We start from the raw sequence: 113,580 nt of genomic DNA on the forward strand, positions 1-113,580 counted from the left end.
GCCTCCCGCGCCGACACGGCGGTCGCGATCCTGGCCGCCGAGCGGATGGACGCCCACACGGCGGCCCTGGATCCCCGCGAACTCGCGTCCCACTGAGCCCTTCGGCTTCCCTGCCCCTTCGGGGGATCTTTGAGCCCCGAGCCCCCATGGGCCCCGGCTCCCCTGTGCGGCCCCGGTCCGCGCGCACCCGCAGCGACGCGCGGACCGGGCGCCACTAACCCCTTCGTGAGGGCGATCAGGTACCCCGCCACAGTTCGCCACGCCTGTTGCACACGAACCCGTGCCACCTCGACCGCGGAGATCGCCGAGGCGGCATTCGCCGTGGACTCAAGGAGCGAGGCCCGGCAATCACCCCCACGAGAGGCGGCGGGGCACATTCCGGGAGGTCTCCGCGTGGCGGGCGGCGCAGCGGGCCCGCACTGCGGGAGGGAGGCCGGGGCCCAGCACGCGGCGGTCACCGACCCTTAGGCGCGCCTCAGCGCGGGCAACAGGCGGAGCGCGTTGTCGCGGTTGATGCCGCGTCGCTGGCGGTCGGTGAACACGGGGTCGGTCTCGATGGCCGGCACCGTGAAGTCGGTGATGATGTCTGCGGAGGCGGCCGGCCAGTCGGTGCCGAAGAGGATCCGGTCGGCGCCGGCGGTGGCCACCAGAGTGCCCGAGGGAGCCGACGGGCCCGCCGTGTCGTAGTAGAAGCGGTGGAGGTAGTCCCGTACACGCGCGGCATCGAGGGGTGGGGTGCAGAAGCCGCCGAAGGCCTCCATGCGGGTGGCGATCTGAGGGAGGAATCCTCCGGCGTGCGGCAGGATGACCGACAGGTGCGGGTAGCGGTCGAGTGTCCTGGTGCGGATCAGGTTCACAGCAGCGCGCGTGGTGTCCAGCAGGAAATCGCACATGAAGTTCGGAATTCCGGGGACGGTGGGCACGCCGGGTGTTCCGCCCGGGAGGTCGAGCGGATGCGTGAAGAGGACCGCGGCGCGCTCGTCGAGTTCGGCGAGGAGGCGGTCGTACGAGGGATCACCGAGGTAGACACCGTTGTAGTTGGCTTTCACGCTGGCTCCGACGGCACCGAGCTCGTCGAAGGCGCGGCGGAGAGCCCACGTGGTCACTTCGGGATGGTCCAGGACAGCAGGAGCGAGGACGGCGAAACGGCCCGGGTGCAGGGACACCAGGTCGGCCATCGCCTCGAAGACGACGGTGAGACCTTCCCTGGCCTGCGCCGCGGTGCGGTACCGGTCCTGCATGGTCGGGTTGAGGACCGCGGTCGCGATTCCGGCTTGGTCCATCAGCGCCAGGGTGGAGTCCAGATCCCAACGCGCCCACCACAGCAGCTCCTGCCGCTGCACCAGGCCCTCACGCTCCGCCCAGTCAACCCATGCCGGAGCGGTGAAATGGTGGTGGACGTCGATCCTTGCCCGGTCGGCGCCATCGCCGCTCCTCGAGCCTCGCGGCACCGCTTCCCCCCTGGCCAGAGAGCTGGACTCGCCGGTGGCGGCGACGGTGGTCGCCAACGCCCCGCCGGCGATGAGCAGACCGCGCCGGCTCATGGCCCGGGTCGATTCGGACATCCGCGTTCCCCATCTGTGGCGCCATCGGTTTGCCGCACCACGATGGCCCGTCGGCGGGCCCACGATCACCACGGCGTGCCCTGTTCGAGGTCGGTTCCCTCGGACGGCCGCGGTCCAGCCCACCGGCTGAGCTCGCTGAGGTGGCTCGGGCCTTAGAAGCCGCCCTCGACGAGTCGGCACCGAAGCCGAGTCGGGGCGCGGGCTGGCGTTGCTGGACGCACTGGCCGTGCGGTGGGGTGTGGAGCAGGAGGCCGGTCGTAAGACCGTGTGGTGCGCGCTGGACACCGAAACCGGCACGGACACCGGCACCGGCACCGGCACCGGCACCGGCACCCCGAAAACGCCCGAGCGCTCCGGTCGACGTGGGACGTCGGCCGGAGCGCTCGGTCAGTCATCGGCACGTTCGTGAGCCCGCGGGGCGGGCCGTGCCGAAGCGGGCGGGAGGGGGCCTGCCGCCGCGGTTCCCGTCGGGGCGGACGGAGAGCGGCGACGGACCCGGAACCCCGCACGCCGTTGTGCGGGCCCCGCCGGTCTGTCCCGCGGCCGGCCGTGACGATGTTGCTGGTCAGGGCACTGTCGGTTCCGGCCGGCCGCGGAGTTCGGGGTGGGGATCAGCCCAGGCGCTCCACCAGCGCGCGGTACTGGTCCCACAGCTCCTTCGGCGTGTGGTCGCCGAAGGTGTTGAGGTGCTCGGGGACCAGGGCGGCCTCCTCGCGCCAGACCTCCTTGTCGACCGTGAGCAGGAACTCCAGGTCGGACTCGGCCAGCTCCAGGCCGTTGGTGTCCAGGGCCTCCTTGGTCGGCAGGATGCCGATCGGCGTCTCGACGCCCTCGGCCGTGCCGTCCAGGCGCTCCACGATCCACTTCAGGACGCGGCTGTTCTCACCGAAGCCGGGCCAGACGAACTTGCCCTCGTCGTCCTTGCGGAACCAGTTGACGTAGTAGATCTTCGGCAGCTTGGACTGGTCCTTGTCCTTGGCCACGTCGACCCAGTGGGCCATGTAGTCGCCCATGTTGTAGCCGCAGAACGGCAGCATCGCGAACGGGTCGCGGCGCAGCTCGCCGACCTTGCCCTCGGCGGCGGCGGTCTTCTCGGAGGCCACGTTGGCGCCGAGGAAGACGCCGTGGTTCCAGTCGAAGGACTCCGTCACCAGCGGTACGGCGGTGGCGCGGCGGCCGCCGAAGAGGATCGCCGAGATCGGCACGCCCTTGGGGTCCTCCCACTCGGGCGCGATGATCGGGCACTGCGAGGCCGGGACGGTGAAGCGGGCGTTGGGGTGGGCGGCCGGAACGCCGGACTCCGGCGTCCAGTCGTTGCCCTTCCAGTCGGTGAGGTGGGCCGGAGTCTCCTCCGTCATGCCCTCCCACCAGATGTCGTTGTCGTCGGTGAGGGCGACGTTGGTGAAGACGGAGTTGCCCCAGAGCGTCTTCATCGCGTTGGCATTGGTGTGCTCGCCGGTGCCGGGCGCGACGCCGAAGAAACCGGCCTCGGGGTTGATGGCGTAGAGGCGGCCGTCCTCGCCGAAGCGCATCCAGGCGATGTCGTCGCCGATGGTCTCGACCGTCCAGCCGGGGATGGTCGGCTCCAGCATGGCGAGGTTGGTCTTGCCGCAGGCGCTCGGGAAGGCCGCGGCGACGTACTTGGCCTCGCCGCGCGGCGGGGTCAGCTTCAGCACGAGCATGTGCTCGGCGAGCCAGCCCTCGTCACGCGCCATGACGGAGGCGATGCGCAGGGCGTAGCACTTCTTGCCGAGCAGGGCGTTGCCGCCGTAGCCGGAGCCGTAGGACCAGATCTCCCGGTCCTCGGGGAAGTGCGAGATGTACTTGGTCTGGTTGCAGGGCCAGGGGACGTCCGCCTGGCCGGGCTCCAGCGGGGCGCCGAGGGTGTGGACGGCCTTGACGAAGAAGCCGTCGGAGCCGAGCTCGTCCAGGACGGCCTGGCCCATACGGGTCATGGTGCGCATGGAGACGGCGACGTACGCCGAGTCGGTGATCTCCACGCCGAGTGCGGACAGCGGCGAGCCGAGCGGGCCCATGCAGAAGGGCACGACGTACATGGTCCGGCCGCGCATGGAGCCGCGGAAGAGACCGCCCTGACCGCCGGAGCCCTGGAAGATCTCCCGCATCTCGGCGGGGGCCTTCCAGTGGTTGGTCGGGCCGGCGTCCGCCTCCTTCTCGGAGCAGATGAAGGTCCGGTCCTCGACGCGCGCTACGTCGGTGGGGTCGGAGGCGGCGTAGTAGGAGTGGGGGCGCTTGATCGGGTCGAGTTTGCGGAAGGTGCCCTTCTCGACGAGCTCCTCGCACAGCCGCTCGTACTCGGCCTCGGATCCGTCACACCAGACCACGTTGTCCGGCTGCGTCAGCTCGGCGATCTCGTTGACCCACGAGATCAGCCCCTGATGGGTGGTGGGGACGGTGGGAGCCGCGATGTCGCGCGCCACGATTGCTCCTAAATGAGGGATTTTTTGTGATGTGGAGGCCCCGTGGGGGCTGCGACCCGGATGCTTCAGGGTTGAACTTGGCGCTCATCCGGTGCCGACCGCACTCATTTGATCATCCGACGTGCGCGCCCATCTGTCCAGAGGAGCGCACAGGTGAGCAACGTGAGGCTCGCCACGGTTTCCCGCGCCGCTTTACGTGCACGTTGCGTTCACCAGACGGTTCGTTTGCGTAACCACCGCCAGGTCACGGTGAGAGGATGGCCACTCTTCGCCTTGCAATCAGTGGCTCTGATACGTGACTTACGGCGCCGTAGCTACCATTCGCCCATGACTGCGTTCGTCCCCGACGCGCCCACGGACTCGGCGGCCGACGGCCACGGTCCGAAGGCGCTCTCCCTGCCGCACCCGGTGAAGCCGAAGCTGCGCGGGTGGCTGCATCTCGGCATGTTCCCGGCCGTTCTGATCGCGGGCCTCGTGCTCACGGCCCTGGCCGACTCCTCCAGAGGGCGCATCGCCTGCGGCATCTACGTGCTCACGGCGTGCCTGCTGTTCGGCGTGAGCGCGCTGTACCACCGGGGCAACTGGAGCCCGCGCATGGACGGCGTCCTGCGCCGGCTGGACCACGCCAACATCTTCCTGATCATCGCGGGCACCTACACGCCGCTGACCATGCTGCTGCTGCCGGGCGCCAAGGGTCAGTGGCTGCTGTGGGGCATCTGGGCCGCCGCCGCGGCCGGCATCCTCTTCCGCGTCTTCTGGGTCGGCGCCCCGCGCTGGCTCTACACGCCCTGCTACATCGCGATGGGCTGGGCGGCCGTCTTCTACCTGCCGGACTTCATGCGGACCGGCGGCATAGCCGTCCTGGTCCTGGTCATCGTCGGCGGCCTGCTCTACAGCGCGGGCGGCGTGGTCTACGGGATCAAGCGGCCCAACCCGTCACCGCGCTGGTTCGGCTTCCACGAGGTGTTCCACTCGTTCACCCTGGCGGCCTTCATCACGCACTACGTGGGGATCTCGCTGGTGGCCTACCAGCACGGATAGCGCCCTCCCACCCCTTCGGGCCACGGCTTTCGGCCGTGGCCTTCCGCATGCCCGGATCACTGGGATGGCCGACCATGGGAAATCCTGAGGCCGGCGCGTTGCGCCATGGCATCCTGACCGGGTGAACGGTCCCGAGATCGACGTCGAGTTCGCCCCCGAACTGCACGTGTTCGTGCCCCGGGCCCGGCAGTCGGGCAGCGTGCGGGCCACCACGGACGGCGTTTCCAGCCTCGGCCATGTCGTCGAGTCGCTGGGCGTACCGCTGACCGAGGTCGGCGTGCTGCTCGTGGACGGCCGCGAGGTGCCCTTCGCACACGTCCCCACGGCCGGCGAGTCGGTGACGGTGCGGGCCGTCGCCCGCCCCCAGCAGGTGCCGGGCGCTCCCCTGCGATTCCTCCTCGACGTGCACCTGGGCACGCTGGCCCGCCGGCTGCGCCTGCTCGGTGTGGACACGGCCTACGAGTCGACCGACATCGGTGACCCGGCCCTCGCGGCGCGTTCGGCGGCCGAGCGACGGGTGATGCTGAGCCGCGACCGGGGGCTGCTGCGGCGGCGCGAGCTGTGGGCCGGGGCGTTCGTGTACAGCACGCGGCCCGAGGAGCAGCTGCGTGACGTGCTGGAACGGTTCCGGCCCGAACTGCTGCCGTGGACGCGGTGCACGGCCTGCAACGGGATGCTGCGCACGGCGAGCAAGGACGAGGTCGCCGATCAGCTGAAGCACGGTACGCATGCGACGTACGACGTGTTCGCGCGGTGCGGTGCATGTGGGCGGGCCTACTGGAAGGGCGCACACCACGAGCAGTTGGAGGCCATCGTGGAGCAGGCGCTCGCGCTCCGCGCGGAGCGCCGTTGACTCTTCAGCGCCGCGGGGAACCGCGGGACCGGCGTGGCTGGTCGCGCAGTTCCCCGCGCCCCTGAGGGCGCGCCCCTCGATGGCGCTCTCAACGCCTGGTCACGTCCCCCTTGCCGCAGGCGACTCCGTCCCTGTTCCGGTCCAGGCCCAGGGGGTCGTCCTTGCCGTTGATCTTCAGGCGGCCGTAGTCGTTGGCCTTGAGCCACTCGCAGCGTGCCGCCGTCGTCTTCTTCACCTCCGCCGGGAAGTCCGTCGGCACGCAGACGTTGATCGAGCCGTAGTGGCGGTCGCAGCCGGAGATCGTCGGGCTGACCTTCTGCGACGTCCGCTTCTTGCCGGGCTTGACCACTTTGCCCGTGGGCTCGTCCGCGAAGTCGTGGACGTGGGCCGAGGCGTCCGTCGCCTTGAGTGCCTGCGGGCCCTGAAGGTGCACCCACTTCGCCACCGAGGGCACGCCGTTCGCGTCGACCGCGAAGAGCATGTACCAGCCGGGCGGGGCCAGGTTGGGGTTGCTCGTGACGTTCAGGTCGACGTTGTTGCCGTCGACCGACAGCGGCAGGTCCACGAACCGCTGGTTCGGGTCCGAGGAGTGCGTGACGGCGGCCGGGCGGATCAGCTCGGCCTTGGCGATGGGCCGGTCGACGGTGATCCGCTGGGTGTCGCCGTAGTTCCACTCGGTGTCGATGACCGAGGTGATCTGCGGGCGGGGCCCCTTGAAGAGGTAGGGCGGGCTGTAGACCGACACGTCGTGGTTCCATGTGCCGTTGCCCGGGTTGTCGCCGGTCGTCATCACCCGGCCGTCCGGGAGCAGGAACGCCGAGGAGTGGTAGCCGCGTGCCTCGGGGTCGACGGCGACCGGGTCGAAGGTCTCCGACGCGGGGTCGAAGATCGACGTCTCGTACACCGGGTTGGCGCGGTTGTGCAGGGCGCCGCCCGTCTCCAGCACCTTGCCGTCGGGCAGCAGCACCGCGGAGACGTACATCTTGCCCTGGTTCCCGGTCTGCGGGACCGGGCCGTTGCCGTGGTCGACGGTGCCCTGCGGGATCGGCGGACCGGCGACGTAGGCGGGGTTGGGCTGCTTGAGGTCGATGATGTCGGTCAGGCGGTTGGCGTCCGGGTTGGAGTCGATGTTGCCGCCGCCGAGGGTGAGGACCTTCTGGTCCTGCGCCGGGGGCAGCAGCACGCTCGCCGACTGGTCGCGCTCGTCCTTGTTCCGCAGGCCCGGCACCTGGGTGGTGGTGTTGGCGCCGTAGTCGTAGATCGCCGATCCCGTGCCCGGGATGTTGTTGCCGAAGACGTGGCTGCCCGAGTAGAAGAGGCGGCCGTCCTGCATGAGGATCATCGACGGGTACAGGCCCCAGTAGGACCAGGTCTGGTTGACCTTCCACAGCGGCTGCCACCGCTGCTCGGCCTCGGAGAACAGCTCGGCGGTGACCGAGCCGGTGGAGTCCTCGCGCAGCCCGCCGAAGGAGATGACGTCACCGTTGCCGAGGATCGTCGCCGACGGGTACCAGTGGCCGTCGTTCATGTCGTTGGTCTTGGTGTACGTCTCGGTCTTCGGGTCGAAGACGTACGAGTCCTTGAAGCCCTCGTAGCCGTGCCCGCCCGGCACCGGGTACGCCTTGTTGCCGCTCATCACCAGCACGCGCCCGTCCTGGAGCTGCACATGGCCGGCGCAGAACATGTCCTTCGGCGTGGGGATGACCTTGTAGGTGCCGTTCTGCGGGTCGTACACCGCCGAGGTGAAGGTGCCCGCCTCGAACATCGACTCGTCGTTGCCGGAGCCCGCGATCAGCAGCACCTTGCCGTTGTTCAGGACGACCGAGTGCATGGAGCGGACGGGGTTCTGCGTGGGCAGCACGTCCCACTTGCCGTTGGCGCACTGCTCGGCGGTGCCGGTGCACGCGGGCGGCAGGACCGGGTCGGGCACCTGGTCCATGGTGTAGTCGTCGGTGGTGGCGGAGCCGGTGCCGTAGACGGAGACGCCCCAGGTGATGCGGTCGGTGCCGGCCGGGACCTCGGGGGTGCGGACGGTGGCCTCGGTCCAGGTCCCGGCCAGGTCCAGCGTCTTGAGGTCGGTCCAGTACTGCCAGCCGGCCGTCGTGTCGTGCCGGAACAGGGTGATCGCCGCGTCCGGGGTCGTCGTCTTGTACCAGAGGCCGAGGTCGTACTGCTTGCCCGGCGTCACCACCGGCGCGCACGCGGCGGACTCGGTGATCAGCGCCTTGCGGTCGCCGTCGACCCGGCGGGTCAGCTCGACCTTCATGGCCTTGGAGCCGGTGTGGGCGTCGGACGTGGTGGTGAAGGTGAAGTCGTTGTCGCCCCAGCCGGACCTCTCCCAGCAGTAGGGCATGCCGTCGGTGCCGGCGGTCTCGAAGCCGGGGTTCTTGATGAGGTTGGCGGCGGAGGCGGGCTGGGGTGTGGACAGGAGCAGGCCCGAGGTGAGGCCCGCGACGGACAGGAGTGCGGTCGTTCTGCGACGAAGGTTCACGTGGTTCTCCTCGCGGTGCGGCTCCCGCGCGCGGGCTTCCCACGGCCCCGGCGCGGCAGGTAGACCAGCGCTTCGGTCCCGGCGAAGCGCAGCACGAACGTCGTCACCAGCGCGAGCGCGGTGGCCGACAGCACGCCCAGGTCGAGCTGGTGCACGAACAGGGCGATCAGCGGGATGCGCAGCACGAGGTCGGCGTTGGCGAGCAGCGCGAACCGACCGGCCCGGTCCCACCAGCGGCGGTGCCGGCGCCGCTCGCGGAACAGCAGGTGCTCGATGAGCAGGAAGTTCCAGGCGACGCCGAGCTGGTTGGCGAGGATCTCCGCCGGTACGTAGTGCATGCCGAGCGCGTTCAGCGCCCACAAGCCGACCAGGTTCGGCAGGAAGCCCGTCAGCCCGATCAGGCCGAACCCGACCATGCGGGCGACCGGGGATGCGGTGCGCAGCCCGGCCAGGTGGCGCAGGAAGCGGAAGCCCTCCTGCGCGGTCGACTTGGACTCCCCGGCGAACCGATCCTGGAAGACGAAGGGCACCTCGGTGACCGTGCGCGGGCGGCTGCGGACGGCGAGTTCGAGGAGGATCTTGTAGCCGAGCGGCTGGAGGACCTCGGCGGTGACCGCGCTGCGGCGGATCGCGAAGAAGCCGCTCATCGGGTCGCTGATGCCGTGCAGCCGGCGCGGGAACAGCGCCTTGGTCAGCCAGGTCGCCCCGCGCGAGACGAACACGCGGTAGCTGCCCGCGAGTCCGGCCCGGCTGCCTCCCTTGATGTAACGGGAGGCCACGACGAGCCCGGCGTTCGCCCGCTCGCCGGTGGCGACCAGGTCGGGCACGAGGGACGGCGGGTGCTGGCAGTCGCCGTCCATGACGACGATCCAGTCCGAGCCGGCCGCCTTCAGGCCCTCGACGACGGCGCCGCCGAGTCCGCCCACCGGCTCCTCGCGGTGCAGCACGGTGACGGGGAAGGGGCAGTCCTGCGCCGCCTTCTCGATGACCTCGGGCGTGTCGTCGGTGGAGTCGTCCACGAAGACGACCTCGCAGGGCAGCCGGGCCGGGACGGCCTCGGTGATCTGGCGCAGCAACTGCCGTACGTTCGCCGACTCGTTGAACGTCGGTACGACGATGGTGACGGCGCCCGGCTCGGGGACCTCGGTGGTCTCGGTCTCGACGATCTCACCGGGGACGGTGTACTCCTGGCTCATCGCGCGCCTCCGGCGGACGTCTGGATCTGGCGGATCTCGATGCGGTCCTCGCCGGTGCCGAAGGTGGCGACCGGGTCGGAGTGCTCCATGGCGGCCTTGACGTTGGGCAGGTCGGCCGCGTCGCGTCGTACGGTCGGCGAGGCGACGACGTAGTCGAGGTCCTTCCAGCCGCGCGGCATCGTCTTCGTCACCGCCGGGTCCAGGTCGGCCTTGTAGAACCAGATGACGCCGAGGCCGGGCCGGTAGCCGTGGTGCACGAGGTCCAGCCAGAGTGCGTCGTCGACCAGCACCCGGGTGCGCTCGGGTTCCTCGACCTCCGTGGCCAGCCACGTGGAGGCGGCCTGGTAGGGGGCGTTGGCGTCGGTGGTGACGGCCGTGCGGGCGCCGTCGTACCAGTGGGGGACGACGTAGGCGCCGGCGGCGAGCGCGAGGACACCGGCGAGTGCGTACCGGCCCGCGCTGACGTACCGTTTCTCCGCCTCGGAGCGCCAGCGGCTCAGCACGGCGTGGGCGACCGACGCGGTGCCTCCGGCGAGGACCAGCGCGAGGAACGGCAGCGCCTGGATGACGTACATCGCGGGCAGGTAGCCGTTGGGGCGCAGGGCCAGCGCGGCGAAGATCGCGACCGCCAGGGCGGGTCCGGCCAGGGCGCGGGCGGTGACCGACCAGCGCCACGTGAGGAGCAGCAGCAGGGCGCCCGCGAGGCCGCCGAGGGGCAGGATCCGGTCGTAGTACAGCCACGACTGGAGCACGCCCCAGGAGCCGGAGCCCTGGTCGAGAATGAAGCCCGAACCGGGCCTGGTCATCTGGTACTTGACGCCGTCCCAGAGGGACACGTGCCCGGCGCCCGGCATCAGCTCGCCCTTGAGCAGGGCGAACAGCGGATACGAGAAGCCGATCAGGGCGCAGGCCGTGACGGCTCCGGTGAGGGCGAACTTGCGGGTGTCCCGGTGGCTGTGACGCCACATGGTGAGGAACAGGGCGGGCAGGACGACGAGCATCGTCTCCTTGGTGAGCACGGCCGTGGCGGCCGCGATGCCCGCGCCGAAGTGGTGCCAGAGGTGACGGCTCGGGGAGGCGGCCAGGGTGAAGGCCAGCAGCGTCCACATCACCGCGAGGTTGTCGAGGAAGATCTCCCGCTGGAGCACGATCGACAGCGGCGAGAGCCCGAAGAACACCATGCCGAGCGCGGCCGCCCAGCGGGGCAGGGCGAGGCGCCGGCCCAGCACGTAGACCAGCACCGCGCTGATGCCGCTGATCACCAGCATCGCGGCGCGCATGGTGCCCACCGTCATCGACTCGGGGCTGATCAGCGCGGGAATCCAGGTCAGCAGCGCGATCTGGATCCAGCCGAGCGGCGGATGGTCGTACCAGTAGGTGTAGTGAGCGAGTCCGTCGCCCTGCTGCACCGACCAGGCCTGGGCGAGATAGGTGCCCTCGTCGTCGCTGAGGGCCGGGTAGTCGGCGATGTTCCAGCCCTGCACGACGAGGATCGCCACGAGGAGGACGCCGCACAGGATCAGGTCGGGCCGCGAGGAGCGCAGCCGGCGCGGCGGCTCCACGCGGCGGTGCGTACCGGTTCGGGGCGCGGGCCGGCGCTGCGCGGGGACCGTCGCAGTGGCCGCCGCGGGAAGGGTGGAGGTCACGCGGGAACGTCCTCTCGGGTCGCGTCCTGCCGGGCCACGGTGCTCTCGCCGAGGTGCGCGCCGACGTGCGTCGTCAACTCCCAGTCGTTGCGGCCGCGTTGCTCCCGCCACACGGCCCGCAGGGCCGCACCGGCGAGCAGGACCTGGTAGAAGGGGCCGCCCAGGATCAGCTTCAGATAGTGCGCGAAGCGGACGCGCAGCCCGTACTGCCTGCCGAAGTCGTGCAGTCCGACGATTTCGAAGACGAAGGTGACCAGGGCGGTGACGGCCGGCAGGAAGGTGATGAAGGCGATGCCGACGGGCACGTCCAGGAAGAGGGCGATCGCCACGTTGAGCGGGATGATCAGGCCGGTGAAGGCCTGCATGAACGGGGTCATCAGGGTGTAACGGGCGAGCAGCCGCTGCCCGAGGGTGGGCAGTTGCCTCCAGTCCTTCTTCCGGTACACCTGCAGGAAGCCCTGGTTCCAGCGGGTGCGCTGCTTCAGCAGGGACATCAGCGAGCCCGGGGTCTCCTCCCGGGTCACCATGTCGGAGTCGTAGGCGACGACGACCTTCTTGCCGACGCTGGACAGGCGCACGCCCAGGTCGCAGTCCTCGGCGAGGCAGTTCGGATCCCAGCCGCCGGCTTCCCTCAGGACGTCCGTGCGGACGAAGACGGTGTTTCCGCCAAGCGGAATGAAACCTTTCTGCGCATGCAGATGGAGCCGCGAGCGGAACCAGAAGAAGTACTCCAGGCAGTTGCGCAGGCTGTACCAGCTGGAGTGGAAGTTGATCAGCTGCACCCCACCCTGCACGACGTCCGCGCCGGTGGTGAGGAAGGCGTGGTCGACGTGGGCGAGGAGCTCGGGGTGGACCTGGTCCTCCGCGTCGAAGACCCCGACGACGTCGCCGCGGCAGTGCGGCAGCGCCGTGTTCATGGCCTTCGGCTTGTTCTTCTTCTCGTGCGTGTCGACGACGACCCGGACCCGTCGGTCACGCGCGGCGGCCGTCTCGGCCACCGCGGTGGTCTCCGGGTCGTCGTGCCCGACGATCACGATGATCTCGAAGTCGGTGTGGCTCGACTCCAGCAGCCGCTGGATCGTGTGGTCCAGCACCGCCTGTTCGTGCCGGGCGGGCAGCAGCAGCGAGAAGGAGACGTGCTCGTCCCCGTCCGGACTGCTGAACCGGGTGGAGGCGAGCACTTCCGGCGTACGCCAGGCGTGCATCTGCCACCACAGGGTGAACGCCGCCATCCAGAACAGGGCAAGCGAAACGGCAGCGATGAAGACAGACGTCAGCAAACAGATCCCCCCAGATCCCAGAACCCCCGGTCGCGACGGCGGGCCGATACGGCCTCGTCCGCCACGTCACTGTGCAGACATTAGGGGGGAACTGTGAAGCCCGGGGGCTGTTCAGATAAAGACCATGTTTCCGTTCATACGTGACTTCAGCCACTCAAGACCGTACGCAGCCGGTCAGGCTCCGTCGTCGGCGCGTCACACGTGAAGTTACGGCAGACGTACGCGGACGGTTCACCGCCGACCAGCGGACGGTCCGCGAGCAGGGGAAACTCCTCGCTCCCCGCAACACCCACCGCGACCACCGCACCGGGCGCGGTGCCCAGAAGTGCCGTCCGGTGCAGGGCCCTCGTGCCCTCGTCGTCCAGGGCCGGACCCACGATCGCGACCTCGCGCGGACCGTCCAGCACGGCCTCCGCCGCGGCCAGCCCCCAGCCGATGAACCGGGGCACCCGCGGTCCCAGCGCCTTCACCACACCCAACGCCCTTTCGGCGCCGGTCCGGTGAGGCTCGGACCCGGTGTGCGCGGCGTAACCCAGCAGGGCGTTCGCCGCCGCGGTCCAGCCGGACGGGGCCGCGTTGTCGGTCGGGTCCTGCGGGCGGCGGATCAGCCGCTCGGCGTCGGCCGCGGTGTCGTACAGCGCACCCGACTCGGGGTCGGTGAACCGGACCAGGACGTGATCGAGGAGGAACCCGGCGAACTCCAGCCAGACGCCCTCCCCGGTGACGGACGCGAGCGCGAGGAAACCCTCCGCCACGTCCGCGTAGTCCTCCAGCACACCGGCGTTGGCACCGGCGTGACCGTCCTTGCTGGTGCGGGTGAGCCGGGCCTGCTCGTCCAGGTGCAGCCGCACGAGGAGGTCGGCCGCGGCGACGGCGGCCTCGACCAGGTCCGGCCGGTCGAAGTAGGCGCCGGTCTCGGCGAGCGCGGCGATCGCCAGGCCGTTCCAGGCGGCGACCACCTTGTCGTCCCGGCCGGGCGCGGGCCGCCGCGACCTCGCCGCGAGCAGCCGCTCCCTGAGGGAGGCGACCTTCTCCGCGTCTACGAGACCGTCCCGCACGGGCAGTTGGAGGACGGACGCGCCCTCCTCGAAAGTCCCCTCCTCGGTCACCCCGAAGTGCCGCACCGCCAGCTCGGCGTCCGCCTCACCGAGCACCTCCCGCAACTGCTCCGGCGTCCACACGTAGTACGCGCCCTCGACGTGCCGGCCCGTCCCGTCGTCGCTGTCGGCATCCAGCGCGGAGGCGAACCCGCCCTCGGCCGTGCGCAGTTCACGCACCATGAAGTCGGCCGTCTCCAGGGCGACGCGCCGCGCGAGCTCCGAACCGGTGGAGCGCCACAGATGGGCGTACACCCGGCACAGCAGGGCGTTGTCGTACAGCATCTTCTCGAAGTGCGGCACGACCCAGTCGCGGTCGACCGAGTAGCGGGCGAAGCCGCCCCCGAGCTGGTCGTAGATCCCGCCCCGGGCCATGCGCTCGCACGTGTCCTGCGCCATCTGCAGAGCACCCTCGGCGCCCGTCCGCGCATGGTGCCTCAGCAGGAACTCCAGCACCATGGACGGCGGGAACTTCGGCGCCCCGCCGAAACCGCCGCGCTGCGGGTCGTACTCCCGGGTGAGCCCGAGCAGCGCCTGCGCGAGCTCCTCCTCGCCCGGGGTCCGCGCGTCGCCGTAGGAGATCTCCCGCCCGGCCAGATCCCGGACGATCTTCGTGGCGACCTCGGTCACCTCGTCCCGCCGCTCGTCCCACGCCTGGTGCACGCCCTGGAGCACCTGCCGGAAGGAGGGCATGCCCTGGCGGGGAGCGGGCGGGAAGTACGTACCGAAGTAGAACGGCTCGCCGTCCGGGGTGAGGAAGACGGTCATGGGCCAGCCACCCTGCCCGGTCGCCGCCTGCACGGCCTCCATGTAGACGGCGTCGACGTCGGGGCGCTCTTCGCGGTCGACCTTGACGCTCACGTAGTGCGCGTTGAGGTACTCGGCGGTCTGCTGGTCCTCGAAGGACTCGTGCGCCATGACATGGCACCAGTGACAGCTGCTGTATCCGACGCTGAGCAGCACGGGCACGTTCCGCTTCCGGGCCTCTTCGAAAGCCTCTTCCGACCAGGGCCACCAGTCGACGGGGTTGTCGGCGTGCTGGAGCAGGTACGGGGACGTTTCATGAGCCAGTCGGTTCGGCATGCTTCCATCCTGCCTCACACCGGCCACCCGGCCACGGAACGCGGCCCCCTCGCGCGCAGGCCGCTCGTAGGCCACCGGACCGCAACCGTTGATCGTCGCCCCCTCGCGCTCGCGCCTCCCACCAAGGACACTCGTAGGCACAGGAATTGCCGCCGGAGGGGGACGTGACATGCGGGACGCTCATCGGGCGGAGGCCGAGCGGCTGCTGGGGCGGGCCGTGGAGGAGGAGGTGCGGCGCTCGGGCGGCCGCACCGACGGGAAGGTGCTGCTCGCACGGGCGCGCGGGGCGCTCGACGTGATGGCGCGGAGCGCGTCCGAGGAGTACGAGGCCTACACGCGCGCCCTGGACGAGGCGGCGGCCGGTCAGCTGACCTTCGGGCAGCGCTACGCCCGGGACGGCGCCGGGACGCCGCTGCTGGTGGCGGGGGTCGCGGCCCTCACGGCCGTCGTCGCGGACATGGCGCTGGGGACGGGGGCCGGGACCGCTCTCGGGGCGGGTGTGACGGTGGGGGTCGTGGGGGCCGCGGCGACCGTTGTGAAGGTCGTCGGGTCGCATCTGCCGGCCGCGAGCCGGCGCGCCGGGGCCGTGAGCCAGCCGGGCGGGCCCGAACAGTTGCGGCTGCAGTGGCTGACGGCCCTGGAGGTGCGGGGCATCCGGCCGTTCCTGGACCAGCAGCGGGTGCTCGCGGCCTCGACCGGACCGAAGAAGACGGGCGGCCCACGGCTGCGGGGCGCGGACAAGAGCGCGGCGGCGCGCGGGCGCAACGTGCTGGAGCAGTCCTTCGGGCAGCTCCCGCAACCGGCGGAGCCGTTCGCGGGGCGTCGGCAGGAGCTGGCGCAGATCCGGCAGTGGGTGCAGGCGGCCCGCGCGAGCACCGAGACGCAGCCGACCGTGGTGGTGCTGCACGGCGCGCCCGGCAGCGGCCGTACGACACTCGCGGTGCACGCCGCGCACGATCTGAAGGACTACTTCCGCGGTGCCTGCGTCGTCGATCTGCGGGCCGAGGGGCCGGCCGGGGCCCCGCTGTCCACCCGTGACGCCCTGCTGCACCTGCTGAACCGGCTCGGCGCGCCCCGTGAGCAGCTGTTGTTCCGGGAGCGTTCCTCACCGGACCAGCAGGTCAAGCGGCTGAGCGAGCTGTACCACCAGCATCTGACGGGCCTGCCGGTCACCGTCGTCCTCGACGACGCCTCGGACGCGGAGCAGATCCGCGCCCTGGTTCCGGAGCGGTCCGACAGCCTGGTGCTGGTGACCGCGCGGAGCCCGCTGGAACTGGAGGGCCTGCCCGCCCGGGTGCACCGGCTGGCGGTGGAGCCGCTGGACGCCGCCGGCGCGGAGGAACTGCTGGGCGCGGCGGCTCAGGACCGTTCCGGGCCGTACGACGCGGAGGCGGCGGAGCGGGTCCGGGAGCTGTGCGGCGGGCTGCCGCTCGCGCTGCGCATCGCGGGCTCGGGTCTCGGCCCGCGTTCCCCTCGGGCGCTGGCGACGGACCTCGACGCCTACGGACCGGTCGAGCCGGTCGAACGCGCCCTGTGGCTGCGTTACACGGACCAGCCGGAGACCGTACGGCGGCTGCTGCGCCGGCTGGCTCTGGCCGGGCGGGCCTCACTGGGTGCGGCGGCGGCCGCCGCGCTGCTGGCCACGGACGAGGCGGAGGCCAAGCGGCATCTGCAGGTGCTGACCCGGGCCGGTCTGATCGACCACGTCCGGGGCGACCGCTACCGGCTGCACGACCTGGTCCGTTCCTTCGCCCAGGCCCGTCTCCTCGACGAGGAGGAGCCGGCCGAGCGCACGGCGGCGCAGGAGCGGCTGATCGTGAACTACGCCGAGCTGGCCGACTCGGTGCTGCGGATGGTCGACGGCAACATGTCGACCCGCACCAACCGCTTCAGCCCGTACGGCTTCACGTCCCTGGACGAGGCGCTGCGCTGGCTGGACGACGAGTCGAGTTTCATCACCGCGGCGCTGCGGCACGCCGAGGGCGTGGACCAGGCGGCGGTGCTGAACCTGCTGGGCGCGCTGTGCGACTACTGCCTGCTGCGGGGCGACCTGTACCGGCTGGGTGAGATCAGTGAGCTGGCGCAGGCGGTGGACGAGGGTCTGCTGGTCCGCTCGGTGCAGTGGCGCACGGGTATCGCGGCGCGGCAGCTGGGCGAGCTGGACAAGGCCCGCACCACCCTCGCGTCGGTCGTGGACCTCTACCGGGAGGCCCACCACGACGCCGGTGCGGCCCGTGCGCTGTGCTCCCTCGGTATCACCCTGCACCACCAGGGCAATCTGACGGAGGCGTCGGAGAAGCTCCGCGAGGCCCTGGCGCTGCAGGCCTCGCCCGAGCTTGCGACGGACCGGGCCTGGACGATGCACGCCCTGGCGGCCGTCGAGCGGGACCGTGCCCGGGTGGGAGAGGCCCTGGAGCTGCTGACCGAGTCCCTGGTGCTGCACCGGGCGGGCGAGTCCGTGCACGGCCAGGCGTGGGCGCACTTCCAGCTCGGTCAGCTGGGGCTGCGCATGGGCGACGTCCCGCGGGCCGAGGCCGAGCTGCGGGCGGCCCTGGAGCTGTACGGGCGCACCCGTGACGCCCGCGGCGAGGCCTGGGCGCTGACCCAGCTGGCCCGGGCGCTGCTGGTGGCGGGGGACGCGTCCCCGGCGGTGGAGGAACTGCGCGGGGCGGCGGCCCGCCACCGCGACAACGAGGACGCGCGCGGCGAGGCCTGGACGCTGTACTACCTGGGCCAGGCCCTGGAGGAGACGGGCGACCTCGACCAGGCGGTCCGCGAGCTGGAGCGGGCCCGCACGATGTTCTCCCGCATGCGGGACGTCTACGGGCTGGCCTGCGCACGCCACCACTCGGCCCGCGTCACCCGGGACCAGCGGGCCGCCCAGACGGGCTCCCTGCGCAACTCGGGCTTCGCCCGCCAGCTGCTCGTCGACGCCCGTGCCGACTTCCAGCGCATCGGCGTCGCCCACGGAGAGGCCTGGACGTGCCTGGAGCTGGTGGTCGTGGACGCGGGCAACGCCCGCACCCAGCAGGCGCTGGCCCTGTGCGACGAGGCGGTGGAGCTCTTCGCGTCCTACGGCGACCGCCGGGGCGAGGACTGGGCCCGCTTCCTGCGCTGCACGCTCCTGCCCTACGCGGCCCCGGGCGGCACGGAGGTGGGTACGGCGGTGGCGCAGGAGGAACTGGCGCAGCTGTCCCGTACGACCCACGGCCTGCGTGACGGCAAGCTGGACGACTACGTCGACGCGTACGCGCTGCTGCTGGAGCGGGGCGTCACCCTGGAGGCGGGCTGGCAGGCCTGGCGCCTGGGCATGGTGCCGAACCGGCATGCGCGGGAGGTGATGGGGGTGGCGGTGGATCCGAAGGCGTAGGCCCCATGGCCCCGAGGGGCTGCCCGCCGGCGGCGGTACTCGCCGGCCACCGACGGGTGGCGTCCCCGGGTGGGGGCGTCAGCCCTGCTTCTTGCCGCCCTGACCGGAAGGCTCCGCTGGTGCGGCTTCCCCGTCCGCCCGGGGCGGCTCCGCCGCCGACTGCTCGGCCTCGGGGTCCGGGACCTGGGTGAAGTCGACCCGGTTCATGTGCCGGCTCATGGACTTCATCAGGGCCCACACCGCCAGGGCCATCGCCGCGAAGACGATGAAACCGAGGACGCCGGGGGTGACCTTGTCCTCGTCGACCTCCTTGGCGAAGGAGACGAGGTGTGTCATTGCCAGGCTTGCGCTTGCGCTCATGTCAGGCATTGTCGCGGATGCCCGCAAAGAGGTCGTCCTCGGGGAGGGAGGTATCGACGAGGGCCTTCGCCAGCTCGTACTCCTCCGTCGGCCAGACCTCCTGCTGGATCTCCATGGGCACCTTGAACCAGCCGCCGTCCGGGTCGATCTGTGTGGCGTGGGCGATCAGCGCCTTGTCGCGGATCTCGAAGAACTCGCCGCACGGGATGTGCGTGGTGAGGGTGCGCTGCTTCATGCCGAACTCTTCCCAGCGCTTGAGCCAGTCCCCGTAGGGGGACTCCAGGCCGCGGTCGAGCATCGCCCGGTGCAGGGCCTCGGTGCGCGGGCGGTTGAAGCCCTGGTTGTAGTAGAGCTTCTGCGGCTGGTAGGCGGGGCCGTACTCGGCCTCCGGGTACTTCTCGGTGTCCGCGGCCGACTCGAACGCCACCATGGAGATCTTGTGGGTCATGATGTGGTCGGGGTGCGGGTAGCCGCCGTTCTCGTCGTAGGTGGTGATCACCTGCGGCCGGAAGGCGCGGATCTTGCGCACCAGCTCGCCGGCCGCGTGGTCCACGTCCTCCAGGGCGAAGCAGCCCTCCGGCAGCGGTGGCAGCGGGTCGCCCTCGGGCAGGCCGGAGTCGACGAAGCCGAGCCACTCCTGCTTGACGCCCAGGATCTCCCGGGCCTCGTCCATCTCCTTCTTGCGCACCTCGTGGATGTGCTCCTCGATGTACGCGTCGCCCTGGAGCTTCGGATTGAGGATGGAGCCGCGTTCCCCGCCCGTGCAGGTCACGACCAGCACGTCCACCCCCTCGGACACGTACTTCGCCATGGTCGCGGCGCCCTTGCTCGACTCGTCGTCGGGGTGGGCGTGAACGGCCATCAGTCGCAACTGGTCAGTCAAGACTCAATCCTCAGTAAGTCGGCGCCCGGTGTGCGTCGGCGCAATCAGCGGCTTCTATAGTGACCGAATCGGGGGGCGAATAATTCCGGGGCCCGGCCCTGGAGCCCCTTCCGGGACCTCGGTCCCGGCCCTGCCTGGAGGACGATCATGAGTTCGGCGAGCACGCGACTGCCCGAGGGCCGTTACGGCCGTTCCTCGGACGAGCGCGCCGACCGCACGCTCAAGGTCGTGGGTGCCGTCCTCGCGGTGGCACTGATGGGGCTCGTCGGCTGGTTCGGCTACCACTACGTCGTCAAGAACGAGATCAGCGCCGAGGTGATCAGCTTCGAGCCGGGCAAGAGGTCCGTGCAGGTGCATCTGGAGGTCCGCAAGGACGCCGGCACGGACGGCTACTGCACCGTGCGCTCGCAGGCCGAGAACGGCGCCGAGGTGGGCCGGGCGGACTTCCGCTTCGACGGGGACGGGACCCGCATCGACAAGGTCGTCACGCTCCGTACGACCTCCCCGGGGACGACGGCCGAGCTGCTGGGCTGCCACGCCGGCTGACGACCGCTCGGCATCACCTGGAATGCGGAGAGCCTGACCTGCATTGACGTGATTCTGGTCGCTTATGTCCTCCCCCTAGGGCCCCTGAATTGTTAGGCTCGTGGTTTCGCCCTTCCGTGAAGGAACATTCTTCTGGGTAGGGCGATGCTTTGTATTCCCAGTACCTACGAGGAGCACCTGTGACCCAGACCAGCGAGAACGTCACCTGGCTGACCCAGGAGGCGTACAACAAGCTCAAGGCTGAGCTTGAGCACCTTACTGGTCCCGCGCGGGCGGAGATCTCCGCGAAGATCGCCGCGGCGCGCGAAGAGGGCGACCTGCGTGAGAACGGCGGGTACCACGCGGCCAAGGAGGAGCAGGGCAAGCAGGAGCTCCGTGTGCGCCAGCTCACCCAGCTCCTCGAGAACGCCAAGGTCGGCGAAGCGCCCGCGGCGGACGGTGCGGTGGCGCCCGGCATGGTCGTCACGATCGCCTTCGACGGTGACGAGGACGACACGCTGACGTTCCTGCTCGCGTCCCGCGAGTACGCGAGCTCCGACATCGAGACCTACTCGCCGCAGTCCCCGCTGGGCAGCGGTGTGATCGGCCACAAGGTCGGTGAGGACGCGGAGTACGAGCTGCCGAACGGCAAGAAGGCCCTGGTGAAGATCCTCAAGGCCGAGCCGTACGAGGGCTGACCGGCCACCCGATCCCTGACCTGCCCCCGGCACCGCTGCGGCGCCGGGGGCATCGTCATGCCGTCGCCGAGCGGTACTTGCGCACCGCCAGGGTCCGGAAGACCACCAGGATCAGGATCGAGTAGATCAGCGAGGCCCACACGGGGTGCTGCATGGGCCAGGCGTCCGACGGGGACTGTCCCGGGTTGGCGAACAGCACGCGGCAGGCCTGGACCGTGGCGCTGAAGGGGTTCCACTCCGCGACGTGGCGCAGCCACGGGGTCATATGGCTGGTGTCCACGAAGGCGTTGGAGATGAACGTGACGGGGAAGAGCCAGATGAGGCCGCTGGACGTGGCCGCCTCGGGGGTCTTCACCGACATGCCGATCAGGGCGCCGATCCAGGTGAACGCGTAGCCGAGCAGGAGCAGCAGACCGAAGGCCGCGAGGACCTTGGCGGCGTTGGTACTGCCGTCCGACCCGACGCGCCAGCCGACCAGCAGGGCGACGACGGCGAGGACGACCAGGGTGAGGGCGGTCTGCACGGAGTCGGCGAGGGTGCGGCCGGTGAGGACCGCGCCGCGTGCCATGGGCAGGGAGCGGAAGCGGTCGATGAGTCCTTTGTGCATGTCGTCGGCGATGCCGGCGCCGGAGCTGGCGGTGGCGAAGGTGACGGTCTGCGCGAAGATGCCCGCCATCAGGAAGTTCTTGTAGTCGGCGGCGCTGGTGCTGTTGCCGATCTGCATGGAGCCGCCGAAGACGTAGGTGAACAGCACCACGAACATGATCGGCTGGATCAGCCCGTAGATGATCATCTCGGGAATCCGTGACATGCGAATCAAGTTCCGCTTGGCGACGACCATCGAGTCCCGGATCGACCGGCTGACCGGGTTCGCGGCCGGTGCGACCCGCACGGTGTCGGTGACGGCGCTCACTGGGCGGCCTCCTTGTCGTTCTCCTGGTCCTTGGCCTCGGCCACGTGCCCGGTGAGGGACAGGAAGACGTCGTCCAGGGTCGGCCTGCGCAGGCCGATGTCGTCGATCTCGATGCCGCGCGTGTCCAGTTCGCGGATGACCTCGGCGAGGAGCTTGGCGCCGCCGGTCACGGGGGCGGTGAGCTTGCGCATGTGGTCCTCGACGGTGGTCTCGCCCTTGCCGAAGCCCGCGAGGACCTCCGCGGCGGCCTGGATGTGCTCGCGCTGGTGCACCACGACCTCGACGCGCTCGCCGCCGGTGCGGGCCTTGAGCTGGTCGGAGGTGCCCTTGGCGATGACCTTGCCGTGGTCGACCACCGCGATGTCGTGGGCCAGGTGGTCGGCCTCCTCCAGGTACTGGGTGGTGAGCAGCAGGGTGGTGCCGCCGGAGACCAGCCGCTTGATGACCTCCCACAGCTGCTGACGGTTGCGGGGGTCGAGGCCGGTGGTCGGCTCGTCCATGAACATCACGGGCGGCGAGACGACCAGGGCCGCCGCGAGGTCGAGGCGGCGGCGCATGCCTCCGGAGTAGGTCTTGGTGGGGCGGTCGGCGGCTTCGATGAGGTGGAACTGCTCGAGCAGTTCGGCCGCGCGCTTCTTCGCGGCCTTGGCCCGCATCTGGTAGAGCTGCCCGACCATCTGGAGGTTCTCCCGGCCGGTGAGGTATTCGTCGACGGCCGCGAACTGGCCGGACAGGCCGATGGAGCGGCGGACCGCGTCGGGCTGTTTCAGCACGTCGATGCCCGCGACGACCGCCCGCCCGCTGTCGGGCCGCAGCAGGGTGGTCAGGCAGCGGACGGTGGTGGTCTTGCCCGCGCCGTTCGGCCCGAGCAGGCCGAGGACGGTGCCTTCGGGCACGTCGAGGTCGACGCCGTCCAAGGCCTTTACATCACCGAAGGTCTTGACCAGACCTTCGGCGTAGATGGCGCCTGGCATATGAGTCTCCACGTCTTCGGGGATGACTGGACAGGTGTCCGGTAACGCTTCTCACCGACACACCATAACGCGATGTATCGCGTCTCACAACGAGTTTTTCCGCGTAGCTCTCCGTGTTACGAAGGGATCTTGAGCGGACCGCGGGGCGGGCTCCCGACCGGGCCGGGTGCCCGCTCAGCCGATGACCGTGTAGCCCGCCTCGCGCAGCGCCTGGCCCACCTCGGCGCAGTGCGCCGGGCCCTTCGTCTCCAGGTGCAGCTCGACCTCCGCCTCCGTGAGCCCGAGCCGCGGGTCGGTCCGTACATGGCTCACATCAAGGACGTTAGCGTCGACCACTGACAACACGCCCAGAAGGGTGGCGAGGGCGCCGGGCCGGTCCGTCAGTCGTAGCCGGACCGCCAGGTAGCGACCCTGCGCGGCCATGCCGTGCCGCAGCACCCGCTCCATCAGCACCGGATCGACGTTGCCGCCGGACAGCACCGCGACGACCGGGCCCTCGAAGGCGCCGGGGTCGCTCAGCAGCGCCGCGACCGGGCTCGCCCCGGCCGGCTCCACGACCAGCTTGGCCCGCTCCAGGCACAGCAGCAGCGCGGCGGACAGCTCGTCCTCGGTGACCGTGCGCACCTCGTCGATAAGCTCGCCGACGATCCTGAACGGCACGTCGCCCGGCCGCCCGACCTTGATGCCGTCGGCCATCGTCGCCGGATTCTCCACCGACACCGGCCGGCCCGCGGCCAGCGAGGGCGGATAGGCCGCCGCGCCCGCCGCCTGCACGCCCACGACCCGCACCTCCGGGCGCAGCGCCTTGACCGCCACCGCGATCCCGGCGGCCAGCCCGCCCCCGCCGATGCCGACGAGGACCGTGCGCGCCTCGGGGCACTGCTCCATGATCTCCAGGCCGACCGTGCCCTGGCCCGCGATGATGTCGGGGTGGTCGAAGGGGTGGATGAACACCGCGCCCGTCTCGGCCGCGTACTCCTGCGCGGCGGCCAGCGTCTCGTCGACCACCTGGCCGTGCAGCCGCACCTCCGCGCCGTAGTCCCGGGTGGCGCTCACCTTGGGCAGCGGGGCGCCCTTCGGCATGAACACCGTGGAGCGCACGCCCAGGAGGGAGGACGCGAGGGCGACGCCCTGCGCGTGGTTGCCGGCGCTCGCGGCGACGACACCGGCGGCACGCTCCTCCGGAAGCAGACCGGCGATCCGCACGTACGCGCCGCGCAGCTTGAACGAGCCCGTCCGCTGGAGGTTCTCGCACTTGAGGTGCACCGGCGCGCCGACCGTCTGGGACAGGTGCCTGCTGCCCTCCATCGCGGTCACCCGCGCCACGCCCGACAGCATCTTCTGCGCGCCGCGCACGTCGTCGAGGGTGACGGGCCGAAAGGAGTCAGCCGTGCTGTAGCTCATGACTCCAGCATCGCAGTTCACAGGCGGGAACGACCGTTGTGACCAACCTCCGAGACCCGCTTTGCGCAGCGCCGGTACGGCCTGCCCTCCGGCCGCGTACCCTGTCCCCCAATCTGCCAGCCCTCCACGAAGTGAGCCCCCGGCCATGCCCACAACACCTGAAATGTCGATGGACATGACGACCGTCGGTGACACCGGTCTTCTCGACACGCTGCAGCACGAGGTGGCGCTGTTCGCCCGCCGTGCCGAACAGACCCGGCTCGGCGGGGTCGGGCAGGTGCGCAACTCCATGGACCGTGCCGCGTATCTGCTGCTCAACCGCCTCGACAAGGAAGGTCCGATGGGCGTCAAGGCGCTCGCCGCGAGCATGGGGATCGACTCGTCGACGGTCACCCGGCAGGTGGCTCCGCTCGTCGACACCGGTCTGGTGAAGCGCACCTCGCATCCCGAGGACGGGCGCGCGGTCGTGCTGCAGCTGTCCCCGCGCGGGCAGGCCCGGCTGGAGGAAGTGCGTTCCTCCCGACGGCAGTTGATGGCCGAGCTGACGCACGACTGGGAGCCCGACGAGCGCGAGGCGTTCTGCGGTCTCCTCACGCGTTTCAACACCGCGCTGTCCTCCCGGATGGCGGCGCAGGGGGTGCCGGGGCCGGAGGCGCAGCCGGAGTCCTGACCGCCGTACCGCGCCGCATGCGGTGCCACGGTCCGGGCTCCAGGCGTGCGTGGCACCGTCCGAGCCGTGCGCGGCTCTTGACCTCCGGGCCGTCCCTGGCCTGATATGAGACCGGGCCCCCGTCGCGCGCGGCCGGGGTCCGCATCCTCGGGGTGGCCGTAGGGCGGGAGGTGCGGTGCTGGAGAGGCATGCGTCCCGGGCGGCCCGTCGCGCCCGGGAGTTCGAGGCGTTCGTCGCGGGCGCGGCCGGGCGGCTGCTGCACGCCGCCACGCTGCTCACCGGCGAGTCCCCCGACGACAACCCCCGCGCGCGGCGCCTGCTGACACTGTCCCTGGCGCACACGTACGCGGGCTGGGACCGGCTGCACGGCGAGGATCCGTACGACCGCACCCGCCGGCAGCTCGCGACCCGTTTCGCGCGCGGCGCCTGGCACCGGCACGGGGCGCTCGGACGCGCCCGGCCGCACCCCGCGAACCCTCTGGCGCCGCTCACCCCGCAGGAACGGCTGATTCTGGTGCTCCGGCTCCACGAGGGTGTCGCCGAGGAGCAGACGGCCGCCCTGCTCGGTCTGTCCCCGGAACGCGTGCGGGCGATCTGTCACCGGGCGACCTCGGCCCTGCTGCACCGTTCGCGGGGCGCGGCCCCGGCGGTGACGGCCACGAAGGCGACGCGGTGAGCGCGGCCGGCCGGAGGGCGGCATGAGCGGGAACGACCGCGAGGCGGCCGTACGCAGGCTCCTGGAGCGGCCGGCGCGGCCGCTGCCGCCCGAGATCCACGCGGAGGCGGTGCGCCGCGGTGGCCGCATGCTGCGGCGCAGGGCGCTCGCCCGCCGTCTGATGTGGCTGCTGCTGTGCGCGGCGGCCGTGGCGTTCACGGTGTGGGCGCTGACGGCGCGCCCCTGGGTGGAGCCGCCGTCCGACACGACTCCACCCCTCACCGGCTGGTGACCCCGCCAGGGGCCGTACCCCTCTAGCCGAGCGCCTGCTGAAGGTCCTCCACCAGGTCCTCGGCGTTCTCGATGCCGACGGACAGCCGCACCAGGTCGGCGGGGACCTCCAGGGCCGATCCGGCCACGGAGGCGTGCGTCATGCGGCCGGGGTGCTCGATCAGCGACTCGACGCCGCCCAGGGACTCGCCCAGCGTGAAGATCTTGGCGCGGTTGCAGACCTCGACGGCCGCCTCCTCGCCGCCCTCGACGCGGAAGGAGACCATGCCGCCGAAGGACTTCATCTGCTTGGCGGCCACCTCGTGACCGGGGTGCTCCGGCAGGCCCGGGTACAGCACGCTCGTCACGCGCGGGTGACGGGTGAGCATGTCGGCGACCTTGACCGCGTTCTCGCTGTGCCGGTCCATGCGCACGGAGAGGGTCTTGGTGCCGCGCAGCACCAGCCAGGAGTCGAAGGGCCCGGCGACCGCGCCCATCGCGTTCTGGTGGAAGGCCAGTTCCTCGCCCAGCGCCGTGTCACCGGTGATCAGGGCGCCGCCGACGACGTCGGAGTGACCGCCCATGTACTTGGTCAGCGAGTGCACGACGACGTCCGCGCCCAGCGACAGCGGCTGCTGGAGGTAGGGCGTGGCGAAGGTGTTGTCGACGACGAGGCGGGCCCCGGCGTCCCGGGCGACCTGCGCCACGGCGGCGATGTCGGTGATGCCGAGCAGCGGGTTGGAGGGCGTCTCCACCCAGACGACCTTGGTCTTCGGGGTGACGGCGGCCCGGACGGCCGCCGGGTCGCTGGTGTCGGCGACCGACCACTCGACACCCCAGCGGGCGACGACCTTGGCGAACAGGCGGAACGTGCCGCCGTAGGCGTCGTTGGGGATGACCACGTGGTCGCCGGGGGCGAGCAGCGTGCGCAGCAGGCAGTCCTCGGCCGCCAGCCCGGACGCGAACGCGAGCCCGCGGCGGCCGCCCTCCAGGGCGGCGAGGTTCTCCTCCAGCGCGGTCCTGGTGGGATTGGCGCTGCGGCTGTACTCGTAGCCGCCGCGCAGCCCGCCGACGCCGTCCTGCTTGTAGGTCGAGACCTGGTAGATCGGCGGGACGACCGCGCCCGTCAGGGGGTCGGCGGTGTTGCCCGCGTGGATCGCGAGCGTCTCGAAGTGCTGACTGATGTGCCTGTCGCTCATGGGCACCGAGGGTAGTGCGCCGGAGCGCCGTGTGCCGGGGGACGGAACCGAGCGGGGGTTTTCCACAGGTTCGGGGAGCAGGTTGGCCAATTGTCGGCGCGGTCTGGTTCGCTTGACGCATGGAGATTCTCTGGGTCCTGATCGCGCTGGTCATGCTGGGCTTCGTGCTGCTCCCCTTCCTGCGGCGCAAGCGCGGTGGTGCGACAGGGCTGGTCTCGCCCGACCACCCGGACGCGGCGGACCCGGCGAACTACGGCTTCGTCCGGGAGGAGGAGCTCGACATCCGCATGCCGGGCCCCGACCAGGACCTGCTGGACGTCCTGGACGTGGTGCAGCGCACGCAGGACCACCGCGCCGCGCAGCAGCTCCTGGCGGGCACGGAGACGGAGGGCGAGCGGCGCTGGCAGCGTGTGCAGGCCTTCGCGGGCGCGGCCTCGCTGGAGCTCGCGCGGCGGCCCGGCGGGGTGAGCGAGGCGCCGGGCGGGCAGTGGCTGCGGGTGTGGCGGGCCGAGGCGCCCAAGGACGCGGGCGGTGCGGCGGTGCACGCCGAGTTCCTGGTGCAGCAGGCGTGGCGGACGGCGACGCCGGGGACGGACGAGTTCCGGATCATCATGGAGGAGGCCAGGACGGCGTGCGGTGAGGCGGCACTGCTCGCCCCCGGGGACCCGATCCCGTACATCGTCGAGCTGTCGGTGGCGCGCGGCCTCGGTTACTCCCAGAAGGACTTCGAGCAGATCTGGCTGAAGATCCTTGACCGCGCTCCGGCCCACATGGGGGCGCACCTGGCGGCGCTGCACTACTGGTGCGAGAAGTGGCACGGCTCGCGCGGGGAGGCGTACGCGTTCGCCGAGGCCGCGGCGGCCCGGGCGCCCCGGGGTTCCCTCCTGGCGGCGATGCCGCTGTTCGCGGTGTTCGAGCACCTCCCCGAGGTGACCCTCGTCGCGAGCTTCTGGCAGAGCGAGGTCGTCACGAAGGCGGTCCACGGCGCGCTGCACGCGGTGCACTCGGCCCGTCCCGACGACCCGATGCTGGCCCATGTCCGGCACATGCTGGTGTTCTTCCTGGTCCGCGGTGAGCGCTGGGCGGAGGCCATGAACCAGCTGGTGCACATCGACGGCCACGTGGGCGCCCTGCCCTGGACGCTGTCCGCCGACCCGGCGGCGGAGTTCGCGGTGTACCGGGCTTTGGCGGTGGCGGGCTACGAGGCGAACGGCGGCAGCCCGGCGAGCCTGCCGCACTGAATCCCGCCCGGGCCGCCGTGCCGGGCCCGGGACCTGCCGGAATTCCGGGCGCCGGCGCCACGTTGACGAGGGCGTCGCCCCGATTGGAGACCGCATGTTCCCGCACAGCCGTACGCCTCAGCTGCCGGCCGCCGATCAGGCGCTGCCCGGGCGCCCGGAGCCGGCGTTCACGGTCCCCGACCGCCACGCCGTCCTCGGCAACCCGCTGCTCGGCCCGTACCCCGAGGGCCTGGAGACCGCCGACTTCGGCCTGGGCTGCTTCTGGGGCGCCGAGCGCACGTTCTGGCAGCTCCCGGCCGGTGTGTGGACGACTCTCGTCGGCTACCAGGGCGGCCACACCGAGAACCCCACGTACGAGGAGGTCTGCTCGGGCCTGACCGGCCACACCGAGGTCGTACGGGTGGTCTTCGACCCGGAGCAGATCTCGTACGAGCGTCTCCTGAAGACGTTCTGGGAGTCGCACGACCCGACGCAGGGCTTCCGGCAGGGCAACGACGTGGGCACGCAGTACCGCTCGGCCGTCTACACCCACACCCCCGCCCAGGAGGCCGGCGCCAAGGCGTCCCGTGAGGCGTACCAGAAGGTCCTGACGTCCTCCGGCTACGGCACCGTCACCACGGAGATCGTCACGACTGAGGGCCGCCCCTTCTATCCGGCGGAGGGCTACCACCAGCAGTACCTGGACAAGAACCCCGCGGGCTACTGCGGCATCGGCGGCACTGGGGTGTCCTGCCCGACAGGTGTTGCCAAGGCCGACGGCTGATTCGAAGTGAGCGACAACGAGAAGATCACACGACTGTTCGCGGCTCTCGGCGCTGACGATCCGCAAGGCTGGGCTGAGTCAGAGGTCGCGGAGAACCTTCCTCAGCTGGCTCGGTACCGGTTCCTGCGAGCACTGTCGCAAGACATCGAGGCGTGGGACACGGCTTCGGTCAGCGCCCTCCGCGACGGCAGTGACGCCGAGGGGTCGACCGGGTCGGATCCCACGATGGATCTCGGGCGCCTTGCTCGCCACGTTGCCCGTGAGATGGCCTTCTGCGTCTTGCGCCGACTGGCGGACCCGGACAGCGACGGCCTCTCCGCCGGCATACGACAGCAGATGCCCGGATGGGTTCTCACGGAGACGACACCCGCGGGAGAGCCGACGCACCGCTCACTGGACTGTCTGCACGAGGACCTCGACACCGTGGTCGGCTCATCGCCCGGCACGCAGCCGAGCAGGACGGTCGCGGCAGGCTGGATCTGGTCGAGCAATCTCCGCCCATTCTGCGAGTACCTCGCGGCGGAAGTGGAATACGACTTCGACGACAGCGACTGGTTGGCCGTCGACACGGCACTGCCCGAGACCGACGACGACCAGCCCCGCTCGGCCTGGTACACCTACCCCCTCGTCGGGCGCGACCGCGTCGATCTCCACATCGCCCGATCCGTGGACGGCGACGAGGTGTCCGTGAGTGTCGAGGGGACCGTGGACAGCCGTGTCCGAAGCCGTGTTGAACTGCTCTTCGACATCATGGCGCGCTACGCGCTCGCACCGGAATGAACCCCCGGGCCGGGCTGCCGGCGAACTGCAGGCGGATGGTTGCTCAGTCCCACCAGAAGAACCAGGTTCGCGTCGGGACCTGCACAGCGACCTCGGGCAACCCTCCAATGACCTGGTCCAGGTCAGGGCAGTAGGCGTAGTGCTCGATCGCGACCCGTGCTGCCTCCGATGGGGCCGCCGGAGGGTGCTCCACCGACAGCATCACCTCGTGGGTGTCGAGGTAGCAGATCTCCGCACCGTACCGGTCGTGCCACGCCCGCAGTACGCTCGCGTGGTCCCAGTAGGACAGTCCTTCCCCGCCGGGGAACGGCGTGTGGTTCGGCGTGAACGGTGCGTCCAGGAGTTCCGGGAGACCGGAGGGATCCTCGGTGGAGACAAGGCAGATCCACTCGGGGGGCTCTGCGAAGAAGGTGGCGAGCAGGGACTGCGCGGACCTGGGGGCCCGCGCCCCGGCCGCCGGAGTGGAATCCGCGAGTCGCCGGGCCAGGTCCTCGAAGTCGCGTGCGGGGGTCGGGTGTGCCTCGGGCCCTCTGAACCACTGCGCTTCCGTGAGAAGGTCGTTCGCTTGCAGCTCCATCAGCCTCTCGACGATCGGCTGTCGGCCCTCGTCGGCGCGGCTGTCGCCGGCTGCGCCCGCCCATTCCCACCGGCTCGGTGAGGTGTGAGAGACGAAGGGCCACAACCCGGTGGATCCGTATCGCTCACGTGCGCGTCTCCACACGTCGAGACACGCCCCTGGCTCGCACCGGAAACCGAAAAGGACTCCCCCTCCCGGGATGCGAGCCGTTCGCACCTGCTCCGCAGGCACACCCAGCTCGGCAGCGAGCCTGTCCATGGGGTCGCCCCGCATCGCTCTTCCCTTTCACTCGTGTCCCTGGTGCTGAACTGCGGGCAGGGCCCATGGTGATTCTCTCGACAAGACCCCCCACGCGGGCACAGATCGAAGCGGCCCTGCGCATTCTCAGCATGGACACCGTGCGCTGACGGTCCGTTCCCGGGGTACCGGGCTGCTGCGGGCGCCCGGTCAGCCCGTAGGGTGCCTGCGTGACTGCGCCCTTGAGTTCCGACAGGTCCCGTGCCGCACTGCGGACATCCGCGCGGGTTTCCGCCGAGTTGCTGCTGGTGCTCGCCATGTCCGCCGTGGCGTTGTGGCTGCTGGGCCGGATGTGGTCCGTGGTGTGGCCGCTGGTGGTCGGGCTGCTGCTGACCACGCTGACCTGGCCCGCGGCCCGGCTGCTGCGTCGCCGGGGGTGGCCGCCCGCGCTGGCGGCGTCGGTCGTGACCGTGCTGTTCCTGCTGGTCGCCGTCGGTGTGGTGGCGCTGATCGCCGTACCGGTGGCCTCCCAGTCCGGGGAGCTGACCGACGGTGTCGTGGAGGGGATCCAGCGGCTTCGCGAGTGGGCCGCCGGGCCGCCGTTGAACATCGGGGACGCGCAGATCAACCAGGCCTTCGACAGCGCGGTCTCCCGCGCCCAGGAGGGCGTCGGCAGCATGGTGGGCGCCGTCGTCACCGGGGTGAGCACCGTGGTGAACGGCGTCGTCACCGCCGTCCTCGCGCTCTTCCTGATGTTCTTCTTCCTGAAGGACGGCCCGCGGTTCCTGCCGTGGCTCTCCCGTCAGCTGCCCGGCCGCTTCGCCACCGACGTGCCGACCGTGTGCGCGCGCAGCTGGGACACCCTGGGCGCCTTCGTACGGTCCCAGGCGGCCGTCGGCCTGCTCGACGCCGTCCTGATCGGGCTCGGCCTGTGGATCCTGGGTGTGCCGCTGGTGCTTCCGCTGGCGGTGCTGACGTTCGTCTCGGCGTTCGTGCCGATCATCGGCGCCCTGTTCGCCGGCTTCGTGGCGGTGCTCATCGCGCTCGTGTCCAACGGTCTGACGGACGCGCTGATCGTGCTGGCGATCATCGTGGTGGTGCAGCAGCTGGAGGGCAACGTCTTCCAGCCCATGATCCAGAGCCGGGGCCTGGGTCTGCACGCGGCCGTCGTCCTGCTGGCGGTGACGCTGGGCGGCAACCTGGCCGGCATCGTGGGCAGCCTGCTCGCCGTGCCCGTGGCGGCGCTGATCGCGGTGGTCTGGAACTACGTGCGCGAGCAGCTCGTCGATCCGGGGGGCGAAACGGCGGCCGACGAGCCGGGCGCCGACGAGCCGGATACCGGAGCAGCCGTCCCGTCGTAGCGGCACGGTCGCGGCGGCCCTGAGGCGCGCGGGCGCGGTGGCCTGAGGCGCGCGGGCGCGGTGGCCTGGGCACCCGGCCGCTGCGCCCCCGGGGGGGCACCCGGCCGCACCGACGCGCGAACGGCCCTGCCCGGGTCGCGCGGCTCCTCCTCGCTTGCGAGTCTGCAGGCGAGAGGAGAGCCGCCCCATGGTTGCTGTCGCCGCGTCACCCGTGCGTCTGGAGGCGTCCGTCGATCCCCGCCTGTCCCGGTGGATGTGGCTGGTGAAATGGCTGCTCGCCATCCCGCACTACATCGTGCTGGTGTTCCTGTGGATCGCCTTCACCGTCGTGACCGTGATCGCCTTCTTCGCCGTCCTGTTCACCGCCCGCTATCCGCGGCCCCTCTTCGACTTCAGCGTCGGCGTACTGCGCTGGAACTGGCGGGTCGGCTACTACGCGCACACCGCGCTCGGCACCGACCGCTATCCGCCCTTCACCCTCGCCGACGTGCCCGACTACCCGGCGCGCTTCGACGTCGCGTATCCCGAACGGCTGTCGCGCGGACTGGTCCTGGTGAAGTGGTGGCTGCTGGCGATCCCGCAGTACATCGTGGTCGGGATGATCGTCGGGGGCGGCTGGGGCGGGGACGACTGGCGGGGTGGCGGGCTGCTGCCCTTCCTCTCCCTGGTGGCCGTCGTCATCCTGCTCTTCACCGCCCGCTACCCGCGGCACCTCTTCGACTTCCTGATCGGCCTCGCCCGCTGGGCGGCCCGGGTGGCGGCCTACGCCACGCTGCTCACGGACCAGTACCCGCCGTTCCGGCTCGACCAGGGCGGGCAGGAGCCCTCACCGCCGCCGGCGGCAGCACCGCCGCCGACGGACCCACTGACCAAGGTCTGATCCCGCAAAGGGAACAATCCACAGCGGAATCGATTCCTCCCGCCCTACGCTCCCTCGCATGGTTCTCAGAAGAGCGTTACAGCTGATCATGGTCGTCGCTCTGGCCCTCGCGGGGGCGGTCCAGGGCGGCGTGAGCACGGCACGGGCGCAGGAGAACGGAAACCCGGACGGGCGGCACCTGCTGTTCTACAACCACGCCTACGGCGTGTTCGACCGGCAGACCGCGGACGCCATCGAGCACTCCTCCTACCTTCGGGACTTCGCGAACTTCCTGGTCCGCACCACGACCGGCTCCGGCGGGCAGACCTGGACCGGCCGCTACCTGATGGGGCGCGAGACCTACTTCGAGCTGTTCGGAGTGGGCGACGTACCGGGCAAGGACGGCACCCTGGGCGCCGCCGGCCTGGGCGTGTCCACCGAGCGTGCCGGGGATCTGCCCACGGTGGTCGAGCGGCTGCGGAAGGCCGGGATCAGCGACCCGGTCGAGTTCCCGCAGACGCGCGACTTCGGCGACGGCGTCCCCGTGCCCTGGTTCGACGCGGTCCTCACCACCGGCGAGTACGACCTCTTCGGCGCCTGGGGCATGGAGTACCGGCCGGAGTACTTCGCCGACCCGCGCAGCAACACCGAGCCCGCCTCCCACCCGGGTGACGTGGGCCGGGAGCGCTACCTGTCCGACGCCTACCGCGACCATCTGATGCGGGACGTGACCGGCATCCGGCTCGCGGTGACCGCACGCGACCTCGCCGCCACCGTGCCGCTGCTGAAGGCCGGCGGTTTCGCGGTGCGCTCCCTGCCGGACGGGGGCGTCCTCGCGAAGGACGGCGGCACCACGATCCGGTTCGACTCCGTGCCCCTGGACCGGGTGGGCCTCAAGCAGGTCGAGATGGCGCTGAACCACCCGGTGTCGTACCGGCACGTGGAGCGGATCGGACACTCGGCCCTCGTGGTCGGCCCGGGGGCCCGGGCGGTGTGGACCTTCGAGGACCAGGACCGGCCGGACGCCGGGTAGGGACGGGTCCAGGGGCTGTCCGGCCGGTCCCGTCGGGCAGTCCCTAGCCCAGCCTCTCCGCCAGGAACCCCTCCCACGTCCGCTTCCCCGTCTCCGCCCCCGCCGGCGCCAGGTTCCGCCCCGCCCGGTACGCCCGCCCCGCCTTCCCGGGGATGCGCACCGGCAGCATGAGGCGGCGCCTGTCGCGCAGGCGGAGGTAGGGGCGGGCCAGGGCGGCGAGGTCGTACAGGTGCGGCCCGGCCAGGTCCGGGACCAGGCCCGACGGGGCGCCGAGGGTCAGTTCCGCGAGACGGGCGGCGACCTCGCGGGAGTCGACCGGCTGGAGCCGGAGACCGCCGGGAACCGGGAAGACCGGCAGCTTCGCCATCTTCTCGACCATGGTCAGCGCGAGGTCGTGGAACTGGGCCGCGCGCAGGGTCGTCCACGGGATGCCCGACTCGGCGACGGCCCGCTCCGACTCCAGCTTCGTCCGCATCCAGGCCAGCGGGACGCGGTCGGCGCCGATGACCGAGACGTAGATCAGGTGCCGCACGCCGGCCCGGGCGGCGGCCGCCACCAGGGTGCGGGTGGCCTCGTCGTCGCCCCTGGGGCCGCCCGCCAGGTGCAGCACCGTCTCGGCGCCCCGGACGGCGGCCTCGACGCCGTCGCCCGTCAGCAGGTCCCCGGTGACGTACTCGACGCCGTCCGCGGCGGGGCGGGCGCTCCGGGTGAGGATCCGCACGTCGTGGCCGGACGCGCGCAACAGCGGGACGACGTGGACGCCGAGGGTGCCCGTGCCGCCGGTGACCAGGATCGGTGATGTCATGACTGCTCCCCGGTTGTTCGTCGTGGTGTCGCCTTCGCCGGTATGACGGGCGGCGGCGCGACGATGTGACGAGCCGGGGTGCGGGCAGGGTGCGGGCGGCTCAGCCGCCGCTGCCGTAGGGCCTCGTGATGATCTCCAGGCGGTGGCCGTCGGGGTCGTCGAAGTAGGCCCCGCGCCCGCCGTCGTTGTGGTTGATCTCCCCGGGGCGGCTGTGGAACGGGTCCGCCCAGTAGGTCAGGCCGGCTTCCTGGATGCGGCCGAAGATCTCGTCGAACTCCTCCTCCGACACGAGGAAGGCGTAGTGCTGCGGCGTGATGGCGCCCGGGCTGTCCATGAAGTCGAGCGTCACCCCGTTGGGGATCTCGACCGGGAGGAAGGGGCCGTAGGGCGGGCTCACGTCGAGCCCCAGGAGGTCGGCGAGGAACCGGGCCGAGGCGCGTTTGTCGTGGGCGACGACGATGGTGTGGTTGAGCTGCACGGTCATGGTGGCCTCCCCTGGCGTACGTGGCGGCGGACCCTCCGGTGCACTCCCCCCACGTGTACCCCGCGCTTGCGCCGTCGTGCATCACGAACGCCCTGAGGGCCCCGGCGCGCGGCCGGGGCCCTCAGGGCTGCTGTGCACGGGTCGGAGATCAGATCGTCGCCGTGTCGATCACGAACCGGTAGCGCACGTCGCTGGCCTGGACGCGCTCGTACGCCTCGTTGATCTGGTCGGCGCGGATCAGCTCGATCTCGGCGCCGAGGCCGTGCTCGGCGCAGAAGTCCAGCATCTCCTGCGTCTCGGCGATACCACCGATCATGGAACCGGCGAGGGTCTTGCCGCCGCCGATCACCGAGAAGAGGTTGAGGGAGATCGGCTCCTCGGGGGCGCCGACATTGGCCAGGGTGCCCTCGGTCTTCAGCAGGGACAGGTAGGCGTTGAAGTCCAGCGGGGCGGACACCGTGGACACGATCAGGTCGAACGTGCCGGCCAGCTCCTCGAAGGTCTTCGGGTCGCTGGTGGCGTAGTAGTGGTCGGCGCCCAGCCGCAGGCCGTCCTCCTGCTTGCGCAGGGACTGCGACAGCACGGTCACCTCGGCGCCGAGCGCGTGGGCGATCTTGACGCCCATGTGGCCGAGGCCGCCCAGGCCGACGATCGCGACCTTCTTGCCGGGGCCTGCGCCGAAGCGGCGGAGCGGGGAGTAGAGGGTGATGCCGGCGCACAGCAGCGGCGCGGCGACGTCGAGGGAGAGGCCGTCGGGGATGCGGACGACGAAGTTCTCGTCGACGACGACGTTCTGCGCGTAGCCGCCGTAGGTGGGCTCGCCGTCGTGGCCGATGCCGTTGTACGTCGGGACGTTGCCCTTCACGCAGTACTGCTCGCGCCCGTCCTTGCAGTTCTCGCACTCGCGGCAGGAGTCGACCATGCAGCCGACGCCCACGCGGTCGCCGACGGCGAACTTCGTGACGCCCGGGCCGACGGCGGAGACGACACCGGCTATCTCGTGGCCGGGGACCATCGGGAAGATCGCCTCACCCCAGCCCTCCTGGGCCTGGTGGATGTCGGAGTGGCAGATGCCGGCGAACTTGATGTCGATCAGGACGTCGAACTCGCGGACCTCGCGGCGCTCGATGGTGGTGCGCTCCAGCGGAGCCTTGGGGGCGGGAGCGGCGTACGCAGCAGCAGTGGTCATGCCGGGGGTTCTCCTAGCGGGGGTTGTGTGCCCGGCTGCCTTCTGGATCTTCTGCCCGGGCACGATCACCAGCGTGCCCGATTCGATCGTGCTCACCCAGACCACGGTTTTGCGTACGCACACGGTGCGTACCACTGGCGGGGTCAGGCTCGTGTGCGTACGACCGTGAATACTGGAACGCATGGACCAACAGCCCGAACCCGCGCAGACGGCCGGTGGCGGCCTGGACCGGCGCGCCGAGCTCAGCGAGTTCCTGCGCACCCGGCGGGCCCGGCTGAAGCCCGAGGACGTGGGGCTGCCCGACTTCGGGCGGCGGCGGGTTCCGGGGCTGCGCCGCGAGGAGCTCGCGCAGCTGGCCGGGGTGTCCGTGGCGTACTACACGCGGCTGGAGCAGGGCAACGGCCGCAACGTCTCGGCGGAGGTGCTGGACGCCATCGCGCGCGCCCTGCGGCTGAACGACGCCGAGCACGCACACCTGACGCATCTGGCGAAGCCGAAGCAGCACAAGAAGAAGCCGGTGGCACGCAGCCAGCAGGTGCGGCCTACGCTGCGGCATCTGCTGGACTCGATCGAGTCCGTCCCGGCGTACATCGTCGGACGCCGCTCCGACATCCTGGCCTGGAACCGGATGGCGTCGGCCCTCTTCGGCGACTGGGCGGAGGTGCCGGCCCAGGAGCGGAACTGGGCGCGGATGGTGTTCCTGCGGCCGGAGTACCGCGAGCTGTACCTGGAGTGGGAGCAGAAGGCGGCCGACATGGTCGGCTATCTGCGCATGGACGCGGGCTGCCACCCGGACGACCCGCGGCTGTCGGCGCTGGTGGGCGAACTGTCGGTGAAGAGCGAGGACTTCCGCCGGCTGTGGGCCGCCCACAACGTCAAGGAGAAGAGCTACGGCGTCAAGCGCATGCGTCATCCCCTGGTCGGCGACCTGACCCTCTCCTTCGAGACGTTCCGCCTGGTCGACGACGGTGAGCAGTCCCTGGTCACCTACCACGCGGAGCCGGACACCCCGTCGGCGGAGGCCCTGCGGCTGCTGGCGAGCTGGGGGGCGGACGCGACGCGCTCCGGGGCCAGGGCTTCGACGCCGTCGGAGTGAGCGGGCCGGCGTCTCAGTCCGGTACGCCGAGGTCCTCCCGCATCAGCCGGCGCATCGCGGACAGCCTCGGCTCGGCCTCCTTCAGCTCGCGCAGAGCACCCTCCGCGCTCTCCCCGTCCCGGGCCACGCCCCGGTCGAGCCGCTTGACCGCCGTGTCGATGCCCGCGAGGACCTCGTTCACGGACCGTGAGGCATCGAGGATGCGCTCCGGCACGATCATCTGGGCCTCGGCGTACCGGTCCCGGTAGTCGCGCCGGGTCTCTTCGAGTTGGTCGCGCTCGGCATCGCCGTAGACCCCGTCGCGGAGGCGGTGCAGGGCGTCCTTCAGCAGCGTGTGGAACTGGCGTGAGGCCCTGTTCATCGCCGTGTACGCGTCTCTGCGCTCCTCGAAGCGCCGCCGCCGCTCGTCGGCCCGGGTCTCCTCGTCCCGCTGCCGGGCGGAGAACCGCTGGCTGAGCACCGGTGCGAGGAGTGTGCCGAGGACGCCCACCACGGCGGTGATCATGGCGGTCACTGCGGCGGTCATGCCAGGACCCTACTGACGCGACGGGCCCGCCGGAAGCCGAAGCTCCCGACGGGCCGGTGACGCGCTTACGTCACTGCGTGCTTGCCGCGCGTGCTACTTGCCGTAGTACGCGTTGTAGATCGAGATCGTCGACTTGTTGCCCTTCTTGTCGGCGATCTTGGCGTGGAAGGAGATGCCCTTGCCCTTCGCCGGGTTCTTGACGCTCACCTTGCCGTCCTTGACGGTGAGCTTCTTCCAGGTCTTGCCGTAGTCGTACGAGACGTACACCGACAGCGACTTCAGGTTGCTGCCCTTGGCCGCGCCCTCGACGGTGACCGGGACCTTGACGGTCTTGTCGGCCGGGGCCTTGCTGTCCAGGTCCGTGGCCGCGAGGAAGCGGGCGGTGGAGACGGGCAGCTTCGTGATGCCGTTGGTCTTCTTCGAGCGGAACGTCCAGCTCGCGTCGACGCGGGTGGAAGCGGACGCGACCTTGACGCTGCGCTTGACCGAGGTCGTCAGCTTGTACTCGGCGTCGGCGGCCGGGACCTTGAACTGCTTGTCACCGAACAGCGGGTCGTCGTTGCTGCCGACCTTGGTGCCGTTGCGGTAGAGGGTCGTGTCGACCGCGGAGAACTTCGAGTAGCCCACGTTGCCCTTGCCGTCGGCGAAGAGCGGCAGGGAACCGTAGATCTGGTCGCCCTCACGGATGACGCCGAAGTCGCCGGACAGACGCGGCCCGAAGACAGCCGTGTTCACGGTCTTGGAGTAGCTCTTGCCGGCGGCGAAGGTGTGCGTGCCCATCGCGTAGGCGGCCTCGTCGACCGGGAAGCCCTCCGCGTCCACACCGCCGGACTGGGCGAATTCGAGCTGCCACTTCACGCCGCCCTGGGCGGACAGGTGGAGTGTGCGGGTGCCCGGCAGGGTCTGCTGGAGGCCGATCGAGGAGGCGCTGGAGCTCCACGGCATCCAGCCCACCGCGTTGATCGAGCCCTTCTTACCGCTCGCCGAGGCGCCGAGGCCTGCCTTCACCGTGGCGAGCTCGCTCGCCTTGTAGTGCTTGGTGAAACCGGTGGCCAGCTGCTTGACCGGGCCGCCGGCGATGACGTCGTACTCCTCCTTGCCGCCCTTGGACCAGTGGCCGTCCCACTGCTGGGTCACCGAACCGTCGGTGATCTGCGGGCCGACGTGGGCGCTGCGGAACTTGTCGTAGGAGTCCAGCCACCAGCCGAAGCCGGAGCTGCTGTCGTCGGTCTCCACCGTGAAGTCGGCCGAGGCGAACTCCGACTTGACGCCGGTGGCCGGGACGGTGATGTCCACCGGCTTGGCCTTGCGGGCGTCCAGCGTGACGGTCGTGTTCTTGGTGAGGTTCAGCTTGGGCTGGGCCAGCCAGTCCACGCCCTCGAACTTCTCCGGGTCGTCGCCCACGAAGATGCTCGTGTTCAGGATGTAGGTGCCCTTGGGGAGGCGGGCGGTGACCGTGCCGTCCTCGTCGTACGGCGCTGCCTCCTTCCCCTTGCCCAGGCCCGCGATGCCGGACAGGTCGGCGCTGTAGTTCTTCGCCGCCTTGCCGTCACGGTCGAGGAACTTCAGCGTCACGTCGTACGACTCGACCTCGCGCTGCACCGCAGCCGCCGTGCGGACCGTCTGGCCGTCGCCCGTCGCCGTCACGTACGCCGAGTACGCGCCGTCGACGGTGCCGCCCAGCCTGGTGTCGACGGTGAACGGCACGGAGGCCTTGCCGCTGGCCGGGACCGTCACCGAGGTGGCGCCGAGCTTGAAGAAGCCGGCCGGGGCGGCCTGGTTCTTCGGGTTGGTGGCCGTCGACGACAGCTTCAGCGTGACGTCCTTCGTACCGAGGTTGCGGTACGTCAGCTCCTTGGTGACCGGCTTGTCGTCGGTGTGCGGCCACTGCTGCACACCGAAGCTCACCGAGGCGGGGTCGGCGATCACGGACTGCTTGATGGCCTTGTCGACCTGGATCCGGCCCGAACCCTGCTGGAACGGGGTGTACTTGCCGCCCTTGGTGGAGCCGGTGAGGGCGCCCTTGAGCTCGGCGTACTTCCACTCCGGGTGCTGCTGCTTGAGGATCGCCGCCGCGCCCGCGACATGCGGGGTCGCCATGGACGTACCGGAGATCGACATGTAGCCGGCCGGCTTCTCGCCGACCTCCTGGGCTATCTGGTTGCCCGGGGCGGAGGCCGCGGTGATGTCCACGCCGGGGGCGGTCACGTCGGGCTTGAGGGCACCGTCCATGCCGGGGCCGCGGCTGGAGAAGTCGGCGAGCTTGTCCTTGTCGTCGACCGCGCCGACGGTCAGGGCCGCGGCGGCGCTGCCCGGGGAGCCGATGGTCTGATCGCCGAAGTCGCCCTCGTTGCCGGCCGCGATGGCGAACAGGACGCCCTTCTCCTCGGAGAGCTTGTTCACCGCCGCTTCCATCGGGTCGACGGCGGGCGTGTCGAAGCCGCCCAGGCTCATGTTGATGACGTCGGCGCCCTCGGCGACGGCCCACTCCATGCCCGCGACGATCTCGGAGTCGCTGCCGAAGCCGCCGTCGTCGAGGACCTTGCCGTTGAGGATCTTCGCGCCGGGCGCGACGCCCTTGAACTTGCCACCGGACTTCTTGCCGGTGCCGGCCGCGATGGAGGCGACGTGCGTGCCGTGGCCGACCTTGTCGGAGGTGTCGGGCGCGGTGGTGAAGTTCTTGGCGCCGATCACCTGCCCCTTGAGGTCGTCGTGGGTGCCGTCGACACCGGTGTCCAGGACGGCGATCTTGGTGCCCTTGCCGTCGAAGCCCTCCGACCACGCCTTGGGAGCGCCGATCTGCGCGACGGACTTGTCGAGGCTGGCCTTGCGGACGCCGTCGAGCCAGACGTGCGCGATCCCGGCGGCGGTCTTCTCGCCGTTGGTGACCGCGTCCCAGAGTTCGGCGGTGTCCTTCTGCGGTGTCTGCACCGCGTCCGCGTTCACGGACTTCAGCGTGCGGCTCACGGTGCCCGCCTCGCGGACGTCGGCCTTGGTGCCGGCGGCGCTGCCCCGGTAGCCGACGATGACCTTCAGGCCCTTCTTCTGGGCCTTGCGGGTCGCGGACTTGTTCAGCTCGGTGACGTCGAAGAGCCGCTGGTCGAGCTTGCCCGTGGCGACGAGGCGGGCGGCGTCGGCCGGGATGACGAGGGTGTGGCCGTCGACCTTGCGGACCTGGGCGGGTACGTTCTCCCGGCCCTTGGCGTGCTCCAGGCCGATGACCCGGCCCTTGGCGTCGAGGACGACGCGGTCGCCGGTGATCAGTGTGATGCGGTGCTTGGCGGTCAGGGACGCCGGCTTGGCGGCCGCTGCCGCCTGTTCGCCGCTGGCCGACGCCGGGCTGGTCATGCCCGCGGCCAGGGCCACGGCAGCCGCTGTGGCGACCGTTGCCGCGCATGCCCTTTTCACTTGTCTGCGCAAGTTTCCCCCTTGCAGAAGAACCGGGTGAATTCCCCGTTCACCCGGCCGGGGGTGGTCTCGTACGCATGCACGTACACCCCCCGGAATACGCAGTATGCCGAGGGGTGATCACGTGCTCAATAGATGAGAGGAAGGTAAGAAATCCGTCGGCCGACTGTTACACAGCCGTCGGAACTCCGTTACAGGGCCACGTGGTTACGCACGCGCGTTCTCCTTGACGGTGATCCGGCCCTTGCGGATCGTCGCCAGACGCGGGGCCTTCTGCGCTATCGCCGAGTCGTGGGTGACCATCACGAAGGTGAGACCGAGCTCCTCCCACATGCGTTCGAGCACGTCCATGATCTCGTCGCGCATGGATTCGTCGAGATTTCCCGTGGGTTCGTCGGCGAGGAGCACCTTCGGCTGTTTCACCAGGGCCCGGGCGATGGCCACGCGTTGCTGCTGGCCGCCGGACATCTCGCCGGGCAGATGGGCGAGGCGTTCGCCGAGGCCGACCGACCTCAGTGCCTCGGCGGCCTGTTCGCGTCGCTGTCTCGGTTTCACGCCGAGCGGGACGAGGGCGGTCTCCACGTTTTCCTGCGCGGTGAGCGTCGGGATGAGGTTGAAGGACTGGAAGACGAAACCGATGCTTTCGCTTCTGACCCGGGTCAGTCGTGCCTCCGGCAGCGCGGCGAGATCGGTGCCGTCCAGGACGACCTGTCCGGAGGTGGGGCGGTCCAGACCGCCGAGCATCTGGAGCAGGGTGGATTTGCCGCCACCGGTGGGGCCCTGAATGACCAGCCGGTCGCCGTCGGGAATGGTGAGGTCGATGCCGTCGAGGGCTTGCACGGTGTCCTTGGAACGGGTGTAGTGCTTGGTGACGGCTCTTAGTTCGTACATGGCTGGGCTCCTTGGATGGTCTTTCGGGTGCGGGCCGCGGGGGCTGGTCGCGCGCATGGGGCGGAGCCGCATATCGCTGGGCCCCGCGCCGCTGAATGGGCCACTACTCGACCCGGCGCAGTGCATCCGCAGGCCGGAGTCGCGAAGCCCGCCAGCCACCGAACGCGCCCGCGATCAGACCGCCCGCGACGGCGAGGCCCACCGCCAGCGCGATCGTCGTCAGGGCGACCGGTGCGGTGAGGGCGACGTCGAGGGTCCTGCCCGCCGCCTCACGGCCGGGACCGCCCCTGAAGCCCCCGAAGCCGCCGCCACCGGCCCCACCCCCGCCCAACTGCGCCTGCAGCGTGGGGCTGACGGCAGTCACCGCGTACGCCCCCGCCAGGCCCAGCGCGATCCCCAGCGCACCGCCCACCAGCCCGTTGACGACCGCCTCTCCGACCACCTGCCGGGTCACCCGGCTCGACTTCCAGCCCAGTGCCTTGAGCGTGCCGAACTCGCGGACCCGCCGGGAGACCGCCGAGGACGTCAGCAGGCCCGCCACCAGGAACGCGGCCACGAGCACCGTGATCGAGAGCCACGTGCCGACACGCGCGGCGAGGGAGGAGGCCGTGGACAGGGAGCCGGAGACGGTGCCGGCGAGGTCGGCGGAGGTGGTGACCGTCGTGCCGGGGATGTTCTTCTGGATCTCCGACTTGACGCCGGTGATCCGCTGCGAATCAGTGGCCTTGACGTAGACCGTGGTGACCTTGTCCTTGGCGCCGGCCAGAGTCTGAGCCTGTTTCAGCGGGATGTAGAGGTTCGCTGCCGCGTCGCCGCTGTCGGCCGTGGCGATGCCGACCACCTTGAACTTGCTGCCCTTGATGGTGACCGTGGAGCCGGTCTTGAGCTTCTTCTCCTTGGCGTACGCCGAGTCGGCGACGGCGACCTTCGCGTTCGTCTCGGCCGTCGTGAACGAACGCCCGCTGGTGATCTTCGAAGAGGTCAGCGGGCCCAGGGCCGGCTTGGTGACGTCGGTCCCGTAGACCGAGTAGTTGTTGACGTCGAAGTCGGCGCCGCCGCCCTCGACGCGGCCCTGCGGCGAGGGCAGCGCCCCGCCCCGGCCGCGGCCCTGCTCACCGCCGCTTTCGCCCTGCTCCAACCGGCCCCGCGTGAACGCACCGCTGACCTTGACGACCTGGAGGCTCAGCCCGCCCACCGCGTCCGCGACGCCGCTCTGCGCGTCGACCTTGCCCACCGTCGATGCCGCCAGGGTCTGGAAGCCCTGCACCATGACACGGTCGCTGCTCTGCTCACCGCCCGAGTCGTCGTCCTGGGCGTCGAAGCGGAAGCGCGGCCGTTCGGAGCTGCTCCCGGCCGGGGCCGCGGCCTTGGTGACGGTCATGTCCGTGCCCAGCCCGTACAGCGACTGGAGGACCTTGTCCTGCGCCCTGCCCATGCCGGCGGAAACGGACGTCACGACGATGACCAGCGCGATACCCAGTGCCAGTCCGGAGGCGACGACGAGGGCCGCCTTTCTGCGGCGGCGCAACTCGCGCCTCAGGTAGGTGAAGAACATGGACGCAAGCTAGGAGCGGTGTGTGATGAGGGCTTGAGCCACGCATAAGAGGTGCATGAGAACAGCCGAAAGGCCGCCGCCCACCCCTCGTCCGGGGCGGGCGGCGGCCTTTCGTCAGCCGAGTGGCGAGATGCGGCGCGCCGTCAGACGGCCGAGCCCGCCTTCCAGTCGGCCCAGTTCATGTTCCAGCCGTTGAGGCCGTTGTCCGGCGCGACGGTCTTGTCGCCGGTGTTCTGGACGACCACCACGTCACCGAGCATCGAGTTCTTGAAGAACCAGGCGCCCGGGGTGTTCGGGTCGTTGGCGCCCTTGGCGTCCTGCAGGCCGACGCAGCCGTGGCTGGTGTTCACGCTGCCGAAGATGGACTTCGCGCCCCAGTAGTTGCCGTGGATGAAGGTGCCGGAGCTGGAGAGGCGGATGGCGTGCGGCACATCCTTGATGTCGTACTCGCCCTTGCCGTCGTCGTCCGTGAAGCCCACGGTCGCGCCGTTCATGCGCGTCTCCTTGAACTTCTCGGACATCACCATGATGCCCTCGTAGGTCTTGTTCTCGGGCGAGCCGGCGGAGATCGGGATCGTGCGGACGACCTTGCCGTCCTGCGTGATCTTCATCTTCTTGGTCTTCGCGTCGACGTACGAGACCTGGTTGCGGCCGATCTTGAAGGTGACCGTCTTCTGCTGGACGCCGAAGACGCCCTTGGCTCCCTCGACGCCGTCGAGCGCGAGCTTCAGCGTGACGGTGGAGCCTTCCTTCCAGTAGTCCTCGGGCCGGCAGTCCATGCGGTTGGCGTTGAACCAGTGGCAGGCGACCTCCTGGCCGCTGGTCGTGCTGACCTTGATGCCCTTCTGGACCGCGGCCTTGTTGGTGATCGCCTTGTCGAAGTTGATCGACACCGGCATGCCGACGCCCACGGTGGTGCCGTCGTCCGGCGTGAAGTTGCCGATGAAGCTGTTGGCCGGAGAGACCGTGGTGAACGAGGCGTTCTCGTGGGCGACGCGACCGTCGGAGTCCTTCGCCTCGGCCGCCAGCTTGTAGGTGGTGGACCGCTCCAGCTGCGTGCTGGGCTTCCAGCTCTTCTTGTCGGCGGATATCTGGCCGCTGACCTCGTTGCCCTCGTTCGTCGTCATCTTCACGTTCGTGAGCGTTCCCTTGCTCACGGTGACGGCGGCGGAGTTGTTGATGGAGGCGTTGTCGGAGCCGTCCTCGGGCGTGATCTTGATCTGCGCCTCGGAGGTCTTCTTCGCCGCGGCCTCGTCCACCTTCGACTGGGAGCTGTCGCCGCTACCCCCGGAGGCGTCGTCGTCGCCACCCGAACACGCCGAGAGCACCAGCACTCCGCCGAGCAGTGCGGACGCGACCGTCAGGCCCTTGCGCCGCTTACTGACCGTCATCACACGCTTCTCCATCGTTGCCGATTTCCCCAAAACCCCGAGTGTCCCCGTCACCACCGAGTGCCCCGTCACCACTGAGTGCCCCCGCCGGAACTCGTGAGTCCTCATCCGGAACTTTCAACGCTACGGCCGGCTCGTCCGGTTCCCCAGGTCGCGCAGGTGTGGGGATCACCACGTCGTGACGGGTGGTGCCGGCGTTACAGGTGCGGTCGGTGCGCCGCTTGAGACGCGAAAAACCCGGGCGGCGGTTGCCCCCCGGGGCCACGAGTTCCCGGACGGTTCAGCCGTCGCTGTCCTCGCCATCATCCTCGTCGAGGTCCCAGTCCGGCGACTCGGGGTCGTGGTCGACCCGCTCGCTGCTCCAGGAGGCTTGCTGGAGTTCCACCCCCGGCACCTCGCTGACCAGGTCGAACGGGTCCACGAGGTACGCGAGGGCCTCCGCGGTGTCTTCCGTCACAGCGCTCTCGGTGTGGGCCCGCTCCGCCGCCGGCATCCCTTCCTCGCCGGCGATCCGGCGCAGCGCGGCCTTGGTGACCGCGTCCGCGTCGTCGACCTCGAGAACGAGTTCCACCCGAAGCCGTACAAAACGTGATGTCTCTGGTGTGCTCATGGCGGGAGCGTACGTCCAGGTCCTCCCGTGACTTTCCCGTGACCCGCGACTTTCACTAACATCGCCCCACACGGCCAATTCGCCGACGTCACAAGGGGATCGATATTCCGTGTCATCCGCTCGCCGCCCGTTGCTGACCGCCACCGCCGCGGCGTCCCTGCTGGGCGCCATGTGGTTCGTCCCGTCCGCGAACGCGACGCCGGACTCCCCGGTGAGAGACGCGGTCTCGACGAACCCGTCGCCGCAGGTCACGGAGCAGGCCCGGATCGCGGCCACGACCGCCGACGCCTCCGTCACCGACGCGCGCCTCGCCGACACCGGCACCTTCGACAGCACGCCGTACGTGATCGGCGGGACCTTCTGCCTGACGCTGGGCGCCGGGTTCGTCGTGTACTCGGTACGCCGGGAACGCCTCGGTTTCTGACGGCCGTTGAGGGGCCCCGCCGGACGGCAGGACCCCCACCGCCCTACTGGAGCGGCCCGGTGACCTTCTCCACGGCGGCCAGCAGCCGCCCGTCGCGCACGAACGCGTCCGCCGCGGCGAGATCGGGCGCGAGGAACCGGTCCGGTCCGGCCCCCTCGACTCCCGCCTCTCGCGCCGCGTCGATGGCCGCCCGCGTCGCGGGCGCCGGGGTCAGCCCCTCGCGCAACTCCACTGCGCGCGCGGCGGCGTAGAACTCGATGGCGATCACGCGCGTGAGGTTGTCGACGGCCGTGCGCAGCTTGCGCGCCGCCGACCAGCCCATCGAGACGTGGTCCTCCTGCATGGCGGAGGACGGGATCGAGTCGGCGGACGCCGGTACGGCGAGCCGCTTCAGCTCGCTCACCAGCGCGGCCTGCGTGTACTGAGCGATCATCAGGCCCGAGTCCACACCGGCGTCGTCGGCGAGGAACGGCGGCAGGCCGTGGCTGCGGTTCTTGTCGAGCAGCCGGTCGGTGCGGCGTTCGGCGATGGAACCGAGGTCGGCGGCGGCGATCGCCAGGAAGTCCAGGACGTAGGCGACGGGCGCCCCGTGGAAGTTGCCGTTGGACTCGACCCGCCCGTCGGGGAGGACGACGGGGTTGTCGACGGCGGACGCCAGTTCGCGGTCGGCGACCAGCCGGGCGTGGGCCATGGTGTCCCGGCCGGCGCCGGCGACCTGCGGGGCGCAGCGCACCGAGTAGGCGTCCTGCACCCGCGGGGCGTCGTCCTGGTGGTGGCCGGTCAGGCCCGATCCCTTCAGCACGGCCAGCATGTTGGCGGCGCTGGCGGTCTGCCCCGGGTGGGGCCGGATGGCGTGCAGCTCGGGCGCGAGGACCTTGTCGGTGCCGAGCAGGGCCTCCAGTGACAGGGCGGCGGTGACGTCGGCGGACCGGTAGAGCGTGTCCAGGTCGGCCAGGGCCATCACCAGCATGCCGAGCATGCCGTCGGTGCCGTTGAGGAGGGCCAGGCCCTCCTTCTCGCGCAGTTCGACCGGCTGGATGCCGTGCGCGGCGAGGAGTTCCGCGGCGGGGCGTACGACACCGTCGGGGCCCTCGGCGTCGCCCTCGCCCATCAACGCGAGGGCGCAGTGGGACAGCGGCGCGAGGTCGCCGGAGCAGCCGAGGGAGCCGTACTCGTGCACGACCGGGGTGATCCCGGCGTTGAGGAGGTCGGCCATGGTCTGCGCGACCTCGGGGCGGACGCCGGTGTGCCCGGAGCAGACCGTCTTCAGCCGGAGGAACATCAGGGCGCGGACGACTTCGCGCTCGACGGCCGGGCCCATCCCGGCGGCGTGCGAGCGGACGATGTTGCGCTGCAGCTGAGCGCGCAGCTCCGGGCTGATGTGCCGGGTCGCCAGGGCGCCGAAGCCGGTGCTCACGCCGTACACGGGGTCCGGCTTGGCCGCCAGCGCGTCCACGATCTCGCGGGCCGCGGCGAGGGCGGCCACGGCCTCCTCGGAGAGCTCGACGCGGGCGCCGCCGCGCGCCACGGCGAGCACGTCGGACGCCGTCGTCCCGGACGTCCCCACCACCACAGTGTGCATATCCATATTCAGGAGCGTACGCAGTGAATTCGATGATGTCACCACTGGGGGCGGCGTTCACCCCTTACCGAATGCGTCACACCGCCGGTGACCGAGTACGTCGTGCCACCCGGGTGGGATCAGGGCGCGTGCCGGCCCCGGAACCGTCGGCGTTCACCACCCGCCTCCTGGGACGGCTCGTCCGCGAGCCGTACGACGGGATCGTCGGGCCCGGCCCGCCCCGCGACGACGGGCCCGGCCGCCCGCTCGGCCTTGGCCCGGTACTGGGCGGCGTCGGCGAGCCGGAACAGCCGACGGGCCGAGCGCACCGGCCCGATCGGGTCCTCGGTGGAGGCGACCCCACAGGCCACCCCGTCCCCGAGCTCCAACTCGGCGGCTCTGCGGCACAGTTCGTTGGCCGCCTTCACGACCTGGTCGGCGGGCGGCCCGACCGCGAGCAGGCAGAACTCGTCCCCGCCCAGCCGCGCGGCCAGCGCCCCGGGCAGCATGGCCCCGCACAGCGACAGCACCGACCCGAACCGCTCCAGGAGGCGGTCCCCCGCGGCATGCCCATGGGTGTCGTTGACCCGCTTGAGCCCGTTCAGATCGCAGACGACGAGACTGACCACGGCGGCGTCCCGGCGGTGCCGCTCGATCGCCCGCTCCAGGCGCACGTCCACGGCGCGGCGGTTGGCGAGCCCGGTGAGGGAGTCGGTGAAGGCGAGCCGCCGGACCTCCTCCAGCCGCTCGGTCTGGGCGAGGCCGGCGGCCACGACGGAGGCCAGCACGGTGGCGAAGTCGGCGTCGCCCCGCCCGAAGACGGCCTCACCGGCCGGGCGGGCGACGTACAGCTCGCCCCAGGCCCGTCCGTGCAGCACGATGGGCGCGACCACACAGCAGCCCCGGCCGCGGCGGCGCAGGGCGGCGACCCGCTGGTGGCAGTACCCGGGCCGCCCGGCGCCGGGCCCCTCGGCGGTCTCCACCCACGCGTCGGGCTCCCCGCCACCGGCCCACCGCTCGTGCAGGAACTCGGTGATCTCCGCGAACTGGTGGACCGGGTAGGCCTCGTCCTCCGGGAACTCCTCCTCCCCCTCGGCCAGCTCGCCCACGTTCACCAGGACCCGCAGCCGCCCGAGCTCGCGCTCCCACACCGACAGCGCGGCGAAACTCCCGCCCAGTGCCCGGCACGCCCCGGTGGCCGCGGCGCGCCACGCCTCACGTGACCCGTGCGCGGCCGCCATCCCCTGAGCCAACGCGACGACGGCCGCGAGCCGTCTGTCCTCACCCATCACTCCAGGCTAGGGAGTTTTCAGCCAAACCGTTCTCTTGACGGGGCGAACGGGGAGGACGGGGGTTCACAGCGGGCGGGCGGCATTCACAAGGGAGCAGTGCGGCTGTGGGCGGTCGTGCCGCCGGGCAACCGGCCCTCCCCTCACTCCCCCGGCCACTGCGGCTTGCGCCGCTCGTTGAAGGCCGCGACGCCCTCCGCCCGGTCACCCGAGAAGGCCGTCGCCCGCCACGCCGCGTCCTCGACCTCCAGCCCGGCCCGCAGGTCCAGCCCCTGCCCGAGCCGCAACGCCCGCTTCGCCGCCCGCAGGCCCACCGGCGAGTTCCCGGCGATCCGCGCCGCCAGCGCCAGCGCCTCCTCCCGGTCCCGCCCCTCCTCGACCAGCTGATCGACCAGCCCCAGCTCGCCCGCCTCGGCAGCCTCCACCCGCCGCGCGGAGAAGATCAGCTCGGCCGCCCGGGCCGCCCCGACGCGCCGCGGCAGCAACTGCGTGCCCCCGCCCCCGGGGATCACCCCCACCGACACCTCCGGCAGCCCGACCACCGCCGTCCGGTCCGCCACGATCACGTCACACGCCAGCGCCAGCTCGAACCCGCCGCCGAGAGCGAACCCGTGGACCGCCGCCACCGTCGGCACCGGCAGTTCCAGCACGCCGGTGTAGGCCCCCCGCGTCACCGGCCGCTGCCGCAGCAGATCCGCGTCGCTGAAGGAGTTCCGCTCCTTCAGGTCCGCCCCGACACAGAAGGCCCGCTCATGCGTCGAGGTCAGCACGACCGCCCGCACGTCCCGGTCCTCCGCGAGCGCCGCACAGGCCCCGGCGATGGACCGCGCCATCTGCGTCGACACCGCGTTCATGGCCTTGGGCCGGTCGAGGACGAGCTCCGCGACATGCCCCTGCTCATGCCGCCGCACCAGCACGAACTCCCCGAACCGTTCCTCACTCATGACACCCTCCGGTTAACGCGGGTTAACAAGGTCGACGCTTCGATCATCGCAGCCGCACCCGGCCCGCGAAAGGGCGGACTCGCCCGGCTTCCGCCACCCCCCGTCCACCCGTCCGGGTGACATCGTCCCGACTCCGCCCCAACCGCCCATGGGAGCGCATAGCGTGCGGTCCCCCACGGGCGCACAGGGGGCGCGGGCGCTGTGGGGAGGACCGTCTCCGGGGAGGGAGCGCGATGACGACGAAGCAACCGGCGAGGCCACGAGGGGACACCAGAGCCACCACGGCACCGCACCGGCGGGAGCCCGGTCCCCCACGGGGCACGACGGCACCGCACCGCCCCGACCCCGGACCCGATCGCGGCACGAAGGCATCACACCGCCCCGAGCACGCGCCCCACCACGCCACGCCACCACCCCATCGACATGGGCTTCCCGCACCGCAGGCGGCCGCCGCCGCGCCGCGTCCACGCAAGCGCCCCGAGCTCCTCGACACCGCCGCGGCGCCACACCGGCGTGAGCCGCGTACGCCTCGCGACCTGGCCCCGGCCGAGACCGGCTTCCTCCACCCCCGCGTCCGAGGGCGCCATCGCAAGCCCCGCCCCCGCGGGGTCCTGCTCGCCGCCGGCGGCCTCGCCCTCGCCGCGGGCGCCCTGAGCCTCCTGCGCCTGACCTCCGGACCGGGCTCCGACACCGGCACCCTCGAGGCCGGGCCCCGCCGTGATCCGGTCACCACCCCCACCGACGACGCCTCCACGGCGGCGGCCTCCCCGGCCGTCCCCGACGCGAGCCCCTCCTCGCCGACGGCCCTCGGCGGCCTGACCTCGTCACCGGTCGCCCAGGGCGCACGGCCCTCCCCGGCCACGACGACCGGCAGCCGCACCACGGCCGGCACCCCGGCCACCGGCACCACCGCGGCCCCCGCCGCCACGACGATGCCCGACACGCCGAACACCGCCGCCCCGAATCCGACGGCCTCGCGGGAGGGCGGCGCCCGGCCTCCGGCCCCGGCCCCGCACGCGCCACCGAGCCGGACCGCACCGGCCCCGGCACCCGAGCCGGAAGAGCCGGGGGAACCGCGCGACCCGGGCCTGTGCGTGCCGGTCATCGGTCTGTGCGTGGACCCGCCGACGGACCTGCCCTGACGACCCGCCGACGGGTCCCGGTCAACGCCGACAACCGGCTACGGCGCGCCGTCCCGGCGCGTGAGCAGCCACGGCTCCACGACGCCCAGCCCACGCACCGGCCGCTGCCACATCGGCTGCAGCCCGAACCGGTACTCCGGGGGCTCCTCGCCCTCCTTCTCCGCCGCCGCGGCCTCCTCGGCCGCCTCCGCCTCCGAGGCCGGGGCGTCCTGCGTACGGATGAGCTCCTCGGCGAAGGCGGTGTCCACCAGCACGGCGTCCTTCGGAGCTATCGACGTGAGCCGGGAGGCAAGGTTCACGGTCGTACCGAACACATCACCCATCCGGGTGGTCACGGTGCCGAACGCCATGCCGACGCGCAGCTCCGGCATGGTCTCGTCGTGCGCCATGGTCTCGATCAGCCGCAGGGCGATCTCGGCGGCCGTGCCGGCGTCGTCCGCGGCGTAGAGCACCTCGTCGCCGAGGGTCTTGATCAGCCGCCCGCCGTTCGCCGCCACCAGGTCGGCGGCCGTGGTCTCGAAGGCCTCGACCAGCTCGCCGAGCTCCTCCTCCTCCATACGGCGGGTCAGCCGCGTGAACCCGACCAGGTCGGCGAAGCCGACGGCCAGGCGCCGGTCGACCATCTCCTCGTCGTCGGCCGCCTGCACGACCCGTCCCGCCGAGGCGGCGAGCTGGCGGCGCCAGACGTAGACCAGGAACTCCTCCAGCTCGGGCAGGAGCAGCTCGACGATCGGGTACGTCACCTCGGTGCGGGTCATCCCCGGCTCGGGCGGCTCGGTCAGCCCCTCCAGGAAGGAGTCGATCTGCCACTCGGCGAGCCGCGCGGTGGTCTGCCCGGTGGACCGGGCCACCTGTACGGCCATCGCCTCGCTCAGCAGGCCCGCCTCGACGAGGCCGGCCAGGCGTCGCAGCGCGAGGACGTCGGCCTCGGTGAGGGCCTTGGCCTGACCGATGTCGGCGAAGCCCATGGCCCGCCAGAAGCGGGAGGCCAGCTCCATGGAGACACCGGCGCTGCGGGCCGCCTGAAACGGGGTGTAGCGGCGCTCGGCGCCCAGGATGAGCCCTTCGAGGCGCAGGGCGAGCGGATCCTCGCCGGAGTCGGCGCCCTGCGCGTCCTCGCCGGAACCCGAGTCGTCGACGGTCACGCGTGTTGCCCTTCCGATCTGTCACGGTCATGTATCGACCGGCCTCAACTCTACGGCAGGTGTGCGCCAGCTCACTCCGTGAGGTCCGGCCGGGGGGTGGGGTGCCCGGGATTGTCCGGTGCTCGGCGTTGGTGCCGGGCCCTCTGGGGGATGCCGCCCCCAGGCCCCCGCTTTCGGCCTGAACGGCCTCGTCCTCAATCGCCGGACGGGCTGGAAGCACCTGGCCCGCGGCCAGCCTCAGCGGCATCCCGCTCCGCCGGACCGCGGTCCCACCCGGCCTCGGCTCAAGCCGGCCGCAGATGCACGATGTCCCCGGCCCCGACGGGCTCCTGCACGCCCGCCTCCGTCGCCAGCACCAACCGCCCGTCGCCGTCCACCGCGACGGCCTCCCCCACGATCGCGCGGTCCCCGGGCAACTCCGCCCGCACCACCCGCCCGAGCGTCGCGCACCCGGCCGCATATGCCTCGTGCAACCCGCACTCCCCCGGGTCGCCTCCGGCGGCACGCCATTTGCCGTACCAGTCCTCCAGCGAGCGCAGCACCCCCCGCAGCAGCGTGTCCCGGTCCGTGCTCACCGCCCCCGCCAGGCGCAGTGACCCCGCCGTCGGCACCGGCAGCTCGTCGTCCTTCAGCGAGACGTTGATGCCGACGCCGATGACGACTCCGCCGTCGCCGGCCCGCTCGGCCAGGATGCCGCCGGCCTTGCGCTCGTCCTCCCCCACCGTGACCAGGAGATCGTTCGGCCACTTCAGGGCCGTGTCCACGCCCGCCGCCCGGGACAGTCCCGTCGCCACGGCCACCCCGGTGAGCAGCGGCAGCCAGCCCCACCGCGCCACCGGCACCTCGCCCGGCGTGAGCAGGACGGAGAAGAAGAGACCGGACCTGGGAGGCGCCGTCCACTGCCGGTCCAGGCGCCCGCGCCCGGCCGACTGCTCCTCGGCGATCAGCACCGCGCCCTCGGTTGCCTCCCCCTTCTCCGCCCGGGCCACCAGATCGGAGTTCGTGGAGCCGGTGCGCTGCACCACGTCCACCTCCGACCACAGCTCTCCCGGCCGCACCAGACCCCGGCGCAGGGCGGTGACGTTGAGGGGCGGACGGTCCAGGTCGGACCAACGGCTTCCGTTCGGCTCTGATGCATCTCGCGGCGTCATGCAAGCCACCCTAGGTGTGGTAAACGCCGCACTGCCGATGTGGAGGCACCCCACTAGTCTACGGATGAGTAACCGTCCCCCCTTTTGAGCAGGCAGGGAGCCGCATCCCGATGTCCGAGCCGGAAGAGCAGCAGCAGCCCGACATTCACACGACCGCGGGCAAGCTCGCGGATCTGAAGCGACGCATCGAGGAAGCGACACACGCCGGCTCCGCACGTGCCGTCGAAAAGCAGCACGCCAAGGGCAAGCTGACGGCCCGTGAGCGGATCGAGCTCCTGCTCGACGAGGGCTCCTTCGTCGAGCTCGACGAGTTCGCCCGGCACCGCTCCACGAACTTCGGCCTCGACAAGAACCGCCCGTACGGCGACGGCGTCGTCACCGGGTACGGAACCGTCGACGGCCGCCCGGTCGCCGTGTTCTCGCAGGACTTCACCGTCTTCGGCGGTGCCCTCGGCGAGGTCTACGGTCAGAAGATCGTCAAGGTCATGGACTTCGCCCTGAAGACCGGCTGCCCGGTCATCGGGATCAACGACTCCGGCGGGGCGAGGATCCAGGAGGGCGTCGCCTCGCTCGGCGCCTACGGCGAGATCTTCCGCCGCAACACCCACGCCTCCGGCGTCATCCCGCAGATCAGCCTGGTCGTCGGGCCGTGCGCGGGCGGCGCGGTCTACTCCCCGGCCATCACCGACTTCACGGTCATGGTCGACCAGACCTCGCACATGTTCATCACCGGCCCCGACGTCATCAAGACCGTCACCGGCGAGGACGTCGGCTTCGAGGAACTGGGCGGCGCCCGGACCCACAACGCGACCTCCGGCGTGGCCCACCACATGGCGGGCGACGAGAAGGACGCCATCGAGTACATCAAGCAGCTGCTGTCCTACCTGCCGTCCAACAACCTCTCCGAGGCACCGGTCTTCCCCGAGGAGGCCGACCTGGAGGTCAGCGACGAGGACCGCGAGCTGGACGTGATCGTCCCGGACAGCGCGAACCAGCCGTACGACATGCATGCGGTGATCGAGCACGTCCTGGACGACGCCGAGTTCTTCGAGACGCAGCCGCTGTACGCGCCGAACATCGTCACCGGCTTCGGCCGGGTCGAGGGCCACCCGGTCGGCATCATCGCCAACCAGCCGACGCAACTCGCCGGCTGTCTGGACATCAAGGCCAGCGAGAAGGCCGCCCGCTTCGTGCGGACCTGCGACGCCTTCAACGTCCCGGTGATCACGTTCGTCGACGTCCCCGGCTTCCTGCCCGGCGTCGGCCAGGAGCACGACGGCATCATCCGCCGCGGCGCCAAGCTGATCTACGCCTACGCCGAGGCGACCGTGCCGCTCATCACGATCATCACGCGCAAGGCCTTCGGCGGCGCCTACGACGTCATGGGCTCCAAGCACCTGGGCGCGGACCTCAACCTCGCCTGGCCCACCGCCCAGATCGCCGTCATGGGCGCCCAGGGCGCGGTCAACATCCTGCACCGCCGCACGATCGCGGAGGCAGAGGCGAACGGCGAGGACCTGGAGGCGGTCCGGGCCCGGCTGATCCAGGAGTACGAGGACGCCCTCCTCAACCCCTACGTCGCGGCCGAGCGCGGTTACATCGACGCCGTGATCATGCCGTCCGAGACCCGCCGGCACGTCGTGCGGGGTCTGCGTCAACTGCGCACGAAGCGGGAATCCCTGCCTCCGAAGAAGCACGGCAACATCCCCCTCTAGTCCGCAGCGAGCCCAGGAGGCCCACATGACGATCAAGGTCGTACGGGGCAACCCGACCCCGGAGGAGCTGGCCGCCGCCCTGGCGGTGGTCAGGGCGCGCGCCGCGGCGGCGGCAGCCGCCCCGCCCGGCGCGCCCGCGTCCCGCGATTCCTGGTCCGACCCGTCCCGCATCGCGGCCCACCGCCTGCCCCAGCCGGGGCCGTCGGCGTGGGGCCGCACCTACTGGCCGGGCTAGAGCTCCCGTCCCGAGGGGCGCGGAGGTACCCGCGCACGGTGGAACGACGCGGGGCGCCGATTTGAGTACCGCTACTCAGGCGCCCCGCCCTGCCAGGCCGCACGCTGGTGACATGCTGTGGTCCGACCCCGAGAACGAACCGCCCGAAGAGATGCGTGACATGCAGGACATGCTGCGGCGGCTGAGCGTTCTCCTGGCCCTGGCCATGGTGCTGGGGATGATCGTGATCGGCGTGAGGTGAGACGCGCCGGGTGACGCCGATACGCTGAACGCATGACAGATCAGCCGCGCCGCCGACTCGTCCTCGCCTCCCAGTCCCCCGCCCGGCTCGGCCTGCTCCGCCAGGCCGGCCTCGCCCCCGAGGTGATCGTGAGCGGCGTCGACGAGGGCGCCGTCACCGCTCCCACCCCCGCCGAGCTGGCGCTGGCCCTGGCCGAGGCGAAGGCCTCCGTCGTGGCGGCCCGGCCGGAGGTCAAGGGCGCGCTCGTGATCGGCTGCGACTCGGTGCTCGACCTGGACGGCCAGGCCCTCGGCAAGCCCGCCGACGCCGAGGAGGCCACCGCCCGCTGGAAGTCGATGCGCGGCCGGGCCGGCACCCTGCAGACCGGCCACTGCGTCTACGACACGCTGAGCGGCCGGTACGTCTCCGCCACCGCGTCCACGGTCGTCCACTTCGGCGACCCCACCGACGAGGAGATCGCCGCGTACGTCGCCTCGGGCGAACCCCTCTACGTGGCCGGGGCGTTCACCCTGGACGGCCGCTCGGCTCCGTTCATCGACGGCATCGACGGCGACCACGGCAACGTCATCGGCCTCAGCCTGCCGCTCCTGCGGCGGTTGCTGGCCGACCTGGGGGTCGGCATCACCCAGTTGTGGGCGCCGGCGGAGAGCTGACCGGGGAGCCGTCGCCGCTCTTCCCGCCCCCGGGCGGGGCGTCGGCGGGCTTTGCCGGACGGTCGTACGTCATCAGCAGCAGCACGATCAGGGCGAGGACCAGCACCATGAACAGGAACGCGGTCCAGCCGACGAGTCCCCAGGTGACCGCGCCCAGCAGCCCGTGCACGACCGCCGCGCTGATCAGCAGCACGCGCCCGAGGCCCGCCGGGGGCCGGTCCCGCAGCGCCACCAGCAGGGCGACCAGGCCGCACAGGGCGTAGTAGAGGCCGAAGGCGATCCCGCCGATCTTCGACGACACCGACATCATGTGCGGGTCCAGCCCGGCCAGCGACATGTCCTGCCGGTCGACGACCATCCCCAGGAACCAGTTCAGCGCCGCGACGCCGAACGCCTCCGCGAACAGCACCACCGCCACGACCCACGCCACCGGCCTGCGTATCACCGGGCCCACCCTCTTCCCTCTAGGACACCGCGAACGCTACTAACGGGTAAACCGGGGGACAAGGGTCCGGTGGCGGGCAAAGAATCATTGGGCCATTCGTAGGGACTCGACAAAGAAACCGAGTGGCCCGCAGCACGTGATGACAGAGACCTTGACCACAGGAGACGGCTAGGGTTTCCCGCAGGAGTACTGCGTACCGCGGTGCGACAAGGGATTTCGCGGGTCGAGCGAGCCACGTATCACGCTCCGTGTGGGCAAGCTCACCACTGGGGACGGGTCGAAGTGTCGTGTCGGCTGTCCCTAAACTCGGCTTGTTTCAAGGAGGGAGCCTCAATCGTGCGCAAGGTGCTCATCGCCAACCGTGGCGAAATCGCTGTCCGCGTGGCCCGGGCCTGCCGGGATGCCGGTATCGCGAGCGTGGCCGTCTACGCCGACCCGGACCGGGACGCTCTGCATGTCCGCGCCGCGGATGAGGCGTTCGCCCTGGGCGGTGACACGCCAGGCACCAGCTACCTCGACATCGAGAAGGTGCTGGGCGCCGCCCGCGAGTCGGGCGCGGACGCGATCCACCCCGGCTACGGCTTCCTCTCGGAGAACGCCGAGTTCGCTCAGGCGGTCCTGGACGCGGGCCTGATCTGGATCGGCCCGCCGCCGCAGGCCATCCGCGACCTCGGTGACAAGGTCGCCGCCCGGCACATCGCGCAGCGCGCGGGTGCCCCGCTGGTGGCCGGCACGCCCGACCCGGTGTCCGGTGCCGACGAGGTCGTCGCGTTCGCCGAGCAGCACGGTCTGCCGATCGCGATCAAGGCCGCGTTCGGTGGTGGCGGTCGCGGTCTGAAGGTCGCCCGCACCCTCGAAGAGGTGCCGGAACTGTACGACTCGGCGGTCCGTGAGGCCGTCGCCGCGTTCGGCCGGGGCGAGTGCTTCGTCGAGCGGTACCTGGACAAGCCGCGGCACGTGGAGACGCAGTGCCTGGCCGACCAGCACGGCAACGTGGTCGTCGTCTCCACCCGTGACTGCTCCCTGCAGCGCCGTCACCAGAAGCTGGTGGAGGAGGCCCCGGCCCCCTTCCTGTCCGACGCGCAGATGGAGGAGCTGTACTCCGCCTCCAAGGCGATCCTCAAGGAGGCCGGCTACGTCGGCGCCGGCACGGTCGAGTTCCTCGTCGGCCTCGACGGCACGATCTCCTTCCTGGAGGTCAACACGCGTCTCCAGGTGGAGCACCCGGTCACCGAGGAGGTCGCCGGCATCGACCTCGTGCGCGAGATGTTCCGCATCGCCGACGGCGAGGAGCTCGGCTACGGCGACCCGGAGCTGCGCGGCCACTCCTTCGAGTTCCGCATCAACGGCGAGGACCCGGGCCGCAACTTCCTCCCGGCCCCCGGCACGGTCACGACGTTCGCCCCGCCGTCCGGCCCGGGTGTCCGTCTGGACGCGGGTGTGGAGTCCGGTTCGGTCATCGGCCCTGCGTGGGACTCCCTGCTGGCCAAGCTGATCGTCACCGGCCGGACGCGCAAGGAGGCGCTGCAGCGGGCCGCCCGCGCGCTGGAGGAGTTCCAGGTCGAGGGCATGGCGACGGCGATCCCCTTCCACCGTGCGGTGGTGAAGGACCCGGCGTTCGCGCCGGAGCTCACGGACTCGTCCGACCCGTTCACGGTCCACACCCGCTGGATCGAGACGGAGTTCGTCAACGAGATCAAGCCGTTCACGGCGCCGGCCGATGCGGACACGGACGAGGAGCCGGGGCGCGAGACGGTCGTCGTCGAGGTCGGCGGCAAGCGCCTCGAGGTCTCCCTGCCGTCGTCGCTGGGCATGTCGCTGGCCCGTACGGGTCTCGCGGCGGGCGCCAAGCCGAAGCGCCGCGCGGCGAAGAAGTCGGGCCCGGTGGCGTCCGGCGACACCCTCGCCTCCCCGATGCAGGGCACGATCGTCAAGGTCGCCGTCGAGGAGGGCCAGGAGGTCAAGGAGGGCGACCTGGTCGTCGTCCTGGAGGCCATGAAGATGGAGCAGCCGCTGAACGCGCACCGGTCGGGCACGATCAAGGGCCTGAGCGCGGAGATCGGCGCGTCGGTGACGTCGGGTGCGGCGATCTGCGAGATCAAGGACTGACACCCACACACTTGGCGCGGCACCTACCCCGGTGGGGTGGGGCCGCGCCTCGGTGTTTCCGGTCTACCTCTCGGGGGCGGGTCGGGGCGCAGAGGTGGGGGCTCGGCCTATCTCTCAGGGATGGGTCGAGGCCACGCCGGGTGGGTGAACGAGCGCCTACGGCGAGGGCCTGGGTCGGGGCCGCGCCGGGGGGTGTCCGTCCTCGGAACGTCGCGATGGGCTTGCACACCGACTGACTGTCCGTTGACGCGACAACCGCTGCGGGCGGACACCCCCCGACACGGCCCCTTCCGTCCGACGGCGGGTGCGGGCGCGTCGTGGCTCGCGCCGCAGGCGCGGCGGGAGGCCGCTCTCTCGGCCCCCTAGCTGCGGGCAATCGTGCCGCTAAGGGCGGCACGGGTGGGCGCAGCGGCACCCCGCTTCGCCGGGTTGCGGGCCCACCCCGCCCCAGCGACAGCGCCGGGTACGGGAAAGCAAACCGCAGCTCAGCCCACCCTGGGCGTCAACGCCTCCGCAGATCCGCCACCCTCGCCCGCTCCGCCCCGGGCCCCTGCTCACCCAGCATCGAGGCAGAAGCAGACCTCAACTGCCCCCCACCCCCGGGCACCTGCCGTCGAGGCCCCGGCACCGGCACATCCCGGCGCTGCTGACGCGCCGGGACGGCATCACCCCCTGGGCCCCCGGCACCCGACCCGGCCGAACCCCCCTGCCCACCGGCCACGGCGATCTGCACGCCCTGGTCGGCCAGCGCCTGGAGTTCGGTGGCCGCACGGTCGTCATGGGCGGGCGGTTCGTCCGTGACGAGGCGCGTGATGAGATCCGTCGGCACGGTCTGGAACATGGTGTCGGTGCCGAGCTTGGTGTGGTCGGCGAGGACCACGACCTCCGCGGCCGCCTGCACCAACGCCCGGTCGACGGACGCCGACAGCATGTTGGACGTGGACAGCCCGCGCTCGGCGGTCAGACCCGCCCCGGACAGGAACGCCCGCGACACCCGCAGCCCGTGCAGGGACTGCTCGGCCCCGCTCCCGACCAGCGCGTAGTTCGAACCGCGGAGCGTACCGCCGGTCATCACGACCTCGACCCGGTTGGCATGGGCCAGCGCCTGGGCGACGAGGAGGGAGTTGGTGACGACCGTGAGCCCGGGCACCCGGGCGAGCCGGCGGGCCAGCTCCTGGGTCGTCGTACCCGCCCCGACCACGATCGCCTCCCCCTCTTCCACGAAGTTCGCGGCGAGGTCGGCGATGGCGGTCTTCTCGGCGGTCGCGAGATGAGACTTCTGCGGAAAGCCGGACTCCCGCGTGAAACCGCCCGGCAGTACCGCACCGCCGTGCCGGCGGTCGAGGAGTCCTTCTGCCTCCAGCGCGCGCACGTCCCGCCGTACGGTCACTTCGGAGGTCTGGACGACGCGGGCGAGCTCACGGAGCGACACGGCCCCGTTCGCTCGCACCATTTCGAGGATCAATTGGCGACGTTCTGCAGCGAACACGAAACTGACAGTAACGCCAGCGACCGTCTGCTTTCAGCAGTTTGCGCTGAATAGCAGAAGATGTTCGCAACAAGCAGCGGGAAGTGGTATAGGGCCTAGTCCCGCCGCCTATGCCGTACGAATGGTCGAACACTCCCCGTGACCAGGGAGGAGTCCGTTTCGGCCTCAGCCCTCGCCGTTCTCCTTGCGCGTGTGCAGCTGCCGGGCCACCTCGGCGATCGAGCCCGACAGGGAGGGATAGACGGTGAAGGCGTTCGCGATCTGCTCGACGGTCAGATTGTTGTCGACCGCGATCGAGATGGGGTGGATCAGTTCCGATGCGCGCGGCGACACGACGACACCGCCGACCACGATGCCCGTGCCCGGCCGGCAGAAGATCTTGACGAAGCCGTCGCGGATGCCCTGCATCTTCGCGCGCGGGTTGCGCAGCAGCGGCAGCTTCACGACGCGCGCGTCGATCTTCCCGGCGTCGACGTCGGCCTGGGTGTAGCCGACGGTGGCGATCTCCGGGTCGGTGAAGACGTTCGAGGAGACCGTCTTCAGGTTCAGCGGGGCCACCGCGTCGCCCAGGAAGTGGTACATGGCGATTCGGCCCTGCATGGCGGCCACGGACGCGAGGGCGAACACGCCGGTCACGTCACCGGCCGCGTACACGCCGGGAGCGGTCGTACGGGACACCCGGTCGGTCCAGATGTGGCCGGACTCGCGCAGCCGGACGCCGGCGTCCTCCAGCCCCATGCCCGCGCTGTTGGGGACGGCACCGACGGCCATGAGGCAGTGGGACCCGGTGATGACCCGCCCGTCGGCGAGGGTCACCTCGACCCGGTCCCCCACCCGCTTGGCGGACTGCGCGCGGGAACGGCCCATGACGTTCATGCCGCGCCTGCGGAAGACGTCCTCCAGCACGGCCGCCGCGTCCGGGTCCTCGCCGGGCAGCACGCGGTCGCGCGACGACACGAGCGTCACCCGGGAGCCGAGTGCCTGGTAGGCGCCGGCGAACTCGGCGCCGGTCACACCCGACCCGACCACGATCAGTTCCTCGGGCAGTTCGTCGAGGTCGTAGACCTGGGTCCAGTTGAGGATCCGCTCACCGTCGGGCTGGGCGTCGGGCAGCTCCCGGGGGTGCCCGCCGGTGGCGATGAGCACCGCGTCGGCCGTGAGGGTCTCCTCGCTGCCGTCGGCGGCGCGCACCACGACCTTGCGCGACCCGTCGAGCGCCTGCATGCCCTCCAGCCGGCCGCGCCCGCGCATGACACGCGCCCCGGCACGCGTCACGGAGGCCGTGATGTCGTGCGACTGGGCGAGCGCGAGCCGCTTCACACGCCGGTTGACCTTGCCCAGGTCGACGCCCACCACCCGGGCGGCCTGCTCCATGGGAGGGGTGTCGTCGGCGACGATGATGCCCAGCTCCTCGTACGAGGAGTCGAAGGTGGTCATCACCTCGGCCGTGGCGATCAGGGTCTTCGACGGTACGCAGTCGGTGAGCACCGACGCCCCGCCCAGACCGTCGCAGTCGACGACGGTCACCTCCGCGCCGAGTTGGGCGGCCACCAGCGCCGCTTCGTATCCGCCGGGTCCGCCACCGATGATCACGATCCGAGTCACGTACTCCATTGTCCCGCACGCAACAACGTGACACCGCCCGGGGGCCCGCCCACGCGCCTGTCGTTACACGAGTGACGCCGGACCACCTGCCGTACCCTTCCCCCATGTCGCTCTACGCCGCGTACGCCGGCAACCTCGACGCGCGGCTGATGTCCCGCCGCGCCCCGCACTCGCCGCTGCGCGCCATCGGCTGGCTGAACGGATGGCGACTGACCTTCGGCGGCGAGCACATGGGCTGGGAGGGCGCGCTGCCGACGATCGTCGAGGACCCCCTCTCCCAGGTCTTCGTCTCGCTCTACGACATCGCCCCGATGGACGAGGAGTCACTGGACCGCTGGGAGGGCGTGGGCCTCGACATCTACCGCCGTACGCGCGTACGGGTCCACACCCTCGACGGTGAGGACACCGCCTGGGCCTTCGCCCTGAACGCCTACGAGGGCGGCCTGCCCTCCGCCCGCTACCTGGGCGAGATCGCCGACGCCGCCGAGTCGGCCGGCGCCCCGCACGACTACGTGATGGAGCTCCGCAAGCGCCCCTGCTGAGGGGCCGCCCGGGCGAGGCCTCGTCGGAAACGACAAGACAACGATCGCCACCCCGTGAGCTCCGACATCTACGCGCGTAGGCAAAGAGCGGCTACCCTCGTCGGCGTGAACGCATCTCTTCTTCCGGACGACATCCAGGGCGACCCCCACGCGGCCGCCGACGCCGCCGCGGCCCGCCTGCGCGAACTGACGGGCGCCGAGACCCACGACGTCGCCCTCGTGATGGGCTCCGGCTGGGCCCCGGCGGTGGACGCCCTGGGCGCCCCCGAGGCCGAGTTCCAGGTCACCGAGCTCCCCGGTTTCCCGCCTCCGGCGGTCGAGGGCCACGGGGGCAAGATCCGCTCGTACCGGATCGGCAACAAGCGCGCCCTGGTCTTCCTGGGCCGTACGCACTACTACGAGGGCCGCGGGGTGGCCGCGGTCGCCCACGGTGTCCGCACCGCGGTCTCGGCCGGCTGCAAGACGGTCGTCCTCACCAACGGCTGCGGCGGCCTGCGCGAGGGCATGCGCCCCGGCCAGCCGGTCCTCATCAGCGACCACATCAACCTCACCGCCACCTCCCCCATCGTCGGCGCGAACTTCGTGGACCTCACCGACCTGTACTCCCCGCGTCTGCGGGCCCTGTGCAAGGAGGTCGACGCCACGCTGGAGGAGGGCGTCTACGCCCAGTTCCCCGGCCCGCACTACGAGACTCCGGCCGAGATCCGCATGGCCCGGGTCATCGGCGCGGACCTGGTGGGCATGTCCACGGTCCTGGAGGCGATCGCCGCACGTGAGGCGGGCGCGGAGGTCCTCGGCATCTCCCTCGTCACCAACCTGGCGGCGGGCATGACGGGCGAGCCCCTGAACCACGAGGAGGTCCTCCAGGCGGGCCGCGACTCCGCGACGCGCATGGGCTCCCTGCTCGCGCAGGTCCTCGGCCGCCTCTGAGAGAGGATTCGGCAGGTCGTCCGGCGGCTGCGGGCCCGGAGGGGCTGGTCGCGCAGTTCCCCGCGCCCCTAGCGGGTCGCAGTGGCCCACACCGGAAAGCCGCCGCGACCGCCCGCACAGCCATGGGGACGCTCCCGCACCCGCGTACGGCGAGAAGGGGACGTGTCGGGGGGTGTCCGCCCGCAGCGGTTGGCGCGTCAACGGGGGGTTAGTCGGTACCCGACCCCATCGCGCCGTTCCGAGGACGGACACCCCCCGGCGCGGCCCCGACCCACCCCCGGCGCCGGGCGAGGACGCGCACCCCACCAAGCCGCATGCACACCGCACCACACCACACCGGAGAGGCTGACACCACACCGTGCACGAAGAACTCATCGCACAGGCCCAGGCGTGGCTCACCGAGGACCCCGACCCGGACACCCGCACCGAGCTCGCCCGCCTCATCGACGCCGAGGACCACACCGAACTCGCCGCCCGCTTCAGCGGCACGCTCCAGTTCGGCACCGCCGGCCTCCGCGGCGAACTCGGCGCCGGCCCCATGCGCATGAACCGCTCGGTCGTCATCCGCGCCGCCGCCGGCCTCGCCGCGTACCTCAAGAAGCAGGGCCACGACAACGGTCTCGTCGTCATCGGCTACGACGCCCGCCACAAGTCCCACGACTTCGCCCAGGACACGGCCGCCGTCATGACCGGCGCGGGCCTGCGCGCGGCCGTCCTCCCCCGGCCCCTCCCGACCCCCGTGCTCGCCTTCGCGATACGGCACCTCGGCGCGGTCGCGGGCGTGGAGGTCACCGCCAGCCACAACCCGCCCCGCGACAACGGCTACAAGGTCTACCTCGGCGACGGCTCCCAGATCGTCCCCCCGGCGGACATCGACATCGCGGCGGAGATCGCCGCCGTCCCGTCCCTCACCACCGTCCGCCGCCCCACCGAAGGCTGGGACACCCTCGACGACAGCGTCCTCGAGGCCTACCTCGCCCGCACGGACGCCGTCCTGGCCGAGGGCTCCCCCCGCACGGCCCGCACGGTGTACACGGCGATGCACGGCGTCGGCAAGGACGTCCTCCTGGCCGCCTTCGCCCGCGCGGGCTTCCCGGATCCGGTCCTCGTCGCGGAGCAGGCCGAGCCCGACCCGGAGTTCCCGACCGTCGCGTTCCCCAACCCGGAGGAACCCGGCGCGATGGACCTGGCCTTCGCCACGGCACGCGCGCTCCCCGCCGGGACCGCCCCGGACCTGATCATCGCCAACGACCCGGACGCGGACCGCTGCGCCGTCGCCGTACTGGACGGCACACAGGACGCAGAGGGCACAGACGGCACGGACGGCCCCGCCTGGCGCATGCTGCGCGGCGACGAGGTCGGTGCCCTGCTCGCCGCCCACCTGGTCCGCCGCGGAGCGACCGGCACCTTCGCGGAGTCGATCGTCTCGTCCTCCCTGCTGGGCCGCATCGCCGAGAAGGCGGGCCTCCCCCACGTGGAGACCCTCACCGGCTTCAAGTGGATCGCCCGCGCCGACGGCCTGCGCTTCGGCTACGAGGAGGCCCTCGGCTACTGCGTGGACCCCGACGGCGTGCGCGACAAGGACGGCATCACCGCCGCGCTGCTGATCACGGAGCTGGCCTCACAGCTCAAGGAGGAGGGCCGCACCCTCCTCGACCTGCTGGACGACCTGGCGGTGGAGCACGGCCTGCACGCGACGGACCAGCTCTCGGTCCGCGTGGAGGACCTCTCCCTCATCGCCGCCGCGATGCGCCGCCTGCGCGAACAGCCCCCGACGGAGCTGGCCGGCCTGCCGATCACCCGTACCGACGACCTCACCCAGGGCACGGCCGGGCTCCCGCCCACGGACGGTCTGCGCTACACCCTGGAGGGCGCCCGGGTGATCGTCCGCCCGAGCGGCACGGAACCGAAGCTGAAGTGCTACCTGGAGGTCGTGATCCCGGTCGGCTCGCACAAGGACCTCCCGGAGGCCCGCGCGACGGCGACGGCGCTGCTGGAGTCGGTCAAGCGCGACCTGTCGGAGGCGGCGGGCATCTGAGGCGGGCCCGGCCCCCCGCCCCCTTCGTCCCCCCGCCGAGGCTCAGGAACTCTTCCGGGCGGCCTCTCGCCGCTGCCGCTTGCCGAGAGGCGCCTGGGAGAGGTCCTCGGCGGTGGACCTCAGGTTCTTGTAGCCGTACCCGCGCTGCTCGAGCCACGCCCGCGCCGACGCCTCGGCCCGCTCGGCGGCCTGAAGGATGTCCTCCTCGGCCTCCCCGGAGTCCAGGAAGCGGAAGGTGAAGGCGGGCCGCACGGCCACGTCGTAGGTGAGGGTCCCCTCGGGGGTGAAGGCCGCGCGCAGCACATCGTGCTCGGCGGCCCGCTCCGACAGCTCGGCCCGCTGCCCGGGGCTCAGCCCGTCGAAGACGCCTCGCACGGTGACACGGAAGGTACGGGTGCTCATGACCCGAACCTAGGCGCGGGGGCCGCGCCGCCTCCACCGCTTTTCGCGGCGGTCAGCCCGTCGCCACCAGGATCAGCACCAGCAGGGCCCCGGCGACCGCCGGAACCAGCACCTCATAGGCCCACCGCACGGTCACCTCGCCCTGTGCCGACTCCGCCCGGTGCCGCGCCTCGTACAGCCCGCGCAGCTCGTCCATGATCCGGTCGGTCTCGGCCCGTACGGGCCCCTGGGAGACGGAGTCCCCGCCGAGGCCATCGCCCAGGCCCGCCCGCATCCCGAGCGCACTGCCGCGGCCCTCGTCCCGGCCCATGGCCCGGCGTGCCTGTGCCGTCGCCCGCATCTCGCGCCGCGCGGCCTTCTTGCGCGCACGCAGCGAGACGGGCACGGCCCACAGCTGGTACTTCGTACCGGACTGGGTGAGGACCTCGTTCGAGTAGGCGGAGCGCAGCGAGGCGACCTGGCCCCAGGGCACGACGACGAGCCGGAAGGGGTTGCGGATCCGCAGCCGGTCGTCCCCGGCGTAGACGGCCGGTCGCAGGGTGAAGGCGACGACGAGCGGCACGAGCAGGAGCAGCACCGCGAGCGCGAGCCACGGCGTGCGCCCCTCCCCGGAGATCACCGCGTCGATGCCGAGCCACCCGGCGATGGCGAGCAGCAGCACGCCACCGGCGATGGCGGGGACCGACCGGTAGACCCGGTCCTTGGATTCCGAGGGCTGCGGCGCCGGCGGCTGGGGTTCGGGGCTCGTCATGTCTCGATTCTGCCGGACCCGTCCGAGGGTCCCTCGTCCGCCCGTGGGCAACCGTCGGATCCGTCCGGGAGAGAACCGGGGACTGTACAGCCGCTACGCGCGTAGATATGCTCGTCTGGTGACCATGCCCAGTTCTGCACTCACCGCAGCTCACCCCCTCAAGGACGTCGCCGCGTCCGACAGCGCGCTGCGCCGCTTCCTCCACGGGCTCCCCGGCGTCGACGCGGTCGGACTCGAGGGCCGCGCCGCCTCCCTCGGCACCCGTTCGATCAAGACGACCGCGAAGGCGTACGCCATCGACCTCGCCATCTCGATGGTCGACCTGACGACGCTGGAAGGCGCGGACACCCCGGGCAAGGTCCGGGCGCTCGGCGCGAAGGCGGTCAAGCCCGACCCGACGGACCGTACGACGCCCGCCACCGCGGCGGTCTGCGTCTACCCCGACATGGTGGCCGTGGCCAAGGAGGCCGTCGCCGGTTCCGGCGTGAAGGTCGCCTCGGTGGCGACGGCGTTCCCGGCCGGACGCGCGGCGCTCGACGTCAAGCTGGCCGACGTGCGCGACGCCGTCGCCGCGGGTGCCGACGAGATCGACATGGTCATCGACCGCGGGGCGTTCCTCGCGGGCCGATACTTGAAGGTGTACGACGAGATCACCGCCGTGAAGGAGGCCTGCGGGACCTCCGCGCGCCTGAAGGTCATCTTCGAGACCGGCGAGCTCTCGACGTACGACAACATCCGCCGTGCGAGCTGGCTCGGCATGCTGGCGGGGGCCGACTTCATCAAGACCTCCACCGGGAAGGTCGCCGTCAACGCGACCCCGGCGAACACGCTGCTCATGCTGGAGGCGGTGCGGGACTTCCGTGCGCAGACCGGCATCCAGGTCGGTGTGAAGCCGGCCGGCGGCATCCGCACCTCCAAGGACGCCGTGAAGTTCCTCGTGCTGGTCAACGAGACGGCGGGCGAGGACTGGCTGGACAACCACTGGTTCCGCTTCGGCGCCTCCTCGCTGCTGAACGACCTGCTGATGCAGCGGCAGAAGCTGGCCACCGGCCGCTACTCCGGTCCCGACTACGTGACGGTGGACTGATCACCATGGGTTCCGCATTCGAATACGCACCGGCTCCCGAGTCCCGCTCGGTCGTCGACATCGCCCCGTCCTACGGCCTCTTCGTCGACGGCGAGTTCGTGGAGGCGGCGGACGGCAAGGTCTTCAAGACGGTCTCCCCGGCGAGCGAGGAGGTCCTCTCCGAGATCGCCCGGGCCGGTTCCGAGGACGTCGACCGCGCGGTGAAGGCGGCACGCAAGGCCTTCGAGAAGTGGTCGGCGCTGCCGGGCTCGGAGCGCGCCAAGTACCTGTTCCGCATCGCGCGGATCATCCAGGAGCGTTCCCGCGAGCTCGCCGTCCTCGAAACCCTCGACAACGGCAAGCCGATCAAGGAGACCCGCGACGCGGACCTCCCCCTGGTCGCGGCGCACTTCTTCTACTACGCCGGCTGGGCCGACAAGCTCGATCACGCGGGCTTCGGCGCGAACCCGAGGCCGCTGGGCGTCGCGGGCCAGGTCATCCCCTGGAACTTCCCCCTGCTGATGCTGGCGTGGAAGATCGCCCCGGCCCTCGCGACCGGCAACACGGTCGTCCTGAAGCCGGCCGAGACCACCCCCCTCTCGGCGCTGTTCTTCGCGGACATCTGCCGCCAGGCGGGTCTGCCCCGGGGCGTCGTCAACATCCTCCCGGGCTACGGCGACGCGGGAGCGGCGCTGATCGCCCACCCGGACGTGAACAAGGTCGCCTTCACCGGCTCCACCGCCGTCGGCAAGGAGATCGCCCGCACGGTCGCCGGGACGCGCAAGAAGGTCACGCTCGAACTGGGCGGCAAGGGCGCCAACATCGTCTTCGACGACGCCCCGATCGACCAGGCCGTCGAGGGCATCGTCAACGGCATCTTCTTCAACCAGGGCCAGGTCTGCTGCGCGGGCAGCCGCCTGCTGGTCCAGGAGTCGATCCAGGAGGAGCTCCTGGAGTCCCTCAAGCGCCGCCTGTCGACGCTGCGCCTCGGTGACCCGCTGGACAAGAACACCGACATCGGCGCGATCAACTCCGAGGAGCAGCTCACCCGGATCACCTCGCTCGTCGAGCAGGGTGAGGCGGAGGGCGCCGAGCGCTGGTCGCCGGCGTGCGAACTGCCGGAGAGCGGCTACTGGTTCGCCCCGACGCTGTTCACGAACGTCACCCAGGCGCACCGGATCGCCCGCGACGAGATCTTCGGCCCGGTGCTGTCGGTGCTGACCTTCCGCACTCCGGACGAGGCGGTCGCCAAGGCCAACAACACGCCGTACGGCCTGTCCGCCGGCATCTGGACGGAGAAGGGCTCGCGCATCCTGGCGGTCGCGAACAAGCTCCGTGCGGGGGTCGTCTGGTCCAACACGTTCAACAAGTTCGACCCGACGTCGCCGTTCGGCGGTTACAAGGAGTCGGGCTTCGGCCGCGAGGGCGGCCGCCACGGCCTGGAGGCGTACCTCGATGTCTGATGCACGACTGTCGGTGTTCAAGACCTACAAGCTGTACGTGGGCGGGAAGTTCCCGCGTTCCGAGAGCGGCCGGGTGTACGAGGTGAGCGACGCGAAGGGCAAGTGGCTGGCGAACGCGCCTCTGTCGTCCCGCAAGGACGCCCGTGACGCGGTGGTCGCAGCGCGCAAGGCGTTCGGCGGCTGGTCGGGCGCCACGGCGTACAACCGCGGCCAGGTCCTCTACCGCGTCGCGGAGATGCTGGAGGGCCGCCGCGACCAGTTCGTGCGCGAGGTGGCCGACGCGGAGGGGCTGTCGAAGTCCAAGGCGGCGGCGGTCGTGGACGCGACGATCGACCGCTGGGTCTGGTACGCGGGCTGGACCGACAAGATCGCCCAGGTGGTCGGCGGCGGCAACCCGGTCGCGGGCCCCTTCTTCAACCTGTCCTCCCCCGAACCGACCGGCGTGGTCGCCGTCCTGGCGCCGCAGGAGTCGTCGTTCCTGGGCCTGGTGTCGGTGCTCGCCCCGGTGATCGCGACGGGCAACACGGCGGTCGTGGTGGCGAGCGAGAAGTCCCCGCTGCCCGCCCTGTCCCTGGCCGAGGTCCTGGCCACCTCGGACGTCCCCGGGGGCGTGGTCAACGTCCTGTCGGGCCGTACGGCCGAGATCGCGGCCCCGCTGGCGGCCCACCAGGACGTCAACGCGATCGACCTCGCGGGTGCCGACGAGGTGCTGGCGAAGGAACTGGAGATCGCGGCGGCCGACAATCTCAAGCGGGTTCTCCGTCCACAGCCTGTGGATTACGCGGAGACTCCCGGCATCGACCGCATGACGGCGTTCCTGGAGACCAAAACGGTCTGGCACCCCACGGGGTCACTGGGCGCGTCGGGTTCCTCGTACTAGCCCGCCCCCCGGTACGGAAGCCCCGGCCCTCCTCCGTCCAGGAGGCCCGGGGCTTCTCCGCGTCCGCTGCGCCTCAGATCCCGAGCCGCTGCCCGATGCCGTCGAGGACGCAGTCGAGGCCGAAGGCGAATTCCCAGGCCCGGTCGTCCTTGCGGGTCGCGCCGAGGGCGTACTGCTCGAAGGCCGGGTAGCGGCCGGTGCTCATCAGGTAGCGCATCTGCGGGGCGAGGGCCTCGCGGGTCTCGTCGCCGCCGGCCCAGCCGTTGCGTTCCTGGTAGTCCCGCAGGGCGATCTCGGTCTGGGCCGCGCCGTGGACGAAGGAGGCGACGGCCCGGAAGGCGGCCATGACCGAGTCGGCGTCCAGGCCGAAGCCGGCGAGCGCGGCCAGTTGCCGCTCCGCCACGGCCAGCCGTGACGGCGTGAGCATGACCAGGGGCATCGGCATGACCGCCATCCACGGATGGGCGAGCATGAGCTCCCGGGTCTGCAGGGCGTAGGCCCGCAGCACCTCCCGCCAGTCCGTCACGCTCTCCGGAACGGACAGCTCGCGAAAGACCCGGTCGATCATGAGCACCCAGAGGTCGTCCTTGCCGTCGACGTGCCGGTAGGCCGCCATGGGGGCGACGCCGAGCCGGGTGGCGAGGCGGCGCATGGTGACGGCGCCGCCGCCCTCCTCGTCGGCGATCTCGACCGCGGCGGCGGCGATCCGCTCCAGGGTCAGTGAGGCGCGCGGGAGTGGGGCCGAGCGCTCCATGCGCTCCCAGAGAGAGGGCTCGCCGGTCCCGCTCTCCTCGTCCTCCTTCTTCGCGTTCCGCGGGTTCTTCGCGACCGTCATGCTCCGCTCCTCCCGGCCGTCCTGTCGCGTACACCGTATCTGCAGTAGACGCCGTACACATCGATGTGTACGTTGTACGCAACGAGATACGCCGTACACATCCAGGGGGATCCATGCCCGACCGCATCGAACCGCTCCGCATCGAACCGCTCCGCGTCGCCGTCCTCGTCGGCTCGACCCGCGAGGGGCGCTTGGCACCCGTGGTGACGAAGTGGCTGACCGGCCACATCGAGCAACGCGACGACCTGACGGCCGACGTCGTGGACCTCGCCGAGACGCCGCTGCCGACCGTGTTCCCGGCCTTCGGCCGGCAGCCGCCGCCCGGCTCCCGCGAGCAACTGGCCCTCGTCTCACCGCGTCTCGGCGCCGCCGACGCCTTCGTGCTCGTCACGCCCGAGTACAACCACAGCTTCCCGGCGTCCCTGAAGAACGCGATCGACTGGCACGGCGAGGAATGGCACGGCAAGCCGGTCGGCTTCGTCTCCTACGGCGGCCTGTCCGGCGGCCTGCGCGCGGTGGAACACCTGCGGGTCGTCATGGCCGAGGTGAACGCCACGACCATCCGCAACACCGTCAGCTTCCACGACGTGTGGAGCCGCTTCGACGAGGACGGCGCCTGCAAGGACCCCGCCGCCGACACCGCCGCGAAGGCCCTGCTCGACCAACTCGCCTGGTGGGGCCACGCCCTGCGCGAGGCCAAGTCCGTCCGGCGCTACGTCGCCTGACCACCGATCACGAAAGAGGGGGAATCATGGACACACGCGCGGCGGAGACCGCCCCGGAAGGGGCCGCCGGGCCGGCTGCCCCGCCTTCCCGGCTCGTCATCCTCGGGCTGCTGCTCGGCATCGTGCTCGCCACGCTCGACGGAACAGTCGTCGGCACCGCACTGCCCACCATCGTCGGCGACCTCGGCGGCCTCGACCACCTCTCCTGGGTGCTCACCGCCTACCTGCTGACCACGGCCGTCTCCACCCCGATCTGGGGCAAGATCGGCGACCTCTACGGCCACAAGGGCAGCTACCTCACGTCCATCACCGTGTTCCTGGCCGGCTCGGTGCTGTGCGGACTCGCCCAGGACATGGGCTGGTTGATCGCCTTCCGGGCCCTGCAGGGAATCGGCGCGGGCGGCCTGTTCGTCGGGGCCCTCTCCCTCATCGGCACGCTGCTCACCCCGGCCGAGGCGGGGCGCGCCCAGTCGCTGATCGGAGTGCTGCTGCCGGCCGCGATGATCGGCGGCCCCCTGGCCGGCGGCTTCCTCACGGACCACCTGGACTGGCGCTGGGTGTTCTACGTCAACGTCCCGGTCGGCGCCGTCGCGCTGATCCTCATCGGCCACGGAGTGCGGCTGCGCACGACCCGCGTGAAGGCGCCCATCGACCTGGCGGGGGCAGGACTGCTCACCGGCGCGGTCCTCGCCCTGACGCTGCTGGCGAGCTGGGCCGGCACGACGTACGCCTGGACGTCACCGCAGATCATCGGGCTCGCCCTGCTCTGTGCGGTGGCGCTGGCCGCCTTCGTGCGGGTCGAACGGCGCGCCCCGGAGCCGGTGGTCCCACCCAGGCTGTTCCAGGACCGGAACTTCACGGTCGCGCAGGTCCTCAGCTTCGTCACGGGCGCGGCCATGCTCGCGGCGGCCGGCTATCTGCCCCAGTACCTGCAGTTCGTGCGGGGCATGTCGTCCACCGGGAGCGGACTGCTGCTGCTCCCGCTGATGCTGGGCATGATCGGCGCTCAGCTCGTCATCGGCCGGCGGATCGCCGGCGGCGGGCGCTACCGCGCCTATCCGATCGCGGGCGGCGCACTGGCCACCGCGGGGGCACTGTCGCTGCTGGCGCTCGGCACGGACACGACGGTGCCCCTCGCCTCCGGTCTGACGCTGGCGCTCGGCGTGGGCATCGGCTGTCTGATGCAGCCGGCGATGCTCATCACGATGAACAGCGCCGAGCCCCGCGACATGGGCGCGGCCAGCGGCACCCAGACACTGCTGCGCACCATCGGCGGCTCCCTGGGCGTCGCCGTCCTCGGATCCGTCTACACCGGCCGGCTCACGGCCGCGGTGACGGACCGGCTCGGTGCCGAGGGCGGGCGGCTCACCGAAGGGGAGTTGACCCCCGGACTGTTGCGGGACCTGCCGGAACCGGTCCAGGACGCGTTCCGGACCGGCGTGGTGGACGGCCTGCACGGTGTCGCGCTCGGCACGGCCGCGCTGTGCGCCATGGCCTTCGCGGTGGCGTGGCTGGTCCGGGAGGTCCCGCTGCGAGGGCGATGAGTCACCGCGAGCGCGGCCCGTTCAGACGCTCGACCACCGGCATGCCCCCGACCGACGGGGCCTGAGCCACCGGCCCCGTCACCTCCCGGGACGACATCGGCTCGAAGTCGGCGACCTGGGTGCCGACGCTGTTGTCGAGCGGGTCGGATCCCGTGCCGGCGAGAGGGTTGGGCTTGAGGCCCGTGACGGCGCCGGTGGTGTGGGAGAGGGTGCCGCCCGCCGCATCGAGGCCGGCCCGGGGGTCGGTCTTCCCCGCAGAGGTGTGGACCATGTCCAGCACCGAGCCGGTGCCCGCCGCGGCCTCCGCCGCACCCACTCCCAGCGCCATGCCGGCGGTCGCGAGGACGGCCAGGGCACGCTGGGCGGTCGGCTTCATGGGGGAGTCGTGTCGGGCCATCACTGCCACCTTCTGACGCTTCGGGTAATCAGAACGACACGAAGGGTAGTTGAGATGTGACACACGCATCAAAGCCGACCCGCGGGGGTCGTACGGCCCGGTCGATGCCTCACACTGGTGTCCCGTGAGTTCTCCTCTGCCCATACCGACGCGAGTCGTGCTGCTCTGCGGCCCTTCCGGCTCCGGCAAGTCCCTTCTCGCGGCCCGCTCCGGCCTCCCGGTGCTGCGGCTCGACGACTTCTACAAGGAGGGCGACGACCCGACACTGCCGCTGGTGGCGGGGAGCTCCGACATCGACTGGGACCACCCGGACTCCTGGGACGCGGACACGGCCATCGCCGCGATCACCGAGCTGTGCCGCACGGGCCGTACGGAGGTTCCCGTCTACGACCTCTCGCTCAGTGCCCGTACGGGTGGCGAGACGGTCGACATCGGACGGACCCCGCTGTTCATCGCGGAGGGCGTCTTCGCCGCGGAGATCGTCACGCGCTGCCGTGAACTCGGCGTCCTCGCCGACGCGCTGTGCCTGAGCCGGGGCCCGGTGAAGACGTTCCGCCGCCGCTTCCTGCGTGATGTGAGGGAGGGCCGCAAGTCGGTGCCGTTCCTGCTGCGCCGCGGCTGGCGGCTGATGCGCCAGGAGCGCACGATCGTCTCCCGTCAAACGGCGCTGGGCGCGTACGCCTGCGACCGCGACGAGGCGATGGGACGGCTGGCGGCCGCTGCGGCAGGCCGGCCCGAGAGTCTCCGTACGGCGGCCTGAACGGCGGTCGGCCGTGCTGCCCCGGGACGGCCGGGGCACGAAGAAGAGGCACGCCCACGACGCACACGGAAGACGCGGCACAAAGAAAGCGGGACTGGACGGACCCCCCGGCCCTCCAGTCCCGCTTCCGTACTCCCCCGTTGTCCTCCCCCGAGTCCCACTCTCCTGCGAAGACACCCCCCAGCGTCCGTGCAGTTCCCCCGTGGGCCCCCTTGTGGTGCTCCCCCCCGACCTTCAGGCGACGAGCTCGCCGAAGGCGTCCTCCTCGTCACGGCCGAAGCTGAGGACCTCGTCCTCGCGCAGCCGGCGGAGCGACCGCCAGATGCTGGACTTCACCGTGCCGACACTGATGTCGAGGATCTCCGCGATCTCCGGGTCCGTGCGGCCCTCGTAGTAGCGCAGGACCAGCATGGTGCGCTGGAGTTCGGGCAGCCGGGCCAGCGCCTGCCACAGGACCGCGCGCAGTTCGGTGCCGCGCATCGCGTCCGTGTCGCCGGGCGTCTCCGGCAGTTCCTCGGTCGGGTATTCGTTGAGCTTGCGGCGCCGCCAGGCGCTGATGTGCAGGTTGGTCATGGTGCGGCGGAGGTATCCGCCGACCGCCGCCTTGTCACTGATCCGGTCCCACGCCCGGTAGGTCGAGAACAGCGCGCTCTGCAGCAGGTCCTCGGCCTCGAAGCGGTCGCCGGTCAGGTGGTAGGCGGTCGCGTACAGGGAGGCGCGGCGCTCTTGGACGTAGGCGGTGAACTCCGCCTCCGCCATCGAGCGTCGCTCCCCCGAGCCCTCCCCGTACGCGGCTCCCCCGTGAGCCTCCCCCGTCCCCTTGTTCTCCCCCGTGTGCGCGTCAACCACCGTCATGAACCCGATGTGCTGACGCCCGGTACCGTGAGCGCACCCCCGCGTGCTCACGACACCGGACTTCTCGGAACCCCGGTGCACGTCGTGCAGACGCGTGACAACTGCGCTGGTGCTGATGCCGTGCAGCGTGTTCATCTCGCGCCCCCCGTCGTGGACTTCCGATGTGCGGCCCGCCTTTCGGGGCGGGCTTCCTTGCCTGTGCCGAAAAGCTTGCCGCCGCACTTTCATCGCCGTGTCCGCCGACTGTCACAGACCTGTCACAGGGGTCGGCCGCGGGCGGGCCACGGGCCGTGCACACGCGTCGGCGGGACCGGCCCGCATTGACCGGGCCCCAGCGGTCGTACCCCGGCCCCTCCATACGCCAGAATGAGCGCGTGCCTTCCCTGTTGCTGATCGAGGACGACGACGCGATCCGGACGGCCCTGGAGCTCTCACTGACGCGCCAGGGCCACCGGGTGGCGACCGCTGCCAGCGGTGAGGACGGTCTGAAGCTGCTCCGCGAGCAGCGGCCGGATCTGATCGTGCTGGATGTGATGCTGCCCGGCATCGACGGGTTCGAGGTGTGCCGGCGCATCCGGCGCACGGACCAGTTGCCGATCATCCTGCTGACCGCGCGCAGCGACGACATCGACGTGGTGGTCGGGCTGGAGTCCGGCGCCGACGACTATGTCGTCAAACCGGTGCAGGGGCGGGTGCTCGACGCCCGGATCCGGGCCGTGCTGCGGCGCGGCGAGCGGGAGTCGAACGACGCGGCGAGCTTCGGCAGCCTCGTCATCGACCGGTCGGCCATGACCGTGACGAAGAACGGCGAGGACCTCCAGCTCACGCCGACCGAGCTGCGGCTGCTGCTGGAGCTGAGCCGGCGGCCCGGCCAGGCGCTGTCCCGGCAGCAGCTGCTGCGGCTGGTGTGGGAGCACGACTACCTGGGCGACTCGCGTCTCGTGGACGCGTGTGTCCAGCGGCTGCGTGCCAAGGTCGAGGACGTGCCGTCGTCCCCGACGCTGATCCGTACCGTGCGGGGTGTCGGCTACCGGCTGGACGCGCCTCAGTGACACAGGCGCACCAAGGGGGGGCCCGGGGCTGGACCGGGACGCGCAAGGGAGTTCTGTCGGGGCTGCGCTTCACCAGCCTGCGGCTGCGGCTGGTCGTCGTCTTCGGACTGGTGGCGCTGACGGCCGCCGTGTCCGCGTCCGCCATCGCGTACTGGCTCAACCGCGAGGCCGTGCTCACCCGCACCCAGGACGCCGTGCTGCGCGACTTCGAGCAGGAGATGCAGAACCGGGCGGGCGCGTTGCCCGAGCGTCCCACGCAGGACGAGCTGCAGCACACCGCGGGCCAGATGGCGGGCAGCGACCAGCGCTTCAGCGTGCTGCTGGTCGGCCGCGACGCCGAGGGCAGGACCGTCTACGGCAGCTCCGGCGGGCTGAACGGCTTCTCGCTGCAGGACGTGCCGAAGTCGCTGCGCACCGCGGTGAACAAGACGCAGAAGGTCGACGGGGCCGCCAAGCACCCGTACCACCTGTACTGGCAGCGGATAGTCGACCACGACACCCCGTACCTGGTGGCCGGTACGCGGGTGATCGGCGGCGGTCCGACCGGGTACATGCTCAAGTCGCTGGAGCCGGAGGCCAAGGACCTCAACTCGCTGGCCTGGTCGCTGGGCATCGCCACGGGGCTGGCGCTGATCGGTTCGGCGCTGCTGGCGCAGGCCGCGGCGACGACCGTGCTGAAGCCGGTGCAGCGGCTCGGGACGGCCGCGCGGCGGCTCGGCGAGGGCAAGCTGGACACCCGGCTGCGGGTGTCGGGGACCGACGAACTCGCCGATCTGTCGCGGACGTTCAACAACGCGGCCGAGGCGCTGGAGAAGCGGGTGGCCGAGATGGCCGCGCGCGACGAGGCGTCCCGGCGGTTCGTGGCCGACATGAGCCATGAGCTGCGCACGCCGCTCACCGCGATCACCGCCGTGACGGAGGTGCTCGAGGAGGAGCTGGAGGCGGAGACCGGCAGCATGGACCCGATGATCGAGCCCGCCGTCCGGCTGGTGGTCAGCGAGACGCGGCGGCTGAACTCCCTGGTCGAGAACCTCATGGAGGTCACCCGCTTCGACGCGGGCACCGCCCGGCTCGTCCTGGACGACGTCGACATCGCCGACCAGATCACCGCCTGCATCGACGCCCGGGCCTGGCTGGACGCGGTCGAACTGGACGCCGAGCGCGGCCTGCACGCCCGGCTGGATCCGCGTCGCCTGGACGTCATCCTGGCCAACCTCATCGGCAACGCGCTCAAGCACGGCGGCTCCCCGGTGCGGGTGTCCGTGCGGGAGGCGGACGAGTCGATCGTCATCGAGGTGCAGGACCACGGGCCCGGCATTCCGGAGGACGTCCTGCCGCACGTCTTCGACCGCTTCTACAAGGCCAGCGCCTCCAGGCCGCGCTCCGAGGGCAGTGGCCTCGGGCTGTCCATCGCGCTGGAGAACGCCCACATCCACGGCGGCGAGATCACCGCGGCCAACTCGCCCGACTCGGGCGCGGTGTTCACCCTGCGGCTGCCGCGCGGCACCTCCCCCGAGGAGGAGCAGCCGGCCGAGGACGAGCCGGGGCAGGAGAGCGGCACCGACCGGCCGCAGGGCGAGGACCCGAAGGGGGACGCATGACGACCACGCGTCTGGCGACGGCCTCCCGGCTGCTCGCCCTTCCGGCGCTCGCCGTGCTGCTGGCCGGCTGCGGGATCCGGGCCACGGAGGTGCCGACGAACTTCGGCCCCGCGCCCTCGCGGGTGCAGTGCTCCCTCTCCGAGCCGGACGTCTCCACCCAGGCGGCCCGGGGGCTGCCGGTGCAGGTGTTCCTGCTGTGCGGGTCCTCGCTGGTGACCGTCGACCGGGCCGTGCGGGTGCCGGACGGCGCGGCCGACTCCGAGCGGCGCATGCTCGTCGCGCAGGGCCTGCTGGACCAGCTCGCCACCCCGCCGTCGACCGCCGAGAAGGAAGCCGGCTACAGCACGGACGTCCGCGGCGGCATCACGGTCGGCCGGCCGCACCCCGGCGACCCGGAGGACACGCTGCGGCTGAGCACGGCACCGGCCGGCCTCACCTCGTACGCCCTCGCACAGATCGTGTGCACCTTCTCCGACTCGGCCGCTGCCGAGGGCGACGGCTCGGTGGTCCTGGGCGGTCCCGGCACCGAGAACCCACGCCGCTACGAGTGCACCGACGAGGTGCGGGCCCGGCCGGGCAGCACGGAACCGCCGTCGAAGGACGTGGCCGGGGAGTGATCCGCCGGGGTTGTGGCGTATGCCTCACAGGGCCGGCGGGGCCCCTCCCGGAACCGAAGGTGCCGGAGGCGGCGTCTTGGGGGTCGTGCAGCGTCAAGGCTCCATCGGCGGCAGCGCCGCGTTCCGCATCCGTGTGACAGGAGGTGTCCTCCTCGTCGCACACCTGGCGTTCGTCGCCTGGCTCACACTGCGGCCGCTGGACGTTCCCTGGGTGATGCCCGCCAATCTCCGGCCGTTCGCCGGCATCCGGGCCGATCTGGCCCTGGGCTGGCCCGAGGCGGCCCGCCGGATCGGGGAGGGTCTGGCCCTGCTCGCCCCGCTGGGTGTCCTCCTGCCGCTGGCCGGCGGCAGGCTGGCCGTCTCGCCGCTGGCGTCGCTGCTGCGCACCGTCGCGGCCGGGGCGCTGCTCTCCTGGGGCATCGAACTGCTGCAGACCGGCGTGCCCGGTCAGGTCGTCGACGTCGACTCGCTGTTCCTGAACACCGTGGGCGTGGCCCTCGTGCACCTCGCGCTGGTCCCGGCGGGCCGCTCCTGGCTGCGCCGCCGCGTCACCGCCCGGCCGCAGCGCACGCCCCTCCCTCCGGAGGAGCCGGCTCAGGGTCGGACCCCGACGATTCCCAGGGTCGGGATCGCCCCGTGGAGCGACGCTTTGCCCCCTTCGTCTCCGTAGCGTGGAGGGCAGATGGGGTACTCGGACGAGAGGCCTCACGCACCGACGCTGAAGGAGTCGCACATGTCCCGCCTCGCCCGCCCCACCCACGGCCGCATGATCGGCGGAGTGTGCGCCGCACTGGCACGGCGCTTCGGCACCTCCGCGACGACGATGCGGGTGATCTTCCTGATCTCGTGCCTGCTGCCCGGCCCGCAGTTCCTGCTGTACATCGCGCTGTGGATCCTGCTGCCCGCGGAGGACAAGACGCACGGTAAGGCCCAGACCGCCTGGTAACGCCACCGGACGGAGAACGCCGATGGGGCGCACCCCGCGCGGGGTGCGCCCCATCGGCGTGTGGGTCCGCCTCGACGGGAAGGGTCAGACGGCCGGCAGGCCGTTCACCGGCAGGCCCTTCGTCGGGAGCCCGCCGAGCAGCTTGGCGGCCGGGCCGGCCGGGCCCTGGGCGAGCAGCTGCCCGGCGACCGGCTGTGCGGCGGCGAGACCGGTGCCGGCCAGGGTCTGCCCCTGCCCCAGCACCTCACCCGCGCCCCCGGGCAGCGCCGGGGAGAGCTGCTCCGCCGGGGCCGCCGCGGTGACGGTCTCCAGCGTCCGCGCGGGGTCCGGGAGAGCCGGGGCGGCGTCGGCGGCGCCCGCGCCGGCGGCGGCGAAGGCGGCACCGAGAGCGGCGACACCGAGGGTCTTGGCAGCAGACTGCTTCATGAGAATGAGTCCTCGTAACGGGATGACGGGTGTGAGCGGTTCGGCGACCGTATTCAGGCGACCCCGTCCGCCGCAAACATCGAAATACGAACGGATGGTGAACACCGTCCGCAGGCACGGTGCGCCGATATCCCTGAATCAGCCCTACGAGGCGCCGGAACCGCTGGTGGAAGCGGTCTGCCGGAACAGCCATTCGGATTTCAGCTCGGCATATCCGGGCTTGATCACGTCATTGATCATGGCGAGCCGTTCATCGAAAGGAATGAAAGATGATTTCATCGCATTGACGGAGAACCATTGCATGTCGTCGAGCGTGTAACCGAACGCCTCGACAAGGTGCTCGAATTCCCGGCTCATGCTGGTGTGGGACATCAGGCGGTTGTCCGTGTTGACCGTGGCCCGGAAGTGGAGCCGGCGCAGCAGACCGATGGGGTGCTCGGCGTACGAGGACGCGGCCCCGGTCTGGAGGTTGGAGCTCGGGCACAGCTCCAGCGGGATGCGCTTGTCCCGGACGTAGGAGGCGAGCCGCCCGAGTTCGACCCGGCCGTCCTCGTGGACCTGGATGTCGTCGATGATCCGCACGCCGTGACCGAGCCGGTCGGCGCCGCACCACTGCAGGGCCTGCCAGATGGAGGGCAGCCCGAAGGCCTCGCCGGCGTGGATGGTGAAGTGGTTGTTCTCGCGCTTGAGGTACTCGAAGGCGTCGAGGTGCCGGGTGGGCGGGTAGCCGGCCTCGGCACCGGCGATGTCGAAGCCGACGACTCCCAGGTCGCGGTAGCGGTTGGCGAGTTCGGCGATCTCCAGGGCGCGGGCCGCGTGCCGCATGGCGGTGAGCAGCGCGCCCACGCGGATGCGCAGACCGTTCTCCCGGGCGCGCCGTTCCCCCTCCCGGAAGCCCTCGTTGACGGCCTCGACGACCTCTTCGAGCGTCAGGCCGCCCTCCAGGTGCTGCTCGGGGGCGTAGCGCACCTCGGCGTAGACGACGCCGTCCGCGGCCAGGTCCTCGGCGCACTCGGCGGCGACCCGGACCAGGGCGTCACGGGTCTGCATGACGCCGACGGTGTGCGAGAACGTCTCCAGATACCGTTCCAGGGAACCGGAGTCGGCGGCCTCGCGGAACCAGACGCCGAGTTTCTCGGGGTCGCTGTCGGGGAGCTGGGAGTAGCCGCAGGCGCGGGCGAGTTCGACGATCGTGCCGGGGCGCAGACCTCCGTCGAGGTGGTCGTGCAGCAGAACCTTGGGTGCCCGGCGGATCTGGTCCGGTGTCGGGGTGTTCGCAATGGTCTGGCTCGTCATTTCCGCACTGTAACGCCTACGCGCGTAGACGGCGCCTTTCCGGACGCTTGTCGTTTTCGTCGATACGTAACGGTGACCCCGAGGACGGGTCGAGTACACCCGCGCTTCTGACACTGTTCTGCCATGGCACACCAAGCGACGCCGGTTCGCAGGGCCCGGCTGGGCAGGGCACTCGGTCCGGAACCGACGGCGGTGAGCGGCGCGGTGCTGCTGCTCCCCGGCGGCGACGAGGTCTCCGGACGCAGACCGTCGCCCCTGCTGGCGGCCGCGTCGGTGCGTGCCGTCGGGCGCCGCCTGGCCCACGCCGGCCGGGGCGAGGGTCTCGCCGCGCACGTCGTGCACTACCGCTGCCGCGGCTGGAACGGCGACGAGGCCAATCTCGCGCGGGACGCGACCTGGGCGGCCGACGAGGTCGTCCGGCGGTACGGGGACGTCCCGGTCTGTCTTGTCGGGATCGGGATGGGGGGCCGGGCCGGGTTGCGGGCGGGGGGCCACGACGCCGTCAACTCCGTTCTGGCGCTTGCCCCTTGGCTGCCGGACGAGCGCGTCGCGGCGACACCCGAACCGGTGAAGCAGCTGGTCGGGCGCCAGGTGCTGATCGTGCACGGCACGAACGACGGGCGGACGGATCCGGAGCTGTCGTTCCGGCTGGCGGCCCGGGCGAAGAAGGCGAACCGGGATGTGTGCCGGTTCGAAGTGCACGCGGACGGTCACGGGTTGCACCAGTACCGGGACGAAGTGCTGGCTCTGGCCGCGGACTTCGTGATGGGGGCGTTGTTCGGGCGGGCGGTGTCGCGGCCCGTGCGGGACGCGTTCGCCGCGCCGCCGCCGTTGGGGTTGCGGATGCCGTTGGCTGCGGGGTTCGGCAAGTCGCTGCGCAAGTAGCGGTTCAGACCTCCTTGCCCTATGGCGCCCGAGGAGGTCGCGAGGTCTGGTGCCGTGCATCGCAACGCGCCGGCTTTTCGGTGAGCGGCGAGGTGCGGTCCCGGAGCCCCGCGCTCCGGACGGGCCCAGTGCAAGGACCTCTCAGGCCCGGTCGTCTGTCAGTCGCTCCAGAGGGAGTTCGTCCGGGGCTCCCGGGCGGAAGGCGGCAGGTGACTGCGGGAGCCACTGGCCACCCGTGAAGCGGACTGTGCGCAGGACGATCGTATGGCCGTTGCCTTCGCGGGCCAGGAGAAGCTCGTTGTAGCCGTTCTGCTCGTCGGTGTGCAGGCTGCCGAGTGCCGGGGCGCCCGCGATCCGGGTGGTCCAGCCCCGTCCACCGTTGAGGAACCGTTCGGCGGCCAGGAAGGCGAGGTGAGTGTGTCCGTGCAGGACGAGTGAGGTCTCCGCGGCGGCCAGAGCCCACTTGACCTGCCCCGCGTTGACCACCCCGGAGTACGGGGAGACTTCGACCGACGGGACCGGGGACAGTGGATGGTGCAGGGCGGCGAACGTGGTGTACCCGGCCTCGGCGCTCAGCCGGTCGAGCACGCCGCGAGCGACGACACCTGGGTCGACCCGCTCGAAGTCCTGGATGAGCGAGCAGATCTCGTCCTCGTCCTCGTCCTCGTCGACGGCGTGGGCGAACTCCTCCCGGATCTCGTGCAGGAGCCTGCGGTCCTGGTCGCGGGCAGGCTCACCGCCGGACTCGGCGCTGCCCAACAGGGCGACCCTGAGCCCGGCCTCGGGATACGCGACGTACAGCCTGCGATCCTTGTCGGGACGATCGAGGTCGGGGTGCGGGTACTCCCGGAAGACCCGGGCGAACCACTCGTGCCGGGCGGCGGGGTCCGGGTCGAGGCACCGCTCCCAGGAGACGTCGTGGTTGCCGCCGACCAGCAGCACGCGGGGGTCGTCAGCACGCAGGTCGGGGTGGTCCGCCAGGCAGGTGCCGAGTTCCCGCAGCCAGTTCAGGGCCTGCCGGCCGAAGGCGTCCGTGGGCCGGTTCACCAGGTCCCCTGTGGCGATCACGAGGTGCGGGGCGCGCACACCCAGGCCCCGTACGTGGTCGAGGTAGCTGGCCAGGGGCGAACCGGCGCCGGCGAGTTCGGCGAGCCGTCGGCCGGCCTCGGTGGTGTCCTTGGCGTCGACGTTGGCGCGTAGGTCGCCGCCGTGGTGCAGGTCCGACACATGGTGGACGCGCAGCACCTCGGGAAGGTGCCGGACAAGGACGGGGTCGGCCCGGAGCCGGTCCACGTCCGCGCTCCCACCTGCGCGCTGCGGCAGTCCGGCTTCACGCCAGCGCTCCTCACGCAGTGCTGCCCGGTGCCGCGTGGCGAGTCCGTTGTGGAACCACTGGTCGATGTACGCGTGACGGGTGATGGCCTCCTCGTAGGCAGCCCGTGTCAGGGTGGCCGGATCGGCACGCAGAGCCGGGTCGCTCTCACACATCTGCAGAGTGAGTTCGAGGAGGAAGGGCGTCTGCAGCCAAGCGGGGTCGGCGGCCTGGAGCCGGGCCACGACCTGCGGTGCCCAGTCGGGGGCACGGGCCGCCATCCGGGCGCACTCGGCTTCGTCGAGCAGGGGCGGCCGCAGTACGTCCTTGGGGAAGTCCACACCCAGCAGGGGACCGAGCAGGGCGTGTTCGGCGGGGGTCGCGAGCACCACCGGAACGGCTTCGGCCTCGCGGAGCCGGGCCAGCCCGTCGACGAGCACCCGCGCGGCCTCCTGCCCCTGGCCGCCCTGGGTCAGGGCCGGTTCGTCGACGAGGACCACGGTGCCGGGGTGGACACGGGGTGCTCCGCGCGTCCCGATCAGACAGCCCAGGCCGAGTCTGCGCACGGTCGCCGCGTGGGCCCGCAGGTCGACCCGCAGGGTGGGGTCCCCCGCCCGGGCGTGCTCCACGGCCTGGGCCAACCAGGTCTTGCCTGCCCGGCGGGGCAGCACCACGAACCAGGCCAGGCTGTTCGGCGCCCGCCCCTCCACCAAAGGGCGGGCCCACCCCGGTACTTCCCCTCCGGTGAACCTGACGTCGAGTTCGGCGCTGTAGGCCTGGCTGGGCCGGAAGTGGTTCATCGATGTGGCTCCCCATCCCGCAGCGGGCTTGCGTTGCGTGCGATCCAGTCGAAGAACGGCCGATCCGAAAGCCATTCGTCGGCGTGCCGGAGCAGCCCGACCTCGCGCAGGTCCTGACGCTGGGCACGGGCCGCGCCAGCCGGGACGCAGCCCGGCTCCGCCAGCAACGCTGCCCGGCCGGCCTCGCCGATCTCGGCCCAGCGGGCCAGGAAGTGGTGGTTCCAGTCGCCGATGAGACGCTCGTCCACCAGCTCCTTCAGCGCCTGAGTGTCCGTGAGCGGTCGCAGCGAGTTCGCCTGGACAGCCCGGACCACCGCGTCGCCCGCCACCTGGAGATAGAACGGCCAGGTGCCCACGAGACCGACAACGGCGGTGCCCGTGCGTTCCGGGGCGAGGTCTACGCCCAGGTTGGCGGCGGTGCCGGTGAGGAAGGTCAGGGCGTCGCGCCGGCCCAGCGGGCCGAGCACTCGGGCGTTGACGTCGTTGCCGAAGCTGGAGCCCGGTGCGGTCAGGGCCCAGCGAACCACCTGGTTCCAGTCCTTCTCGGTCCCGGTATAGACAAGCCAGGCGCCGGCCTGTCCCAGATCCCGCAGCCAGGACACGACGACGGGATCGTAGGCCACCAGACGCCCGATCTCGTCGAGCAGAAACGCGGGGCGGTCGCGCCCCGACCTGTCTCCCACCCGGTCGATCAGCCGCCGTGCCGCACCCGCACCGCCCCGCACACCGTCGTCCAGCAGCTCGGCCAGGGCGTCGGGGCTGTCGACACCGCCGCCGGGCGGCAGCACGATGCGCCGCACGGCCCTGGCGCCGTCGTCGTCCCTCAGCCGGCGGGAGAGTTCCTCCAGGACCCAGGACTTGCCGGCCCTCCGTTGGCCGAGCAACGCCACCGACGTGCCGGCGGCGAACCGGTCCCGGAGCCAGGTGATCTCCTCCTCGCGGCCGATCGGCCGGCCGCGCGCATCGCCGACGTGGAACTGGTCCGCGACCAGGGGGAAGTCCTCGACGCGGAACGGGCGGCGGCTCGGCGGCACGTGCGCACCGCGGGCCTCGGCGCCCGCTGCCCAGGAGGCCAGGCCGTCGGTCTGTCCCTTGCGGGTGAGCGGCCCCGGCAGCACGGCGATCTGCACGAGCCGCCCGGTGCTGGTGTCCAGGGCGCGTCCGGGGACCTGGTCGATCGGGCCGTACCGCTCGATGCCCAGGTATTCGTAGTCCTCTCGGTTCCTCAAGGGCAGCACCAGGACGCGCTCGGCGTAGGAGCCCAGCTTCCGGTGTCCGAGGGGCCGTGGGGCTCCGGCCAGTACGGTGCAGACCCCGGCGCGTGGCCCGTCGCGCAGCAGGGCCTGCATGTCGTCGACCGCCTGCGTCTGCTCGGTTGCCTCCATGCAGGAGACGAACGCCTCCCAGCTGTCGACCAGCACCAGCAGGTAGGGCATCCTGCGCTGCGAGGCGACAGCCTGCCGCTGCGCCGCGACGTCTTCGAAGCCGCCTTGGTGCAGCAGCTCGTGACGTCTGCGCACGGTGGCGGTGAGCCGGCCGAGAAGCCTCATCACCAGGTCGGGACGTCCCGCGGTCACCACTGCGCCGCAGTGCGGCAGTTCCGTGAGTGCCTGCAGGGCTCCGTCGCCGCAGTCGATGCCGTACACGTGCACGTCGGCGGCACTGTGCTGGCGGGCCACCGCCGCCGCGAGGGTGCGCAGGACCTGCGATCGGCCGCTGCCCGGCTTGCCCACGATCCGCAGGTTCCGGTCGCCCGCCAGGTCCAGCAGCACGGGTAGGTGGGCCTGCTCCTCGGGCACATCCGCCAGTGCGAAGGCAAGCGGCGGCAGGTCTCGGCCGACGGTCTGCGGCTCGATGTCGGTCAGGCGTACGACATCGCTCAGGGGAGGCGGCAGAGGTGAGACCGGAGCGGGCACCTGCAGAGCTTCCGCGGCGTCCCACAGGGCCCTCGCGAGCAGATCCACGTCCGTGGTCTGGTCGGCGTCGTCGTGCGGGACCACGGTTCCGCGCCGAGCCCTGACCGGCGCGAACGCGTCCCGGACCCGTACGTCCGGGCCGCTTCCCCGGCCTCGGATCCCATGCGCCGCAAGGGCGGTCTGCATGGCGAACAGCGGCCTGGCACCAAGGCGGACGTACGCCCGCCCGGGAGACGAGCCGGAGATGAACGCAGCGTCGGGCACACCGATGGCGGCGATGCTGTCAGCGGCGCTGAACGTACGCAGGGCGATGTGAATGTTGGTCAGGGACCGGATGGCGGAGGCGAAATGGCCGCCGACGCTCTGGGTGGTCAGGATCAGATGGACGCCGAGCGAGCGGGACCGGCGGGCCGTGTCGATAAGGCCCTGGAGGACTTCCGGCAGTTCGTGCGCCAGCGGGGAGAACTCCTCCACGACGACGACCAGCCGCGGCATCGGAGCCATCCCCGGCGAACGGTCGCGCAGTTCGGCGTACTCCTGGAAGTCCCGCGCGTGCGCCTCGCCCAGTTGCTTCATCCTGCGACGGAGTTCGGCCCCCAGCGCGGCGAGCACACGCCGGCCGAACGCGCCGTCCAGGTCGGAGGTGAGGGCGACGGTGTGCGGCAGTTGGCCCAGATCACCGAGACCCAGCGTCCCCTTGTAGTCGATGAGGAGGAAGTTCATCTCATCGGGTCGGTTGACGGCGGCCAAGGAGGCGAGCCATGTACGCAGCAGTTCGGTCTTGCCCGAGCCCGTCGCGCCCGTGATGAGCGCGTGCGGGCCGTGGGCGCGGAGGTCCAGTGCCTCCGGGCCGTCGGTCCCGGCGCCCACCACGGCCCGGGTGCTGCGCGGGGTTGCACGCCAGCGCGCCGCCGTCCTCCGGCTGTCGAGGCCGTCCTGACCCAGGAGATCGAACAGACGGTGGTATCGCAGGTTCTCTTGCCCCTGGGCGGCCGCGTCACGCAGCGGGGCGAGGCCACGGGCGGTTTCCTCCAGCCACTCCCGCGTGACCCGGTCGGGGACCCACGATGTCGCAGACTCGGGACGGGCGCCTTTGGCGGATGCCGCACCGCCGGGTGAGGCCTGTGACGCCTCGCCCGGCGGTGCGTCAGTGGCAGGCGGTCGATAGCGGACGTGCGACGGCTCCGCCTCGATCACTGCCCGGCACTCTGACGGCAGGTAGCGTGCTTCCGACTCCAGGCAGATCGTGTAGACCCCTGCGCCGGGGCCCTCCTCCAGGATCTGCGGAACAGCGCGCAAGGACCGGAACCGACGCGCTCCGTCCAGGATGAGAACGGTGACGGGACGTTCGGCCCCCAAGAGCACCTCCCGACGGCTCTGCCGCTGCCGGATCGTGCCCAATACCTCCCTGATCTGCCGCTCGACTCCCGCCACCGTCGCGTCGACGCGCGGCCGGGGATCCGAGGAGCCGTACGCTCGCGCGGCCGGCAGCCAGCGCATGAAAGCCCAGGCGTCCTCGGCCGCCGAGTCCGTCAGTACGCGAAAACCGACATCGGCGGGACCGTGCAGCAGGGCGGCCTGGGCGACGAGCCATGCGGCTGTCTCCCGGGGCAGGCTCCCCGGCCCGGCGATCCCGAGCACGGGGGCTTCTCCGGGCAGGGACACCATCAGCGGCCTGCCGTTCGGCTGCGGGGCGGCGGCTGCGCGCAGCCGGAGGAAGTTCTTGGCGTCCTGGTGTCGCCTCCACAGCTGAGCCGAGCCCAGCATGGGGTGCGTCCCGTACGCGACCTGCCGCACCACGTCGGGACCGGGGCACTCGATGAGTCCGTACGCCAGCATCAGCTCGGCCAGGGCTTTTCTGCTGCCCCACATCCGGGCGAGCAGCCTGAGCAGTGCCCACCGCCGCTTTCCCCCCTCGAAGACCCTGGCGACGGTCTCCTGCTCGTGGTGCAGCGAGTTCCCGTCCTCCGGCGACATCGAAGACTTTTGGCGGGAGGGACGCGCGTACAGCAGCGTGCCGCCCGCCCCCTCCGTCACGAGGTTCTCGGGCAGGCGCGAGTACTGCCGTTCGCGTGCCTCCTCCGCCGGCGGCGCGTGGTCCAGCCACAGCGACTCGCCGTCGTACAGCGGCGCCTCCACCAGCCGCAGGCCATACGGCAGTCTGCCACCGCGACCGAAGAGCTGTGGTGTGTGCGGCAGACCACAGTGGGCGGCGATCTCGTCGGCTGCGTGCCCCATGCGTGCCAGCTCGTGGGCCTCCAGGACGACGTCGCGTTCCGCGCCGTCCGGCGTCACCAAGGTGACGATCCACTCCATGTCGCCCCCGATGTCCCGCGGCGGTCAGCGCCCGGCTGCCGAGGTGGAGGCCGGCGACGGTGCCGCGGCGCCTTCGACGGCCAAAAGGACAGTCAGGCCCCGTACGTCCCGGGAGCCCGTGTGCCCGCTTCTCCGGCCCCAGGCGCAGCGCTCGATCGCGTGCCCGGTGATGTGCTCCGCCCACAGCCGTACGGCTTTGTGTGCCTCGCGGCGCTGCTCGGGTGCGGCAGCCGGCACGACGGGAAAGGAGCGGCTCCACGAGTCGCGCAAGGGCCGGTGCCCGCCTGCGTGGACAGCCTCCGACGTCACCTGACTCAGCATCAACCCCCCACAGGAATCCGGGCGATCCAGGCGCAGGTGAGCGTATCCGGTCAGGGCCGTCGGCGCTGCCCATACGGCGATCTCAGTCGGCGAGCAGCCGGCCCTTGCGGGACAGGAGGAACCTCTTGAAGGCTGCCACCGGGGGTGTGTCCGGGTGGCCCTCCAGCCAGGCGACTCCGATCTCCCGGACGGCGCGTGGGGCGGTCACCGTCAGTTCGACGACTCCCGGACGGGGGACGGCCGGTGGGGGCAGGAGCGCCACCCCGAGGCCCGCCGCCACCAAGCCCCTCAGGGTTTCCGCCTCCTCGCCCTCGAAGGCGATGCGGGGCTTGAAGCCGGCCTCCTTGCAGAGGTCGTCGGTGATGCGGCGCAGGCCGTAGCCGGGTTCCAGGGTGACGAACGTTTCGTCGGACGCCTCGGCGAGGCGGATGCGGCGGCGCCCGGCGAGGGAGTGGTCGGCGGGGACGACCAGGCGCAGTTTCTGCTCGTCCAGGCGGCGGGCCACCAGGTCGGGGGCGTCCGGCACCGGGGACGTCAGGCACAGGTCCAGTTCGCCGGCGCGCAGGCGCTCCAGCATGGCCTCGCCGTAGTTCTGGACGAGGCTGAAGCGGACGCGCGGGTGGTCGGCGCGGAAGGCGTGCAGGAGTCCCGGGACGGTCTCGGCGCCCATGGTGTGCAGGAAACCGAAGGCGACCTTGCCGGTCGTCGGGTCGGCGTCGGCGCGCACCTCCTCGGCGGCGCGCTCGATCTCGGCCAGGGCGCGCTCCACGGAGGCGAGGAAGGTGCGGCCGGCCGGGGTGAGGGAGACCGTGCGGCCGTGCCGGGCGAACAGGTCGACGCCCAGGTCCTGCTCCAGGCGGGCCATGGAGCGGGAGAGGGTCGACTGGGGGACGTTCATCTCCTGGGCGGCGCGGGTGACGTGCTCGGTGCGGGCGACGCCCGCGAAGTACGCGAGGCGCGGAGCCAGCAGCTTCGACATCTCCGCCATGTCTTCTGTGTCACTGCTTGGTGACAGGCGACCCTGTGAGCTCTGCTGATGCACCATGGGAACGATTATGAACGTTCCATGCATTGGACGGATCAGTGGGGGCGTCCGTAGGTTCGAGGCATGTCTCCCGCCAGTACCGGGGCGTCCACCGTCGTGGGCGCCGATGCCTCTGTCCCTGCTGTCGACTCACGCGTCTCCCCGGGTGGCCCCGGCTACCGCCGGATGAGTTTCGCCCTCTTCCTCGCGGGTGTCGCGACCTTCGCGCTGCTGTACTCCACCCAGGCACTGCTCCCGCTCATCTCCGGCGAGTTCGGGGTGGCGGCGAGCGACGCGAGCTGGACGGTGGCCGCCGCGACGGGCGGACTGGCGCTGTTCGTGCTGCCGATGAGCGCCCTGTCGGAGCGCTTCGGACGCCGGGCGGTCATGACCGCGTCGTTGGCCGTGGCCGTCACGCTCGGGCTGCTGGTGCCCTTCGCCCCCTCCCTCGGCGTGCTGATCGCGCTGCGGGCCCTGCAGGGCGCCGCCCTGGCCGGACTGCCCGCCTCGGCGACCGCGTACCTCGCGGAGGAGGTCACCCCCAAGGCTCTGGTCACCGCGATCGGCCTGTTCGTCGCCGGCAACAGCGTCGGCGGGATGAGCGGCCGCGTCATCACCGGCTGGGTCGCGCAGGAGTGGGGCTGGCGGGCCGCCGTCGGGGTCATCGGTGTGGTCGCGGTGGCCTGCGCGGTGGCCTTCCGGCTGCTGCTGCCCGCCCCGCGCCACTTCAGGGCCGGTTCGCTGCGACCGGGCGTCCTGGCCCGGACCGTCCGCGACCACCTCTCCAACCCTCTGCTGTGCCGGCTGTACGCGATCGGCGCGCTGTTCATGACGGTGTTCGGCGGCGTGTACACCGTCATCGGCTACCGGCTGACCGAGGCCCCGTTCTCCCTGCCGCAGGGCATCATCGGCTCCATCTTCCTGGTGTACCTGGTCGGCACGGCGTCGGCGTCGACCGCGGGCCGGCTGGTCGGCCGCCTGGGCCGCCGGGGCGCGCTGTACGCGGCGGGCGGTACGACCACGGCGGGCCTCCTGCTGTCCCTGGCGGGCACCCTCCCGCTGGTCCTGCTGGGCCTGGTCCTGATCACGGCGGGCTTCTTCGCGGGCCACGCGGTCGCCTCCTCCGCGGTCAGCAAGACGGCCACGCACGGCCGCGCCCAGGCCTCGGCGCTGTACCAGTCCGCCTACTACATCGGCTCCAGCGCGGGCAGCACGGTCGGCGCCATCGCCTTCCACGCGGGCGGCTGGGCCGGGACGGTCGGAGTCGGGCTCCTGGCGGTCCTGGGTGTCGTGACGATCACCGTCTTCGGGACCCGCGCGGCCCGGCTGCAGCGCCGCCACCTGGCCACGGCTGCCTGAGCACCGCCGTCGGTCCCCCTGTCCGGGGCCGGTTGTCAGTGGGTGCGGATACCGTCCGCGCCGGCTGACCACCGGACCGAGCAGGGGGATTCTTCATGGAGTTCCGGATCGACCGGGTGCTGGTGTACGCCGCCCCGGACGCCCCGGACGACGGGGAGACGGGCACGGTGGCCGGGGCCGGGGCGCACCGGCATCTGCTCATGTCCGTCAAGGAGCTCCTGTGAAGACCGGCGGGCCCGTCGCGGCCGGACTGGGTCACCTGCTTCCACCTGCGCTTTCCTGCGCTCGGGGGGCCGTTGTCAGTGGGCTGCGGTAGCTTCCGAAGTGCTGGGGCGCAACGGCGCGTGAACAGAACGTCCACAGGGGTGGGTGGAGATGGCGAACGGCACGGCGGCACCGACGGACCTGGACACCAGGCTGGAGGCACACCGGACGGAACTGACGGGGTACTGCTACCGGATGCTCGGCTCGTCCTTCGAGGCCGAGGACGCGGTGCAGGACACGATGGTCCGCGCCTGGCGCAGCTACGACAAGTTCGAGGGCCGCTCCAGCCTGCGCTCCTGGCTCTACCGGATCGCGACCAACGTGTGCCTGGACATGCTGACGGCGGGCAACAAGCGGGCCCGGCCCATGGACCTGACCGACTCCACCCCGCTCGCCCAGGCCGCCCTCTCCCCCCGCCCGGACAACACCTGGCTGGAGCCCATGCCGGACGCCCGCGTGCTGCCCACGACCGGCGACCCGGCGGAGGCGGCGGTCGCCAAGGAGTCCGTGCGGCTCGCCTTCATGGCCGCCCTGCAGCAGCTCCCGGCCAAGCAGCGGGCCGTGCTGATCCTGCGCGAGGTCCTGGCCTGGAAGGCCAGTGAGGTCGCCGAGTTGCTGGACACCTCGGTGGCGTCGGTGAACAGCGCCCTCCAGCGGGCCCGCGCCACGCTGGCCGACCGACAGGAGCCGGGCGCCGACGCGGCCGTCTCCGACCCGCTGGACGAGGACCAGAAGAAGCTGCTGGACCGCTATGTGGCGGCCTTCGAGGGCTACGACATGGCAGCGCTGACGGCCCTGCTGCACGAGGACGCGGTCATGACGATGCCGCCGTTCGACCTGTGGCTGACCGGCACGCGGGACATCACCGGCTTCATGACCACCCTGGGCGCTCCCTGCGCGGGCTCCCGGCTGGTGCCCGTGCAGGTCAACGGCCTGCCGGGGTTCGCGCAGTACAAGCCGGACCCCGAGAAGGGCGGTTTCACACCGTGGGCGGTCCAGGTGCTGGAGATCTCAGACGGCCGGATCACCGGGTTCCACTGCTTCCTCGACACCCAGCGCTGGTTCCCGCTCTTCGACCTCCCCCTCCACCTCGAAGCGGAGACCGACCAGGTCGAGCAGGGCGCGTAGGGCCGGGTCGGGGTCGCGCAGCCGGATCCGTCCCCCGGCCCGGCGGGCGGCCAGCTGGAGTCTCGCCAGCAGGTCGACGGCGGCGAGCCCCGGCGGCCCCAGGCCCGCGACATCGCACACCACGACCCGGGCACCACTGCCGTGCAGCAGTGCGCGCACGTCGTCGCTGAGCCCTCTCACCTCGTCCCGGGTGACAGGGCCGGGCAGTACGAGCACGGGCGGTGTCATGGCGTCCACGATCGGTAGACCGGGCGGGCGGCTGTAACTCATCGCGACCGTCCGGGCCGCCGGGCCGCCCTGCGGCCTGCCGACGCCGCCGCGCGGCCTGCCGAGCCGCCGTGCGGCCTTTCTGCGCCGTGAAGATCACATTGACCCGGGCAGCGCCTTCCCCGGAGGGTTGGCTGTATGCCCCAACCATCTGCCCCCGCCGCGCTGCCCTATGCCTTCCTCGCCGGTGGGGAGGTGCCGTGCGGGGGGTGCTGAGCGGGTTCGCGGTCATCGCCGTCGTCATCGGCGTCGGCTATCTGATCGGCCGCCGGGGGTATCTGGGCGGCGGCGGCCGCGAGGTCCTCACCAAGCTCGCCTTCCACGTGGCGTCCCCGGCGCTGCTCTTCACGACCCTCGCACAGGCCGACCTGTCGGTGATCTTCTCCGGCCGGCTGCTGGTCACGGCGATGAGCACGGCCGCGGCCGCGGGTGTCTTCGTGGCCGTGGGCGCGGCGCGGGGCTGGGGCGTGGGCCGGACGACGATCGGCGCGCTGTGCTCCAGTTACGTCAACTCCGGGAACCTGGGCATCCCGATCGCCGTGTACGTGCTGGGCGACGCGTCGCTGGTCGCGCCGGTGCTGCTGTTCCAGCTCGTCGGGGTGACACCGGTGGCCCTGACCGTCCTGGACCTGGCGAGCGGTGGCGAGAAGCGGCCCCTGTGGCAGCGGCTGCTGACGCCGCTGCGCAATCCGATCGCCCTGGGTTCTCTGGCCGGGGTGGCGGTCTCGGCGTCGGGCCTCAGGGTGCCAGGCCCCCTGCTGGACCCCCTCACCCTGATCGGCAACATGTCGGTCCCGGCGGTCCTGCTGGCCTTCGGCATCTCCCTGCGCGGCAGCACGCTGCCGCTGCGCGGCGCGGAACGGGCCCCGGTGCTCCTCGCCGTGGCCCTGAAGTCCGTGTTCCAGCCCCTGGTCGCCTGGGCTCTGGCGGCGGGTGTCTTCGGTCTGCGCGGTGCCCTGCTGCTCGACGTGGTGGTGACGTCCTCGCTGCCGGCCGCCCAGAACCTGTTCACCTACGCGAGCAGCTACCGGGTGGGCGAGGTGCTGGCGAGGGAGGCGATCCTGCTGTCGACGGTGCTTGCGGTGCCGGTGCTGGTGGTGGTGGCGGCGGTGCTGGGGTGACTCAGTTCTCGGCGAACTCGCCGGTGTCGAGGGCGAGGCCGAAGGGCTCGGGCAGCGTGATGAGTTCTCCGAACTTGCCCGCGTCGAGAACCCGGTAGACATCCCGTCGCGGTTCGCCGTAGAGCGTGATGGTGGGACCGCCGGGGGCCCAGCCGTCGATGAGCAGGTACAGCGGGACTCCCGCCTGGGCGTAGCCTGCGGCCTTCTTGATCCGGTCGTGCGCCGCGTTCGACTTGGAGGTGATCTCGACGATGAGTTCGGCGGCAGCCGCCGGGATGAAGTTGCCACCCTCGTCACGCAGCACCTGCCTGGGGGCTACAGCGAGATCAGGAATGTAGAGCCCGTCACGGGAGGGGACCGCCGTACCCAGGGTCTGGTAGATGCCCCAGTGCCTGGGGATGACCTCGTACAGGGCTCGCTGAACCAGGTCAGCGATGTCGTTGTGGGCGTTGGACGGCGGTGGCGCCACGGTGACGATCCCCTCGATGATCTCCACCTTGCAGCCCTCCGGCGCGTCCGTCTCCTGCCAGATCCGGACGAGGTCGTCCCACTCGTGTCGGTTGGCCGGGGAGTGGTCGACGGTGAGTGCGCTCATGGCGGTTCTCCTATCGGTGCGTCACCGATCCCAGCATGCCGAACGGGACCGGCAAGGGTCCACCGGTCCCGTTCACCCGAAAGGGAAAACGCCTGGTCAGGCGATACGTTCCAGCACCACCGGCGACGCCGTGAAGTCCGTCCCGGGCCCTGCGACGTCGTAGGAGCCCTCGATCGACTGGAGGGCGTACTCGAAGCGCTCGGGCGTGTCCGTGTGGAGGGTGAGAAGGGGCTGGCCCTCCGTCACCGTGTCGCCCGGCTTGGCGTGCAGCTCGATGCCCGCGCCCGCCTGCACCGGGTCCTCCTTGCGGGCCCGGCCCGCGCCGAGACGCCAGGCGGCGACACCGATGTCGTAGGCGTCGAGGCGGCTCAGGACGCCGGAGGACGGGGCCTTGATCACGTGCTGCTCGCGGGCGACCGGCAGCGGCGCGTCCGGGTCGCCGCCCTGGGCCGCGATCATGCGGCGCCAGACGTCCATCGCCGAGCCGTCGGCCAGGGCCTTCGCCGGGTCGGCGTCCTTGACGCCGGCCGCGTCGAGCATCTCGCGGGCGAGCGCGATCGTCAGCTCGACGACGTCCGCGGGGCCGCCGCCGGCCAGCACCTCGACCGACTCGCGGACCTCCAGGGCGTTGCCGGCCGTCAGACCCAGCGGGGTGGACATGTCCGTCAGCAGCGCGACCGTCTTCACGCCGTGGTCGGTGCCGAGGCCGACCATCGTGGAGGCCAGTTCGCGGGCGTCCTCGATGGTCTTCATGAAGGCACCCGTGCCCACCTTCACGTCCAGGACCAGCGAGCCCGTGCCCTCGGCGATCTTCTTGGACATGATCGAGGACGCGATCAGCGGGATCGCCTCGACCGTGCCGGTGACGTCCCGCAGCGCGTAGAGCTTCTTGTCGGCAGGGGCCAGGCCGTCACCGGCGGCGCAGATGACCGCGCCGGTGGTGTCGAGGACGTTCAGCATCTCCTCGTTGGACAGCAGGGCGCGCCAGCCGGGGATGGACTCCAGCTTGTCGAGGGTGCCGCCGGTGTGGCCGAGGCCGCGGCCCGACAGCTGCGGTACGGCCGCGCCGCAGGCCGCCACCAGGGGGGCCAGGGGCAGGGTGATCTTGTCGCCGACGCCGCCGGTGGAGTGCTTGTCGGCGGTCGGGCGGGACAGGGACGAGAAGTCCATGCGCTCGCCGGAGGCGATCATCGCGGCCGTCCAGCGGGCGATCTCGCGGCGGTTCATGCCGTTCAGCAGGATCGCCATGGCGAGAGCGGACATCTGCTCGTCGGCGACCTCCCCGCGGGTGTACGCGTCGATGACCCAGTCGATCTGCGCGTCGCTGAGTTCACCGCGGTCCCGCTTGGTGCGGATGACGGAGATGACGTCCATGGCCATGGCTTGGCTTCCTTCCGAGGTTTCCAGAAGCCGTACGGCCCCTCTGAGCCGGTCGCGTGAGCAACTCAGAGGGGCCGCACGGAAGTTACTTGCTGAGGTGCTCCGGGCCGAAGGCCTGGGGCAGCATCCGGGACAGCGGCAGGATCCCCTCGGGGGTCTCCAGCAGCAGGTCCGGGCCGCCGAACTCGTGGAGCAGCTGGCGGCAGCGGCCGCACGGGACGAGCGTTTCGCCGTCGCGGTCGACGCAGGTGAAGTGCGTCAGCCGGCCGCCGCCGGTGTTGTGCAGCTCTGACACCAGGCCGCATTCGGCGCACAGTCCGAGCCCGTACGAGGCGTTCTCGACGTTGCAGCCGGAGATGATCCGGCCGTCGTCGACCCGGGCCGCCACGCCGACCGGGTAGCCGGAGTAGGGGGCGTACGCCCGGGACATGGCGTCCCGGGCCACCGCGCGCAGCTTCTCCCAGTCGACGTCCGGGCCGGTGCCGGTCACTTGCCCTGCCCCTTCCGGTACGGCAGTCCGTCCGCCTTCGGCATGCGCAGCCGCTGCGCGGACATGGCGAGGACCACCAGGGTGATGACGTACGGCGTGGCGGAGACGACCTGGTTCGGGACCTCGTCGGTGGTCGCGTACCAGGCGAACACCAGGGCGGCGACGACCGCGGTGATCATCGACGGCGCGTACTTCTTGCGGACCACCAGGAAGATCGCCCCGATGATCAGCAGCAGCGCGCCGAGCAGCAGCAGGGCGTGCACGTTGGCGGAGCCGCCGCGCAGGTTGAGACTGTCGGTGTAGCCGAACAGGCCCGCGCCGAGGGCGAGGCCGCCCGGCATCCAGTTGCCGAAGATCATCGCCGCGAGGCCGATGAAGCCGCGTCCGCTGACCTGGCCCTCCAGGTAGAAGGGGTTGGCGACGAGCGACAGGAAGGCACCGCCGAGGCCGGCCAGACCGCCGGAGATGACGACCGCGATGTACTTGTACTTGTAGACGTTGACGCCGAGGGACTCGGCGGCGACCGGGTTCTCACCGCAGGAGCGCAGCCGCAGGCCGAACGCGGTGCGCCACAGGACCCACCAGGTGCCGGGGATCAGCGCGATGGCGATGAGGGTCAGCCAGGACACGTTGGTGACCAGGCCGCCGAGCAGGCCGGAGATGTCCGAGATCAGGAACCAGCCCTTGTCGTTGAGCTCCCTGAGGCCGTCGGACAGTCCCGGCACCGTGAAGTTGCCGAGGGATTCCACCGCCGGGGACTGCTTGGCGGAGCCGCCGGTGTGGCCCTCGAAGGCGAGGGGCGCGAGGTAGCGGGTGGCTCCGAGGGCGAGGATGTTGATGGCCACACCGGAGACGATGTGGTTGACGTTGAAGGTGACGGTCACGAAGGCGTGCAGCAGACCGCCGATCGCGCCGCCGAGGATGCCGACCAGGACACCGGTCCACGGGCCCCACTGGAAGCCGGCCCAGGCGCCGAACCAGGTGCCGAGGATCATCATGCCCTCGAGGCCGATGTTGACCACACCCGCGCGCTCGGCCCACAGGCCGCCGAGACCGGCGAGGCCGATCGGCACGGCGAGCTGGAGCGCGGTGGACATCTGGCTGACGTTGGTGATCCCGTCGGCGCCGGTGATGAGGCGGACGATCGAGGTGAGCGCCAGGCCTCCGGCGATGACGAGCAGCAGGACGGGCCACGACAGGCGGCGGCCGGTCGGCGCCGCGGGCTGCAGCGTGGGCTGGTTGACGTCGGTCGCGGTGGTCATCGGCCAGCCACCTCCTTCGTGTTCTGAGCGCCGAGGACGTGTCCGGCGGCGAGTTCGGCGCCGACGCGACGCTGCTGGCGGCGCAGACCCCATTCGCGGACGGCCTCGTAGGAGACGACGACCGAGAGGACGATCAGGCCCTGCATGATGACCGCGATCTCCTTGTCGTAGCCGTGGAAGTCCAGCTCGGGCGAGGCCTTGTCGAGCCAGGCCCACAGCAGGGCGGCGAAGGCGATGCCGACCGGGCTGTTGCGGCCGAGCAGGGCGATGCCGATGCCGAGGAAACCGATGCCGGTGGGGAAGTTGAGGTCGTAGGTGTGGCTGTCGCCGAGCAGGATCGGCAGGCCGGCCAGGCCCGCGATGCCGCCGGAGATCAGCATGGCGGTGAGCACCATGCGCTTGGGGTCGACGCCACTGGCCGCGGCGGCGGTCGACGAGGCGCCGGAGGCACGCAGGTCGAAGCCGAAGCGGGTGCGGTTGAGGACGATCCAGTAGCCGATGCCGAGCAGGACGGCGAGCAGCACCAGGCCGTAGATCTCCCCGGCGTCGCCCAGGCTGATCCCGGGGATCCAGCCGGACTCGGACATCTCGCCGGTGGTGTTGTTGTTGCCGGCCTTGACACCGAAGACGTTCGGCAGCCACATGTAGGCGATCACGGAGGTGGCGATCGCGTTGAGCATGATCGTGGCGACCACCTCGCTGACGCCCCGGGTGACCTTCAGGACGCCGGCGATGCCGGACCAGAAGGCGCCGGTGAGGACGGCGGTCAGGAGCAGCAGCGGGACCTGCAGCACGGCCGGCAGGGCCACATGGGCACCGACGATGGCGGCCATCATGGCGCCGAGCTGGTACTGGCCGTCGACGCCGATGTTGAACAGGTTCATACGGAAGCCGATGGCCACCGCGAGGGCCGCGATGTAGTACATCGAGGCCTGGTTGATGATCAGGACCTGGATGTCGGAGAAGCCCAGCTGCTCGAACATCAGGGCGAACGGCTCGAAGGGGCTCTTGCCCGAGGCGAGCAGCACGATCGCGCTCAGGACGAAGGCCACGGCCAGCGCGATGACCGGTCCGGCCACCGCGAGGAGCAGGCGCTCCTTGTCGAACTTCTTCATCAGCGGGCCTCGTCTTCCGGAGACTCGGGGGCGTCGGCCTTCGAGGTCTCGGGGGTGTCGTCGTGCTCGAGGTGGCCGGTGGCGGCGCCGGTCATGGCCGAGCCGAGCTCCTCGGGGGTGATGGTGGCCGGGTCGGCGTCCGCGACCAGCTTGCCGTTGTAGATCACGCGCAGCGTGTCGGACAGACCGATCAGCTCGTCCAGGTCGGCGGAGATCAGCAGCACGGCCAGGCCCTCGCGGCGCGCCTCGCGGATGTGGTCCCAGATGGCGGCCTGGGCGCCGACGTCCACGCCCCGGGTGGGGTGCGCGGCGATGAGGAAGCGCGGCTTGTGGCTCATCTCGCGGCCGACGATCAGCTTCTGCTGGTTGCCGCCCGACAGGGAGGCCGCGGTGACGTCGATGCCGGGGGTGCGGACGTCGTACTCCGTCACGATCCGGCGGGTGTCCTCCTGGGCAGCCTTCGGGTCCAGCCACACGCCCTTGGCGAGGGGCTTCTCGGTGACGTGGCCGAGGATACGGTTCTCCCAGAGGGGTGCCTCCAGCAGGAGGCCGTGGCGGTGCCGGTCCTCGGGGATGTAGCCGATGCCCTGCTCGCGGCGCCTGCGGGTGGGCCAGGCGGTGATCTCCTCGTCGGCGAGCCGGATGGTGCCGGTGTCGGCGGCACGGAGGCCGATGAGGGCGTCGACGAGTTCGGTCTGGCCGTTGCCCTCGACACCGGCGATGCCGAGGATCTCGCCCGCGTGGATGGTGAAGCTGATGTCGTCGAGGAGGGCCTTGCCGCCGGGGGCCGCGAGGCGCAGCTTGTCGACGCTGATGACCGGGCGGTCGGTGACGGTGGACTCGGCCGTCTCGGGCGTGGGCAGCTCGCTGCCGACCATCATCTCGGCGAGCTGACGGGGCGTCGTCTCGGAGGGGACGGCCGTGCCGACGGTGGTGCCGCGGCGGATGACGGTGATCTCGTCGGCGACGGAGAGCACCTCGCCGAGCTTGTGGGAGATGAAGATGACCGACAGGCCCTCGGAGCGCAGTTCGCGCAGGTTGGCGAAGAGCGCGTCCACTTCCTGCGGCACGAGCACGGCGGTCGGCTCGTCGAGGATGAGGGTGGTGGCGCCGCGGTAGAGGACCTTGAGGATCTCCACGCGCTGGCGGGCGGCGACGCCGAGCTCCTCGACGAGGAGGTCGGGCTCGACGCCGAGGCCGTAACGCTCGGAGAGCTCCTTGATCTTGCGGCGGGCCCTGGCGCCGATGCCGTAGAGCTTCTCGCTGCCGAGGACCACGTTCTCGAGGACCGTGAGGTTGTCGGCGAGCATGAAGTGCTGGTGGACCATGCCGATGCCGCGGACGATGGCGTCGGCCGGCGACGAGAAGGTCACCTGCTCGCCACCCACGGCGATGGTGCCCTCGTCCGGCTTCTGCATGCCGTAGAGGATCTTCATCAGCGTCGACTTGCCGGCGCCGTTCTCGCCGACCAGGGCGTGCACGGTGCCCTTGCGGACGGTGAGGTGGATGTCGTGGTTGGCCACGACTCCGGGGAAACGCTTGGTGATCCCGGCGAGTTCGACGGCGGTCACCGATTCGTTGACCGCCGCTCCGGCCGGAGGGCTGCTGGACGCGTTGATGGCGCACTCTCCTGGGGACGGGGGCCGTCTACGCGCGTAGCGCCCCTACGGCATACAAAGGGGCCGACGCCCCGCGGCAACGGGGCACGAGGAGCAGCTCCCCGCACCCCGTCGAGCGGACGTAACCCCGGGGGTTACCGCCTGCTTCGAGGCAGTCGCTCGTCAGCTGCTCTTGACCTTGATCTCGCCGCTGATGATCTTCTCCTTGGCCGTCTTGATGGCTGCCTGGAGCTCGGCGTCGTCCGCGAACTTCGGGTTGGAGTTCGACAGGCTCACCTCGCCGGACTTCAGATCGCCACGAACGATACCGGTCTCGGGCTTGCCGTCCTCGACCGACTTCGCCAGGTTGTACACCGCCTTGGCGACGTCCTTCATCGCCGACGTGAGGATGGAGTCCTTGTACTTGGCAAGGGCTTCCTGCTGGTACTGGTCGGAGTCGACACCGATGGCCCACACCTTCTCGGTGGCGGCGGCCTCGATGACACCCTGGCCCGACAGACCGGCGGCCGCGTAGACGACGTCGGCCTTCTGCTCGATCTGGCCTTCGGCGGCCGTCTTGCCCTTGTCGGGGCTGGCGAAACCGCCCTCCTCGGCGGTCTGCGTCAGGTACTGCGAGAGCACCTTGACCTTGGGGTCGGTGTCCTTGACGCCCTGCGCGAAGCCCGCCTGGAACTTGTGGATCAGCGGGATGTCCACGCCGCCGACGAAGCCGACGACCTTGGTCTTGCTGGTCTTGGCGGCGGCGACACCGGCCAGGTAGGAGGCCTGCTCCTCGTTGAAGACCAGGTCGGCCACGTTCTTGGTGTTGATCGTGGCGTCGTCGACGATGCCGAAGGTGGTCTTCGGGAACTTCTCCGCGGCGCCCTTCACGGCGGCGGCGTACGCGTAGCCGACACCGACGACCGGGTTGTAGCCCTGCTTGGCCAGGGAGACCAGGCGCTGCTCCTTGTCGGCGTTCGTCTCGCCCTCGGTGGGCTCCACGTCGGCCGTCTGGTACCCGAACTCCTTCTTCGCCTGCTCCAGGCCCGCGTACGCGGCGTCGTTGAAGGACTGGTCGCCCTTGCCGCCGACGTCGTAGGCGATGGCGAGGCCCTTGTCGCCCTTCGAGTCCGACGACCCGGCAGAGGTCGAGGTGCCGCCGCAGGCGGAGAGCGCGAGGGCCAGGGAGGCGGTCGCTGCGCCTGCGACCGTGATCCGGGAAATCCGGCGCATGTGTGGGTGCTCCTGTCGTACAACCGAGGTGCACAGCGCCGGACGGTTCAGCTTCAGCGCTGGCTTCGCCGCAGATTAACGCGCGTAGACCTGCCTGAAAACCCCTTCTGTCCACCTTGTTATGCGCCCGTGGCCAAGCCATCACCCGGACTTGGCCGGGGCGTTGCCGACCGCAAACGGGGCGTGGCGCTGGGTGATCCGTTTCCGGCAGGGCCGGGAAACGCGGAGCGGGCGGGCACCCAGGAGGTGCCCGCCCGCTCCGGCTGGTCAGACCGGTCGGATCACTCGGTGTTGACCTTGATCTTGCCGTCGATGATCTCCTGCTTGGCCTTGTTCACCGCGTCCTGGAGACCCGCGACCTTCGCGTACTCCGGGTTGGACTCCGCCAGGCCCACGCCGTTGACCTTCAGGTCGAAGGTCTGGGTGCCGGTCAGCGGCTTGTCGTCGTGGACCGACTTGGACAGGGCGTAGACCGCGCCGCCGACGTCCTTGAGCGCGGAGGTGAGGATGTAGTTCTTGTACGGCGCCAGGGCGGCCTGCTTGTACTGGTCGGAGTCGACGCCGATCGCCCAGACCTTCGCCTTGGCCGCGGCCTCGATGACACCCTGGCCGGACAGGCCGGCGGCCGCGTAGAGCACGTCGGCCTTCTTCTCGATCTGGCCCTCGGCGGCGGCCTTGCCCTTGTCCGGGCTGGAGAAGCCACCCTCCTCGGCCGTCTGCGTCAGGTACTGCGACAGGACCTTCACCTTGGAGTTGGTGTCCTGCACGCCCTGCTTGTAGCCGGCCTCGAACTTGTGGATCAGCGGCACGTCGACACCGCCGACGAAGCCGACGACGTCGGTCTTCGTGGCCTTGGCGGCGGCGACACCGGCGAGGTACGAGGCCTGCTCCTCGGCGAAGACGAGGGAGGCGACGTTCTTGCCCGGGACGACGGAGTCCACGATGCCGAAGGTGGTCTTCGGGTACTTGGCGGCCACGGCCTTCATCGCCGGGCCGTAGGCGAAGCCGACACCGATGACCGGGTTGTAGCCCTGCTTGGCCAGCGACGCCAGGCGCTGTTCCTTGTCGGCGTTCGTCTCGCCCTCGGTGGGCTCGATGTCGGCCGTCTTGTAGCCGAACTCGTCCTTGGCCTTCGTCAGGCCCGCGTAGGCGGCGTCGTTGAAGGACTGGTCGCCCTTGCCGCCGACGTCGTAGGCGATGGCCAGGCCCTTGTCGCTGCTGTCGCTGCCGCCGCTGTCACTGCTGGTGCCGCCGCAGGCCGTGGCGACGAGCCCGAGCGACGCGACCCCCACCGCGACACGGGTCAGTTTGGAAATCCGACGCATCTGAAGTTCCCCATTCTCCAAAGCCCCGCGATGGGTGCTCGGTTCGGCGCACATTAACGCGCGTAGACACTCCTGGGAACGGTTCGCCGCGGGGCCGTTATCCATTCGTGCCGATGGCCGGTTACGCCCTTGTGAACCACAGGATCGAACGGGGTCGAAAGGTGTAGTCGGGGACACGGCGCGTGCCTACCTCGTGACGCGCACCAGGCTGCCGTGAGGCTGCGCCGCTCGCAACCGGAGGGTCGGCCGTTGGGGCCGGGGGTGTGGCGGCCCGGGGCCGGGGCTGTGGGGGTCGAGGTCGTCGGGTCCCTGCGGCGCCGTCGTGGCTTGTTGCGCAGTTCCCCGCGCCCCTGAGTGACCTGTGCGGCGCCGTCGGGGCTTGTCGCGCCGTTCCCCGCGCCCCTGAGTTACCCGTGCGGCGCCGTCGGGGCTTGTCGCGCCGTTCCCCGCGCCCCTGAGTTACCCGTGCGGCGCCGTCGGGGCTTGTTGCGCCGTTCCCCGCGCGCCTGAATTGCCCGTGCGGCGCCGTCGGGGCTTGTCGCGCCGTTCCCCGCGCCCCTGAATTGCCCGTGCGGCGCCGTCGGGGCTTGTCGCGCCGTTCCCCTGCGGCGCCGTCGGGGCTTGTCGCGCCGTTCCCCGCGCCCCTGAATTGCCCGTGCGGCGCCGTCGGGGCTTGTCGCGCCGTTCCCCGCGCGCCCAAGAGGGGCACGGCCGGCCCTGGTCGGAGGGGGTGGTGCTAGCGGAGGCCGTTGACCAGGGCCGCGGCCGTGAAGAGTTCGACTCCTACCGTGATGGCCGACTCGTCGACGTCGAAGTCGCCCTGGTGGAGGTCACGGATGTGGCGTTCGCCGGGGGTGCGGACGCCCAGGCGGGCCATCGCGCCGGGGACGCGCTCCAGGTACCAGGAGAAGTCCTCGCCGCCGAGGCTCTGCTCGGTGCCCTCGACGGACTCGACCCCGCGGCGGGCGATCATCGCGTCGCGCAGCAGTTCGGTGACGCCGGGCTCGTTGACGACGGGCGGCACGCCGCGGACGTAGTTGATCTCCGACTTGGCGCGGTACAGATTCGCGATCTCGTCGATGGCGGCGACCACCACGTCGGGGGCCTGCCGCCACGCCTCCAGGTCGAGGCAGCGCACGGTGCCGGAGAGCTCGGCGTGCTGCGGGATCACGTTCGGCGCGTGCCCCGACTCGACGCGGCCCCAGGTGATGGCGAGCCCGCTGCGGCTGTCGAAGCGGCGGCCGACCAGCGCGGGTACGTCGGTGACGACGCGGGCGGCGGCGGTGACCAGGTCGGTGGTGAGGTGGGGGCGGGCGGTGTGGCCGCCCGGGCCGTCGAGGCCGATCTCCAGCCGGTCGCAGGCCGAGGTGATGGGGCCCTCGCGGAGTCCGATCTTGCCGGCGTCCACCCGGGGGTCGCAGTGCACGGCGATGATGGCACCGACACCCTCCAGCGCCCCGCACTTGATGGCGTCGGCCGCGCCGCCGGGCAGCACCTCCTCGGCGGGCTGGAAGATCAGCCGCACGGGGCGGGGCAGGGCGCCCTGCCGGTGCAGCTCGGCGAGGACGAGACCGGCACCGAGCACGACGGTGGTGTGCACGTCGTGACCGCAGGCGTGCGCGCGGTCGGGCACGGTCGAGCGGTAGGGGCACTCCGCCTTGGTGTCCGGGATGGGCAGGCCGTCGATGTCGGCCCGCAGGGCGAGCATGCTGGGACCGCCGTCCCACTGCTCGCCCTCCACGCCGATGTCACAGACGAGTCCGGTCCCCACGGCGAGGACGCGTGGCTTGAGGCCGGCCCGCTCCAGCCGCTCCTTGATCGCGGCGGTCGTGCGGAACTCCTGGTTGCCGAGCTCCGGGTGCATGTGGAGGTCGCGCCGGAACGCGATGAGCTCGGCCCGCAGAGCGTCGGGCAGGGCACCGGGAAGCACGGCTCCGCCGGGAAGATCGACCTCGGACTCCAGTGACATCAGTGGCTTCACCCTTTGAAGGGTAGGGCGCCCGGGCGGTCGATCGACCCTGGATCAACAAAACTTCAACCCGATAGGGGAAGAAAATATGATCGCCCGGCGCATAGCTATCAAGTGGGATGGGTAAACTCGCCTGCCTTTTGGGCCGGACCGGGCCATCCACCCCCCAGAGTGTGACTTCGACCACATCGACGCCACGACTCCGGTATCCATCCATCCTCTCCACGGATACCACGCCGTGCGCGGTGAACACCGGCGTGTTCATCTGCCGGACGCGCGCCCCGCTAGTGTGCGCCTCGTGCGCGCCCCCGATTTTGTCGAGTCCACGCAGCTCTCGTACGACGCCATCGCCGAGGCCTATGCTGCCGAACATCCCGACAGCCTGGCCGGAAGACCACTGGAGCGGGCGCTGCTGTCGGCCTTCGTGGAGCTGGTCCGGGCGCCGGGGGTGCCCGGGCGCCCGCCGGTCGCGGACATCGGCAGCGGGCCGGGTTACGTGACGGCGCGGCTGCACGAGGCCGGGCTGCCGGTGTTCGGGGTCGACGCGTCGCCCCGCATGGTGGCCCTGGCCCGGCGCGCCCACCCGGAGCTGCGCTTCCACGTCGGTTCGATGACGGCCCTGGACCTGCCGGAGGCGACGCTCGGCGGGATCGTCGCGCTCTACTCGATCATCCACGTGCCGGACGAACACCTGCCGTCCGTCTTCGCCGGGTTCCGCCGCGTCCTGCTGCCGGGGGCGCCGGTGCTGCTCGGCTTCCAGTCCGGGGACGAGGACGGGCACCAGCGCCTGACCGAGCGCTTCGGGCGGGAGATCTCGCTCGACTACTACTGGCGCACGCCCGACACGGTCGCCGGGCACCTCACCCGGGCGGGCCTGGACCTCCGTGCACGTGTCCTGCGCGAGCCGGAGGCCGGGGAGAAGCTGCCGCGCGCCTTTCTGCTGGCGCGCAGGCCGCCGGTGGACGAGGTGCCCGCGGCGGACGGCTAGGAGGGCCTGTCGTTCGGGCCGCCGTCCGGTCCGGCTCCCGTTCCTAGCCGGCCGCCACCGCTCCCGGTGTCCCCGCCTGGCCGGGCAGGCCCGACGGGGGTGAGGGGGCGGTGAGACGAGCCGTGTGCGCCGGTCCCGTGGGATCGGCCGGCTCCACCGTGCTCCGGTGCGGCGGCTCCGGCACGGGCCCCGGGGCCGTCGGCGAGAGCCGGTGCACGTCCCGGGCCGTTCCCGTCACCCCGGACAGGAAGCCCTGGGCGCGCGGGGAGGCGTTCTCGGTCAGCCAGGCGGGGTCGATGTCGCAGACCGCGACGCGTACCTCCGTGCCGGACAGGGCGAGGGGGAGGGTGTGGACGACGGTGGAGGGGAAGCTGAGGATCGTCCGGCCTATGGGGCCGCGGCGGGCGATCAGTTCGAGCGGGAGCTCGGGGCGGACGATCTCCAGGCCGGTCCCGGCCGCGAGGCGGTGGAGCTTGTCCGTGCTCTCGCGGCGGTGGGCGAAGTAGCGGGTGGCGCCGTGGGCCCTGGCCAGGGCGTGGACGGCCTGCAGATAACGGCCGTCGTCCACCACGCCGGTCTCCACCAGGGACGTGCCGACCAGGTCGGCGCCCTTGGTGATCCGGGGCGGGCCGAAGCGGGCCCGGGTCCAGGCGAAGGCGTTGGCGCTCACCGTGACGCCCGCCGGGGTCTCCTCCATCGGCATGGAGGAGAAGATCTCGATGCGGCGGCGGTCGCCGGGCGTCAGCCGGCGGCGTGCCGAGGCCGACACCGGCGCGAAGATCACGTCCCGCGGGCCGGGGCGGCCGCCCTTGCGGTGCCAGCGCACCAGTCGTTCGCCGCGGGCCAGCTGCCCGACGAACTCCATCGTCGCCGTGCCGTCGTCGACGACGACGAGGTCACGGGCACGGGTGATCGTCAGCAGCAGCTGGACGTAGCGGGAGAAGGGGTCCCCCAGCACGACCCGGCGTGCCCTGCGGAGCAGGCCGGTCAGGCCGCCGATGGTCTGGAAGGGCGCCAGCGGTCCGCCGCGTGCTTCCTCCCAGCGGACCTCGTGCCCCTCGTCGCGGGCCAGGTCGGACATCCGCCGCAGCTGGCCGCGTGTCATCGGGTCGACGGGCGACAGCACCACGAGGGTGAGCCCCACGCCGGGGGCGTGCGCATGCGCCCACTCCAGCACGTTCAGCAGCTGTACCGGGCTCTCGACGAAGGCGAGAGTGTGGGGGCCGGCGTTCCCGGCGCGGGGGCTCATCGAGGTACGACCGTCCCGTCGTAAGGGGGTTGTGGGGGTGGTGCGTTCAGACGCCGACCGGCTCGCCCGCCGCCGTGGCGATCTCCGCCTCGGCGACCACACCGGCGACGCGGCGCAGCTTCTTCATCGGGCCCAGCTCGGACTCGTAGACCTTCTTGACGCCGTCGCCGAGGGAGGCCTCGATGGTGCGGATGTCGCGGACGAGGCGGGTCAGGCCCTGCGGCTCCACGGAGGCGGCCTGGTCGGAGCCCCACATGGCGCGGTCGAGGGTGATGTGGCGCTCGACGAAGGTGGCGCCGAGGGCGACGGCGGCGAGGGTGGTCTGCAGGCCGGTCTCGTGGCCGGAGTAGCCGATCGGGACGTTCGGGTACTCGGCCTGGAGGGTGTTGATGACGCGGAGGTTGAGCTCCTCGGCCTTCGCCGGGTACGTCGAGGTGGCGTGGCAGAGCAGGATGTTCTCGCTGCCCAGGACCTCGACGGCGTGACGGATCTGCTTCGGCGTCGACATGCCGGTGGAGAGGATGATCGTGCGGCCGGTGGCCCGCAGGGCGCGCAGCAGCTCGTCGTCCGTGAGGGAGGCGGAGGCGACCTTGTGGGCGGGGACGTCGAACTTCTCCAGGAAGGCGACGGCCTCGGTGTCCCACGGGGAGGCGAACCAGTCGATGCCCTTCTTCTTGCAGTAGGCATCGATCTGGCCGTACTCCTCCTCGCCGAACTCCACGCGGTGGCGGTAGTCGATGTACGTCATGCGGCCCCAGGGGGTGTCGCGCTCGATGTCCCACTGGTCGCGCGGGGTGCAGATCTCCGGGGTGCGCTTCTGGAACTTGACCGCGTCGCAGCCGGCCTCGGCGGCGGCGTCGATGAGCTTGAAGGCGTTCTCGATGTCGCCGTTGTGGTTGATGCCGATCTCGCCGGTGACGTAGACGGGGCGGCCGGGGCCGGCCTCGCGCGTACCGAACTTGCGGATGCGGGAGTTGTTGCTCATGGCGAAGAGTTCCTTACTTGGTGAGGGAATCGAGAGAGGGGCCGAGGATCCAGCTGGCGATCTCCCGGATCGCGCCGTCACCGCCGGGGACGGTGGTGACCGCGCGTGCGGCGCCGCGCACGACGTCGTGGGCGCTCGCGACCGCCACGGGCCAGCCCACGAGGGCGAAGCACGGGAGGTCATTGACGTCGTTGCCGACGTAGAGCACGCGCTCCGGCGCGATGCCCTGCTCCTCGCACCACTGCTTGAGGGCGAGGTCCTTGCGGTCGATGCCGTGCAGCACCGGGAGCTTGAGCTTCCGGGCCCGGGCGGCGACCACAGGGTTCTGTTCCGTGGACAGGATCAGCATCTTCAGGCCGCTCCTGCGGAGGGCCGCGATGCCGAGTCCGTCCCCGCGGTGCACGGAGACGAACTCCCGTCCGTCGGAGTCGACCAGCACCCGGTCGTCGGTCTGGGTGCCGTCGAAGTCGAGGACGACCGCGTCGATGTCGTCGGCGGCCGGGAGGGCGCCGGGCCGGTTCGCGTCGAAGAGCGGCGCGAGGGCCCGGGCGCGGGCGAGGTCGTGCGGGTCGTCGATCTCCAGCACGCGGGCCGGGTCGGTCCGGACGAGTTCGGTGTGTCCGAAGAAGCGGTGCCGGTGCTCGCGGAAGCCCGCCGCGTCCATGGCGTAGGCGGCGCCGGTCTCCAGCAGGTCCTGGGGGCGGTCCTGGCGGCGGGGCCGGAAGGACTTGTCGTGGTTGACGCCGTATCCGCCGCTCACCTCCCCGGAGGTGGCCTCGGTGTCGGCGTCCCGCCAGATGAACCCGTGGAACGGGGCCACGGTCACCGCGGTGTCGGCGCCGTTCTCGGCGATCGCGCCCGCCACCCCGTCGATGTCCTCGCGGACGAGGAACGGGCTGGTGCACTGCACGAGCAGGACCACGTCCACCGGCGCCCCGTGCAGGGCCTCGTGGGCGTCCATGGCGTGCAGGACGGCGGCCTCGGAGGTGGCGGTGTCGCCGGCGATGGCGGCGGGTCGCAGCACGACCTCGGCACCGGCCTCGCGGGCGGCGGCCGCGATGGCCTGGTCGTCGGTGGAGACCACGACGTCCGTCACCAGCCGGGCCGACCGGCACTCTCGCACCGCCCGCGCCACCAGCGGGACACCGCCGACGGGGAGGAGGTTCTTCGCGGGCACGCCCTTGGATCCGCCGCGCGCGGGGATCACCGCGAGCACGCGGCGCACGGAGGCGCCTCGGCCCGCTTCCGGGTGGGACATGGGGTCTACTCCTTGGGCAGGGGTCTCGGGGCGGCTCACAGCTCGCCCATCCGCCGGATGACGGGCGCCACGCGCTGCACGCCGTGGCGGTAGGCGCCGCGCGCCGCCCGGCGCACGATCTGCCGGACCGCTCCGGGGTCCTTGTCGGCGGCGGGCGCGCCGGGCAGCGGGGTGCCGTCCGGACCGAGGTGGTGGCGGGCGAGGATCCCGGGCAGATAGCCGGGCGCGGTGACGGGGGTGTAGTACGGGGTCAGCGGGGGCAGGCCGCCGGGCCGGTCGAGCAGCCCGGCGATGCGCTTGCGTGCCGCGTCGAAAGCGGAGTCGTAGGAGCCGTCCGCGGCGACGCCCTGCCGGGAGACCCACTCCTCGTCGGGCACGGGCCGGTGTCCGGCGTCGAGCTGGTCCCAGGAGGCGAGGCAGCCGGAGCCCACGAAGTGGTGGTTGCCGAGCGATTCGCGGATGCCGAGGTCGGTCAGGACGACGGTCGGGATGCGGCGGTGCAGTGACTCCAGGGCGGCCGTGGAGCTGACCGTCACCAGCAGGTCGGTCCGGTCGAGGACCTCGCCCATGTTGCCGTACACCAGGCTGAAGTTGGCGGGCGGATCGAGGCGCTGCACCAGCTTCTGGTAGGGCAACTCCTCGATGTGGGTGGTGTGTTCGCCCGGCTTGGAGCGCAGCTTCAGCAGCACTTCGCGCTCGGGGTGCCTGCGGGCGTGCTGCACCAGCCGGTTCAGCAGGTACGTACGGTCCTTGCGGCTGTCCGGGACGGAGGGCTGGGCGGCGAACACGACCGTGTAGGGCGTGTGTTCGCCTTCGTAGGCCGCGCCGCCGAGGAACGGCAGGGCCACCTCGGTCACCGCGGAGGCGTCGGCGCCCACTCCCTCGTAGACGGCCCGAAAACGGTCCGCGTCCTGGCGGGAGTTGGCGAGGACCAGGTCCGCGCCGTGCCGCAGCAGCAGACCGTCGGCGAGCTTCTCGTAGACGACGCCGACGTAGCCGGTGACGACGACGGGCCGCGAGGCGCGGTGCTCCCAGACGCGTGCCAGGCCGTGCAGCATCGCCTGCACACCGCCGCCGACCAGGGAGAGGACCAGGACGTCGTAGTCCCCCTCGGCCATGGCGCGCAGGAACTCGACCGCGGTGACCTCCCGCAGCGAGTCGGCGCGTACGCCCACTTCCCGGAGCTGGCGCGGGGTGGGCGTCGCCCGGCCGCGCAGCAGGAATCCGTCGAGGAGGGGGCCGGCTTGCGCGGCTTCGCGCGGCGCGGTTTCCATGGACGGTCCCGGGGCGATGCGGTCCGCGGTCAGCGCACCCCATTTCCATCGGGTGTCGCTGTCCGCGAGGACGGCGATTCGCGGGCGCTTCGGTGTACTTGCTGGCACGTCGAAGACGCTAGGAAGCGAATCCTAGGTATGGCGGAACCGCGACTCAACGAAAAGTTAACAACAGCCCACCGAGAGCCGAACTGGCCTGCCGGCAGGCGGGAAGTACACGCGGTGCACCGTTCTGACACATTCAGTTCACCCGGTGTACCTTCATCGGAAAGTTCCGCTGCCGGGCGGCCTCCTAACGTTTTGCGGGTGCCTAAGCTTTCCGTGATCGTGCCGTTCTACAACGTGCAGCAATATGCCCCGGACACCCTCAGAAGCCTTCGATTGAACGCCGACCGGGATTTCGAGTTCATCCTGGTCGACGACCATTCCAAGGACGAAACTCCGGCCATTCTCGAACGAGCGGCCGAGGAGCTTTCGGATGTCGCCCAGGTGCGGTACATCCGTCACGAGCGCAACGGCGGGCTCGCCACCGCCCGCAACACCGGCCTGGACGCGGCGCAGGGCGAGTACCTGACGTTCCTGGACGGCGACGACTGGCTGGCCCCCGGTTACTACGCCCAACTGGTGTCGTCGATGGACCACTTGGGGTGCGACTTCGTGCGCACCGACCATGTGCAGGCCACCGCGCGCGCCCGTTCCGTGCACCGGGTGCCGGTCGGGCGCCGCTGGGAGGCGTTCGACCCGCGGGAGGCGATCCTGCCCGCCCACCGCTCCACGTCCGTGGACTACGCCTACGCCTGGGCCGGCGCCTACCACCGCCGCCTCGTGGACAAGGGGGTGCTCCACTTCACCGACGGGTTGCGCACGGCCGAGGACCGGCCGTGGATCTGGAAGTTGCACCGTGAGGCGGAGTCGTTCGCCGTGGTGAGCCTGCTGGGCGTCTTCTACCGGCGCGGGGTGGCCTCGTCCCTGACGCAGATCGGCGATGTGCGCCAGCTCGACTTCATCCGCGCCTTCGACCAGGTGATCGAGGAGACGGCCGCGGACCGCGACGCCGACCGGCTGCTGCCCAAGGCGGTGCGGACCTACTGCGCGATCATCGCCCACCACCTCTCCCACGAGGACAGGTTCGAACCGGCCGTGGCCAGGCAGCTGCGGTCGATGAGCGCGGCAGCCGTCAAGCGCATGCCGCAGGACGTACTCGCCGACGCACTGGAGGCCATGGACATGGACCGCTCGTCCACACTGCGGCGGCTGCGGCGCCGGGTCACCACGACGGGAGCGGCCGCCTGATGCCCGGGACCACTCAGATCTTCTGCGCGTCGACGCTGTACGGCGTCGCCACCCTGGCCGCCGCGATCGACTCCGACCTCTTCGAGGAGCCGGACCGCCGGGTGCTGCTGGTGTTCAACAACTCCGCGACTCCGGAGACCACTCCGGCCCTCGACGAGATGCCGGGCTTCGCCCCGCTGCGCGAGCACTTCGACGAGGTACTGTCCTGGAACGAGGCCATCCGCCCCTTCCACCCGGGGGCCTGGACGCCGCGGTCCGACGACATCCCGCTCTTCGAGCGCTATCTGCGGCTGCTGTGGGGCCTGGACGACGACCGCGTGAGCCTGGTCCTGGAGTCCCTCCAGGTGGCGCCCGCCCTGACGGTGGCCCAGCTGTTCACCGACGCGCCCGTCGATGTCTACGCCGACGGGCTGATGAGCTACGGCCCCACCCGCAACAAGCTCGACCCGCTGGTCGGCACGCGTGTGCGCAGGCTGCTGCACCTGGATCTGGTGCCGGGGGTCACGCCGATGCTGCTCACCGAGTTCGGCGTGCCGGCGCACCTGGTGCCGACGCCCGCGTTCCTGAAGGTGCTCGGGGAGGTCACCGAGACCGTGCCCGAACTGCCAGACCTGCCCGGCGACTCGGCGCTGCTGCTCGGCCAGTACCTGTCCGCGCTGAACATCCTCTCCCCCGAGGAGGAAGAGGACCTGCATGTGCGGATGATGCGTGGCGCTGTCGCCCGCGGTCACCGCACGGTCGTCTTCAAGCCCCACCCGACCGCACCGGCCCGCTACAGCCGTGCCCTGGAGACCGAGGCCGAGAAGCTCGGCGTGGACCTCACGGTCCTGGACACGCCCGTGCTCGCCGAGGTGCTCTTCGACCGGGCCCGGCCCGCGCTGGTCGTCGGCTGTTTCTCGACGGCGCTGTTCACGGCCTCCGCCTTCTACGACCTGCCGGTCGCCCGCATCGGGACCGAGCTGCTGCTGGAGCGGCTGACGCCATATCAGAACAGCAACCGGGTCCCGACCGCGCTGGCGGACGCGCTGCTGCCCGGGCTGGAGAGCGACGCGGACGGTGATCTCCTGCCGGCCGAGCGGCTGTCCGCCCTCGTCACGGCCCTCGGGTTCACCATGCAGCCGCAGATCTACCCCGACCTGCGCCCGCAGGCCGAGCGGTTCCTCGCCCGGCACCTCGGCCCGCGCACCCGGCGCTACTTCAAGAAGCGCCGCCTCACCGCGCTCGGGCTGCCCGGGGGCATTCCGCAGCGGCTGGCGTTCCTGCCGCGCAACTCCACGGCACGCCGGGTGGTCAGGCGGGCCCGGGCCCTGCGCAAGGCGGTACGCCGATGAACGGGTCCCGTCCGGCGCGAGGCGGACGCCGATGAACGGGTCCCGCCCGCCGGTCTCCGACCGGCCCCGGCGACATCCAGATGAACCCATGGGGACCGGCGGGCGAAGCCTGTCGCCATCGAACGTGATTGCGTCAACTCTCGTCCTAGGGTGACAGGCGCCCGCCCACAGGCGGCTCAGACGAAGGACATACGAACCACACCGAGGTTTCCAGCGTGACCGAGACGGTCGTCAGCACCCGCAAGCCCCCGCCCGGTGTCGCCGTGCTGGTCGACCCACCGGGCGCCACGACCGTCCCACGGCGCAGAAACGACTCCGCGGGGCGGCTGCGTGCCCTGGACGGACTGCGGCTGGTGGCCGCGCTGATGGTGGCGCTCTACCACTACGGTGGGCGCGGCGGTGAGGTCGCCCAGGCCTGGGGCACCTCGCCCCGGGACCAGTTCCCCACACTGCACTCGCTGTTCGCCTACGGCTGCCTCGGCGTCCAGGTCTTCTTCGTGATCAGCGGGTTCGTGATCTGCATGAGCGGCTGGGGCCGTCCCCTGCAGTCGTTCGTCGCCTCCCGTGCCTCCCGGCTGATGCCCGCCTACTGGGTGGCGGTGCTCCTCGTCACGGCCGTGTTCGCGCTGCCGGTGGTCGCCTACCAGGCCGTCTCCCCCAGCGACGCCCTGGTCAACCTGACCATGCTGCAGATGCCGCTGGGCGTGGACCGGGTACTCGGCGTGTGCTGGACCCTGTGGGCGGAGGTCCGCTTCTATGCCCTGTTCGCCCTGTGCGTCGTGCTGCCCGGCGCGAACCGCCGCCGGGTGGTCATGTTCTGCGCGGGCT

100 protein-coding genes and 1 pseudogene (2 of these 101 running past the window's edge) are annotated in these 113,580 nt (G+C 71.3%); 46 read left to right on the plus strand and 55 right to left on the minus strand.

All coding sequences use genetic code 11. From position 1 onward, the window contains the following. Positions 1-96, plus strand: partial view of a hypothetical protein gene (locus tag ADK65_RS35000; protein ID WP_053675401.1) — the end only. It extends 324 nt beyond the left edge of the window; only the last 96 of its 420 coding nucleotides appear in the window; the start codon falls outside the window, past its left edge; the stop codon is at positions 94-96. Positions 97-464: 368 nt separating this feature from the next. On the opposite strand, the gene ADK65_RS35005 is transcribed toward ADK65_RS35000, so the two are convergent. Together ADK65_RS35005 and ADK65_RS35015 are read right to left on the minus strand one after the other, a co-directional pair. After that, positions 465-1,565 (minus strand): amidohydrolase family protein, encoded by a 1,101-nt coding sequence (locus ADK65_RS35005; RefSeq protein WP_107092456.1) that lies wholly within the window; start codon positions 1,563-1,565, stop codon positions 465-467. 611 nt (positions 1,566-2,176) lie between these two features. Next, positions 2,177-4,006, minus strand: coding sequence for a phosphoenolpyruvate carboxykinase (GTP) (locus ADK65_RS35015; protein WP_053675405.1), 1,830 nt, complete (start codon positions 4,004-4,006; stop codon positions 2,177-2,179). Positions 4,007-4,333: 327 nt separating this feature from the next. Here ADK65_RS35015 and trhA point away from each other — a divergent pair, with 327 nt between their 5' ends. Together trhA and ADK65_RS35025 are read left to right on the plus strand one after the other, a co-directional pair. Next, positions 4,334-5,047 carry a PAQR family membrane homeostasis protein TrhA gene (gene trhA, locus ADK65_RS35020; RefSeq protein ID WP_053675407.1) on the plus strand — a complete coding sequence of 238 codons (714 nt, stop codon included), beginning with the start codon at positions 4,334-4,336 and terminating at the stop codon, positions 5,045-5,047. A gap of 121 nt (positions 5,048-5,168) precedes the next feature. Then, entirely contained in the window at positions 5,169-5,900 is a 732-nt protein-coding gene (locus ADK65_RS35025) for a Mut7-C RNAse domain-containing protein (RefSeq protein WP_053675409.1), read from the plus strand. 88 nt (positions 5,901-5,988) lie between these two features. Here the strand turns inward: ADK65_RS35025 and ADK65_RS35030 are convergent, their stop codons facing one another. From ADK65_RS35030 to ADK65_RS35050, 5 genes are all read right to left on the minus strand, one after another. Beyond that, complete coding sequence (locus ADK65_RS35030) at positions 5,989-8,391, minus strand: galactose oxidase-like domain-containing protein (RefSeq protein WP_053675411.1); 2,403 nt, start codon at positions 8,389-8,391, stop codon at positions 5,989-5,991. Further along, entirely contained in the window at positions 8,388-9,587 is a 1,200-nt protein-coding gene (locus ADK65_RS35035; protein ID WP_053675413.1) for a glycosyltransferase, read from the minus strand. The genes ADK65_RS35030 and ADK65_RS35035 overlap by 4 nt, the downstream gene beginning before the upstream one ends. Then, the gene (locus tag ADK65_RS35040; RefSeq protein WP_053675415.1) at positions 9,584-11,233 is read right to left on the minus strand and encodes an ArnT family glycosyltransferase; all 1,650 of its coding nucleotides are present in this window, start codon (positions 11,231-11,233) and stop codon (positions 9,584-9,586) included. The genes ADK65_RS35035 and ADK65_RS35040 overlap by 4 nt, the downstream gene beginning before the upstream one ends. Then, positions 11,230-12,513: a glycosyltransferase gene (locus tag ADK65_RS35045; RefSeq protein WP_053675417.1), complete on the minus strand. Its 1,284-nt coding sequence runs from the start codon at positions 12,511-12,513 to the stop codon at positions 11,230-11,232. Before ADK65_RS35045 ends, ADK65_RS35040 begins: the two co-directional genes overlap by 4 nt. 146 nt (positions 12,514-12,659) lie before the next feature. Further along, the gene (locus ADK65_RS35050) at positions 12,660-14,693 is read right to left on the minus strand and encodes a thioredoxin domain-containing protein (protein ID WP_053675419.1); all 2,034 of its coding nucleotides are present in this window, start codon (positions 14,691-14,693) and stop codon (positions 12,660-12,662) included. Between the two features lie 169 nt (positions 14,694-14,862). Between ADK65_RS35050 and ADK65_RS35055 the strand changes: the two genes are divergently transcribed. After that, complete coding sequence (locus ADK65_RS35055) at positions 14,863-18,063, plus strand: tetratricopeptide repeat protein (RefSeq protein ID WP_053675421.1); 3,201 nt, start codon at positions 14,863-14,865, stop codon at positions 18,061-18,063. 78 nt (positions 18,064-18,141) lie between these two features. Here the strand turns inward: ADK65_RS35055 and ADK65_RS35060 are convergent, their stop codons facing one another. Together ADK65_RS35060 and mca are read right to left on the minus strand one after the other, a co-directional pair. Continuing rightward, positions 18,142-18,432, minus strand: coding sequence for a hypothetical protein (locus tag ADK65_RS35060; RefSeq protein WP_078956298.1), 291 nt, complete (start codon positions 18,430-18,432; stop codon positions 18,142-18,144). Then, positions 18,425-19,306 carry a mycothiol conjugate amidase Mca gene (gene mca / locus ADK65_RS35065; protein WP_053675425.1) on the minus strand — a complete coding sequence of 294 codons (882 nt, stop codon included), beginning with the start codon at positions 19,304-19,306 and terminating at the stop codon, positions 18,425-18,427. The genes ADK65_RS35060 and mca overlap by 8 nt, the downstream gene beginning before the upstream one ends. 147 nt (positions 19,307-19,453) lie before the next feature. Between mca and ADK65_RS35070 the strand changes: the two genes are divergently transcribed. Both ADK65_RS35070 and greA read left to right on the plus strand, forming a co-directional pair. After that, positions 19,454-19,852, plus strand: a complete 399-nt coding sequence (locus tag ADK65_RS35070; protein WP_053675427.1) for a DUF4307 domain-containing protein — start codon at positions 19,454-19,456, stop codon at positions 19,850-19,852. 179 nt (positions 19,853-20,031) lie between these two features. Next, positions 20,032-20,529, plus strand: coding sequence for a transcription elongation factor GreA (greA, locus tag ADK65_RS35075; protein ID WP_053675429.1), 498 nt, complete (start codon positions 20,032-20,034; stop codon positions 20,527-20,529). 55 nt (positions 20,530-20,584) lie between these two features. Here greA and ADK65_RS35080 read toward each other — a convergent pair whose 3' ends face one another. From ADK65_RS35080 to ilvA, 3 genes are all read right to left on the minus strand, one after another. Then, entirely contained in the window at positions 20,585-21,442 is an 858-nt protein-coding gene (locus ADK65_RS35080) for an ABC transporter permease (RefSeq protein WP_053675431.1), read from the minus strand. Then, positions 21,439-22,416 (minus strand): ATP-binding cassette domain-containing protein, encoded by a 978-nt coding sequence (locus tag ADK65_RS35085; RefSeq protein WP_053675433.1) that lies wholly within the window; start codon positions 22,414-22,416, stop codon positions 21,439-21,441. Before ADK65_RS35085 ends, ADK65_RS35080 begins: the two co-directional genes overlap by 4 nt. A 174-nt stretch (positions 22,417-22,590) precedes the next feature. Next, the gene (gene ilvA, locus ADK65_RS35090) at positions 22,591-23,820 is read right to left on the minus strand and encodes a threonine ammonia-lyase (protein WP_053675435.1); all 1,230 of its coding nucleotides are present in this window, start codon (positions 23,818-23,820) and stop codon (positions 22,591-22,593) included. A gap of 163 nt (positions 23,821-23,983) precedes the next feature. Here ilvA and ADK65_RS35095 point away from each other — a divergent pair, with 163 nt between their 5' ends. From ADK65_RS35095 to ADK65_RS35105, 3 genes are all read left to right on the plus strand, one after another. Next, complete coding sequence (locus tag ADK65_RS35095; protein WP_030842436.1) at positions 23,984-24,490, plus strand: MarR family winged helix-turn-helix transcriptional regulator; 507 nt, start codon at positions 23,984-23,986, stop codon at positions 24,488-24,490. 175 nt (positions 24,491-24,665) lie between these two features. Further along, positions 24,666-25,166 (plus strand): sigma factor-like helix-turn-helix DNA-binding protein, encoded by a 501-nt coding sequence (locus ADK65_RS35100; protein WP_053675437.1) that lies wholly within the window; start codon positions 24,666-24,668, stop codon positions 25,164-25,166. A 22-nt stretch (positions 25,167-25,188) separates the two neighbouring features. Beyond that, positions 25,189-25,437 carry a hypothetical protein gene (locus ADK65_RS35105; RefSeq protein WP_053675439.1) on the plus strand — a complete coding sequence of 83 codons (249 nt, stop codon included), beginning with the start codon at positions 25,189-25,191 and terminating at the stop codon, positions 25,435-25,437. Positions 25,438-25,459: 22 nt separating this feature from the next. Here ADK65_RS35105 and ADK65_RS35110 read toward each other — a convergent pair whose 3' ends face one another. Next, positions 25,460-26,614 carry a cystathionine gamma-synthase gene (locus ADK65_RS35110; RefSeq protein ID WP_053675442.1) on the minus strand — a complete coding sequence of 385 codons (1,155 nt, stop codon included), beginning with the start codon at positions 26,612-26,614 and terminating at the stop codon, positions 25,460-25,462. 119 nt (positions 26,615-26,733) lie between these two features. Between ADK65_RS35110 and ADK65_RS35115 the strand changes: the two genes are divergently transcribed. From ADK65_RS35115 to ADK65_RS39860, 3 genes are all read left to right on the plus strand, one after another. Continuing rightward, complete coding sequence (locus tag ADK65_RS35115; RefSeq protein ID WP_053675444.1) at positions 26,734-27,855, plus strand: hypothetical protein; 1,122 nt, start codon at positions 26,734-26,736, stop codon at positions 27,853-27,855. Between the two features lie 94 nt (positions 27,856-27,949). Continuing rightward, positions 27,950-28,618 (plus strand): peptide-methionine (S)-S-oxide reductase MsrA, encoded by a 669-nt coding sequence (msrA, locus tag ADK65_RS35120; protein WP_053675445.1) that lies wholly within the window; start codon positions 27,950-27,952, stop codon positions 28,616-28,618. 6 nt (positions 28,619-28,624) lie between these two features. Beyond that, positions 28,625-29,398: a hypothetical protein gene (locus tag ADK65_RS39860; RefSeq protein ID WP_063788084.1), complete on the plus strand. Its 774-nt coding sequence runs from the start codon at positions 28,625-28,627 to the stop codon at positions 29,396-29,398. A 43-nt stretch (positions 29,399-29,441) separates the two neighbouring features. Here ADK65_RS39860 and ADK65_RS35130 read toward each other — a convergent pair whose 3' ends face one another. Beyond that, positions 29,442-29,975, minus strand: a complete 534-nt coding sequence (locus ADK65_RS35130) for a DUF4253 domain-containing protein (RefSeq protein WP_234353044.1) — start codon at positions 29,973-29,975, stop codon at positions 29,442-29,444. Between the two features lie 467 nt (positions 29,976-30,442). Between ADK65_RS35130 and ADK65_RS35135 the strand changes: the two genes are divergently transcribed. The 3 genes from ADK65_RS35135 to ADK65_RS35145 all read left to right on the plus strand — a co-directional run bounded on the left by ADK65_RS35135 (position 30,443) and on the right by ADK65_RS35145 (position 33,465). Then, positions 30,443-31,573 carry an AI-2E family transporter gene (locus ADK65_RS35135; RefSeq protein ID WP_078956299.1) on the plus strand — a complete coding sequence of 377 codons (1,131 nt, stop codon included), beginning with the start codon at positions 30,443-30,445 and terminating at the stop codon, positions 31,571-31,573. Positions 31,574-31,760: 187 nt separating this feature from the next. Then, a complete protein-coding gene (locus tag ADK65_RS35140) occupies positions 31,761-32,453 on the plus strand; it encodes a DUF4389 domain-containing protein (protein WP_053675451.1) in 693 nt (230 codons plus the stop codon). 82 nt (positions 32,454-32,535) lie between these two features. Then, positions 32,536-33,465: a DUF5829 family protein gene (locus tag ADK65_RS35145; RefSeq protein WP_053675602.1), complete on the plus strand. Its 930-nt coding sequence runs from the start codon at positions 32,536-32,538 to the stop codon at positions 33,463-33,465. 43 nt (positions 33,466-33,508) lie between these two features. Here ADK65_RS35145 and ADK65_RS35150 read toward each other — a convergent pair whose 3' ends face one another. The 3 genes from ADK65_RS35150 to ADK65_RS35160 all read right to left on the minus strand — a co-directional run bounded on the left by ADK65_RS35150 (position 33,509) and on the right by ADK65_RS35160 (position 35,943). Then, a complete protein-coding gene (locus ADK65_RS35150; protein WP_053675453.1) occupies positions 33,509-34,270 on the minus strand; it encodes an SDR family oxidoreductase in 762 nt (253 codons plus the stop codon). A gap of 100 nt (positions 34,271-34,370) precedes the next feature. Further along, complete coding sequence (locus ADK65_RS35155; RefSeq protein ID WP_053675455.1) at positions 34,371-34,754, minus strand: VOC family protein; 384 nt, start codon at positions 34,752-34,754, stop codon at positions 34,371-34,373. A gap of 148 nt (positions 34,755-34,902) precedes the next feature. Continuing rightward, positions 34,903-35,943 carry an NAD(P)-dependent alcohol dehydrogenase gene (locus ADK65_RS35160; protein WP_053675457.1) on the minus strand — a complete coding sequence of 347 codons (1,041 nt, stop codon included), beginning with the start codon at positions 35,941-35,943 and terminating at the stop codon, positions 34,903-34,905. Positions 35,944-36,124: 181 nt separating this feature from the next. Between ADK65_RS35160 and ADK65_RS35165 the strand changes: the two genes are divergently transcribed. Beyond that, positions 36,125-37,039, plus strand: coding sequence for a helix-turn-helix domain-containing protein (locus ADK65_RS35165; RefSeq protein WP_053675460.1), 915 nt, complete (start codon positions 36,125-36,127; stop codon positions 37,037-37,039). 13 nt (positions 37,040-37,052) lie between these two features. Here the strand turns inward: ADK65_RS35165 and ADK65_RS35170 are convergent, their stop codons facing one another. The 6 genes from ADK65_RS35170 to ADK65_RS35195 all read right to left on the minus strand — a co-directional run bounded on the left by ADK65_RS35170 (position 37,053) and on the right by ADK65_RS35195 (position 45,420). Beyond that, complete coding sequence (locus ADK65_RS35170; RefSeq protein ID WP_053675462.1) at positions 37,053-37,565, minus strand: hypothetical protein; 513 nt, start codon at positions 37,563-37,565, stop codon at positions 37,053-37,055. A 93-nt stretch (positions 37,566-37,658) separates the two neighbouring features. Beyond that, on the minus strand, positions 37,659-40,913 hold the full coding sequence (locus ADK65_RS35175; RefSeq protein ID WP_053675604.1) for a S8 family peptidase: 3,255 nt from the start codon (positions 40,911-40,913) through the stop codon (positions 37,659-37,661). 267 nt (positions 40,914-41,180) lie between these two features. Further along, complete coding sequence (locus ADK65_RS35180; protein WP_053675463.1) at positions 41,181-41,864, minus strand: ABC transporter ATP-binding protein; 684 nt, start codon at positions 41,862-41,864, stop codon at positions 41,181-41,183. Between the two features lie 103 nt (positions 41,865-41,967). Continuing rightward, positions 41,968-43,419: an ABC transporter permease gene (locus ADK65_RS35185; protein ID WP_053675465.1), complete on the minus strand. Its 1,452-nt coding sequence runs from the start codon at positions 43,417-43,419 to the stop codon at positions 41,968-41,970. 143 nt (positions 43,420-43,562) lie between these two features. Then, entirely contained in the window at positions 43,563-44,810 is a 1,248-nt protein-coding gene (locus tag ADK65_RS35190; RefSeq protein ID WP_053675606.1) for a L,D-transpeptidase, read from the minus strand. Between the two features lie 280 nt (positions 44,811-45,090). Next, positions 45,091-45,420 (minus strand): hypothetical protein, encoded by a 330-nt coding sequence (locus tag ADK65_RS35195; RefSeq protein ID WP_053675468.1) that lies wholly within the window; start codon positions 45,418-45,420, stop codon positions 45,091-45,093. 109 nt (positions 45,421-45,529) lie between these two features. Between ADK65_RS35195 and ADK65_RS35200 the strand changes: the two genes are divergently transcribed. Beyond that, positions 45,530-45,844, plus strand: a complete 315-nt coding sequence (locus tag ADK65_RS35200) for a hypothetical protein (RefSeq protein ID WP_199825756.1) — start codon at positions 45,530-45,532, stop codon at positions 45,842-45,844. A 43-nt stretch (positions 45,845-45,887) separates the two neighbouring features. Here ADK65_RS35200 and hutH read toward each other — a convergent pair whose 3' ends face one another. The 3 genes from hutH to ADK65_RS35215 form a co-directional block, all read right to left on the minus strand. Then, positions 45,888-47,426, minus strand: a complete 1,539-nt coding sequence (gene hutH / locus ADK65_RS35205) for a histidine ammonia-lyase (RefSeq protein WP_053675472.1) — start codon at positions 47,424-47,426, stop codon at positions 45,888-45,890. Between the two features lie 119 nt (positions 47,427-47,545). Then, positions 47,546-48,694 (minus strand): GGDEF domain-containing protein, encoded by a 1,149-nt coding sequence (locus ADK65_RS35210; protein ID WP_053675474.1) that lies wholly within the window; start codon positions 48,692-48,694, stop codon positions 47,546-47,548. 143 nt (positions 48,695-48,837) lie between these two features. Next, positions 48,838-49,638 (minus strand): enoyl-CoA hydratase/isomerase family protein, encoded by an 801-nt coding sequence (locus ADK65_RS35215; protein ID WP_053675476.1) that lies wholly within the window; start codon positions 49,636-49,638, stop codon positions 48,838-48,840. 233 nt (positions 49,639-49,871) lie between these two features. On the opposite strand from ADK65_RS35215, the gene ADK65_RS38345 reads away from it, so the two are divergent. Continuing rightward, positions 49,872-50,780, plus strand: coding sequence for a hypothetical protein (locus ADK65_RS38345; RefSeq protein ID WP_199825757.1), 909 nt, complete (start codon positions 49,872-49,874; stop codon positions 50,778-50,780). 38 nt (positions 50,781-50,818) lie between these two features. On the opposite strand, the gene ADK65_RS35225 is transcribed toward ADK65_RS38345, so the two are convergent. Together ADK65_RS35225 and ADK65_RS35230 are read right to left on the minus strand one after the other, a co-directional pair. Beyond that, positions 50,819-51,925 carry an adenylate/guanylate cyclase domain-containing protein gene (locus tag ADK65_RS35225; RefSeq protein ID WP_053675478.1) on the minus strand — a complete coding sequence of 369 codons (1,107 nt, stop codon included), beginning with the start codon at positions 51,923-51,925 and terminating at the stop codon, positions 50,819-50,821. Positions 51,926-52,209: 284 nt separating this feature from the next. Continuing rightward, on the minus strand, positions 52,210-53,076 hold the full coding sequence (locus ADK65_RS35230; protein ID WP_053675480.1) for a biotin--[acetyl-CoA-carboxylase] ligase: 867 nt from the start codon (positions 53,074-53,076) through the stop codon (positions 52,210-52,212). Positions 53,077-53,186: 110 nt separating this feature from the next. Between ADK65_RS35230 and ADK65_RS35235 the strand changes: the two genes are divergently transcribed. From ADK65_RS35235 to ADK65_RS35245, 4 genes are all read left to right on the plus strand, one after another. Further along, a complete protein-coding gene (locus tag ADK65_RS35235; protein WP_053675481.1) occupies positions 53,187-54,791 on the plus strand; it encodes an acyl-CoA carboxylase subunit beta in 1,605 nt (534 codons plus the stop codon). Between the two features lie 25 nt (positions 54,792-54,816). Then, positions 54,817-55,026: an acyl-CoA carboxylase epsilon subunit gene (locus ADK65_RS35240; RefSeq protein WP_053675483.1), complete on the plus strand. Its 210-nt coding sequence runs from the start codon at positions 54,817-54,819 to the stop codon at positions 55,024-55,026. A 112-nt stretch (positions 55,027-55,138) separates the two neighbouring features. After that, a complete protein-coding gene (gene mmpB, locus ADK65_RS39700) occupies positions 55,139-55,267 on the plus strand; it encodes a morphogenic membrane protein MmpB (RefSeq protein WP_107092457.1) in 129 nt (42 codons plus the stop codon). Positions 55,268-55,299: 32 nt separating this feature from the next. Then, on the plus strand, positions 55,300-55,920 hold the full coding sequence (locus ADK65_RS35245) for a nucleoside triphosphate pyrophosphatase (RefSeq protein ID WP_053675485.1): 621 nt from the start codon (positions 55,300-55,302) through the stop codon (positions 55,918-55,920). Here the strand turns inward: ADK65_RS35245 and ADK65_RS35250 are convergent. Then, positions 55,889-56,365, minus strand: a complete 477-nt coding sequence (locus ADK65_RS35250) for a hypothetical protein (RefSeq protein ID WP_053675610.1) — start codon at positions 56,363-56,365, stop codon at positions 55,889-55,891. The genes ADK65_RS35245 and ADK65_RS35250 overlap by 32 nt on opposite strands. Positions 56,366-56,701: 336 nt before the next feature. Here ADK65_RS35250 and ADK65_RS35255 point away from each other — a divergent pair, with 336 nt between their 5' ends. After that, positions 56,702-58,474, plus strand: coding sequence for an acetyl/propionyl/methylcrotonyl-CoA carboxylase subunit alpha (locus tag ADK65_RS35255; protein WP_053675487.1), 1,773 nt, complete (start codon positions 56,702-56,704; stop codon positions 58,472-58,474). A 502-nt stretch (positions 58,475-58,976) separates the two neighbouring features. Here the strand turns inward: ADK65_RS35255 and ADK65_RS35260 are convergent. Next, positions 58,977-59,963 (minus strand): DeoR/GlpR family DNA-binding transcription regulator, encoded by a 987-nt coding sequence (locus tag ADK65_RS35260; protein ID WP_078956303.1) that lies wholly within the window; start codon positions 59,961-59,963, stop codon positions 58,977-58,979. 165 nt (positions 59,964-60,128) lie between these two features. Next, positions 60,129-61,586, minus strand: a pseudogene (locus tag ADK65_RS35265) (NAD(P)H-quinone dehydrogenase); the annotation flags it as partial. A gap of 86 nt (positions 61,587-61,672) precedes the next feature. On the opposite strand from ADK65_RS35265, the gene ADK65_RS35270 reads away from it, so the two are divergent. The 3 genes from ADK65_RS35270 to ADK65_RS35280 all read left to right on the plus strand — a co-directional run bounded on the left by ADK65_RS35270 (position 61,673) and on the right by ADK65_RS35280 (position 65,078). Continuing rightward, the gene (locus tag ADK65_RS35270) at positions 61,673-62,110 is read left to right on the plus strand and encodes a gamma-glutamylcyclotransferase (protein ID WP_053675493.1); all 438 of its coding nucleotides are present in this window, start codon (positions 61,673-61,675) and stop codon (positions 62,108-62,110) included. Positions 62,111-62,215: 105 nt separating this feature from the next. After that, entirely contained in the window at positions 62,216-63,040 is an 825-nt protein-coding gene (locus ADK65_RS35275; RefSeq protein ID WP_053675495.1) for a purine-nucleoside phosphorylase, read from the plus strand. A 358-nt stretch (positions 63,041-63,398) separates the two neighbouring features. Then, a complete protein-coding gene (locus tag ADK65_RS35280) occupies positions 63,399-65,078 on the plus strand; it encodes a phospho-sugar mutase (protein WP_053675497.1) in 1,680 nt (559 codons plus the stop codon). A 42-nt stretch (positions 65,079-65,120) separates the two neighbouring features. Here the strand turns inward: ADK65_RS35280 and ADK65_RS35285 are convergent, their stop codons facing one another. Then, positions 65,121-65,480, minus strand: a complete 360-nt coding sequence (locus ADK65_RS35285) for a DUF6204 family protein (RefSeq protein ID WP_053675499.1) — start codon at positions 65,478-65,480, stop codon at positions 65,121-65,123. Between the two features lie 52 nt (positions 65,481-65,532). After that, on the minus strand, positions 65,533-66,231 hold the full coding sequence (locus ADK65_RS35290) for a PH domain-containing protein (protein ID WP_053675501.1): 699 nt from the start codon (positions 66,229-66,231) through the stop codon (positions 65,533-65,535). 124 nt (positions 66,232-66,355) lie between these two features. Between ADK65_RS35290 and deoC the strand changes: the two genes are divergently transcribed. Genes deoC through ADK65_RS35305 form a run of 3 tightly spaced genes read left to right on the plus strand, consistent with a single transcriptional unit; the run spans position 66,356 to position 69,640 of the window. Then, on the plus strand, positions 66,356-67,318 hold the full coding sequence (gene deoC / locus ADK65_RS35295) for a deoxyribose-phosphate aldolase (protein WP_053675502.1): 963 nt from the start codon (positions 66,356-66,358) through the stop codon (positions 67,316-67,318). Between the two features lie 5 nt (positions 67,319-67,323). Next, a complete protein-coding gene (locus tag ADK65_RS35300) occupies positions 67,324-68,760 on the plus strand; it encodes an aldehyde dehydrogenase family protein (RefSeq protein WP_053675504.1) in 1,437 nt (478 codons plus the stop codon). Continuing rightward, positions 68,753-69,640, plus strand: coding sequence for an aldehyde dehydrogenase family protein (locus ADK65_RS35305; RefSeq protein WP_053675506.1), 888 nt, complete (start codon positions 68,753-68,755; stop codon positions 69,638-69,640). Before ADK65_RS35300 ends, ADK65_RS35305 begins: the two co-directional genes overlap by 8 nt. Positions 69,641-69,713: 73 nt before the next feature. On the opposite strand, the gene ADK65_RS35310 is transcribed toward ADK65_RS35305, so the two are convergent. Continuing rightward, complete coding sequence (locus ADK65_RS35310; protein ID WP_053675508.1) at positions 69,714-70,475, minus strand: TetR/AcrR family transcriptional regulator; 762 nt, start codon at positions 70,473-70,475, stop codon at positions 69,714-69,716. 113 nt (positions 70,476-70,588) lie between these two features. Here ADK65_RS35310 and ADK65_RS35315 point away from each other — a divergent pair, with 113 nt between their 5' ends. Further along, complete coding sequence (locus ADK65_RS35315; RefSeq protein WP_053675510.1) at positions 70,589-71,200, plus strand: NADPH-dependent FMN reductase; 612 nt, start codon at positions 70,589-70,591, stop codon at positions 71,198-71,200. Positions 71,201-71,226: 26 nt separating this feature from the next. Then, entirely contained in the window at positions 71,227-72,744 is a 1,518-nt protein-coding gene (locus ADK65_RS35320) for an MDR family MFS transporter (protein WP_199825758.1), read from the plus strand. A 1-nt stretch (position 72,745) separates the two neighbouring features. On the opposite strand, the gene ADK65_RS35325 is transcribed toward ADK65_RS35320, so the two are convergent. Then, positions 72,746-73,141 carry a hypothetical protein gene (locus ADK65_RS35325; RefSeq protein WP_053675515.1) on the minus strand — a complete coding sequence of 132 codons (396 nt, stop codon included), beginning with the start codon at positions 73,139-73,141 and terminating at the stop codon, positions 72,746-72,748. A 124-nt stretch (positions 73,142-73,265) separates the two neighbouring features. Here ADK65_RS35325 and ADK65_RS35330 point away from each other — a divergent pair, with 124 nt between their 5' ends. Beyond that, positions 73,266-73,901: a uridine kinase family protein gene (locus ADK65_RS35330; protein ID WP_078956304.1), complete on the plus strand. Its 636-nt coding sequence runs from the start codon at positions 73,266-73,268 to the stop codon at positions 73,899-73,901. 234 nt (positions 73,902-74,135) lie between these two features. On the opposite strand, the gene ADK65_RS35335 is transcribed toward ADK65_RS35330, so the two are convergent. After that, positions 74,136-74,891: a SigE family RNA polymerase sigma factor gene (locus ADK65_RS35335; protein ID WP_053675518.1), complete on the minus strand. Its 756-nt coding sequence runs from the start codon at positions 74,889-74,891 to the stop codon at positions 74,136-74,138. A 239-nt stretch (positions 74,892-75,130) separates the two neighbouring features. Between ADK65_RS35335 and afsQ1 the strand changes: the two genes are divergently transcribed. The 5 genes from afsQ1 to ADK65_RS35360 all read left to right on the plus strand — a co-directional run bounded on the left by afsQ1 (position 75,131) and on the right by ADK65_RS35360 (position 78,972). Further along, positions 75,131-75,808: a two-component system response regulator AfsQ1 gene (gene afsQ1, locus ADK65_RS35340; RefSeq protein ID WP_053675520.1), complete on the plus strand. Its 678-nt coding sequence runs from the start codon at positions 75,131-75,133 to the stop codon at positions 75,806-75,808. Further along, positions 75,805-77,409 carry a sensor histidine kinase gene (locus tag ADK65_RS35345; RefSeq protein ID WP_053675522.1) on the plus strand — a complete coding sequence of 535 codons (1,605 nt, stop codon included), beginning with the start codon at positions 75,805-75,807 and terminating at the stop codon, positions 77,407-77,409. The genes afsQ1 and ADK65_RS35345 overlap by 4 nt, the downstream gene beginning before the upstream one ends. Then, positions 77,406-78,026, plus strand: a complete 621-nt coding sequence (locus ADK65_RS35350) for a hypothetical protein (RefSeq protein ID WP_053675524.1) — start codon at positions 77,406-77,408, stop codon at positions 78,024-78,026. The genes ADK65_RS35345 and ADK65_RS35350 overlap by 4 nt, the downstream gene beginning before the upstream one ends. 85 nt (positions 78,027-78,111) lie before the next feature. Then, positions 78,112-78,696 carry a VanZ family protein gene (locus ADK65_RS35355; RefSeq protein ID WP_053675612.1) on the plus strand — a complete coding sequence of 195 codons (585 nt, stop codon included), beginning with the start codon at positions 78,112-78,114 and terminating at the stop codon, positions 78,694-78,696. A 63-nt stretch (positions 78,697-78,759) separates the two neighbouring features. After that, positions 78,760-78,972: a PspC domain-containing protein gene (locus tag ADK65_RS35360; protein WP_053675614.1), complete on the plus strand. Its 213-nt coding sequence runs from the start codon at positions 78,760-78,762 to the stop codon at positions 78,970-78,972. A gap of 84 nt (positions 78,973-79,056) precedes the next feature. On the opposite strand, the gene ADK65_RS35365 is transcribed toward ADK65_RS35360, so the two are convergent. Then, a complete protein-coding gene (locus ADK65_RS35365; RefSeq protein WP_053675526.1) occupies positions 79,057-79,398 on the minus strand; it encodes a hypothetical protein in 342 nt (113 codons plus the stop codon). A 144-nt stretch (positions 79,399-79,542) separates the two neighbouring features. Beyond that, positions 79,543-80,694 carry an adenosine deaminase gene (locus ADK65_RS35370; RefSeq protein ID WP_053675529.1) on the minus strand — a complete coding sequence of 384 codons (1,152 nt, stop codon included), beginning with the start codon at positions 80,692-80,694 and terminating at the stop codon, positions 79,543-79,545. Positions 80,695-80,817: 123 nt separating this feature from the next. Here ADK65_RS35370 and ADK65_RS35375 point away from each other — a divergent pair, with 123 nt between their 5' ends. Then, entirely contained in the window at positions 80,818-81,579 is a 762-nt protein-coding gene (locus ADK65_RS35375) for a dienelactone hydrolase (protein ID WP_053675531.1), read from the plus strand. Between the two features lie 141 nt (positions 81,580-81,720). Here ADK65_RS35375 and ADK65_RS35380 read toward each other — a convergent pair whose 3' ends face one another. The 3 genes from ADK65_RS35380 to ADK65_RS35390 all read right to left on the minus strand — a co-directional run bounded on the left by ADK65_RS35380 (position 81,721) and on the right by ADK65_RS35390 (position 89,289). Then, positions 81,721-83,691 carry a metallophosphoesterase family protein gene (locus ADK65_RS35380; protein ID WP_053675532.1) on the minus strand — a complete coding sequence of 657 codons (1,971 nt, stop codon included), beginning with the start codon at positions 83,689-83,691 and terminating at the stop codon, positions 81,721-81,723. Further along, on the minus strand, positions 83,688-87,923 hold the full coding sequence (locus ADK65_RS35385; RefSeq protein ID WP_053675534.1) for an FtsK/SpoIIIE domain-containing protein: 4,236 nt from the start codon (positions 87,921-87,923) through the stop codon (positions 83,688-83,690). Before ADK65_RS35385 ends, ADK65_RS35380 begins: the two co-directional genes overlap by 4 nt. Positions 87,924-88,326: 403 nt before the next feature. Next, positions 88,327-89,289, minus strand: a complete 963-nt coding sequence (locus ADK65_RS35390) for a LysR family transcriptional regulator (protein ID WP_053675536.1) — start codon at positions 89,287-89,289, stop codon at positions 88,327-88,329. 63 nt (positions 89,290-89,352) lie between these two features. On the opposite strand from ADK65_RS35390, the gene ADK65_RS35395 reads away from it, so the two are divergent. The 3 genes from ADK65_RS35395 to ADK65_RS35400 all read left to right on the plus strand — a co-directional run bounded on the left by ADK65_RS35395 (position 89,353) and on the right by ADK65_RS35400 (position 92,019). Further along, positions 89,353-90,627 (plus strand): MFS transporter, encoded by a 1,275-nt coding sequence (locus tag ADK65_RS35395; protein WP_053675537.1) that lies wholly within the window; start codon positions 89,353-89,355, stop codon positions 90,625-90,627. A 95-nt stretch (positions 90,628-90,722) separates the two neighbouring features. Continuing rightward, positions 90,723-90,851, plus strand: coding sequence for a hypothetical protein (locus ADK65_RS39705; protein WP_267889767.1), 129 nt, complete (start codon positions 90,723-90,725; stop codon positions 90,849-90,851). Between the two features lie 151 nt (positions 90,852-91,002). Continuing rightward, positions 91,003-92,019: a sigma-70 family RNA polymerase sigma factor gene (locus ADK65_RS35400; protein WP_053675539.1), complete on the plus strand. Its 1,017-nt coding sequence runs from the start codon at positions 91,003-91,005 to the stop codon at positions 92,017-92,019. On the opposite strand, the gene ADK65_RS37785 is transcribed toward ADK65_RS35400, so the two are convergent. After that, on the minus strand, positions 91,903-92,289 hold the full coding sequence (locus ADK65_RS37785; RefSeq protein ID WP_159038864.1) for an STAS domain-containing protein: 387 nt from the start codon (positions 92,287-92,289) through the stop codon (positions 91,903-91,905). The two genes, ADK65_RS35400 and ADK65_RS37785, sit on opposite strands and share 117 nt — an antisense overlap. A gap of 197 nt (positions 92,290-92,486) precedes the next feature. Between ADK65_RS37785 and ADK65_RS35405 the strand changes: the two genes are divergently transcribed. Continuing rightward, the gene (locus tag ADK65_RS35405) at positions 92,487-93,407 is read left to right on the plus strand and encodes an AEC family transporter (RefSeq protein WP_053675541.1); all 921 of its coding nucleotides are present in this window, start codon (positions 92,487-92,489) and stop codon (positions 93,405-93,407) included. Position 93,408: 1 nt separating this feature from the next. On the opposite strand, the gene ADK65_RS35410 is transcribed toward ADK65_RS35405, so the two are convergent. The 9 genes from ADK65_RS35410 to ADK65_RS35450 all read right to left on the minus strand — a co-directional run bounded on the left by ADK65_RS35410 (position 93,409) and on the right by ADK65_RS35450 (position 104,374). Beyond that, the gene (locus ADK65_RS35410; protein ID WP_053675543.1) at positions 93,409-94,002 is read right to left on the minus strand and encodes a Uma2 family endonuclease; all 594 of its coding nucleotides are present in this window, start codon (positions 94,000-94,002) and stop codon (positions 93,409-93,411) included. 96 nt (positions 94,003-94,098) lie between these two features. Continuing rightward, positions 94,099-95,376 (minus strand): thymidine phosphorylase, encoded by a 1,278-nt coding sequence (locus ADK65_RS35415; RefSeq protein ID WP_199825759.1) that lies wholly within the window; start codon positions 95,374-95,376, stop codon positions 94,099-94,101. Positions 95,377-95,467: 91 nt separating this feature from the next. Continuing rightward, on the minus strand, positions 95,468-95,872 hold the full coding sequence (locus tag ADK65_RS35420; RefSeq protein ID WP_053675548.1) for a cytidine deaminase: 405 nt from the start codon (positions 95,870-95,872) through the stop codon (positions 95,468-95,470). Continuing rightward, complete coding sequence (locus tag ADK65_RS35425) at positions 95,869-97,134, minus strand: ABC transporter permease (protein WP_053675550.1); 1,266 nt, start codon at positions 97,132-97,134, stop codon at positions 95,869-95,871. Before ADK65_RS35425 ends, ADK65_RS35420 begins: the two co-directional genes overlap by 4 nt. Next, positions 97,131-98,249 (minus strand): ABC transporter permease, encoded by a 1,119-nt coding sequence (locus tag ADK65_RS35430; protein ID WP_053675552.1) that lies wholly within the window; start codon positions 98,247-98,249, stop codon positions 97,131-97,133. The genes ADK65_RS35425 and ADK65_RS35430 overlap by 4 nt, the downstream gene beginning before the upstream one ends. Next, positions 98,249-99,820: an ABC transporter ATP-binding protein gene (locus tag ADK65_RS35435; protein WP_053675554.1), complete on the minus strand. Its 1,572-nt coding sequence runs from the start codon at positions 99,818-99,820 to the stop codon at positions 98,249-98,251. The genes ADK65_RS35430 and ADK65_RS35435 overlap by 1 nt, the downstream gene beginning before the upstream one ends. A gap of 210 nt (positions 99,821-100,030) precedes the next feature. Next, complete coding sequence (locus tag ADK65_RS35440; protein ID WP_053675556.1) at positions 100,031-101,080, minus strand: BMP family lipoprotein; 1,050 nt, start codon at positions 101,078-101,080, stop codon at positions 100,031-100,033. 281 nt (positions 101,081-101,361) lie between these two features. After that, on the minus strand, positions 101,362-102,405 hold the full coding sequence (locus ADK65_RS35445) for a BMP family lipoprotein (RefSeq protein ID WP_053675558.1): 1,044 nt from the start codon (positions 102,403-102,405) through the stop codon (positions 101,362-101,364). Positions 102,406-103,141: 736 nt separating this feature from the next. Continuing rightward, positions 103,142-104,374: a M20 family metallopeptidase gene (locus tag ADK65_RS35450; RefSeq protein WP_053675560.1), complete on the minus strand. Its 1,233-nt coding sequence runs from the start codon at positions 104,372-104,374 to the stop codon at positions 103,142-103,144. Positions 104,375-104,672: 298 nt separating this feature from the next. Between ADK65_RS35450 and ADK65_RS35455 the strand changes: the two genes are divergently transcribed. After that, positions 104,673-105,362: a class I SAM-dependent DNA methyltransferase gene (locus ADK65_RS35455; RefSeq protein ID WP_053675616.1), complete on the plus strand. Its 690-nt coding sequence runs from the start codon at positions 104,673-104,675 to the stop codon at positions 105,360-105,362. A 43-nt stretch (positions 105,363-105,405) separates the two neighbouring features. Here the strand turns inward: ADK65_RS35455 and ADK65_RS35460 are convergent, their stop codons facing one another. Genes ADK65_RS35460 through ADK65_RS35475 form a run of 4 tightly spaced genes read right to left on the minus strand, consistent with a single transcriptional unit; the run spans position 105,406 to position 110,236 of the window. Further along, complete coding sequence (locus tag ADK65_RS35460; protein WP_234353045.1) at positions 105,406-106,611, minus strand: hypothetical protein; 1,206 nt, start codon at positions 106,609-106,611, stop codon at positions 105,406-105,408. Positions 106,612-106,657: 46 nt separating this feature from the next. Continuing rightward, positions 106,658-107,596 (minus strand): N-acetylneuraminate synthase family protein, encoded by a 939-nt coding sequence (locus tag ADK65_RS35465; RefSeq protein WP_053675562.1) that lies wholly within the window; start codon positions 107,594-107,596, stop codon positions 106,658-106,660. A 13-nt stretch (positions 107,597-107,609) separates the two neighbouring features. Then, on the minus strand, positions 107,610-108,854 hold the full coding sequence (locus ADK65_RS35470) for an N-acylneuraminate cytidylyltransferase (protein WP_053675564.1): 1,245 nt from the start codon (positions 108,852-108,854) through the stop codon (positions 107,610-107,612). A gap of 35 nt (positions 108,855-108,889) precedes the next feature. Beyond that, complete coding sequence (locus tag ADK65_RS35475) at positions 108,890-110,236, minus strand: DUF6716 putative glycosyltransferase (RefSeq protein WP_107092459.1); 1,347 nt, start codon at positions 110,234-110,236, stop codon at positions 108,890-108,892. 198 nt (positions 110,237-110,434) lie between these two features. On the opposite strand from ADK65_RS35475, the gene ADK65_RS35480 reads away from it, so the two are divergent. The 3 genes from ADK65_RS35480 to ADK65_RS35490 all read left to right on the plus strand — a co-directional run. After that, complete coding sequence (locus tag ADK65_RS35480) at positions 110,435-111,421, plus strand: glycosyltransferase family 2 protein (protein WP_053675618.1); 987 nt, start codon at positions 110,435-110,437, stop codon at positions 111,419-111,421. Next, complete coding sequence (locus tag ADK65_RS35485) at positions 111,421-112,752, plus strand: alpha-2,8-polysialyltransferase family protein (RefSeq protein WP_053675568.1); 1,332 nt, start codon at positions 111,421-111,423, stop codon at positions 112,750-112,752. Before ADK65_RS35480 ends, ADK65_RS35485 begins: the two co-directional genes overlap by 1 nt. Before the next feature lie 215 nt (positions 112,753-112,967). Further along, positions 112,968-113,580: the 5' portion of an acyltransferase family protein gene (locus ADK65_RS35490; protein ID WP_053675570.1), read on the plus strand. 542 nt of this gene lie beyond the right edge of the window; 613 of the gene's 1,155 nt are visible here — the first part of the coding sequence; the start codon lies at positions 112,968-112,970; its stop codon lies off the right edge, out of view.

Origin of the sequence: Streptomyces sp. NRRL B-1140, from assembly GCF_001280065.1 — a bacterium.
In the GTDB taxonomy this organism is placed as follows: domain Bacteria; phylum Actinomycetota; class Actinomycetes; order Streptomycetales; family Streptomycetaceae; genus Streptomyces.

Excerpts from the sequence above, each read along its gene's own strand:
- ADK65_RS35005 (WP_107092456.1), bottom strand. The coding sequence starts at position 1,565 with ATGTCCGAATCGACCCGGGCCATGAGCCGGCGCGGTCTGCTCATCGCC.
- trhA (WP_053675407.1), top strand. The coding sequence starts at position 4,334 with ATGACTGCGTTCGTCCCCGACGCGCCCACGGACTCGGCGGCCGACGGC.
- ADK65_RS35035 (WP_053675413.1), bottom strand. The coding sequence starts at position 9,587 with ATGAGCCAGGAGTACACCGTCCCCGGTGAGATCGTCGAGACCGAGACC.
- ADK65_RS35050 (WP_053675419.1), bottom strand. The coding sequence starts at position 14,693 with ATGCCGAACCGACTGGCTCATGAAACGTCCCCGTACCTGCTCCAGCAC.
- ADK65_RS35055 (WP_053675421.1), top strand. The coding sequence starts at position 14,863 with ATGCGGGACGCTCATCGGGCGGAGGCCGAGCGGCTGCTGGGGCGGGCC.
- ADK65_RS35060 (WP_078956298.1), bottom strand. The coding sequence starts at position 18,432 with ATGCCTGACATGAGCGCAAGCGCAAGCCTGGCAATGACACACCTCGTC.
- ADK65_RS35070 (WP_053675427.1), top strand. The coding sequence starts at position 19,454 with ATGAGTTCGGCGAGCACGCGACTGCCCGAGGGCCGTTACGGCCGTTCC.
- ADK65_RS35085 (WP_053675433.1), bottom strand. The coding sequence starts at position 22,416 with ATGCCAGGCGCCATCTACGCCGAAGGTCTGGTCAAGACCTTCGGTGAT.
- ilvA (WP_053675435.1), bottom strand. The coding sequence starts at position 23,820 with ATGAGCTACAGCACGGCTGACTCCTTTCGGCCCGTCACCCTCGACGAC.
- ADK65_RS35095 (WP_030842436.1), top strand. The coding sequence starts at position 23,984 with ATGTCGATGGACATGACGACCGTCGGTGACACCGGTCTTCTCGACACG.
- ADK65_RS35105 (WP_053675439.1), top strand. The coding sequence starts at position 25,189 with ATGAGCGGGAACGACCGCGAGGCGGCCGTACGCAGGCTCCTGGAGCGG.
- ADK65_RS35110 (WP_053675442.1), bottom strand. The coding sequence starts at position 26,614 with ATGAGCGACAGGCACATCAGTCAGCACTTCGAGACGCTCGCGATCCAC.
- ADK65_RS35115 (WP_053675444.1), top strand. The coding sequence starts at position 26,734 with ATGGAGATTCTCTGGGTCCTGATCGCGCTGGTCATGCTGGGCTTCGTG.
- msrA (WP_053675445.1), top strand. The coding sequence starts at position 27,950 with ATGTTCCCGCACAGCCGTACGCCTCAGCTGCCGGCCGCCGATCAGGCG.
- ADK65_RS35130 (WP_234353044.1), bottom strand. The coding sequence starts at position 29,975 with ATGGAGCTGCAAGCGAACGACCTTCTCACGGAAGCGCAGTGGTTCAGA.
- ADK65_RS35140 (WP_053675451.1), top strand. The coding sequence starts at position 31,761 with ATGGTTGCTGTCGCCGCGTCACCCGTGCGTCTGGAGGCGTCCGTCGAT.
- ADK65_RS35150 (WP_053675453.1), bottom strand. The coding sequence starts at position 34,270 with ATGACATCACCGATCCTGGTCACCGGCGGCACGGGCACCCTCGGCGTC.
- ADK65_RS35155 (WP_053675455.1), bottom strand. The coding sequence starts at position 34,754 with ATGACCGTGCAGCTCAACCACACCATCGTCGTCGCCCACGACAAACGC.
- ADK65_RS35160 (WP_053675457.1), bottom strand. The coding sequence starts at position 35,943 with ATGACCACTGCTGCTGCGTACGCCGCTCCCGCCCCCAAGGCTCCGCTG.
- ADK65_RS35165 (WP_053675460.1), top strand. The coding sequence starts at position 36,125 with ATGGACCAACAGCCCGAACCCGCGCAGACGGCCGGTGGCGGCCTGGAC.
- ADK65_RS35170 (WP_053675462.1), bottom strand. The coding sequence starts at position 37,565 with ATGACCGCCGCAGTGACCGCCATGATCACCGCCGTGGTGGGCGTCCTC.
- ADK65_RS35175 (WP_053675604.1), bottom strand. The coding sequence starts at position 40,913 with ATGACCAGCCCGGCGTCGGCCAGCGGCGAACAGGCGGCAGCGGCCGCC.
- ADK65_RS35180 (WP_053675463.1), bottom strand. The coding sequence starts at position 41,864 with ATGTACGAACTAAGAGCCGTCACCAAGCACTACACCCGTTCCAAGGAC.
- ADK65_RS35185 (WP_053675465.1), bottom strand. The coding sequence starts at position 43,419 with ATGTTCTTCACCTACCTGAGGCGCGAGTTGCGCCGCCGCAGAAAGGCG.
- ADK65_RS35190 (WP_053675606.1), bottom strand. The coding sequence starts at position 44,810 with ATGACGGTCAGTAAGCGGCGCAAGGGCCTGACGGTCGCGTCCGCACTG.
- ADK65_RS35195 (WP_053675468.1), bottom strand. The coding sequence starts at position 45,420 with ATGAGCACACCAGAGACATCACGTTTTGTACGGCTTCGGGTGGAACTC.
- hutH (WP_053675472.1), bottom strand. The coding sequence starts at position 47,426 with ATGCACACTGTGGTGGTGGGGACGTCCGGGACGACGGCGTCCGACGTG.
- ADK65_RS35210 (WP_053675474.1), bottom strand. The coding sequence starts at position 48,694 with ATGGGTGAGGACAGACGGCTCGCGGCCGTCGTCGCGTTGGCTCAGGGG.
- ADK65_RS35215 (WP_053675476.1), bottom strand. The coding sequence starts at position 49,638 with ATGAGTGAGGAACGGTTCGGGGAGTTCGTGCTGGTGCGGCGGCATGAG.
- ADK65_RS38345 (WP_199825757.1), top strand. The coding sequence starts at position 49,872 with ATGACGACGAAGCAACCGGCGAGGCCACGAGGGGACACCAGAGCCACC.
- ADK65_RS35230 (WP_053675480.1), bottom strand. The coding sequence starts at position 53,076 with ATGACGCCGCGAGATGCATCAGAGCCGAACGGAAGCCGTTGGTCCGAC.
- ADK65_RS35235 (WP_053675481.1), top strand. The coding sequence starts at position 53,187 with ATGTCCGAGCCGGAAGAGCAGCAGCAGCCCGACATTCACACGACCGCG.
- ADK65_RS35240 (WP_053675483.1), top strand. The coding sequence starts at position 54,817 with ATGACGATCAAGGTCGTACGGGGCAACCCGACCCCGGAGGAGCTGGCC.
- mmpB (WP_107092457.1), top strand. The coding sequence starts at position 55,139 with ATGCTGTGGTCCGACCCCGAGAACGAACCGCCCGAAGAGATGCGTGAC.
- ADK65_RS35245 (WP_053675485.1), top strand. The coding sequence starts at position 55,300 with ATGACAGATCAGCCGCGCCGCCGACTCGTCCTCGCCTCCCAGTCCCCC.
- ADK65_RS35270 (WP_053675493.1), top strand. The coding sequence starts at position 61,673 with ATGTCGCTCTACGCCGCGTACGCCGGCAACCTCGACGCGCGGCTGATG.
- ADK65_RS35285 (WP_053675499.1), bottom strand. The coding sequence starts at position 65,480 with ATGAGCACCCGTACCTTCCGTGTCACCGTGCGAGGCGTCTTCGACGGG.
- ADK65_RS35290 (WP_053675501.1), bottom strand. The coding sequence starts at position 66,231 with ATGACGAGCCCCGAACCCCAGCCGCCGGCGCCGCAGCCCTCGGAATCC.
- deoC (WP_053675502.1), top strand. The coding sequence starts at position 66,356 with ATGCCCAGTTCTGCACTCACCGCAGCTCACCCCCTCAAGGACGTCGCC.
- ADK65_RS35300 (WP_053675504.1), top strand. The coding sequence starts at position 67,324 with ATGGGTTCCGCATTCGAATACGCACCGGCTCCCGAGTCCCGCTCGGTC.
- ADK65_RS35305 (WP_053675506.1), top strand. The coding sequence starts at position 68,753 with ATGTCTGATGCACGACTGTCGGTGTTCAAGACCTACAAGCTGTACGTG.
- ADK65_RS35310 (WP_053675508.1), bottom strand. The coding sequence starts at position 70,475 with ATGACGGTCGCGAAGAACCCGCGGAACGCGAAGAAGGAGGACGAGGAG.
- ADK65_RS35315 (WP_053675510.1), top strand. The coding sequence starts at position 70,589 with ATGCCCGACCGCATCGAACCGCTCCGCATCGAACCGCTCCGCGTCGCC.
- ADK65_RS35320 (WP_199825758.1), top strand. The coding sequence starts at position 71,227 with ATGGACACACGCGCGGCGGAGACCGCCCCGGAAGGGGCCGCCGGGCCG.
- ADK65_RS35325 (WP_053675515.1), bottom strand. The coding sequence starts at position 73,141 with ATGGCCCGACACGACTCCCCCATGAAGCCGACCGCCCAGCGTGCCCTG.
- ADK65_RS35335 (WP_053675518.1), bottom strand. The coding sequence starts at position 74,891 with ATGAACACGCTGCACGGCATCAGCACCAGCGCAGTTGTCACGCGTCTG.
- ADK65_RS35350 (WP_053675524.1), top strand. The coding sequence starts at position 77,406 with ATGACGACCACGCGTCTGGCGACGGCCTCCCGGCTGCTCGCCCTTCCG.
- ADK65_RS35360 (WP_053675614.1), top strand. The coding sequence starts at position 78,760 with ATGTCCCGCCTCGCCCGCCCCACCCACGGCCGCATGATCGGCGGAGTG.
- ADK65_RS35365 (WP_053675526.1), bottom strand. The coding sequence starts at position 79,398 with ATGAAGCAGTCTGCTGCCAAGACCCTCGGTGTCGCCGCTCTCGGTGCC.
- ADK65_RS35370 (WP_053675529.1), bottom strand. The coding sequence starts at position 80,694 with ATGACGAGCCAGACCATTGCGAACACCCCGACACCGGACCAGATCCGC.
- ADK65_RS35375 (WP_053675531.1), top strand. The coding sequence starts at position 80,818 with ATGGCACACCAAGCGACGCCGGTTCGCAGGGCCCGGCTGGGCAGGGCA.
- ADK65_RS35380 (WP_053675532.1), bottom strand. The coding sequence starts at position 83,691 with ATGAACCACTTCCGGCCCAGCCAGGCCTACAGCGCCGAACTCGACGTC.
- ADK65_RS35385 (WP_053675534.1), bottom strand. The coding sequence starts at position 87,923 with ATGGAGTGGATCGTCACCTTGGTGACGCCGGACGGCGCGGAACGCGAC.
- ADK65_RS35390 (WP_053675536.1), bottom strand. The coding sequence starts at position 89,289 with ATGGTGCATCAGCAGAGCTCACAGGGTCGCCTGTCACCAAGCAGTGAC.
- ADK65_RS35395 (WP_053675537.1), top strand. The coding sequence starts at position 89,353 with ATGTCTCCCGCCAGTACCGGGGCGTCCACCGTCGTGGGCGCCGATGCC.
- ADK65_RS39705 (WP_267889767.1), top strand. The coding sequence starts at position 90,723 with ATGGAGTTCCGGATCGACCGGGTGCTGGTGTACGCCGCCCCGGACGCC.
- ADK65_RS35400 (WP_053675539.1), top strand. The coding sequence starts at position 91,003 with ATGGCGAACGGCACGGCGGCACCGACGGACCTGGACACCAGGCTGGAG.
- ADK65_RS37785 (WP_159038864.1), bottom strand. The coding sequence starts at position 92,289 with ATGAGTTACAGCCGCCCGCCCGGTCTACCGATCGTGGACGCCATGACA.
- ADK65_RS35410 (WP_053675543.1), bottom strand. The coding sequence starts at position 94,002 with ATGAGCGCACTCACCGTCGACCACTCCCCGGCCAACCGACACGAGTGG.
- ADK65_RS35415 (WP_199825759.1), bottom strand. The coding sequence starts at position 95,376 with ATGGACGTCATCTCCGTCATCCGCACCAAGCGGGACCGCGGTGAACTC.
- ADK65_RS35425 (WP_053675550.1), bottom strand. The coding sequence starts at position 97,134 with ATGACCACCGCGACCGACGTCAACCAGCCCACGCTGCAGCCCGCGGCG.
- ADK65_RS35430 (WP_053675552.1), bottom strand. The coding sequence starts at position 98,249 with ATGAAGAAGTTCGACAAGGAGCGCCTGCTCCTCGCGGTGGCCGGACCG.
- ADK65_RS35440 (WP_053675556.1), bottom strand. The coding sequence starts at position 101,080 with ATGCGCCGGATTTCCCGGATCACGGTCGCAGGCGCAGCGACCGCCTCC.
- ADK65_RS35445 (WP_053675558.1), bottom strand. The coding sequence starts at position 102,405 with ATGCGTCGGATTTCCAAACTGACCCGTGTCGCGGTGGGGGTCGCGTCG.
- ADK65_RS35450 (WP_053675560.1), bottom strand. The coding sequence starts at position 104,374 with ATGTCACTGGAGTCCGAGGTCGATCTTCCCGGCGGAGCCGTGCTTCCC.
- ADK65_RS35460 (WP_234353045.1), bottom strand. The coding sequence starts at position 106,611 with ATGAGCCCCCGCGCCGGGAACGCCGGCCCCCACACTCTCGCCTTCGTC.
- ADK65_RS35465 (WP_053675562.1), bottom strand. The coding sequence starts at position 107,596 with ATGAGCAACAACTCCCGCATCCGCAAGTTCGGTACGCGCGAGGCCGGC.
- ADK65_RS35470 (WP_053675564.1), bottom strand. The coding sequence starts at position 108,854 with ATGTCCCACCCGGAAGCGGGCCGAGGCGCCTCCGTGCGCCGCGTGCTC.
- ADK65_RS35485 (WP_053675568.1), top strand. The coding sequence starts at position 111,421 with ATGCCCGGGACCACTCAGATCTTCTGCGCGTCGACGCTGTACGGCGTC.